Raw genomic sequence first — 110,081 nt, 5'->3', positions numbered from 1 at the left:
TCTACCGCCGTTCGATCGAGCAGCCGGAGGCGTTCTGGGCCGAGCAGGCGCAGGCGATCCACTGGCGCATGCCGCCGCAGCGGATCCTCGACTATTCCGAGCCGCCGTTCCGCAAGTGGTTCGCCGGCGGCGAAACCAACCTGTGCCACAACGCGGTCGACCGTCATCTGGAGGCACGCGGTGACCAACTGGCGCTGGTGGCGATCTCCACCGAGACCGGAGTCAACCGCGAGATCAGCTACCGCGAGCTGCACCGCGAGGTGAACGCCTTCGCCGCGGTGCTGAAGTCGCTCGGCGTCGGCCGCGGCGACCGGGTGGTGGTCTACATGCCGAACATGGCCGAGGCGGTGTTCGCGATGCTGGCCTGCGCCCGCATCGGCGCGGTGCATTCGGTGGTGTTCGGCGGCTTCGCCGCGCACAACCTGGCGCTGCGCATCGACGACGCGCGGCCGAAGCTGCTGATCTGCGCCGACGCCGGCATGCGCGGCGGCAAGGTGATCCCGTACAAGCCGCTGGTCGACGCCGCCTGCGCCGAGGCGCGCTTCCCGCCGCCGCACGTGCTGGTGGTCGACCGCGGCCTGGACCCCGGCCACGCGCGCGTCGACGGCCGCGATCTCGACTACGCCGCGCTGCGCGCGCGCCACGAGGGCGCGCAGGTCGAGGTCGAGTGGCTGGAATCGAACGAGCCCAGCTACCTGCTCTACACCTCCGGCACCACCGGCAAGCCCAAGGGCGTGCAGCGCGACGTCGGCGGCTACGCGGTCGCGCTGGCGCTGTCGATGTGGTCGATCTACGACGTGCGCGCCGGGCAGGTGATGTTCTCGACCTCGGACGTGGGCTGGGCGGTGGGCCACAGCTACAACGTGTACGGCCCGCTGATCGCCGGCGCGACCTCGGTGCTGTACGAGGGACTGCCGGTCCATCCCGATCCCGGCGTGTGGTGGCGCATCTGCGAGCGCTACGGCGTGCGCACGATGTTCTCCTCGCCCACCGCGGTCCGGGTGCTGAAGAAGCAGGACCCGGCGTGGCTGAAGAAGTACGACCTGTCGGCGCTGCGCTGGCTGTTCCTCGCCGGCGAGCCGCTGGACGAGCCGACTGCGCACTGGATCACCGAAGGCCTCGGCAAGACCATCGTCGACAACTACTGGCAGACCGAGACCGGCTGGCCGGTGCTGTCGCTGATGCCGGGGCTCGACCTGAAGCCGGTGAAGTTCGGCTCGCCCGGCCTGCCCACCCCCGGCTACAAGCTGCGCGTGATCGACGACGCCAGCGGCGCGGACGTCGCGCCCGGCGAGAAGGGCGTGCTGGTGATCGAGCCGCCGCTGCCGCCCGGTTGCCTGAGCACGGTGTGGAACGACGACGCCCGCTTCCTGTCGAGCTACTTCCGCCACTTCAAGGAGCTGCTGTACAGCACGCTGGACTGGGCGATCCGCGACGAGGACGGCTACACCTTCATCCTCGGCCGCACCGACGACGTGATCAACGTGGCCGGGCACCGGCTCGGCACGCGCGAGATCGAGGAAGCCTGCGCCAGCCACCCGAGCGTGGCCGAGGCGGCGGTGATCGGCGTGCGCGACGAGCTGAAGGGGCAGGTGCCGGTGGTGTTCGCCACGCTCAAGCCCGAGGGCCGCGGGCGCACGCCGGCGCAGGCCGCCGCCGACGTGCGCGATTGCGTGGCCGAGCGGCTTGGCGCGGTCGCGCGGCCGGCGCGGGTGTACCTGGTCAACGCGCTGCCGAAGACGCGCTCGGGCAAGCTGCTGCGGCGGTCGCTGCAGGCATTGGCCGAGCAGCGCGACCCCGGCGACCTGTCGACGCTGGACGATCCGAACGCGCTGGAGGAGGTGCGGCGCGCGCTGGAGCGCGGCGCCGACGCCGGCTGAGGCGCCGCCGCGCGCCTCCGGCGCGGCGTCGGCATGGCGGGGCGTCGCCGCCGCGCGCCGCGCGCGCTCCGAGGATGTGAGCGCGGCGATCCGTGCCGCGACGGACGGCAGCGGCCGGGCCCGGCGCGCGCCCGCATCCGTGCGGCCGCCGCATCCCCGCGCAATGCAGGCACCCCGGTCCGCGCGGCTGGCCCGGGCGCGTCGGCTAAAATGCCCGCTCACCCAGGAGACGCCATGACTTCCTCCAGCTCCGCCGGCGCGCGCTTCCGCGCCGCCCTCGCGGCCGAGAAGCCGCTGCAAGTCGTCGGAACCATCAACGCCAACCATGCGCTGCTCGCCAAGCGCGCCGGCTACCGCGCGATCTATCTCTCCGGTGGCGGCGTCGCCGCCGGTTCGCTCGGATTGCCGGACCTCGGCATCACCGGCCTGGAGGACGTGTTGATCGACGTGCGCCGCATCACCGACGTCTGCGACCTGCCGCTGCTGGTCGACATCGACACCGGCTTCGGCCCGAGCGCGTTCAACATCGAGCGCACGGTGAAGTCGCTGATCAAGGCCGGCGCCGCCGCCTGCCACATCGAGGACCAGGTCGGCGCCAAGCGCTGCGGCCATCGCCCCGGCAAGGAGATCGTGCCGCAGGGCGAGATGGTCGACCGGGTCAAGGCCGCCGCCGACGCCAGGACCGATCCGGACTTCTTCCTGATCGCCCGCACCGACGCGATCGCCGTGGACGGCGTGGACGCCGCGATCGAACGCGCGATCGCCTGCGTGGAGGCCGGCGCCGACGGCATCTTCGCCGAGGCCGCCTACGACCTCGACACCTACCGGCGTTTCGTCGAGGCGGTGAAGGCGCCGGTGCTGGCCAACATCACCGAGTTCGGCAAGACGCCGCTGTTCACCCGCGACGAGCTGGCCTCGGCGGGCGTGGCGATCCAGCTGTTCCCGCTGTCGGCGTTCCGCGCGATGAACAAGGCCGCCGAGAACGTCTATGCCGCGATCCGCCGCGACGGCCACCAGCAGAACGTGGTCGACACGATGCAGACCCGCGAGGAGCTGTACGAGCGCATCGGCTACCACGCGTTCGAGCAGAAGCTGGACGCGCTGTTCAAGAAGGGCGGCTGAGGCCGTCCCTCCGGCCGCGGCCGCCGCCGCGAAGGCGGAGCGAAGCCCGGAGCATGACCCGGGGGCAGCGGCAGCGCCGCCGCCCGCCGATCCGAAGCCGCAGTATCCGAGTGTCGAGGAGTTTCCGAAGATGAGCGAACAAGTCCTGCCCAAGGCCAAGAAGTCCGTCGCGCTGAGCGGCACCGCCGCCGGCAACACCGCGCTGTGCACGGTCGGCCGCAGCGGCAACGATCTGCACTACCGCGGCTACGACATCAAGGACCTGGCCACCCGGTCGACCTTCGAGGAGGTCGCGCACCTGCTGGTGCACGGCGTGCTGCCGAACCGCTCGCAGCTCGCCGCGTACAAGGCCAAGCTGAAGCGCCTGCGCGGGCTGCCGGCGATCGTGCAGGAGGCGCTGGAGCTGGTGCCGGCCAACGCGCATCCGATGGACGTGCTGCGCACCGGATGCTCGGTGCTGGGCACCGTGCTGCCCGAGCGCGAGGGCCATCCCGCCGCCGAGGCGCGCGACATCGCCGACAAGCTGATCGCCAGCCTCGGCTCGATGCTGCTGTACTGGTGGCACTTCACCCGCAACGGCCGCCGCATCGACGTAGAGACCGACGACGACTCGGTCGCCGCGCACTTCCTGCACCTGCTGCACGGCGGGCCGCCGTCGCAGCTTCATGCCGACTCGCTCGACAAGTCGCTGATCCTCTACGCCGAGCACGAGTTCAACGCCTCGACCTTCACCGCGCGGGTGATCGCCGGCACCGGCAGCGACCTGCATTCATGCATCACCGGCGCGATCGGCGCGCTGCGCGGGCCCAAGCACGGCGGCGCCAACGAGGTGGCGATGGACATCATCGCCCGCTACCGCAGCGCCGACGAGGCCGAGGCCGACATCCGCGCGCGCGTGGAGCGCAAGGAGATCGTGATCGGCTTCGGCCACCCGGTCTACACGGTCGGCGACCCGCGCAACCCGATCATCAAGGAGGTCAGCCGCAAGCTGTGCGAGGACGGCGGCAACCGCACCCTGTTCGAGGTGTCCGAGCGCATCGAGACGCTGATGTGGGACATGAAGAAGATGTTCCCGAACCTCGACTGGTACAGCGCCAGCGCCTACCACATGATGGGCATCCCGACGCCGATGTTCACCCCGCTGTTCGTGATCGCCCGCACCACCGGCTGGAGCGCGCACGTGATCGAGCAGCGCGAGGACGGCAAGATCATCCGCCCGAGCGCGAACTACATCGGTCCCGAGGACCGCGAGTACGTGCCGATCGAAAAGCGCGGCTGAGCGATCGCGGCGCCGGGCACGCGCCGGCTCCGGCGGTCGCCGCCCGGCGCGTCGCCCTGGCTCGCCGGGGCCGAGGCGAGGGCCCGCCGGCGGCCCGCGTCCCCTCGCCCCGGCCCCGCTCCCGCAAGCGGGGAGCGCGGCTGCCGCCGGAGCGGGCGCCCGCGGCCGCAAGCGGCGGCGCGGGCATGCCGCCCGTCGCCGGCGCTCCGCTTCGGGGCCCGGCGCGGTCCCCACCGCGTCGCGGCCGTGGCATAGTCGGCGCAGCAGCGCGTTCCGATGGTCCGGGGGGAAGCCATGCGCGACGACGAAGTGCCGAACAAGACCGCGGCCGGCCGCGACGAGATCCAGCGTCGCGCGCGCAAGCTGCCGCCGGTGCTGCGTTCGATCCTGCTGATGGTGGACGGCCAGCACAGCGCCGGCCAGCTGCGGCACACCCTCGCCGGCCTGCACGGGCCGGCCGATGCCCTGGAACAACTGCAGGCGATGGGCCTGATCGAACTCGCGCCGGCCGCGGCGCCGGCGCCGGCGCAACCCGTTCCCTTGGCGGATGCCGGTGCCTACGCCGTGCTGTACGCGCGCATGTCCGCCGCGGTGCGCGAGCACCTGGGCCTGCGCGGCTACTTCCTCCAGCTCAAGATCGAGCGCTGCACCGACGCCGCGGAGCTGCGCGCGCTGGTGCCGGAACTGCTGGCCGCGCTGGCGAAGGCGAACGGGCCGGCGCTGGCCGAGACCGTGGAGCAGGGCTTGCGGACCGCGGCGCCGGCGTGAAGCGGCGGCTCGCGGATCGTGCGAGCCGGAACGGCTGCCGCTACGGCGGGCGAGAGAGCCCGTGCCGGCCGTCGCAGGCCCGGCGAAGGACACCGTCCGGCGCGTCGCCGCCGGCGGCGCCCTTGAGCCCTTGGGTCCTGCCGGCGCAGCCGCGCATCGCGGCCAAACGAAGGCCCGCGGCGGCGGGCCGGCGCTACCCCAGCCCTTCGGCGGCCAGCGCCGCCTGCACGCCGGGGTCGGTTTCCATGCGCCGCTTGAACGCCGCCAGGTGGTCCAGGCCGCCCAGGTCCAGGTGCAGGCCTTCGGCCCAGCGCAGGGTGATGTAGAGGTAGGGATCGGCGTAACTGCGGAAGCCGGCCAGCCAAGGGCGGTCGGCGAGGCGGCGGTCGGCGATCTCCAGCAGCGCCCGCACGCGCTTGCGCGCGGCCTGCTTGACCGCCTCGTACTGGCCCGGGTCCTCGATGTAGGCGGCCGGGTTGAACATCGGCTTGAACGCCGGGTGCAGGTCGGAATTGACGAAGGCCAGCCAGCGGTTGGCCTCGGCGCGCTGGCGCGCGCTGCCGTCGCCGGCCAGGCCCGCCCCGGGGCACGCGTCGGCGATGTAGCCCAGGATTGCCGCGTTCTGGGTCAGCACGAAGTCGCCGTCCACCAGCGTCGGCACCGCGCCGGTCGGATTGATCGCCAGGTACTCCGCCGAGCGCATCGCCTCGCGGGTCATCACCTCGAACTCGAACGGCTGGCCGGTCCAGCGCAGGGCGATGTGGTCGGCGGTCGAGCAGGCGCCCGGCTTGGTGTAGAGCTTCATGCGCAATCCGATGCGTGGACGGGCCGGCGACTATCGCCGGCTGCGGCGCGGGACTCAAGCGCGCGGCCGGAACGCCGCGTCGCGCCGGCGGCTCAGCTGCGCCGTGGCTTGAGCGACTGCACCTTATAGAAGGTGTGGTCGCCGATGGTGGCCACCTGGTAGGCGGTGCGCCAGGAGGGGCTGGCGATCGCATGCGCGGCGAAGTGGCTGGCGCCGGGGACGATCTCCTGGCGCTTGCCCGGGGGCAGGGCCCAGTTGCGCTCGGCCGCCAGGGCGATGGTCACGGCCTCGGCCCAGGCCTCGGTGTTGCTCAGCCGGGTCGAGGGCGGCACCAGGGTCGGCGCGAACTGCTTGCGGGCGGTGACCACGTCGCAGACGCTGTCGCCCCACAGGCCGCTGTCGCGGCGGCGGAGGGCGACCTCGGCGACCGCCTGCTGGCCGCGCACGGACTGGTTGCGGGCCTCGAGGTACACGGTGGTGCTCAGGCACAGCGAATCGGCGGTTTGCGGCGGCAGGACCGACGCCAGCCACAGGATCCAAGCCAGTTTCATTGTTGGGACTCCTTGCTCCGTTGCGCCGGTCGGGGCGTCGTCCCGGACCGGGAACGAAGCGGGAGGACCGGCATGGCGTACTGGGGAGGGCAGCGGCTCTGCGGCGCGCTTTTGCCCCGGCGCCAAGACCGCGCGGACGGCGCGGGCGGCGAGGGTCGCCACCAAGGGGGTGGCCAGAAAGTGCGCGCACGGTAGCGGCGCGGAGATAAATCCGGCGTGAATGCGGGGGGCTTGACGCAGGCGGTCCGGATCGGGCTGGCAGCCCGCTCTTGCGATCGCAACCCTTTGTTCGGCAAGGGGATCTCCCGGCCGCCCGGCCGGCCGCAGCGCGACGGAGGCCCGCCCGGGCGGGCGACGGGGGGCGCAGCCCAGCGTCGCCGTCGGCGCCCAGGAACCCGGCCGCACCCGCCATGCCGCCGCGGCTACAGGGTCGCGGCGAGGCGGCTGCCTTGGGCGATCGCGCGCTTGGCGTCCAGTTCGGCGGCCACATCCGCGCCGCCGATCACGTGCACGGCCGGGCCGCGGCCGGCCAGGGCGTCGGCCAGCGGGCGGTACGGTTCCTGGCCGGCGCAGACCACCACGTGGTCCACCGGCAGCCGCTGCTCGGCGCCGTCGACGCGGATGCGCAGGCCGTCGTCGTCCACGCCCAGGTACTCGACCCCGCCCAGCATCCGCACGCCCTTGGCCTTGAGCGTGGCACGATGGATCCAGCCGGTGGTCTTGCCCAGCCGCGCGCCTGGCTTGCCGGGGCTGCGCTGCAGCAGCCAGATCTCGCGCGCCGGCGGCTCCGGGCGCGGCGGCAGCAGTCCGCCGCGGTTGCCGGCGTAGTCCAGGTCCACGCCCCACTCGGCGCGCCAGCGCGCCGGGTCCAGGCTCGGCGACGGGCCTTCGTGGACCAGGAATTCGGCGACGTCGAAGCCGATGCCGCCGGCACCGATAATCGCGACCCGACGCCCCGGCACCACGCGCCCGCGCAACACGTCGAGGTAGCCGACCACCTTCGGATGGTCGGCGCCGGGGAAGGCGACCCGTCGCGGCGCGATGCCGGTGGCCAGCACCACCGCATCGAAGCCGGCCAGCGCGTCCGCGTCGGCGCGCGTGCCCAGGCGCAGCTCGACGCCGGTCCGTTCGATCCGGCGGCGGAAGTAGCGCAGGGTCTCGTGGAACTCCTCCTTGCCGGGGATGCGCTTGGCCAGGTTGAACTGGCCGCCGATCTCGTCCGCCGCCTCGAACAGCACCACCCGGTGGCCGCGTTCGGCCGCGACGGTGGCGCAGGCCAGCCCCGCCGGGCCGGCGCCGACCACGGCGATGCGCCTGGGCGCGGCGGCCGGCGCGTAGACCAGTTCGGTCTCGGCGCAGGCGCGCGGGTTGACCAGGCAGCTGGCGGTCTTGTTCTCGAACACGTGGTCCAGGCAGGCCTGGTTGCAGGCGATGCAGGTGTTGATCTCGTCGGCGCGGCGCGCCCGTGCCTTGGCCACCCAGTGCGGATCGGCCAGCAGCGGGCGCGCCATCGACACCAGGTCGGCGGCGCCCGCGGCCAGCACCCGTTCGGCGACCTCGGGCATGTTGATGCGGTTGGTCGCCACCAGCGGCAGTGCCACGTGCGGCTTCAGCCGCGCGGTGATGCCGGCGAAGGCCGCGCGCGGCACCGGGGTGGCGATGGTCGGGATGCGCGCCTCGTGCCAGCCGATGCCGGTGTTGATGATCGTCGCGCCCGCGGCCTCGACCGCGCGCGCCTGTTGCACCACCTCGTCCCAGGCCAGGCCGTCCTCGACCAGGTCCAGCAGCGACAGCCGGTAAATGAGGATGAAGTCCGGCCCGCAGGCCTCGCGGATGCGGCGCACGATCTCCACCGCGAAGCGCATCCGCCGCGCCGGGTCGCCGCCCCAGGCGTCCTCGCGCCGGTTGGTGCGCGGGGCGGTGAACTGGTTGAGCAGGTAGCCCTCCGAACCCATCACCTCGACGCCGTCGTAGCCGGCCTCGCGCGCCAGCCGGGCGGTACGGACGAAGGCGCGGATCTGCCGCTCGACGCCGGCGGCGGACAGCGCCCGCGGGGTGAACGGGTTGATCGGCGCCTGGATCCGGCTCGGCGCCACCTGCAGCGGGTGGTAGCCGTAGCGGCCGGCGTGGAGGATCTGCAGGCAGATGCGCGCGCCGTGGGCATGCACCGCGCGCGTCACCTGGCGGTGGCGGCCGACCTGCCAGCGCCAGCGCAGGGTGCCGCCGAGCGGCTTGAGCCAGCCGGCCAGGTTCGGCGAGAAGCCGCCGGTGACCATCAGCCCGACGCCGCCGGCGGCGCGCTCGGCGAAGTAGGCGGCCAGCTTGGGGAAATCCGCCGCCTTGTCCTCCAGGCCGGTGTGCATCGAGCCCATCAGTACCCGGTTGGGCAGGGTGCAGAAGCCCAGGTCGAGCGGCGCGAACAGGTGCGGGTAGAGCGGAGGCGGGGCGGAAGCGGAATCGGCAGCCGTCATCGGAATACGCTGGCGTACGGAAGCGGGCACGATGCCGGGAAAGCGCGCGCGCATCAAGCGCGGAGGACGCCGCTGGCGGCCGCACGTCGAACCGGATCGCCTTGGCTGCGGGCGCGGCCGGTTCCGGCTTCGGTGCGGGGCGCGGCGGCCACGGTCCTGGCTGATCGCCGTGCACGCGGCCCCGGCCACGCGCTTGCTGACGTCGCTGCGCACGCCGTCGGCGCCTTGGCGACGGGACCGCGCGACCCGCGGGGCCGGCCGGGCGCGGACATCCGGCGGGGGAACACCGGGACTGGGCTTGCTCCGATCCGGTGGCGGCAAGGCCGGCGTCCGTTCCGCGCGACCGCTTCCGCCGTCCTGCGGCCCCGCGCGCGACCGCGAACCGGCCGGGCGGGACCGAAACGCCGCCCTGCCCGCAAACGGCCTGGGCAGACCGGCCCGCGCCCCACCGTTCCGGCGGCCGGGTCCGGCCGGCCTCGGAAGCCGCCAGCGCCGATTTCCCGCCTCGCGGAGCGGCGCCTCTCCGCCGCCTGCGTACGCGCGGCGGCGAAAGATCAAGAGTTGCCACCCGCCGGTCCCTCGCCCAACATGGCCGGCCCGAAGTTGCCGCCGCTGCATGGACGACGCGTCCCTTTCCCTGCAGGACTACCTGCGCGAGGGCATCCTCGCCGCCGACCTGCCCGACCTGCACCCGCTGCTGTCCGCGCGCGAGCTGCTGCGCGCCTTCTCGACCCTGTTCCACGGCGGCGAGGAAAGCGTGCTGGTGCGGCTGCTGGTGCTGCGCGCGATCGGCGAGCGCGGCCAGGCGCCGGACTGGAGCCCGCAGGAGTTGCGCGAGCACTTCGCCTACCTGGACGCGGTCAAGTTCGACACCGTGCTCGGCCGCCTGCGCGAGAACGGCCTGCTGCTGTGGGACGGCGCCAGCCAGCGCTACCGCATCAGCCCGGTCGGCCGCCAGGCGCTGGCGGCGATCGGCCTGCTGCTGCAGTTCAATCGCGAGGGCGACGAGCTGGCCTACGTCACCGCGCAGCTCGCCGCGGGCCAGGCCGCCGGCCGCGTCGGCGCCTCCGACCTGCAGCACCTGCTGTCGCGCCTGAACGAACTGCGCGAGGATTTCGACCAGGCCGTGCTCAGCGGTTCCGAGCATCGGATCCAGCGCGCCGCGACGACGCTGCAGTCGGTCTGGCGCTGGGTCGAGAAGGGCACCGCGATCGTGCAGGCGATCGCCGGCGACGCCGAGCTCGACGCCGCCACCCACCGCGTCGCCCAGCAGATCGGCCGCGCGCAGAGCGCGCTGCTGCGCCAGGCCTCGGTGTTCCAGCGCGCGCTGAACCAGCTCGACCGCCACCGCGTGCACCTGGGCGCCAGCGGCCTGTCCTCGTCCGACGTCAACCGCTACCTGCGCGATCTGGGCGCCGACGCGCTGGCCGCGCTCGCCGACGACGCCCTGGCGCGCACGCTGCAGCCGGCGTTCGCGCTGGCGCCGATCGCGCTGGACGTGGCCGAGTACGAACTGCTCGAGCGCGAGCGGGAGGCGCAGGAGGACCAGTCGCTGCCGCCGCCGCAGGCGGCGGGCGCGGCCGCGGCGGCGCCGATCGCCGAGCAGGACTATCGTCACGCCGAGCAGTGGCTGGCGCAGCTGGCCGCGCTCGAGACCGCCGCGCCGCTGGCCGACTGGGTGCCGCAGGACGGCTTTGCGGTCAGCGCCTACCGGCTGTCGCTGCTGGGCCTGATCGGCGATCCCGGCGCGGAGAACCGCAGCGGCGTCAGCGCCGCGATCGCGCACCTGCCGTTGCGGTGGCGCGTGGCGCCCGAGTTCGAGCCGGTGCAGCGCTGCGGCGTGGCCTACATGAGCCGCGGGTGGCTGGCGCCGAGTGACGGCGCCGCGTCCGAGGCCGACGCCGGTGTGGAGGCCGGGGACGCGCCCCACGCGGCGGCGGCCGCCGGCAGCGCGGCGGTCCCGGTGCCACCGCTCCCGCGAACGCGGGAACCCGGCGGACCGAAAACGTCTCCGTCGCGAGGAAAGCCGGCGAAGGCACCGGAGGCCCGCCTTCGCGGGGGCGACGGGCAAGAAAGGCGGAAGCGCCAGAAACGGACGCGGCCCGCGCCAGCGTCCGCAACCGAGGAACCCGCGGAAAACGCATGACCGATCCCATCGCCACCCTGATCGCGCGCCTGCTGGCCGAGCGCTGGCTGCCGCGCGAGGACGCCGCGGTGCGGCAAGTCCTGGTCGACGCCGAGTTGCGCGACGACCTCGACCGCCGGCTCGCCGCCGCCGGCCTGCGCCTGCTCGAGCATCCCTACGCCGCGCACGTCGCCGTGGGCGTGGCCCGCGCGCAGGAGCACGACGTGTTCGGCAGCGCGCGCGCCTGGGCCGCCAGCAACCTGCAGCTGGACCGCGACGCGCTGGCGCTGCTGGTGGTGCTGTGGGCGCTGCTGGTGCTGCCCAAGCGCCAGCGCCAGATCGCCCGCCAGGAGGCGGAACGCGCGCAGGACCAGGAGCAGATGTTCGCCGAGCTCAAGCCGGTGCCGGTCGGCGCCGAAGTGGTGGAGCCGGTCAACGAGCGCACCCTGCTGGCCGACTACGGCGACAAGCTCGGCGGCAAGTTCCGCATCAACCTCAACCTCGGCCTGCTGCAGCGCCACGGCTTCATCGTCCGCCGCAAGGAGCGCATCCACGAAGGGCCGCTGCTCGACCTGGCGTTCGACTACGAGCGCATCGCCAGCCGGGTGATGGACGGCGCGCTGTCGTTCGTGGTCGCGCAGGCGCGCGCGGCCAAGGCCGAGGCGGACGCGGACGCAGACCTCGCGGCGCTCGACGGCGGGCGCGACGAGGCCGGCGACGCCACGGACCCACACCCCAGCGAGGAGATGCCGGCCGATGTTTGAGTTCCGCAGCCTCGAGGTCGTGCACTGGGACTACTGGCAGCGCTTCCAGCTGCCGCTGGACGCCTCGGTCATCACCGTGGTCGGCCCGAACGGCTCCGGCAAGACCACCCTGCTCGACGCCCTGCGCACGCTGCTGGCGATCGAGGACCGCGACACCGCGCGCGACTACAAGACCTACCTGCGCCACAATGGCAAGGGCTACGCCTGGCTGCGCGCGGTGGTGAGCAACCGTCCCGACCGCCGCGGCGGGCGGCCGTTCTTCCCGATCAAGGACGAGGCGGTGACGCTCGCCTGCCGCATCCGCAAGCGCGGCGGCGACTGGTCGCGCGACTACCAGATCGTCGCCGGCGACGTGCCGGTGGAGGCGCTGGAGCAGGGCGGCGAATGGCTCGGCGTGCGCGACTACCGCGTGCGCCTGGCCGGCGCCGGCCTGACCCGCGCGATCTGCCGCGTGCTCACGCTGGAGCAGGGCGCCACCGACAAGCTCTGCCAGCTCTCGCCGCGCGAACTGCTGCAACTGGTGTTCGACGTGTTCGAGGACAAGGCGGTGCTGGACGACTACCAGCGCGCGCGCAGCGAGCAGTTCGACGTCGAGAAGGAAATCGGCCAGCTGCGCCTGGACCTGGACGCGCTGCACGTGCGCCTGGAGAGCGCGAAGATGGACGTGCGCTCGTACGAGGAAGGCATGGCCTTGCGCAACCAGCGCCAGCGCCTGCAGGCGGAGATCCTGCCCAAGGTGGAGCTGGCGGAGCAGCGCGCGGCGATCGAGGGCGCGCGCCCGCGCCTGACCGGCCTGCGCCGCGCCCAGCGCGAACGCGAGCGCCAGCTAACCGCGCTGCAGGCCGCCGACGTCGGCGCGGCGGCGCTGCGCGAGGCGCTGCGCCAGGAGCTGGACGCGGCGCGGGCGCGGGCGCGCGAGAGCGAGGAGGCCTTCACCCAGGCGCGCGACCTGGCCCGCGACGCCGAGCGCCTGGTCGAGCGCCGCGACGGCCTCGCGCGGTTGCAGGCCGAGCGCGGCGCCGCCGACCTGGACGCGCTTAGTCGCGCGGTCGAGCAGGGCCGCCGCCGCCAAGCCGAGCTGAAGCTGGAGGCCGAGCACGACCGCCGCCGCGGCGAGGAGATCGCCGCGCAACTGGCCGCGCTCAGCGGCGGCGGGCGCATCGTCGAGCCGTTCGAGCGCGACTTCCGCGCCGCGCTGGAGCGCGAGGGCATCGTCCACCGCGTGCTGACCGAACTGGTCGAGATCGCCGACCCGCAGTGGGCCGTCGCGGTCGAGGCGGTGCTGGCGCCGTACCGGCACCTGATCGTGCTGGAGAACCCGAAGCACGCGCGCACCGCCTGGCAACTGGGCGAGTCGATGCAGTACCGCCACTTCGTCGTCGCCGAGCGCGCGCCGGTGGAGCGGGCGACGCGCGGCTCGCTGCTGGAAGTCGTGCGCTTCTCCGCCGACCCGCCGGCCTGGTTGCCGCGCCAGCTCGACCGCATCCAGCGCGTCGCCGACATCGAGGCCGGCAGCCGCCTGCCCAAGGGCCAGGACTGGATCACCGCCAAGGGTTACCTGCGCGAGCATCGCGGCGGCCGCCACATCGGCGGCGCGCAGCAGCATTTCGGCGCCGGTGCGCGGCAGGCCCGCCTGGCCGAGCTGCGCGCCGAGCAGAGCCGGCTGGCCGAACGCGCCCGCGCGCGCGAGGCCGAACTGCAGCGGCTGCGGCAGCAGGTCGACGCCGACCAGTCGCGGCTGCTCGGCCTCGACGCCGCGCAGGAGCTGGTCACCCGCGCGGCCGAGTTCGCCGACGCCGCCGTGCGCCTGCCGGAGCTGGCCGAGGCCGCCGCCCAGGCCGCCGCCGCGCTGGCGCAGGCGCGCGCCGAGGTCGAGCGGATCGGCGAGCGCGACAAGGCCGAGGGCATCGCCGCCGCCGAACGCCAGGCCGAGATCCGCGCGCTGGAGCGCGAACTGGGCGAGCAGCGCCAGCAGATCGCCGCCGAGCGCGCCGCGCTGGCGCAGCGCATCCTCGACTACCGCAGGAAGCGCGCGCAGATGCCGCCGGCCTGGCGCGACGCCGCCACCCTGCACGCGATCCGCCGCGACTATCCCAGCGTGGTGGTGGTCAAGCACGAGCTGCAGGGCATCGACGACAAGCTCGCCCGCGGCGGCTTCGTCGAGGACGAGGCCTGCGTGCCGCTGCGCGACAAGATCGCCGCCGACCACGCCGAGCTGGAGGCCACGCTGCGCCGGCGCGAGGCGCACCTGGAACGGGCCAAGCGCATCACCGAGGAGGCGCGCGGCGCCTACCTCAACGTGCTGCGCGCGACCGTGCGCCGCTACAGGAAGAATCTGGCCGCGCTCGGCGAGCTGGCCGGCATCGGCGTCGACGCCGAACTGCCGGAGCTGGCCAACGACGACGTCGCCCTGGCCCAGGCCGGGCTGACCGTGCGCTTTGACTTCGACCGCAAGGGCTGGATCGGCCTGGACGACGGCGAGGCCTCCGGCGGCCAGCAGGTGATGAAGTCGCTGCTGCTGCTGGTGGCGCTGCTGCGCGACGAGGACCAGCCCGGCGGCTTCGTGTTCATCGACGAGCCGTTCGCGCACCTGGACGTGTTCAACATCGAGAAGGTCGGCCGCTTCCTGCGCGCCACCGACGCGCAGTACATCCTGACCACGCCGATCACCCACAACCTCAACGTGTTCGAGCCCTCCGACCTGGTGCTGGCGACCAGCAAGCGCCGCGGCGGCAGCGCCTGGGCCGAGCCGGTCGCGGTGCTCAAGCGCGACCGGCGCGGGGAGGCGGAGGCGGCGTGATCGCGGCGATGCGGCCGGCGCGGGCGTCCGGCGCACGCGGGTCGGTCGCCCGGCCACGCCGGCCGGCGCCGCTTGCGGGAGCGGGAACGAAGGCGTTGCGCCGCTAGGCGTCCGCCCAGCCCGCGAGCGTCAGCTTGCCGATGGTCGCGCCCGACTCCAGCCGCCGGTGCGCTTCGCGCAGGTTGGCGGCGTTGATCGGCGCCAGCGTCTCGCGCCGGGTGCCGCGCAGTTCGCCGGCGTCGACGAGTTCGGCGACCCGGTCGAGGATGCGGCCCTGCTCGGCCATGTCGGCGGTGCGGAAGCGCGCCCGCGCGAACATGAACTCCCAGTGGATGCCGATGCACTTGGCCTTATACGGATCGCCGATGCGCAGCGCGCCCTTCGGTTCGACGATCAGGCCGACGTGCCCCTGCGGCGCCAGCACTTCGCCCAGCGCGTCCCAGTAGGCGTCGGTGTCGTAGAGGTTGAGCGCGGCGTCGACCAGTGCGATGCCGATCCCGGCCAGTTGCGGCGGCAGCGGCCGGCGGTGGTCGATCACGTGCTGCGCGCCCAGCGCGCGGCACCACTCGGCCGTGTCCGCGCGCGAGGCGGTGGCGATCACGGTGAAGCCGGCGCGGCGCGCGAGCTGGATCGCGATCGAACCGACGCCGCCGGCGCCGGCGATCACCAGCAGGCTCTTGCCGGCGCCGCCGGCGTCGCTGTCGAACGGCATGCGCTGGAACAGCAGTTCCCACGCGGTCAGCGCGGTCAGCGGCAGCGCCGCGGCCTGCGCCGCGTCCAGCGACTTCGGTGCACGGCCGACGATGCGCTCGTCGACCAGCTGCAGCTGCGCGTTGCTGCCGGGGCGGGTGATGTCGCCGGCGTAGTAGACCTTGTCGCCGGGCTTGAAGCGGGTGACCGCCTCGCCGACGGCTTCGACCGTGCCGGCGGCGTCGTAGCCGAGCACTTTCGGCTGCGCTTCGACCTGCGGCTTCGGCGCGCGCACCTTGGTGTCGACCGGGTTCACCGACACCGCTTCCACCCGCACCAGCAGGTCGTGGCCGGTGGGTGCGGCGGGTTCGGGCAGTTCGAGGTCGACCAGCGATTCGGGGTCGTCGATCGGCAGATAGCGGGTGAGGGCGACGGCTTTCATGGGGTCTCCTGACATGGCGGTCCTTCTCCCGCGCGGAAGAAGAGGCGCGAAGGGCGGATGAGGGCAGCCAAGGCGGTTCGCCCCCACCCCGGCCCTCTCCCGCTGCGCGGGAGAGGGCGCGGCAGATCACACCGGGAACGGATTGCGCTCGGCGAAGCCGCGCTGGTGCCAGTACGGATACGCCGGGGTCGGCGCGCTGGCGGCGTCGAGCCTGGCCACCTGCTCCGGCGTGAGGTTCCAGCCGACCGCGCCGAGGTTCTGCCGCAGCTGCTCCTCGTTGCGCGCGCCGATCACCACGGTGGACACGGTGGGGCGCTGCAGCAGCCAGTTCAGCGCGATCTGCGGCACGGTCTTGCCGGTCTCGGCGGCGATCTCGTCGAGCGCGTCGACCACGCGGTACAGGTATTCCTCGTCCACCGGCGGGCCGTACTCGGCGCTGCCGGGCAGGCGGCTGACCTCGGGGCGCGGCTGGCCGCGGCGGATCTTGCCGGTCAGCCGGCCCCAGCCGAGCGGGCTCCACACCACCGCGCCGACGCCCTGGTCGAGGCCGAGCGGCATCAGCTCCCATTCGTAGTCGCGGCCGATCAGCGAGTAGTAGGCCTGGTGCGCCACGTAGCGGGTCCAGCCGTAGCGGTCGGCGACCGCCAGCGACTTCATCAGGTGCCAGCCGGAGAAGTTGGACACGCCGAGGTAGCGGATCTTGCCGGCGCGGACCAGGTCGTCGAGGGTGGACAGCGTCTCCTCCAGCGGCGTCTTCGCGTCGAAGCCGTGCAGCTGGAACAGGTCGATGTAGTCGGTGCCCAGGCGCTGCAGCTGCGCGTCGACGGTGCGCAGCAGGTGGAAGCGCGAGGAGCCGACCGCGTTCGGGTCGTTGTCGTCGAAGCGGAAGGTGGCCTTGGTCGAGATCAGCACCTGGTCGCGGCGGCCCTTGATCGCCGCGCCGAGGATGCGCTCGGCCTCGCCGCCGGAGTAGACGTCGGCGCTGTCGAACAGGGTGAGGCCGGCGTCGAGGCAGACGTCGACCAGGCGGGTGGCCCCGGCGACGTCGGTGTTGCCCCAGGACCCGAACAGCGGGCCCTTGCCGCCGAAGGTGCCGGTGCCGAAGCTCAGCGCCGGCACGCGCAGTCCGGAGCGGCCGAGAAAGCGGTATTCCATCGTTGACTCCTTGGTGGTTCTTTCTTTCCCCGGCTTGCGGGAGAGGGCAGGTGGGAAAGCGGTGGCGGCGGGCGCCTCAATCCTCGCCGAGCAACACCCGCGGGTCGATCGCCTGCGCCATCGCCCGGTAGCCGGCGTCGCCCGGATGCAGGTGGTCGCCGGAATCGTACGCGGGCAGGAAGCGCGCCGGGTGCGCCGGGTCGCGCACGATCGCGTCGAAGTCGAGCACCGCGTCGAATTCGCCGCCGTCGCGGATCCAGGCGTTGACCTGCCGGCGCACGCGTTCCTTGCCGGCGTCGAAATAGCCGCGCATCGGCGTGGCGTCGAGCGCGCCCTCGAAGGGCGTCAGCGTCGCACCGACGATGCGCACGCCGCGTGCACGCGCGCGGGCGATCAGTTGCCGGTAGCCGGCGATCAGGTCCTCGGCGGCGACGGGCGGCGCGTCCGGCTCCAGCGGGGTGCCGCGCCAGGCGATGTCGTTGATGCCCATCAGCACCACCACCGCGGCCACGCCCGGTTGCGCCAGCACGTCGCGCTCGAAGCGCGCCAGCGCGTTCTCGCCCATCTTGTCGCGCAGCACGCGCGCGCCGGAAATGCCGGCGTTGAGCACGGCGACGTTGCGCGCGGCCAGGCGTCCGGCGAGCGCGTCCGGCCAGCGCGCGTCGGCGTCGAGGGTGGCCATGTTGCCGTCGGTGATCGAGTCGCCGAACGCGACCACCGCGCGCGCCCCGGGCGCGGCCTCGACCTGGATCGCGCCCAGGAACACGCGCGCGGTCAGGGTCGAGTCGGCGCGCAGCCGCGGCGCCGCGGTCTGGTCGCCGGCGCCGACGTAGGCGGTCTGGCGCGCGTCCCAGTGGAAGGTCGAAGGCGGCGTCGGCTCGGGCAGGTACAGGCTGACCGCGACCCGGGCCAGCGCCGGCACCTCCAGTTCGACCGGATCGCTGAGCAGCGGCGCGCCCGGCGGCACGGTCGCGGCGGCGCGGCCGCCGAAGGTCAGCGCGCGGTCGCTGCCGGGGACGATCGCGCCGCCTTCGCCGGCGAGGGCGATGCGCGCGGCGCCGATCTTCAGCGGCTTGTCGCCGTACTGGTTCGACAGCAGCACGCGCACGCGCCGGCCGCCGAGGCTGACCCGCGCCACCTGGCGCACGGTCTGGTTCCAGAAGTGGTAGGGCAGCTGGGTCGGCAGGGCGAAGTCGCCGTCCCAGCGCGGCTGCGGGCTGGCGGTCCAGGTGGGGATCCAGGCCGGCTGCGGCGCGCGCGCCGCCGCAGGCAGCGGCAGCGCGAGCGCGGCGACCAGCAGCCAGGCCGGCAGCCGGGACCAGGCGGGGAATCGGATGCGCGCGTTCATGGCGTGGTTCGTCGCTCGGGTGGGCGGGCCAGGGGTTCCGGCCCGCGGGAGTCGCAGGACGCAGGCGGCCGGCCGCGTCGCCGAAGCCGTCGTCCGCGGCCGCCTCGGGCGGACGGGTCAGCCGCGCTCGGCGGCGCAGCCGGCGGGCAGCGCGACGGCGCGGGCGCTGCGGCGTTCCAGCCGCACGCTCCAGCCCGCCACCGCCAGGCCCGACAGCGTCACCAGCGCGGCGACCCAGGGCAGGGATTCCAGCCCGGGGCCGCGCTCGATCGCGACGCCGCCCAGCCAGGCGCCCGCGGCGTTGCCGAGGTTGAAGGCGGCGATGTTGAAGCTCGAGGCCAGGTTCTGGCCGGCGCCCGCGGCGTGGCGCAGCACCCGCAGCTGCAGCGGCGACACGGTGGCGAACGCGGCCACGCCGAGCAGGCCCACGAACAGCACCATCGCGATCCGGCTGTGCAGGACGAAGCTCATCGCGCCGAGCACCGCGGCCAGCGCCAGCAGCGTGCCGAGCAGCGCCGGCGTCGGCCGGCGGTCGGCGAGGCGGCCGCCGAGCAGGTTGCCGATCACCATGCCGCCGCCGAACATCAACAGGATCGGCGACACCGCGCTCTCGCCGAAGCCGGCCAGGCGGGTCAGCAACGGCTGCACGTAGGTGATCACCACGAACACGCCGGCGAAGCCGAGCATGGTCATCAGCAGGCCGAGCAGCACCTGCGGCCGGGCGATCGTCGCCAGCTCGTCGCGCAGCGCGACGCGCGCGTCCTCGCCGCGGCTGCGCGGCACCAGCAGCGCGATCACCAGCAGCGAGACCACGCCGACCAGGCTCATCGCCCAGAACGTCGAGCGCCAGCCGAAGTGCAGGCCGAGCCAGGCCCCGGCCGGCATGCCGAGCAGGGTGGCCAAGGTCAGGCCGGAGAACATCACCGAGATCGCGGAGGCCTTGCGGTCTTCCGGCACCAGGCCGGTGGCGACCACCGCGCCGACGCCGAAGAAGGTGCCATGGGTCAGCGAGGTGACCACGCGCGCCGCCATCAGCGTGGCGTAGTCCGGCGCCAGCGCGCAGGCGGCGTTGCCGACGGTGTAGATCGCCATCAGCGCCAGCAGCACCGCCTTGCGCGGCATGCGCCGGCTCAGCAGGGTCAGCACCGGCGCACCCGCGGTGACGCCCAGGGCATAGCCGGTCACCAGCAGGCCGGCGGCGGCGATCGACACCTGCAGGTCGGCGGCGACCTGCAGCAGCAGGCCCATGATCACGAACTCGGCGCAGCCGATGCCGAACGAACCGGCCGTCAGCGCGTAGAGGGCGACCGGCATGCGGCCGCGGGCGGGGAGGGGGGAAGCGGACACGGGACGGATTCCGGAGTCGGGAAGCGCGCAGGCTAGGCCGCGCCGAGTATCGAGAAAACCGGAAAAGTGACGAATCACTTTCAAGGTTCGATTGACAATCGGCCAGGGCCGCGCGAATTTCCGCTTTCTTCCCCAGGCCGGACCCGGACCATGGATCGCATCGGCGACATCGCCCTGTTCCTGCGCGTGCTCGACCTCGGCTCGATCAGCGCCGCCGCGCGCAGCCTCGATCTGTCGGTCGCGGTCGCCAGCCAGCGGCTGAAGCGGCTGGAGCGCGAGCTCGGCGTGCGCCTGCTGCACCGGACCACGCGCCGGCTGCACGCGACCCCCGAAGGCGCGGCGCTGGCCGAGCAGGGCCGGCCGCTGGTCGAGGACCTGGAGGCGCTGGCCAGCGGCTTGCGCCAGGCCGGCACCGAGGTCGCCGGCACCTTGCGGGTCACCGCTTCGGCCTCGTTCGGGCGGCAGTACATCTCGCCGCTGCTGCCGGAGTTCCTCGCCCGCCACCCGCGGGTCACGCTCAGCCTCGACCTCAACGACCAGCTGCTCGACCTGGTCAGCGCCGGCGTCGACCTGGCGGTGCGGATCGGCGCGCTGGACGACTCCAGCCTGGTCGCGCGCAAGCTCGCCGTAAACCGGCGGGTGATCTGCGCCGCGCCGGACTACCTGCGCCGCCGCGGCGTGCCGCGTACGCCGCAGGAGCTCGCCGAGCACGACTGCATCCTGCTGGTTGGCCGCCAGGGACGCCAGGACGTGTGGCGCCTGGGCGACGGCCGCGGCGGCGAGATCGCTGTGCGCGTGCGCGGCCGCTTCGAGAGCAATTACGGCGAGGCCCTGCGCGACGCGGCGGTGGCCGGCCTGGGCATCGCCCTGCACTCGACCTGGCACGCCTGCGACGACCTGCGCAGCGGCCGCCTGATGCAACTGCTGCCCGAGTACCCGATCGCCGACACCGGGATCTACGCGGTGATGCCGCAGCGCCGGCTGGTGCCGCCGCGCGTGCGCGCGTTCGTCGACTTCCTCGCCGAGCGGTTCGCATCGCCGCCGTGGGAGCAACACGCGGCCGAGGCACCGCCGCCCGCACCGCGCCGGCGCCGCGACGGCGATCCGGGCGCGCAGGCGCGTTGATGCGTCGCGAACGAGGCCCGGGCATGCGGGATTCGCGTTTCCGGCAACCGGCCCGCGGAGGAAGATGCCGCCATTCCCGGGAATCCGGGACGTCGGATCATCGAAGGCGGGCGGGATTCCGCTTTCGGCGGCGGCACGCCGGGCCGGGCATTCGGGCTTTCCCGGCCGGGCGCGCGGGAGGCGGCGCTCCCGCGCCCGAGCGACGCACGCGCGGCCTGCACGCCCGTGTGCGGACGCTACGCCCGGACGTCCCCGCCTTGCGGCCGTGCCGACCTTGCGTATCCGGCGCAGGATGCCCCCGCGATGACCGCTTCCGCCCGCCCTGCCGAACTGCGCCGCGCGACCCTCGAGGGCGTCGCCGTGGTGATCAAGCGCTGGCCCGACGCGCCGGCCGACTACTACGCCGCGGAAGCCGCCGGCCTGGCCGCGCTCGGCGCCGCCGGCGCCCTGCGCGTGCCGCGCGTGCTGAAGCTCGAACGCGAGCGCCTGGTGCTGGAAGACCTCGGCGAATCCGCGCCGGACGCGGGTTTCTGGCGCCGCGCCGGCACCGGGCTCGCGCGCCTGCATGCGGTGCGCGGCGAACGCTTCGGCTTCGCCCACGACGGCTACTGCGGCCCGAGCCCGCAGCCGAACACGCCGATGGACGACGGCTGGCGCTTCTTCGCCGAATGCCGGCTGCTGCCGCAGATGCGCCGCGCGCGCGATTGCGGCCGGCTCGGCGCCGCCGAGGGCCGCGCGATCGAGCGCCTGTGCGCGCGCCTGCCCGAACGCATCCCGCCGCAGCCGCCGGTGCTGCTGCACGGCGACCTGTGGCGGGGCAACCTGCACTGCTGCGGCGACGGCGCCCCGGCGCTGATCGACGCCGGCGCCGCGCACTTCGGCTGGGCCGAGGCGGAACTGGCGATGCTGACCCTGTTCGGCGCGCCGCCACCGGCGTTCTGGCGCGCCTACGCCGAACTCGCGGCGCCGGCGCCGGACTGGCGCGAGCGCGCCCCGCTGTACAACCTCTACCACCTGCTCAACCACCTGAACCTGTTCGGCGGCGGCTACCTCGGCGCCGTGCGCGCCGCGCTGGCCGGGAGCTGAGGGCGGGGAAGCGGAGGGGGCGGAAGTCGAGGGACGCGAGAGGGCGTCGCCTTTCGCTCGTTGCTCGTTCCTGGCTTCTCGTCGCCGCTCCAGGCTCAGTCGAAGGCGAACGCGTCCAGCGCCAGCGTCCCGAACTCGTGCGAACGGTGCAGCGTGCGCACGGCCGGGGCGTCGCCGGCCGCGCCGAGGGCCACGAACAGCGGCATCAGGTGCTCGGCCGTGGGATGCGCGCGGCGCGCGTGCGGCGCCCGGCGCCGCCAGTCGAGCAGCGCCGGCCAGTCGCCCGCCGCCAGCGCGGCGCGCATCCAGTCGGCGAATTCGCCGGCCCAGTCCGCCAGCGGACCGTCGCGGCGCGCCCAGTCGAGGTCGCCGAGGTTGTGCACGAAGCCGCCGGACCCGACCACCAGCACGCCCTCGTCGCGCAGCGGCGCCAGCGCCCGGCCGAGCGCCCGGTGCGCCGCCGCGTCGCCGTGCGGCATCACCGCCAGCGGCACCACCGGGACCGTCGCCTCCGGATACATCCGCCGCAGCGGCACCCACACGCCGTGGTCGAGGCCGCGATCCTCGTGCAGCCGCGCCGGCAGCCCGGCTTCGGCCAGCAGCGCGGCGATGCGCTCGGCCAGGTCGGGCGCGCCCGGCGCCGGGTACTCGATCCGGTACAGCGGCCCGGGAAAGCCGCCGAAGTCGTGCACGGTGCGCGGGCGCACCGCGGCGCCCAGCGCCGGCGCCTCCGCGGCGTAGTGCGCGGAGGCCACGACCACCGCCTTGGGCCACGGCAGGCCGGCGCCGAGCGCGTCGAGAAACCGCCCCGCCGGCGTGTCCTCGACCGCGAGCATCGGCGAACCGTGGGACAGGAACAGGGTCGGCAGGCGGGTGTAGGCGTCCATTCCGCCAAGGTGGTGCCGCGCGGGTCGCTTGCCAAGCGCAGGCGCGCCGCCGCGGCGCCCGGGCGCTCGCGGCCGGGCCGCGCCCGCCGGCTCTGGCAAAATAGCGGACTCTTTTCGTCCGCAGGTACGCGCCCCATGAGCCACTTCGACCTCCGCTCCGCCGTCCGCCCCAAGCCCGACCAGCCGATGGTGGACATCGCCGATTACGTCGCCGACTACCCGATCGAGTCGAAGGAGGCCTACGACACCGCGCGCTACATGCTGCTGGACTCGCTGGCCTGCGCGGCGATGGCGATGGACCACAAGGAGTGCGTCAAGCACCTCGGCCCGCTGGTGCCCGGCGCGGAGATGAAGGGCGGCGCGCGCGTGCCGTTCACGAGCTACGAGCTCGACCCGGTGCAGGCCGCCTACAACATCGGCGTGCAGATCCGCTGGCTGGACTTCAACGACACCTGGCTGGCCGCCGAGTGGGGCCATCCGTCCGACAACCTCGGCGCGATCCTGGCGGTGGCCGACTACCTGGGCCGCAAGGCCGAGGCCGAGGGCGGCCGGGCCATGACCGTGCGCGACGTGCTCGGCCATGCGATCAAGGCGCACGAGATCCAGGGCTGCTACGCGCTGAAGAACTCGTTCAACCGGGTCGGCCTCGACCACGTGATCCTGGTCCGCCTGGCCTCCACCGCGGTGGCCACGCACATGCTCGGCGGCGGCAAGGACGAGATCGTCACCGCCGTCTCGCACAGCTGGATCGACAACGGCGTGCTGCGCACCTACCGGCACGCGCCCAACACCGGCCCGCGCAAGAGCTGGGCCGCGGGCGACGCCTGCCGCCGCGCGGTCACCCACGCGCTGAACGCGATCAAGGGCGTGGTCGGCTACCCGAGCGCGCTGAGCGTGCCGACCTGGGGCTTCTACGACGTCGCCTTCAAGGGCAAGCCGTTCGAGTTCGAGCGCCCGTTCGGCAGCTACGTGATGGAGAACGTGCTGTTCAAGATCAGTTTCCCGGCCGAGTTCCACGCCCAGACCGCGGTCGAGTGCGCGATGAAGCTGCACGCCCAGGTCAAGGACCGCCTCGACGACGTCGAGAGGATCGTGATCGAGACCCAGGAAGCCGGCGTGCGCATCATCGACAAGACCGGCCCGCTGGCGAACTACGCCGACCGCGACCACTGCATCCAGTACATGGTCGCGGTGCCGCTGATCTTCGGCCGCCTCACCGCCGACGACTACACCGACGCCGTCGCCGCCGACCCGCGCATCGACGCCCTGCGCGAACGCATGACGGTGGTCGAGAACCCGCAGTTCACCAAGGACTATTTCGATCCGGAAAAGCGCTACATCGGCAACTCGGTGCAGGTCTTCTTCAAGGACGGCAGCGCCACCGAGAAGGTGTCGATCGATTATCCGATCGGCCACCGCAAGCGGCGCGCCGAGGGCATCCCGGTGCTGATGGCCAAATTCGAGAGCGCGATCCGGGCCAAGCTCCCGGCCGGGCGCGCCGACGAGCTGCTCGCCCTGGCGGCGCAGCCGGAACGCCTGGAGGCGCTGCCGGTGACCCGTTTCCTCGAACTGTTCCGCGCCTGAGGAATCCGGCCCCGATAATTGTTAGACAGGCGTTAACGCACCTTTCACATTCGCAAAATTAACCTGCGCGTGATGGCGTGTCTCGGCCGTCCCGCAGTTCAGGAAGTCGCAGGCGCGGTTTCCGATTTTTTCGACTCAAGGAGCACGATGGACATGAATAAGAAACTCCTCTGCGCCGCCCTGTTGGGTGGTCTGGCCGTGGCCCAGGCGGCCAGCGCGCAGGAATTCGACGATCGCTGGTACCTGACCGGTTCGGCCGGCTTCAACATCCAGGACAACGACCGCGGCACGCGCAACGCGCCGTTCGGCGCGATCGGCCTGGGCAAGTTCCTGAACGAGAACTGGTCGCTGGACGGCGAGCTGAACTACCAGAACCCGAACAACGACGCGAACCAGGACCTGAACTGGAGCCAGTACGGGATCTCGCTGGACCTGCGCCGTCACTTCACCGCGGAAGGCCGCAACTGGGCGCCGTACATTCTGATGGGCCTAGGCTACCAGCGTTCGGAGGAGGAGTTCGACGCGTTCCCGAGCCCGAACTCGCCGGGCGAGCGTGAGGACGGCAACCTGGCGGCGAAGGTGGGCGTGGGCATCCAGAGCGCGCTGGCGGGCAAGCGTGCGGCGATCCGCACGGAGCTGGCGTACCGCGCGGACTTCGACGACACGAGCGTGTCGGCGCCGAGCGAAGACTGGTTCGGCGACGTGCTGGCGTCGGTGGGCGTGGTGATTCCGCTGGGGGCTCCGGCGGTGGCGGCGCCGCCGCCGGCGCCGGCGGCGCCGAGCTGCGCGGACCTGGACGACGACGGCGACGGCGTGAACAACTGCGACGACAAGTGCCCGGGTTCGCAGGCGGGCCAGACGATCGGTCCGGACGGCTGCCCGGTGCCGGTGTCGATCGACCTGAAGGGCGTGAACTTCGACTTCGACAAGTCGACGCTGCGTGCGGACGCGGTGGCGATCCTGTCGGAGGCGGTGCAGATCCTGCAGCGCTATCCGGAGCTGCGCGTGGAAGTGGCCGGTCACACCGACCTGTGCGGTACCGACGCGTACAACCAGAAGCTGTCGGAGCGTCGCGCGAAGGCGGTGTACGACTACCTGACCAGCAACGGCATCGATGCGAGCCGCCTGGTGGGTCCGATCGGTTACGGCGAGAGCCGTCCGCTGGAGCCGACGGCGCAGACGCTGCCGGGCTGCAAGTCGGAGCGCAACCGCCGCACCGAGCTGAACGTGCAGAACTGAGCCGTTCGCGCCCGAAGGTAGTGGAGGCGGAGCCCGGCCCTGTGCCGGGCTTCGCTTTTTTTGCGCGCGGAAAGGCGTGCCGTGGCCGCCCCACGCCGCGTCCGCGAGCGCATTCGCCCACGCGCGGCGCGCGTCATCGGCCTGCGCGTGTTGTCCGGCGTGCGGCCCGCGCCTACACTGGCGCGATTCGCGGAGGCCGCTCCGCGTCGTGAACGCTTTTCGGAGGACAGGCTGATGCGCGCGCTGCTCGGGGTTTCGTTGCTGGTGATCGCGGGGGCGGCGCAGGCGCAGGCCGCGCAGTGCGGCGCGCTGGCGGCGCCGAAGGCGCTGCCGGTGCGGCCGACCGTGATCGCGCCGATCGCGCCGGAGCTGGTCGCGCCCTCGCACCAGCTGGGTGCGCCGACCGGCGTGCTGTCGCAGGCCTTCGACGAGGCGCTTGCGGTCGACCAGGTGCTGTTCCGCCTGCGCCTGGAGGGTTGCCAGGTCGCCAAGGCGTTGCCGCCGGCGTCCCCGGCCGCGCCGCTGCAGAACGACGCGGCCTCGTACAAGCCCAAGACTCAGTTCGACAACACGCCCTGGCGCTTCGACATGCACCAGAACGGCAAGCGCATGACCGCCGAGGAGTTCGACGCCTGGATGAAGGCGCGCGGCGTGCGCGTGGCCAAGGGGGCGGCGCCGGCGGCGGCGCCGGCACCGGAGCCGGCCAAGGACGAGGCGAAGAAGAAGTGAGCGATGGGGCGCCGCGGGCGCCCCGTTCGTTTGCACCGCATTCGAGGGGACCGATGCCGCCGCGCCGTCGCAAACCCGCGGTCGCGCCGGCGCCGCGGACCGGGCTGGCCCGGGTGCTGTCGAAGCAGGGCGTGTGCTCGCGCAGCGAGGCGGCGCGCTGGATCGCGGCCGGCCGGGTCGAGGTCGACGGCCGCGTCGCGCGCGAACCGGAAACGCCGATCGTCGCCGGCCAGCGCATCCGCGTCGACGGCCGCGAGCTGGCGCCGCCGCAGCGCCTCTATCTGATGCTCAACAAGCCGCGCGGGCTGGTCACCACCGCGCGCGACGAGCGCGGCCGCGACACCGTGTATCGCTGCTTCGATGGCGCGGGGTTGCCGTGGCTGGCGCCGGTCGGGCGCCTGGACAAGGCCAGCGAGGGCCTGCTGCTGTTCTGCAACGATCCGGCCTGGGCGGCGCGCATCGCCGATCCCGGGAGCGGCCCGGACAAGACCTATCACGTGCAGGTCGATGCGCTGCCGGACGCGGCCCTGCTCGCCGCGCTGGTCGCCGGAGTGGACGACGGCGGCGAGCGGCTGCGCGCCAAGTCGGCGCGGGTGCTGCGCAGCGGCAGCCGCAACGCATGGCTCGAGATCGTGCTCGACGAAGGCCGCAACCGGCAGATCCGCCGCCTGCTCGCGGCGTTCGGCGTCGGCGTGCTGCGGCTGGTGCGGGTGGCGATCGGCCCGCTCGCGCTCGGCGACCTGGCCAAGGGCGCATGGCGGCCGCTCACCCGCGAGGAGCGCATCGCCCTGGGCGCGCCCGATTGAGCAAACGCCGCGGTTCGTCCGCGGGATGGCGCCCGCACGCCCAAGCGGCGCTTCCGCGGCACCGGCGCGGCGCCCCGCGACGCGCGACCGGCGCCGGCCCGCGGGCATGCGGCCGCTGCGGCCGCGCGATGCGGCGGTTCCCGGCGCGGCGATGGGGCGAAGCGCCAGGAGTGTGCGGGCGCGCACTTTTCCGCCCGATGCGCCGCGCCAGACTGTGCCGACTTTTTTCGCACGCCTTGGGGGAGCTCGACATGCGACAGACGACGATGTGGCTGGCGGTGGGGATCGCGCTGATCGGTTTGCAGGGCGGGGCGCTCGCGGCCGGCAAGCGCCACAAGCCGGCCGCGAAGGCCGAGCCGGTGGCCGCCGCGGCCGAAGAGCCGGCCGACCCGGCGACCTACAAGCCCAAGACCCAATACGACAACACGCCGTACCGCTTCAACATGAACCAGAACGGCAAGCGCATGACCGCCGAGGAGTTCGACGCCTGGATGAAGGCGCGCGGCATCCGCGTGGCCAAGGGCAAGCCCGCGGGCGCGGCGCCGGCGCAGGTGGCGCAGAGCGAAGCCGCCGGGAAATGATCTGGGCGTCCGCCGCCGCCTCGGCGGCGGGCATGCCCGGTCCCGGCATCTGCCGGGACTTTTTTATGCGCGTTATGCGCGCGTTCCGGGCGGCCTACGCATCCAGGCGCAGCAGGCGCCAGAAGATGTACGCCGCCCCGATCGCGACCAGCAGTCCGAGCAGGCACAGCACCGCCGTGCCCCAGGCGTCCGCGGCGATCGCCAGGATCAGCTGGAAGCCGGCGAAGGCGCCGGCGGCGCCGACGCCGGCCAGCAACAGGAGGGCGGCGAGATTCTTCATCGGCGGCGCGGTCAGGCCTTCAGCACGCCCAGTTCGCGGCCGATCCGGGTGAAGGCGTCGATCGCGCGGTCGAGGTGCTCGCGGGTGTGCGCGGCCGACATCTGCGTGCGGATGCGCGCCTGGCCCTTGGGCACCACCGGGAAGAAGAAGCCGATCGCGTAGATGCCTTCCTCGAGCAGGCGCTGCGCGAACTTCTGCGCCAGCGGCGCGTCGTACAGCATCACCGGGCAGATCGGGTGCGTGCCCGGCTTGATGTCGAAGCCGGCCGCGGCCATCCGTTCGCGGAAATAGCGGGTGTTCTCCGCCAGCCGCTCGCGCAGCTCGCCGGCGGCGCCGAGCATCTCGAAGGCCTTGATGCCGGCGGCCACCACGTGCGGCGGCAGCGAGTTGGAGAACAGGTACGGACGCGAACGCTGGCGCAGCAGCTCGATCACTTCCTTCTTCGCGGTGGTGAAGCCGCCCAGCGCGCCGCCCATGGCCTTGCCCAGGGTGCCGGTGAAAATGTCGATCCTGTCCATCACGCCCTTGACCTCGGCCGAACCGCGTCCGCTCTTGCCGAGGAAGCCGGTGGCGTGGCACTCGTCGATGTGCACCAGCGCGCCGTACTTGCGCGCCAGCGCGGTGATCTCGTCGAGCGGGGCGATGAACCCGTCCATCGAGAACACGCCGTCGGTGGTGATCAGGATGGTGCGCGCGCCGTCGGCCTTGGCCTGCTGCAGCTGCTTCTCCAGGTCGGCCATGTCGCAGTTGGCGTAGCGGTAGCGCTTGGCCTTGCACAGGCGCACGCCGTCGATGATCGAGGCGTGGTTGAGCGCGTCGCTGACGATCGCGTCCTTCTCGTCCAGCAGCGGCTCGAACAGGCCGCCGTTGGCGTCGAAGCAGGCGGCGTAGAGGATGGTGTCCTCGGTGCCGAAGAACTCGGCGATGGTCCGCTCCAGCCGCTTGTGCAGGTCCTGGGTGCCGCAGATGAAGCGCACCGAGGCCATGCCGAAGCCGTGCGTGTCCAGCGCCTGCTTGGCGGCGGCGATCACGTCCGGGTGGTCGGCCAGGCCGAGGTAGTTGTTGGCGCAGAAGTTCAGCACCTTGCGGCCGTCCTCGAGCTCGATCTCGGCCGACTGCGGGCTGGTGATGATGCGCTCGGACTTGAACAGGCCGGCGTCGCGGATTTCCTCGAGGACGTCGGCGTAGCGTTGGGTGAGGGACATGGCGTCTTGCTCGTCATCCCGCCAGGGCGGGGTCCAGTGTCGGGGCGGATGGGAGTCGCCGGGTTCCCGCCTTCGCGGAAGCGCGACCTAGTTCCAGGAAAGGACGACCTTCCCGGCCTTGCCCGATTCCATCAGCTCGAAGCCCTGCTGGAATTCGTCGATCGGCAGCTGGTGGGTCAGCACCTTGCCGAGCGGGAAGCCGCTCAGCACCAGCTGCGTCATCTTGTACCAGGTCTCGTACATCTTGCGGCCGTAGATGCCGTGGATGGTCAGGCCCTTGAAGATGATCTTGTCCCAGTCTGCGCCGGCGCCCTTGGGCATGATGCCGAGCATCGCGATCTTGCCCCCGTGGTACATGCACTCGAGCATGTCGTTGAACGCGCGCGGGTTGCCGCTCATCTCCAGGCCGACGTCGAAGCCTTCCATGTGCAGGTCGGCCATCACGTCCTTGAGCGAGGCGTTGGCGACGTTGACCACGCGGGTGGCGCCCATGTCGGCGGCGAGCTTGAGGCGGTAGTCGTTGACGTCGGTGACCACCACGTTGCGCGCGCCGATGTGCTTGCAGATGCCGGCGGCGATGATGCCGATCGGGCCGGCGCCGGTGATCAGCACGTCCTCGCCGACCACGTCGAACTCCAGCGCGCAGTGCGCGGCGTTGCCGTAGGGATCGAAGAACGCGGCCAGCTCCGACGGGATCTGGTCCGGGATCGGCCACAGGTTGGACGCCGGCATCACGATGTATTCGGCGAACGCGCCGTTGCGGTTCACGCCGATGCCGACCGTGTTCGGGCACAGGTGCTGGCGGCCGGCGCGGCAGTTGCGGCAGTGGCCGCAGACGATGTGGCCCTCGGCCGAGACGCGCTGGCCCAGCTTGTAGCCGGTGACGCCGGCGCCGATCTCGACGATGCGGCCGACGAACTCGTGGCCGATCACCAGGCCCGGCTTGATCGTCCGCTGGCTCCACTCGTCCCACAGGTAGATGTGCAGGTCGGTGCCGCAGATCGCGGTCTTCTCCAGCTTGATCAGCACCTCGTTGGGGCCGGGCGAGGGGATCGGCACCTGTTCCAGCCAGATGCCCTTGCCGGCTTCGCGCTTGACCAGCGCCTTCATCGTTTGGGTCATGGAGTGCGTCCGCGGACGGCGGGAAAGAGGGCGGAATTATACGCCGGCCCTTCGCCGTCCCCGGCCCCGCGGTTTGCCCGATGCGGGCGGCATCGCCTATCGTCGCCGCCTTTCCGCACCCGGATCGACCATGCGCCGCCGTCCGTTCGCCCTGTCCCTGTCGCTCGCGCTCTCGTCGCTGCTCGGCGCCGCCCACGCCGACGAGGGCATGTGGATGCCCTCGCAACTGCCGGAGATCGCCGGCGCGCTGGAGGCGGCGGGCTACCGCGGCGACCCGCGCGGCCTGGCCGAGCTGGCCGAGCCGCCGATGAACGCGGTGGTGAAGGTGGGCGGCGCCAGCGGCGCGTTCGTGTCGAAGGAAGGCCTGGTGCTGACCAACCACCACGTCGCCTTCGGCGTGATCCAGTACAACTCGCGCCCGGACCGCGACCTGATCCGCGACGGCTACGTCGCCGCCGACCGCGCCGCCGAGCTGCCGGCCAACCCCGACTACCGCATCCTGGTCACCACCGGCTTCGAGCGCATCACCGACCGCATCCTCGCCGGCGCCCGCGGCAAGCGGGGCCGGGCCTACTACGACGCGGTGGACGCCGCGTCCAAGGCCGCCGTGGCCGAGTGCGAGCGCGAGCCGGGCTACCGCTGCAGCGTCGCCAACATGTACTACGGCACCGACTTCTACCTGGTGCGGCAGCTGGAACTGCGCGACGTGCGCCTGGTGTACGCGCCGCCGAACGCGATCGGCAACTACGGCGGCGAGGTCGACAACTTCGTCTGGCCGCGCCATGCCGGCGACTTCACCCTGCTGCGCGCCTACGTCGGCAAGGACGGCCGTCCGGCGGACTACTCGCCCGACAACGTGCCCTACGTGCCGCCGGCGCACCTGCAGGTGTCCACCCGCCACGTCAAGGACGGCGACTTCGCGATGCTCGCGGGCTACCCGGGGGTGACGTTCCGCCACCGCATGGCCTCGGAGTTCGCCCAGCAGGTCGAGTGGCAGTTGCCGGCGAGAGTGGCGCTCTACCAGCGCATGATCGAGGTGATCGAGGCCGCCGCCGGCGACGAGGCCGCGCGCGTGGCCTACGCCTCGCAGCTGCGCAGCCTGAAGAACAGCCTCAAGCGCGCCCAGGGCGAGCTCGACGGCCTGCGCCGCAGCGACGCGGTGCGGGTGCGGCGCGAGGACGAGGCGGCGATGTTCGCCTGGCTCGGGCGGCAGGCCGGCGCCGCCGCCGCGCGCGCCGACATCGCCGCGGCGCAGGCGGTGCTGGACCGCGCCGCCGCCACCCGCGAACGCGACCAGCTGCTCGCCGCGATCCAGTCGCAGACGCAACTGCTGCGGGCGGCGCTGACGGTGCAGCGCCTGGCGCACGAGCGCGGCAAGCCCGACACGCAGCGCGAGAGCGGCTACCAGCAGCGCGACGAGGCGCTGATCGCCGGCCAGCTGAAGCAGGTGCAGCGCCGCTACGCGCCGGCGGTGGAGAAGGCGCTGCTGGCCGAGCTGCTGGCCCGCCACCAGGCGCTGCCGGCGGCGCAGCGCGTGCCCGAGTTCGACGCCGTGTTCGGCGCCACGCCGGCGGAGCTGAAGCGGCGCCTCGACGCGCTGTATGCCGGCACCCGCCTCGGCGACGAGGACGCGCGCCTGGCGGCGATGCGGGCCGACGCGGCGGCGCTGCGGGAATCCGGCGACGCGCTGCTGCGCGCCGCGGCGGCCCTGCTGCCGGCGCTGCTGCGGCTGGACGACCAGGCCAAGGCGCGCGAGGGCGAGCTGCTGCGCCTGCGCCCGGCCTATATGCGCGCGTTGATCGCCTATCGCAGGTCGCAGGGCCGCGCGGTCTACCCGGACGCGAATTCGACCCTGCGCGTCAGCTACGGCCGGATCAGCCCGATGTCGCCGCGCGACGGCATCGACTACCGCCCGCTGACCACCGTGGCCGGCATCGTCGAGAAGCACACCGGACAGGACCCGTTCGACGCCCCGCGGCCGCTGCTCGACGCCATCGCCCGGGGCGACTTCGGCAGCACCGCCGAGCCGAGCCTGAAAACGCAGACCGTCGACTTCCTCACCAACCTCGACACCACCGGCGGCAACTCCGGCTCGCCGGTGCTGGACGCCGACGGTCGCCTGATCGGGCTGAACTTCGACAGCAACTGGGAGGCGGTCAGCGCCAGCTGGATGTTCGATCCGCGCTACAAGCGCGCGATCCACGTCGACCTGCGCTACCTGCGCTGGCTGCTGGCCAAGGTCTATCCGGCGCCGCATCTGCTGCAGGAGATGAACCTGCCGGCGGAGTGAACCCTGCGGCGAAGCCCTCGCCGGGGCGGCGTGCCGCGCGCACGCCGCGGCTCGGGTGCGCGCCGGCGCGTCGCCTTCCGCAGGGACCCCGCGTCCGGGCGCGGGATTCGACGAATCACTCGTCGGCGGTATTTCCGCCGCCGTCCGCCGCCGCGGCGGCGGGCGGCCGCCTTCGCTCGCCGGCGCTTCCGGCACGTACACCATGCGGCCGTCGGCCAGGCGGTAGGTGACGCCGGCGCGCACGCCGCCGCCCTCGCCGATCTCGCCGGTGGATTCGTAGCGGGTCAGCTCCTGGCCGTCCTTGACCAGGATGCGCATGTCGGCCTCGCCCGGGTTCTCGACCACGACCACCTTCCGCTGCGAGAACGGGTTCAGCGGATTGCGCACGATCACGATCATCAGGATGCCGATCATCACCAGGAACAGGTCGATCAGGTTGACCACCGACCGGATCGGGTCGTCGGCGTCGTCTTGGTCGAGGAAGCGCATCAGGCGGCCTCCCGGACGGGCGCGCGCGCGGCGCCGCGTTCGCGCGCCCGCTCGATCTCGCGCAACTCCCGCAGCAGCCAGCGGCGGCGCACGGTCAGCACCAGGAAGGTGAGGCCCGCCGCGACCCGCGCCAGGATCACCGCGGAGAACGCGACGACCAGGTTCTCGCCGACGGCCCGCGCGTCGCTGCGGGTCAACGCCAGCAGCGCCGGGCCCATCGGGATCATGGTCGCCACCAGGCCCAGCATCGGCGTGGTACGCGGGACGATGCGCAGCCATTCCAGCCGTTTCATGATCCACAGTTCCACGTCGTCGCTGGCGCCGCCGCCGCGCGCGTGCCAGGCGGCGAGCGCGGAGCGGTGGCGGCCGCGGCGGCGCTGCCAGGCCTCGACCACGAACGCGCCGCGGGCGACGAAGGCATAGGCCAGGGAGAGAGCAGGATCAGCGCGCCCGGGCCGGTGGACAAAGATCGAGAGATGCGGAGCACCTCCTTGTTCATTATGTTATAACATAACAATACTCAGCGAAGGAGATGCGCGATGAAGCCGCTCGACCTGCACGTGTTCGACGCCTCGGCGATCGGCCTGTCCGGGCTGTGCCTGCTGCATTGCCTGGCCTTGCCGGTGCTGGCGGCGTTCCTGCCGGTGTTCGCCGCCTGGGCCGAGGCGGAGTGGGTGCACCTGCTGTGGGTCGTGCTGGCGGTCCCGCTCGCCGGCGTGGCGCTGTGGCGGTCGCATCGGTCGCGGCGGTTGCCGCGCGCGCTGTGGATGCTGGCGATCGCCGGGCTCGGCGCGCTGGCCGCGGGCGCTTGCGGCTGGCCGCGCGAAGCCTGGGAAACGCCGGCGACGGTGGCCGGCAGCGCGATGCTCGCCGGCGCCCATGTCTGGAACTGGGCGCGCCGGCATCGCCATGCGGGCGCCTGACGGGCGTGCGCCATTGGCCGTGGGCGGAGCCGCCGGGCTAGACTCGCCGATCGTTTTCCGCGAGGAGAAAGGGATGCGCTACACGATTCTGGCCGCTGCGGTGGCCGTCGCCGGGCTCGCCGCCGGCCATGCCCGTGCGGGCGAGGGCATGTGGGTGCCGCAGCAATTGCCGGAGATCGCCAAGCCGCTGAAGAAGGCCGGGCTCAGGCTCGATCCGAAGCAGTTGGCCGATCTCACCGGGGACCCGATGGGCGCGGTGGTCTCGCTCGGCGGCTGCACCGCCAGCTTCGTCTCGCCGCAGGGCCTGGTCGCGACCAACCACCACTGTGCGTACGGCGCGATCCAGCTCAACTCCACGCCGGAAAGGAACCTGATGAAGGAGGGCTTCAACGCCGCCTCGCAGGCCGAGGAGGTGTCCGCCGGGCCGAACGCGCGCATCTACGTGCTCGATTCGATCCAGGACGTGACCGCGCAGGTGCAGGCCGCGATCGCCGCCGCGCCGGACGCGCTCGGCCGCACCCAGGCGCTGGAGTCGCTGGAGAAGCGCCTGGTCGCCGACTGCGAGCGCGACCCCGGCTTCCGCTGCCGGCTGTACAGCTTCTTCGGCGGCAACACCTACCGGCTGTTCCGCAACCTCGAGATCCAGGACGTGCGCCTGGTCTATGCGCCGCCGGGCAGCGTCGGCAACTACGGCGGCGAGATCGACAACTGGATGTGGCCGCGCCACACCGGCGACTTCTCGTTCTACCGCGCCTACGTCGGCAAGGACGGCAAGCCGGCGCCGTACGCCGCCGACAACGTGCCCTACCGGCCGAAGCACTGGCTGAAGCTGGCGGACAAGCCGCTCGGCGCGGGCGACTTCGTGATGGTCGCCGGCTACCCCGGCCGGACCGCGCGTTATGCCTTGGCGGAGGAATTCGACGAGACCGCCAACTGGACCTATCCGACCGTGGGCGGCCACTACAAGAAGCTGGTCGCGCTGGTCGAGGCCGAGGGCAAGAAGAACCCCGACATCGCGGTCAAGTACGCCAGCACCGTGCGCGGCTGGCAGAACGCGATGAAGAACTACGACGGGCAGCTCGAAGGCTTCAAGCGCATCGACGCGGCGGCGAAGAAGCAGGCCGAGGAAACCGCGGTGCTGGAATGGCTGCGCAAGCAGGGGCCGAAGGGCGAGGCCGCGCTCGCCGCCCACGCCGGGCTGGTGGCGCTGGACGAGGCCGCGCGCGCGCACCGCGACCGCGACCTGGTGTTCGGCCAGCTGCGCAGCACCGGCGTGCTCGGCGCGGCGACGCAGCTGTACCGGCTGTCGATCGAGCGCGCCAAGCCCGACGCCGAGCGCGAGCAGGGCTACCAGCAGCGCGACATGTCGACCTTCGAAGGCGGCATGCGCCAGATGGAGCGCCGCTACGTGCCGGCGATGGACCGCGAACTGCAGGCCTACTGGCTGCGCGAGTACGTCAAGCTGCCGCCGCCGCAGCGCATCGCCGCGCTCGACCGATGGCTCGGCGGCGGCGACGAGAAGGCGATCCAGCGCGCGCTCGACAAGCTGGCCAAGACCCGGCTCGGCAGCACCGAGCAGCGCCTGAAGCTGATGAACGCCGGCCGCGCCGAGTTCGAGAAGAGCAAGGACCCGGCGATCCAGTTCGCGGTGGCGGTGATGCCGACCGTGCTGCAGCTGGAGCGCGAGGGCAAGGCGCGCGCCGGCGACGCGTTGCTGGCGCGGCCGGTGTACCTGCAGGCGCTGGCCGACTACAAGAAGAGCCGCGGCGAGTCCGTCTACCCGGACGCCAATTCCTCGCTGCGCATCACCTTCGGCAAGGTCACCGGCTACACCAAGACCGACGGCAGCAAGCAGGCGCCGTTCACCCGATTGGAGGAGGTCGCGGCCAAGGCCACCGGGCAGGAGCCGTTCGATGCGCCGCAGGCGCTGCTCGACGCGATCGCGGCCAAGGACTACGCCGGCCTGGCCGACAAGCGCCTGGGCACGGTGCCGGTGAACTTCCTGTCCGATCTCGACATCACCGGCGGCAATTCGGGCTCGCCGGTGCTGGACGCGCAGGGCAGGCTGGTCGGCCTGGCGTTCGACGGCAACTGGGAGTCGGTCAGCAGCAACTGGGTGTTCGATCCGGCGATGACGCGGATGATCGCCGTGGACCAGCGCTACATGCGCTGGATCATGCAGAAGGTCTACCCGGCGCCGCGGCTGCTGCAGGAGCTGGGCGTCGCCCCGCGCCAATAGCGCGTCAGGGCGGGTGGCGCCGCTCGCGCCCGAAAAAAACGGACGCCGGTTGGCGCCGGCGTCCGTTCCGCCTTACCGATCCGGCGGACAGATCCGGTGGCCGGCGCTGTAGTTCGCGGTGCGCACGCCCCATTCGCTGTAGTGGCCCTGGCAGTCGATCGAGGCGCCGCCGACCTCGTTGCCGGCTTCGTCGAAGTAGAAGTAGAACTCGCCGATCTCGTCCGGCCCGGGCGGGATCGCGATGGCGGCGGTGGCGGCGAACGCGAGGGCGAGGCCGAGCAGAAGCTTGCGGTGCATGACGTCTCTCCTTGTCGGTGGCTGCGGGGCGGGGCGGCTCAGAATTCCGGTTCGCAGAGGAAGTAGCCGTCCTGGTAGTTGCGGGTGAAGGTGCCCCAGGCCTCGCGGCTGCCGTCGCAGCCGATCGCCTGGTAGCCGACCACGTTGCCGGCGTCGTCGAAGTAGTAATAGAACTGGCCCGGCCCGGTCGGGCCGATCGCGGCGATCGCCGCGCCCATCGCCATCGCGGCCGACAGGCCCAGCGTCCAACGGATGCGCTTGCGCATGTGCGTCTCCCTTTGCGTGGCATCGCGCCGGCGTCGTTGCCGGCCGGCCGACGCTAGCGAATCGAATCGTTCGCCTGAAGTGAAATCGCGCGTGCCGATGCCGGTTCTGTGATCGGGGTGGAGTTGGTTCTGCAACGGCGTGCGCGCCGCGCGCGAATGCACGAGGCGCGGCTGCGCTCTGCGCGCTACGCCCGCGCGCGGCCGACCGGATCGGGGGCGGCGCGCGCTCGCGGGGCGGTTGCGGCCGCAACGGTTGTGCCGCGCGCGCGCTTTGCCTAGGCTGCGGCGTCCGCCCGTCGTCCCCGATCCGCATGCGCATCCTGCTAGCCCGCCACGGCGAGACGCCGTGGAACGCCGAAGGCCGCTACCAAGGCCAGGAAGACATCCCGTTGTCGCCGGTGGGCATCGCCCAGGCGCGCGCGCTGGGCGAGCGCCTGCGCGAGGTGCCGATCACCCGCGCGGTGGCCTCGCCGCTGGCGCGCGCCCGCCACACCGCGGAGCTGGCCCTGGGCGAGCGCGGCCTGCCGCTGACGCTCGACCCGGGATTGATGGAAATCGCCCACGGCACCTGGGAAGGCCTGCTCGCCAGCGAGATCCGCGAACGCGACGGCGAGCGCCTGCGCGCCTGGCGCGAGACCCCGCACGAGGTGCTGATGCCGCAGGGCGAGTCGTTGCAGCAGGTGCTCGACCGCGCCTGGCCGGCGCTGGCGCGCGCCACCGAAGGCCTCGGCGAAGACGACACCCTGCTGCTGGTCGCCCACGACGCGGTCAACCGCGTGCTGCTGTGCCGGGTGATGGGCATTCCGCTGGGCCGGCTGTGGAGCTTCCGCCAGGCGCCGACCACGCTGAACCTGCTCGAGGGCCCCGACGTCGACCACCTGGAAGTGGTGCGGCTGAACGACTGCAGCCACCACACCCCGTTCTTCGGCGAAGCGGTGCACCGCGCGCTGTGAGCGCCCGACCCGGGCGCTTGGCTCAAAAAAACTGAAAGGGGAATCCACGGATGGATCGCGACTCGGCGCGGCGCGGCCGCGCACGGCGGCACGACCTGCGCGTGCTGGCGCCGGTATTCGCCTTCCTCGGCCTGGCGATCTTTGGCCTGTTCACCGACTTCGTGCCGGCCGAGCCGCTGACCGGGCGCAGCGGGCCGATCATGATCTTCTCGGTCGGCGCCGCGCTGACGTTGGCGGTGCTCGGCTTCGGCGCCAGTCGCGGCACCCTGCGCATCGACGGCCCCAAGGCCTGGCTCGGCGTCGCGGCGCTGCCGCTGATGCTGGCGTTGCTCAGCTGGCTGGCGGTGAAGGGCGCGGGCCCGCTGGTCAGCCAGGCGTTCGGCGAGCCGTATCGCTGGGAAACACGGATGCGCAGCGAATACGTCCACAGCCGGCGCTCCTGCGACCACCGCCTGACCGGCCCTGCCGTCGCCGGCTCGTTTCCGCACTTCCTGTGCCTGGACCCGGCGGTCTACCGGCGCTATCCGGACCAGCCGCTGCGGGTGGTGCTGCACGGCCGGCGCAGCTGGATCGGCCACCACGTCGCCCGCATCGAAGTGCTGGGGCCGGACTGAGCGCGGCCGCCGCCGGGGCTGTTGGATAATGCGCGGATGACCCGCACGCTCGCCGACTGGCTCGCCTACATCGAACGCCTCCACCCCCAGTCGATCGACATGGGGCTGGAGCGCATCCGCGCGGTGGCGCTGCGGCTCGGACTGGGGCGGCCGGCGACGCGGGTGATCACCGTCGGCGGCACCAACGGCAAGGGCTCGACGGTCGCCTTCGTCGAGGCGATCGCGCGCGCCGCCGGCTGGAAGGTCGGCGCCTACACCTCGCCGCACCTGCTGGCCTACAACGAGCGCGTGCGCATCGACGGCGCCGAGGTCGACGACGCGGCGCTGGTGGCCGCGTTCGAGGCGGTCGAGGCCGCGCGCACCGGCGCCGGGGCCGCCGACGCGGTGCCGCTGACCTATTTCGAATACGGCACGCTGGCGGCGCTGTGGCTGTTCGAGCGCGCCGGGCTCGATCTGGCGGTGCTGGAGGTCGGTCTCGGCGGGCGCCTGGACGCGACCAACCTGGTCGACGCCGACGTCGCCGTGATCACCACCGTCGACCTCGACCACCAGGACTGGCTGGGCGAGGACCGCGAGGCGATCGGCGCGGAGAAGGCCGGCATCGCCCGGCCGTGGAAGCCGCTGGTGCTGGGCGACGACGATCCGCCCTCGAGCGTGCTGCGGCATGCCTACGCGATCGGCGCCTCGGCCTGGCGCATCGGCAACGACTTCTTCTGCGAGCCGGTCGCCGACGCGGCCGGCGCGCAGCGCTGGCGCTGGCGCGAGGTCGGCTACCAGATCGAGCTGCCGATGCCGCGGCTGCTCGCGCCGGCGCAGCTGCGCAACGCCGCGGTCGCGATCGCCGCGCTGCGCGCGCTCGATGCGGCCCTGCCCGAGCCGGCCTACGCCGAGGGCGTGTTGCGCGCGCACGTGCGCGGCCGGTTGCAGCGGTTCGAGCGCGACGGCGTCGAGGTGGTGGTCGACGTCGGCCACAACCCGCAGGCCGCGCGCGAGCTCGCCGCCTGGCTGCGCGCGGCGCCCGCGCGCGGCGAAGTGCACGCGGTGTACGCGGCGCTGGCCGACAAGGATGCGGCCGGCGTGGTCGAGGCGCTGGCCGGCGAGGTCGCGCATTGGCATCTGGCCGGCCTCGAAGACGCGGGACCGCGCGGCCAGGCGGTGGACGTGTTCGCGCAGCGGCTGACGCTGACCGCCGCCGCGACCGGCGCCCGCCACGCCGACGTGGCGCAGGCGCTGCAGGCGGCCTGCGCGCGTGCGCGGCCGGGCGACCGCGTGCTGGCGTTCGGCTCGTTCCACACCGCCGCCGCGGCCCTGCGCTGGCTGGGCGAGGCGCGCGCGCCGGCGCCCGCCTGAACCGGCTCGGGCGGCCTGGCCGTTCGCGGGGCGCAAATCGACCAGGACGCGTCCAGCGATGGGCCGCGCGCGCCGGGTGCCGCGACCCGGGAAGGCGCTCGCGCCGCCGCGATCGTCGACCGGAGCCGCATTGCACGCGCCCCACGCCGCGTGCGCCGCGCGGCGGTCACGTTCCGGTGCGCCGACTGAACCGGTTCGGTCGCGTCCCGGGGCCGCGGGGAGGGCGGGGTATAATTGCGCGCGGCGATTCGCCGGCGGCGTGCGAGACCCGATGGAACCTGCCCTGAAACAGCGATTGATCGGCGCTTCGGTGCTGATCGCGCTCGCGGTGATTTTCCTGCCGATGCTGATCAAGGGGCCGGCGCCCGAAAGCGGCGCCTCCGACGTCCCGCTGGAACTGCCGCCGGCGCCGGACGACGGCCGCTTCAAGACCCAGGAACTGCCGCTGGTGACGCCGGGCGAGGCGCCGCAGGGCGGCGCGGTCGGCTTGCAGACGCCCGCGGGCGAGGCCGACGGCAAGCTGCCGACGGTCGACGCCGGCGCGGCGGCGGCCCCGGCCCCCGCTGCGGCCGACGCGATGCTGCCCGCGACCGCGGCCGGCGGCGACTACGCGGTGAGCTTCGGCAGCTACGCCACCGCCGCCGACGCGGCGCGGGTGGTCGAGGCGCTGCGCGCGGCGCAGCTGCCCGGTTACCAGGAGACCGCGGCTTCGCCCGCCGGACGCACCGTGTACCGCGTGCGCATCGGCCCCTATGCGACCCGCGCCGATGCCGAGACCGCGCGCCTGCATTCGGCGCGGGTGCGCGACGACGTCGGCGCCAAGGTCGTGGCGCTGGACGCCGACGCCGCGGCGCCGCCGCAGGCCGCGCCCGCCTCCGCTTCCACGGCGCAGCCGCTGGCGGCGGCCGAGCCGGCCAGGCCCGAGCCGCTGCGCGAGAGCAAGCCCGCCGCGAGCGCCAAGGCCACCGAGCCGGGCAAGCCGGGCGCGACTCCCGCCCCCGCGAAGCCGGCCAGCGTCGCTTCGGCGCCGGCCAGGCCGGCCGCGTCCTCGGTCGGCTTCGCGGTGCAGCTCGGCGCGTTCGCGAATGCCGCCGACGCCACCAAACTGCGCGATCGCGCCCGCGCCGCCGGTTTCAGCGCCTTCGTCGAACAGGTCAATACCGACAAGGGCGCGCTCAGCCGGGTCCGGATCGGCCCGGTGGTGAGCCGCGCCGAGGCGGACCAGCTCAAGGCCCAGGTCGCGGCGCGGCTGGGCATGAGCGGCATCGTCCGGCCGCATCCCTGAGGCGCGACGATGACCGGCCTGGACTGGGTGCTGCTGGCGATCGTCGCCCTGTCGGCGCTGCTCGGTCTGATGCGCGGCTTCGTCGGGGTGGTGCTGTCGCTGCTGTCCTGGCTGCTCGCCGGCGCGGCGGCGTACTGGTTCGGCGGCGAGGCGGCGACGTTGCTGTCCGGCGACGCCGCGCCCGGGTTCGGCCACGTGGCCGCGGGTTATCTGCTCAGCTTCGCCGCGGTGATGGCCGCGGTGATGCTGCTGAGCTGGTTCATCCGCCGGCTGCTGGCCACGGTCGGCCTGTCCGGCGTCGACCGCGGCCTCGGGCTGCTGCTCGGGCTGGTGCGCGGCGCGCTGCTGGCCTGCGTGCTGGTGCTGCTGCTGGGCTTCACCTCGCTGCCGGCCGGGCCGCAGTGGCAGCGCGCGCAGGTGGTGCCGGTGTTCGAGCCCGGCGCGCGCTGGCTGGGCGGCCTGCTGCCGGAGGGGTTGGCGCGGCAGGTGGACTTCGACGCCGGCGGCCCCATCTCCCGGGAGGCCTGGCGCGAGCAGGAACGCAGGCTCGATGCCGCCGCGCGGCTCGGCGGCGCCGGGGACGCGCAAGCGCTGCTGCGTTCTCTGGGCGAACCGCAGGCGCAGGACACCGGCGCGGCCGGCCCGGCCGGACGCGCGGCGGAAGCCTCGCGCGAACTTCACGTCGACGGACCGATTGCACCCGATTCCGCGGCCGTCGACGGCCCCGCCCCGCGGCCGCGCGAGCCCTGATTCCACTCCAGCAGGACTGACCCCATGTGCGGCATTCTCGGTATCGTCGGCCACAACGACGTCGCGGCGCAGCTCTACGACGGCCTGACCGTGCTGCAGCACCGCGGCCAGGACGCGGCCGGCATCGCCACCGCCAACGGCAGCAAGCTGCGCGTGCACAAGGGCAACGGCCTGGTCGCCGAGGTCTTCGACGCGCAGGCGATGAGCCTGCTCGAAGGCCGCGTCGGCATCGGCCATTGCCGCTATCCCACCGCCGGCAGCGAGGGCTCCGACGAGGCGCAGCCGTTCTACGTCAACTCGCCGTTCGGCATCGCGCTCGCCCACAACGGCAACCTGATCAACACCGACGCGTTGCGCCGCGAAGTGTTCGAGCAGGACCGCCGCAACGTCAACACCGAGTCCGATTCGGAAGTGCTGCTGAACGTGTTCGCGCACGAACTGGACACCCAGCGCGCGCTCGACCCGGAGGCCGCGTTCAAGGCGGTCGAGGGCGTGCACCGGCGCTGCGTCGGCGGCTTCGCGGTGGTCGCGGTGGTGCTGGGCCTGGGCCTGGTCGCGTTCCGCGACCCCAACGGCATCCGCCCGCTGGTGCTGGGCAAGCGCAGCAGCAACGGCCAGGACGAGTATGCGGTCGCGTCCGAATCGGTCGCGCTCGACCTGCTCGGCTTCGAGCGCCTGCGCGACGTCCGCCCCGGCGAGGGCATCGTGGTCACCGCGCGCGGCGAGCTGTTCACGCGCCAGTGCGCGCAGCCGCGCACGCACACGCCGTGCATCTTCGAGTACGTCTACTTCGCCCGCCCGGACTCGATGATGGACGAGGTCTCGGTGCACAAGGCGCGCATGCGCATGGGCCAGAAGCTCGGCGAGAAGATCCTGCGCCTGCGCCCGGACCACGACATCGACACGGTGATCCCGATCCCGGACACCTCGCGCGACGCCGCGCTGGAGATCGCCAACACCATCGGCGTGAAGTACCGCGAGGGCTTCATCAAGAACCGCTACGTCGGCCGCACCTTCATCATGCCGGGGCAGGGGCAGCGGGTGAAATCGGTGCGGCGCAAGCTCAACCCGATCCCGCTGGAGTTCCGCAACCGCGTGGTGCTGCTGGTCGACGACTCGATCGTGCGCGGCACCACCGCCAAGCAGATCGTGCAGATGGCGCGCGACGCCGGCGCGCGCAAGGTCTACCTGGCCTCGGCGGCGCCGCCGGTGCGCTACCCGAACATCTACGGCATCGACATGCCTTCGGCCGAGGAGCTGGTCGCGCACGGCCGCACCGAGGAGGAGGTGCAGGCGTTCCTCGGCTGCGACTGGCTGATCTACCAGGACCTGAAGGACCTGGAGGAGGCCGTGTCCGGGCCCAAGCACCGCATCGACCACTTCGATTCGTCCTGCTTCACCGGCGAGTACGTCACCGGCATCGAGCCGGGCTACTTCGAGCGCATCCGCCAGCTGCGCTCGGACGAGGCGAAGAGGAAGCGCCGCGTATCGTGACCGGCTCGCTGTTCGCCGCGGCACGCGCCTGCCTCGACGCCGCCACGCCCGAGGCCAAGCTGGACGCGACCTTCGCCGCGGCGGAGGCTTTCGCGCGCGGCGAGCTCGACCTGCCCGGGGACGCGCCGCCGCCGGAGCCGATCCGCATGCCCGGCCGACCCGCGCGGCCGAAGCTGGTGCATCCGCGCGAACTGCCCAAGCGCGGCTTCGGCACGCCCGAAGGCCGCGCCGCGTTCGTGCACGCGATCGCCCACATCGAGTTCAACGCGATCGACCTGGCCTGGGACGCGGCGTACCGGTTCCGCGGCCTGCCGCATGCGTACTACGCCGACTGGGTGCGGGTCGCGCACGACGAGGCGCGCCATTTCGCGATGCTGCGCGCGCGCCTGCGCGAGCTCGGCCACGACTACGGCGATTTCGACGCCCACAACGGCCTGTGGGAGATGGCCGAGAAGACCGCGCACGACGGCCTGGCGCGGATGGCGCTGGTGCCGCGGGTGCTGGAGGCGCGCGGGCTGGACGTGACGCCCGGCATGATCGCCAAGCTGCGCGCGCTCGGCGACGACGCGACCGCCGACATTCTCGAGGTGATCCTGCGCGAGGAGGTCGCGCACGTCGCCGCCGGCAGCCGCTGGTTCCGCTGGCACTGCGCGCAGCGCGGCCTCGATGCCCGCGCCACCTTCCGCCGCCTGCTGGCCGAGCACGCGCGCGGCGTGCTGTACGGGCCGTTCAACACCGAGGCGCGGCTGCAGGCTGGCTTCGACGCCGACGAGCTGGCGGCGCTGGAGGCGCAGGCGGCGTCGTAGCGAGGCGCACGGCAGTCGCGTTCAGCTGCGCTCGTCGTCCGCCGGCTCGCTCCCTTCGCCCTCGCCATTGTCTTCGGACGGCGGTTCGGGCGTACCCGCATGCTCCGCGGGTGCATTCTTTCCTTCGTCGGTGCAGGTCGCGTCCGGATCGTGGTCGAGGAACAGTTGGACGCGCTCCGCCTGCGCGCTGGCGACGTAGGCGGTGTAGCCATCGCGGTCGCTGTAGCCGAGGTAGCGCTGCGGCGGATCGGTGCAGATCACGAGCGTGTACGCCTGCGCGAAGACCGGCTCGTCGCCGGGCAGAAGCAGCCGGAACTGCTCGCCCTGATCGCCTTCGCCCAGTCGCGGCCGCAGGAAGAAGCCTTCGCGCGGCGGCGGCTGATCGAACGCGAACACCGCGGTGCGTCCGCGGCCGTCGGTGATGCCCTGATAGACATCCTTTTCTTCGGCAACGAACGGCAGGTCGACCGATCCGTGCGAGAAGGCATAGGGATGGTGCGGCAGCGGTTCTCCGGTATGCGGATCGCGCAGCACGAAGCGCACGCGATGCGCACCCTGACCGACCAGCGGGCCGGCGTCTTCGTCCGCGTCGATGAGGCTTCCGAAGCTGGGCGGTTCGCTGCCCGAAGGTGCGCTCGCGCAGCCGGCAAGGACGCCTGCGAGAGCCAGCACGCGCACGACGAGGCTGAGGTTCATGCGTCGAGCGCCTCCAGTTGGAAGGCGCCGTCGGCCACGCGCAGCACCGAGCCTTGTTCATACCAGTCGCCCAGCACGATGCGCCGGCACGCGCGGCCGCCGGCGTCGACGTCGTGCACCGCCGGGCGGTGGGTATGGCCGTGGATCAGCATGTCCACGCCGTACAGCGCCAGCGTGGCCTCGACCGTGGCCGGGGTCACGTCGGTGATCGTCTCCAGCATCGCCTTGCGCTTCAGCTCGCCGTGGCGGGCCTGGCTGGCGGCGCGCGCCTGCTGGGCGAAGGCCAGACGGGCGGCGAGCGGCTGCGCCAGGAACCGCGCCTGCCATTGCGGGTCGCGCGTCTGCGCGCGGAACTGCTGGTAGGCCGCGTCGTCGGTGCACAGCAGGTCGCCGTGCATCAGCAGCACCGGGCGGCCGTACAGCAGGACCACGGCCGGGTCGGGCAGCAGCCGCATGCACGCGCGCTGCGCATAGGCCGGGCCGACCAGGAAGTCGCGGTTGCCGCGGATGAAGAACACCGGCACCCCGGCCGAACGCAACCCGCGCAGTTCCTCGGCGACCACCGAGCCTGCGGGCGAGGGGTCGTCGTCGCCGACCCAGGCCTCGAACAGGTCGCCGAGGATGTACAGCGCGTCGGCTCCGCGCGCCTGCCCGCGCAGGAAGCGCACGAACAGGTCGGTGATCTGCGGCCGCTCGGCGTCGAGGTGCAGGTCGGAGATGAAGAGGGTGGCCATGGCGGGATTGTAGGCCTGCCGGGCTCGGGAAAGGGCCGCGGCCGCCACGGCGTTTGTACGCCGTCGCGGCGCGCCGCCGCGGCCGGGCTGGCGCGGCGCGCGGTGGACGCGTCCCGGCGGCCTCTCCGGCGGCATCGCTGCCGCCCAGGCATGCGCAGGCCCGTGCGGCTCCGCCGGCGCGTGGCGGATCGGTGGCACGCCGAAGAGCAAGGGCGGACGCATGGGCCGGCTTTCGCCCCTCCTTCTCGCCCGGCGAGGGCGGCCGGATCCGCGCTGCGGCCCGCGCTGCCCGGAGCCGGTAAAATCCCGCCTTTCCGCGTCCGTAGCTGCCATCCCATGACCTGCCGCACCCGTTTCGCCCCCAGTCCCACCGGCTATCTCCACATCGGCGGCGCGCGCACCGCGCTGTACTGCTGGCTGGAGGCGCGCCGCCGCGGCGGGCAGTTCATCCTGCGCATCGAGGACACCGACCGCGAACGCAGCACCCAGGCCGCGATCGACGCGATCCTGCAGGCCATGGACTGGCTGGGCCTGGACTACGACGAAGGCCCGGTCTACCAGACCCAACGCCTGGACCGCTACCGCGAAGTCGCGGAGAAGATGATCGCCGACGGCACCGCGTACTACGCCTACGAGACCAAGGAGGAGCTCGAGGCCATGCGCGAGGCCGCGATGGCCAGGGGCGAGAAGCCCCGCTACAACGGCGCCTATCGCGATCGCGATGCGCCGTACCGCGACGATCCGAACCGGGTGATCCGCTTCAAGAACCCGCTCGACGGCGCGGTCGCGTGGGAGGACAAGGTCAAGGGCCGCATCGAGATCGCCAACAGCGAGCTCGACGACCTGGTGATCTTCCGTTCCGACGGCTATCCGACCTACAACTTCGCCGTCGTCGTCGACGACATCGACATGGGCATCACCGACGTGGTGCGCGGCGACGACCACGTCAACAACACCCCGCGCCAGATCAACATCTACCGCGCGCTGGGCGCGCCGGTGCCGGCGTTCGCGCACCTGCCGATGATCCTCGACGAGCACGGCGCCAAGCTGTCCAAGCGCACCGGCGCGGCCGACGTGATGCAGTACCGCGACGCCGGCTACCTGCCGCATGCGCTGCTGAACTACCTGGTGCGGCTGGGCTGGTCGCACGGCGACCAGGAGATCTTCTCGATCCGCGAGATGATCGAGCTGTTCGACCTGAAGGACGTCAACGCCAAGGCCTCGCGCCTGGACCCGGCCAAGCTCGGCTGGCTCAACCAGCAGTACCTCAAGAGCGACGACCCGGCCGAGGTCGGCAAGCACCTGGACTGGCACCTGCGCCAGTGCGGGTACGACCTGGCGGCGGGGCCGGAAGCGGCCGACGTCGTGGTCGCCCTGCGCGAGCGCGTGCAGACGCTGAAGGACATGGCCGAGCGCGCCGCGGTCTGGTTCGGTCCGCTGACCGCGTACGACGACGCGGCGGTGGCCAAGCACCTGACCGCGGCCGCGCGCGCCCCGCTGCAGGACGCGCGCGCGCGCCTGGCGGCGTTGCCGGAGTGGAGCGCCGAGGCGATCGCCGCGGCCCTGCACGCCACCGCCGAGGCGCTGGGCATCGGCATGGGCAAGGTCGCGCAGCCGATGCGGGTGGCGATCACGGGCACCCAGGTCAGCCCGGACATCGCCCATACGGTCTATCTCGCCGGGCGCGAGGAGGCGCTGCGGCGCATCGATGCCGCGCTGGAGAAGGTCCCGGCGGCGTGAGCGTTCCCGGGGCGCGGCTGAGACGCGCCTGCGCCGGCGGCGCGGACGCGCTACCCTTGCCCCGACGCAGTTCCGGCGCCATCTATCGCCCATGAGCCGCTCTCCCGCCTGCACCGATCCCCAGCACCACGTCCACGACGGCGACGCCTTCGTGCACGAGGTCGAGCGCGCCTGCGCCCAGCGCGGGCTGCGGCTGACGCCGATCCGCGCCCACGCGCTGCGCCTGATCGCCGACGCCGGGCGGCCGGTCAAGGCCTACGAACTGCTGGACCTGATGAAGGAAACCCACGACGCCGCGGCTCCGCCCACGGTGTACCGGGCGCTGGACTTCCTGCTCGAGCACGGCTTCATCCACAAGCTGGCGTCGATCAACGCCTTCGTCGGCTGCCACCATCCGGGCGCCGAGCAGCACGCGGTGCCGTTCCTGATCTGCGACCGCTGCCAGTCCGCCACCGAACTGGAGGACGAGCGCATCGTCGAGCTGCTCGACGCCCAGGCGCGCGCGCTGGGCTTCACCCCGCAGGCGCAGACCCTGGAGGTGCACGGCGTCTGCGGCGCGTGCGCGGCGGAGGCGAAGGCCGGCTGAGGCGGCGTGTTGGTGCGCGCTGCGGCGCGACCGGCACCGACGAGCGGCCGTCGGCGGCGGGGCCGGTTCGCCGCCGCCGCCAGCGCGACGGCGCCCTCCGGCGGCTTCCCGCCGATTCGCGACGCCGGCTCGCCGCGAGGCGCGGAATCCTCCGCGCTATGCCCGCGGCCCTGTGAAACCCCGGCGCGTCACGCCGCCGCGGGCTGCGCCAGCGGCCTGGCCTCGCGGATCGGCAGGTTGGCCGCCGCCGCGAGCAGCGCCAGCGCCATGTCGGCGTACCACATCCACGCATAGCCGCCGAAGCGCTCCAGCACCAGGCCGCCGACCCAGGCGCCGAAGAAGCCGCCGAGCTGGTGCGAGAGCAGGGTCAGGCCGAACAGCGTGCCCAGGTAGCGCGGCCCGAACAGCTTGCCGACCAGGCCGGCGGTCGGCGGCACCGTCGCCAGCCAGGTCAGGCCGAGGCCGGCGGCGAACGCGTAGAACGTCAGCGGGGTCGGCGGCGAGACCAGGTACAGCGCGACCAGTAGCGCGCGGCTGGCGTACATCGCCGCGAGCAGGTACTTCATGCGCACGCGCTGGCCCAGCCAGCCCGCCCCCAGGCTGCCGGCGACGTTGAACAGCCCGATCAGCGCCAGCGACAGCGCCGACACGCTCGCCGGCAGGCCGCACAGCGCGATCTCGGTGGGCAGGTGCGTGACCAGGAAGGCGATGTGCACGCCGCAGGTGAAGAAGCCGGCATGCAGCATCCAGTAGCTGCGGTCGCGCACGGCGATGCGCAGCTGTTCGCCCAGGGCCGGGCCCGCCGGGGCCTGCGCCGGGGCCTCCGCGGCGGCCGGCGCGCGCCGCCGCAGCGGCCAGGCCAGGGGCAAGGTGGCCAACGCGGCCGCGGCCAACGCCCACATCGCCACGGCCCAGCCCGCCAGCGCGATCGCCGCCTGCACCAGCGGCGCGAACAGGAACTGGCCGAACGAACCGCCGGCGTTGATCACGCCCGCGGCCATCGAGCGCCGTTCGCCCGGGATCCGTTGCGCGGTGGCCCCGATCAGGATCGAGAAACTGCCGGCGCCCGCGCCGGCGGCGCTGAGCAGCCCCAGCGTCAGCAGCAGGCCCCATGCGGTCGGCAGCGCCGGCGCCAGGGCCATGCCCGCCGCCAGCAGCACGCCGCCGGCGACCAGCACGCGGCCGGGACCGCGCTGGTCGGCGATCGCCCCGAACACCGGCTGCACCGCCCCCCAGACGAACTGGCCGACGGCGAGGGCGAAGCTGATCTCGGCCACGCCGAGCCCGGTGTCGCGGCCGAGTGGCGCGACGAACAGCCCCAGCGACTGGCGCACGCCCATCGTCACCATCAGGGTCGCGGTCGCGGCCAGCACCAGCGGCCAGTAGCGGGCGGCGGCCGGGCTCATGCGTCCGCTCCCTGCAGCCGTTCGATCGCGCGGTCGAGCTGCCGGTGCAGGGCCGCCACGCCACTCTCGCCGAGGCTGCGGCCGATCGCGTCCTGCGCGCGCCGCCACAGCGGCAGGGCGCGCTCGATCGCGCGCGCGCCGGCGGCGGTCACCCGCACCCGGCGCTGGCGCGCGTCGTCGCCGTCGACCAGGGCGACCCAACCGGACGCGATCAGCGGCTTGAGGTCGCGGCTGAGCGTGGTGCGGTCCATGCCGAGTTCGCGCGCGAGCTCGCCGATCGTGCGCGGCTCCGGCGCGCGCTTGGCGCGGCGCAGGATCGAGTACTGGTTGATGTTGAGGCCCGCCGGGGCGAGTTCGCGGTCGTAGCGCTGGCTGAGCAGCCGCGCCAACTTGCGCAGGCGGAAGCAGGTGCAGGGGCTGGAGGTCGGGGTCGGGTCCATGAGCGTGTATATACACCTTTGCCGGATGGGTGCATATGCACGATCCTGCAGACGTGCGGCCCGATCCGGGCCGTGCGCCGCCGCGCCCGCGAAACGCCCGGGCGGAAGCGGCGGGCGCAGCTGTGCGCCGCGCGCACAGGTGACGTGCCGGTTCCGGCATGGGACGGCGGGCGCGGCGCTTCTAAGCTGCGCCTCCCCCCACCGAGGAGTCGCGGCAATGAAAGCGTTCACAGGCCTGATCACGTTGTTGGCGATGGCGGCCCCCGCGGCCGCTGCCGGTCCGCACCCGACCATCCGCGCCATGGCGGGCGCGCACGCCGCCGACCGCCTCGACCCGGCGCGCACCGCGCTGCTGGTGATCGATTTCCAGAACGAATACTTCACCGGGAAGATGCCGATTCCCGACGGACTGGCGGCGATGGCCAACGCCAGGCGGCTGATCGCGTTCGCCGACCGGGCGCGGATTCCCGTGTACCACGTGCAGCACGTCGCGCCGGCCGGGGCGCCGTTGTTCGCGGTCGACGGCGACACCGCGGCGTTCCATCCGGACATGCAGCCGCGCCCGGGCGACACGGTGGTGCGGAAGGCAACCGTCAGCGTGTTCGCCGGCACGGACCTCGCCGCGCGGCTGAAGCGGGCCGGCACCGAGACGGTGATCGTGGCCGGGCTGATGACCCACGCCTGCGTCGCCGGGGCGGCGCGCGACGCGGTGCCCAACGGTTTCGCGGTGATCGTCGCTTCCGACGCGTCGGCGACGCGCGACATCACCCGCGCGAACGGCGAAACCGTCGACCACGGCTCCCTGCACCGCGCCGCGCTGGCCGAAATCGAGGACACGTTCGGCGACGTGCTGACGACCGCGCAGATCGAAGCCTTGCCGCTGCGCAGGTAAGACTTGCCGCCTGCGCGGAAACGTAGACCATACGCGCATGGACCGATTCCGCGCGATGCAGGTGTTCCGCTCGGTCGCCGAGGCGCGCGGCTTCTCCGCGGCGGCCGGGCGCCTGGGCACGACCCACTCCTCCGTTTCCCGCACGGTCCGGCAACTGGAAACCGAGCTGGGCACGAGGCTGGTCAACCGCAACACGCGCCGCCTCACCCTGACCGGCGCGGGGGAGCGCTTCTATCACGCCTGCGTCGAGATCCTCGACCGGTTCGACGGCGCGATGCGCTCGGTGGCCGAGGAGCACAGGCAGCCGAGCGGGCTGCTTCGGGTCAGCGTCCCGCTGGTGGTCGGCACGCTCGAACTGGAGGGGTGGCTGCCCGGCTTCCTGGCGCGCTATCCGGACGTGCGCCTGGAGCTGTCCTGCGACGACCGCTTCGTCGAGATGGGCGGCAGCCGCTTCGACGTGGCGTTGCGGATCAGCGAGGGCATCCCCGACCTGCCGCTGGTGGCGCGGCGCCTGGCCGCATCGGAACGGGTGCTGGTGGCGTCGCCGTCGTACGTGAGTCGCCAGGGACTGCCGCGGAGCGTGGCGGAGCTGGCGCAGCACCGGATGCTGCGCTATCGCGACGACGCCGGGTACGAACCGCCGGACGGGGCCGGCCGCGGCCGCACGCAGGCGGAGCCGGGGCTGCAGGTGGACACGATCGCGGCCCTGCACGCGGCGGCGCTGGCCGGCATCGGCATCGCCGCGTTCACGGCCAAGACCGTGGCCGGCGACATCGCCGGCGGGCGCCTGCTGAGGGTGTTGCCCGAGCACGCCTTCGGCGTGCGCCACTACTACGCGCTGTACCCGCACGCGCGGCATCCGCCGCTGAAGGTGCGGGCCTTCGTCGAGCACATGGCGGAGTACTACCGAGCCGCGCCGTGACGCGGCCGGACCTGGCCGGCCGCGCCCGGGGCGTACGCCGGTTCAGAAGAACATGCGCACGCCGAAGGCCACGCCGCGGCCGGGCAGCGGGGCGACGTCGCGCAGGAACGAGGTATGCGGCCGCGCCTCCTCGTCGAGCAGGTTGCTGCCGTCCAGGAACACCTCCCAGGCGTTGCCGGCGGCGGTGTCCTGGTGCCAGGCCAGGTGCGCGTCGACCAGGGTGTAGCCCGGCGTCTCGCTCTCGAACTGCGCCACCCGGTCCTGCCGCGCGTAGCGCACCGCGCCGAGCGAGGCGCGCCACGAGCCCAGTTCCCAGCGCACCTCGCCGCCGGCGCGCCAGGGCGCGATCCGCGGCAGGTTGCCGTCGCGCGCCAGCTCGACCGTGTAGTCGTGGCTGTGGTCGCCATGCGGCACCGACACGTCGAGCGTGCGCGTGCCGCTGCCGTCGAGCTCGCCGCGCACCACGTCGCCGAACAGGCGCAGGTTCCAGGCGCCGCTGGCGTTGTCGGCGAAGGCCCACTCGAACTCGGCCTCGGCGCCGGTGAAGCGCGCCTTGTCCTGGGTCCACACCCGCACCGGACCGTCGTGCTCCTCGATGCCGGTATCGGCCAGGTAGATGAAGTCGTCGAAGCGGGTCTGGTACAGCGCCAGGCCCAGCCTGAACGGGCCGCCGTGCCAGTGCAGGCCGATCTCGGCGCGGTTGGCGGTCTCCACGTCCAGGTCCGGGTCGCCGATCTCGACGCTGGCGGTGGCCACGTGCAGGCCGCTGGAATACAGCTCCTCCGCCGTCGGCGAACGCTGCGCGCGATCGAGGCCGAACGACAGGTGCAACGCGTCGCTGACGTCCCACTTCAGCGCCGCCGACAGGCTGGCGGTGTCGAAATCGCGATCGGGGCCGACGGCGACCGCGTCGTCGACGTCGATCTTGTTGCGGTCCACGCGCGCGCCGAGTTCGACGCCGACCGGGCCGAAGCCGCGGCGGCCGATCCAGAACAGGCCGGCGTCGCGCGACTGCGACGGCGGCACGAAGGCCTCGTCGCCGACGGCCTCGAAATCGCGCTCCGCCCACTGCAGCCCGAGCGCGCCCTCCCAGCCCAGCAGCGGCTGGTGAACGAGCTCGAAGCGCGCCTCGTTGCTGGCGTTGTCGAACACCGTGCCGACCGCGCCGTCGCCCTCGTATTCGGTGTGGGTGTAGTCGGTATGGGCGAACTTGGCGCGCAGCGACTTGAACGGACCGACGTCGTCCAGGCCGCCGCGCAGCTCGTAGCGGCGCTGGTCGAGGCCGATGTGCACGCCGCCTTCCTCCTCGTGGCCGGCGTCCTGCTCCTCGCCGGGCTCGCCTTCGTGGTCGTGGTCATGATCGTGCCCGTCGCCGTGCGCGTGCTCGTGGCCGGGCACGCCGTAGCGGGTGTCGAACAGGCTGGCGCTCAGGCCGAGGAAGCCGCGTTCGCCGACCCAGCTGACGCCGAGCGCGCCGGCATCCGTGCGCACGAAGCTGTTGGGCAGCGTGCCCTTGCTCGCCGGATCCGGGGTCTCGCCTTCCTCGGCCAGGTGCGCGGCACTTTCGGCGTAGCCGGGGATGTCGTAGTCGCCGGTCTCGCGGTGCAGGCCGTCGACGTGGAAGACGAGGTTGCCCGACGCGGCGGTGGCGTCGAGGCGGAACATGCCGGTGCGCTCGTCGTTGACGGTGTTGCCGCGCAGTTCGGCGCGGCCCTGCAGCGGCTGGTCGGTGACCGCCTCGGGGATGCGGCCGTCGATCACGTTGACCGCGCCGCCGATCGCGCCGCTGCCGTAGAGCAGGGTGGACGGGCCCTTCAGCACTTCGATCTGGTCGGCCAGGAACGGTTCGATGCTGACCGCATGGTCGACGCTGACCGTGGACACGTCGCCCGAGCCGAGGCCGTCGCTGAGGACCTGCACGCGTGCGCCGTCCATGCCGCGCACGATCGGGCGGCCGACGCCGGGACCGAAGTAGGACGACTGCACGCCGGGCAGGCGGTTCACGGTCTCGCCGAGCGAGTTGGCCTTGGCTTCGTCCAGCCGCTCCCCGGCGAGCACCTCGACCGGGCGGGCCAGGTCCTCGGCGGTGTCGGCGAAGGGCGTCGCCTTGACCTCGACCGCGGCCAGGTCCTTGGGCTGGTGATCGTGACCGGGCTGGGCTTGCTGCGCATGGGCGGCGGGCAGCGCCATGGCCAGGGCGAGGGCGAGCGGAAGGCGGCGGGGACGGGGGCGGGAGGTGGCGGTCATGGGCGAGTGATGGGAAGATGAGGGCCTGAACTGCGAAATGTTATATTATAACTGTACCGGATCCGCTCCCTCCCAGAAGTCATGCCCACTCCGCTTCGCCCGCGCAGCCTGCTCGACCGCATCGGCGCCCTCGGCTCGCTGCTGTGCGCGGCGCATTGCGCGCTGCTGCCGGTGCTGATCGCGCTGTTGCCCTCGCTGGGCGTGTCCGCCTGGCTGGGCAGCGGGTTCGAGTTCGGCTTCGTGCTGTTCGCGACCGCGCTCGGGCTGTCCAGCACGCTGTGGGGCTACCGCCGCCACCGCGCGTTGCGCGCGCTTTCGCTGCTCGTGCCGGGCCTGGCGGTGCTGTGGCTGGGCGTGCTGTACCGGCCGCTGCACGAGAGCCTGGTTCCGCACGCGGTGGCGATGACCTTCGGCGGCACCTTGGTCGGCCTGGCCCACCTCGCCAACCTGCGCCTCAACCACGGGCACATCCACGACGCCAGCTGCGCGCATTGATCGCGGCCCGCTCCGGGCTTGCGGCGCGCGAAACCTCCGCGCGCCCCCGGCCGCGTCCGGGCGGCCGTGCCTGCAGGCGCCTGGGGCGGGCGTGGCGCGCCGTGGTAGACTTCGCGGCCTTGCGCGCGCTGCGGCCGCGCGATCTCGTAAACCCCGCACCAGCCTGCGGTAATCAGACAGATTCAGGAGCACGAACATGGGTAAGGGCGACCGCAAGACCGCCAAGGGCAAGCGCTACAACTCCAGCTACGGCAACGCCCGGCCGAAGAAGGCCGTGACCAAGGCCAGCGGCACCGCCGCCGCGCCGGCCGCGAAGAAGGCCGCCAAGACCGTGGCCAAGGCCCCGGCGGCGAAGAAGGTCGCGGTGAAGAAGGCCGCGAAGGAATAAGCGCCGCCGCCGTGCCGCGAAAGCCCCGCTACGGCGGGGCTTTTTCGTTGGCCCACCGCTCGTCCGCATCGTCGCCGCTGCCCGTGCCCGCCGGCCTCGAGCAGGCGGGGCATGCGCGGCCTTCGGCGGCACGAACGCCGCCGGGGAGCCCACGGCGCCGTGTCCACGACCGCGCGAGGCCATGCCGCCCGGGGCTGCCGCCACCGCGACGGGCAGGCGCGCCGGGGCCGGGAACGCATCCCGGCGGCCGGGCTCAACGCCGCGCCGCGGCCTCCACCTCGCGCCAGACCCGCAGCAGGTTGCCGCCGAGGATCTTGCGGATGTCGGCGTCGCCGTAGCCGCGCGCCTGCAGGCCGGCGACCAGGTTCGGGTAGTCGGCCACCGACTGCAGGCCGGTCGGCAGCGCGGTGACGCCGTCGAAGTCCGAGCCGATGCCGACGTGGTCGACGCCGGCGAGTTCCACCGCGCGGTCGATGTGGTCGAGCACGACCTCGAGCCCGACCCGCGGCACCGGATGGCGCTTCTCCCACTCGGCCTCGAACGCGTCCTCGCTCTCGACCGGCCGGCCTTCCGCGGCGGCCCGAGCGTTGCGCGCGCGCAGCGCGTCGAGTTCGCGGAAGAAGGCCAGGGTGTCGTCGGCCGCCTGGCGGCTGACGAAGGCGGTGCCGAACGCGATCTGCACCACGCCGCCCTTGGCCGCGATCTCCCGCACCAGATCGTCGCTCAGGTTGCGTTCGAAGCCCGGGGTGAAGTGGCGCAGCGCCGAGTGGCTGGCGATGACCGGCGCGCGGCTGACCCGCAGCACGTCGCGCACCGCGTCGTCGGACAGGTGCGAGACGTCGACCATCATGCCGAGCCGGTTCATCTCGGCGACCACCTTCTCGCCGAACGGGCTCAGCCCGCCGAGCGGGCGCCTGGCCTCGTACGAGGCGTCGCTGAGGCGATTGCTGCGGCTGTGGGCGAGGGTGATGTAGCGCACCCCGCGCGCGTGGAACTTGGCGACGTTCGCCAGGTCGTCGCCGAGCGGGCCGCCGTTCTCCATGCCCAGCGCCAGCAGCACGCGGCCGCCGGCGCGCAGCTTCTCCACGTCGGCGGGCGAACGCAGCAGCGCGAACTTGTCCGGATGCCGCTGCACCAGCGCTTCGACCGCGTCGATCTGCATCTGCGCCTTCTGCCAGGCCTGGCCGCTCTCGTCGTCGCCGGCGGAGGTGTAGATCGACATGAACGCCACGTCCAGCCCGCCCTGGCGCGCGCGCGGGTAGTCGAAGTGGCGTTGCGGCACGGCTCCGCCCAGGTCGGCCCAGTGCTCGATCAGGTTGTACGGCGCGTCGATGTGGGTGTCGACGACCACCGCGTCCTGCGCGAGGCGTTGCGCGGCGGCGGGCGGGGCGGCGTGGGTCTGGACGGCGATCAGGAGGGCGAAGGGCAGCGCGAGCAGGCGCATCGAGGCATTCCCCGGATTCGATGGAGCGCCAAAGATCGCACGCCGGCGTGGTCGGGGCGAGCCTGTCTCCCCTCACCACGACGGATGCCGGAATCCGCCATCGGTCCTTGCGCGGCTTGCGGGCGTTCCGTGCTCGGCCGATGCGTCGTCGGGCCGGACCCGCCAGGGCATCGCGTCCTCCCCGGCCGGGGCCTCCTGCCTGACCCGGACGCCGCCCCTCCATCGCCGGTTCGACGCCGTGATGCCCGGGCAGATCGGGCGGCCTGGCCGCGGGCCGTCGAAAAGCGGAAACCGCGAACGCAGGGGAGTGTCATGCGGGCGGGTACGAAATGGGGCATCGGCAAAGAGAGGTTCCGGCTTCCCGGACGGGCCTTGCGCCGTCAGGCCCGTTTTCGTCCGCCGGCATACACCGCCCGGGCCAGCCGCCCGCCCAGCCAGTAGCCCAGTTCGGCCGGATGGCCGATATCCCACAGCACGAAGTCCGCGCGCGCGCCGACGCGCAAGGCGCCGCGATCGGCCAGGCCGAGCGCGCGCGCCGCGTGCACGGTCGCGCCGCGCAGCGCTTCCTCGGGCGTGAGGCGGAAGTGCGTGCAGGCCAGTTGCATCGCCTGGCGCAGCGACAGCAGCGGCGAAGTGCCCGGATTGCAATCGGTGGCCACCGCCATCGCCACGCCGTGCGCGCGGAACGCGTCCAGCGGCGGCAGCTTGGTTTCGCGCAGCACGTGGAACGCGCCGGGCAGCAGCACCGCGACCGTGCCGCGCGCGGCCATCGCGCGCACGCCGGCGTCGCAGGTGTGCTCGACGTGGTCGGCCGACAGCCCGCCGAACTCGGCCGCGAGCGCCGCGCCGCCGAGGTCGCTGAGCTGGTCGGCGTGCAGTTTCACCGGCAGGCCGAGCGCGCGCGCGGCTCCGAACAGCCGGCGCGTCTGCGCCGGGCTGAAGCCGATGCCCTCGCAGAACGCGTCGACTGCATCGACCAGGCCCTCGGCGTGCAGGCGCGGCAGCCATTCGATCGCGGCGTCGACGTAGGCGTCGGCGCGGCCGGCGTACTCCGGCGGCAGCGCGTGCGCGGCCAGGCAGGTGGTGCGCACCCCGATGCCGAGCTCGACCCCGATGCGCCGCGCGACCCGCAGCATCTTGCGCTCGTTCTCGTAGTCCAGGCCGTAGCCGGACTTGATCTCCAGCGTGGTGGCGCCGTCGGCCAGCAACGCCTGCGCGCGCGGCAGCGACTGGCGCAGCAGCGCGTCCTCGTCGGCGGCGCGCACCGCGCGCACGGTGGACAGGATGCCGCCGCCGGCGCGGGCGATTTCCTCGTAGCTCGCGCCTTGCAGGCGCAGCTCGAACTCGCGCGCGCGCTCGCCGGCGAAGACCAGGTGGGTATGGCAATCGACCAGGCCGGGGGTGACCCAGCCGCCGTCGGTTTCGATCACTTCGCGCGCCAGCCGCGGCGGCGCGTCCGGCAGCGCCGCGCGCGGGCCGACGTAGGTCAGCACGCCGTCGCGCCAGCCCAGCGCGCCGTCGGCGACCTCGCCGTAGCCCTGCGCCCCGGCCAGCGTCGCCAGCGAGGCGCCGAGCAGCAGGCCGTCCCAGATCGGTGCGGAAGCGGTGGTCATGCGCGGATTGTAGCCAGTCGTGTCGTCGCGACCCGGAAGCGGCCGGTGCGGCCATCCTTCCTGTGCGCGGCGACGGCCCGTTCCGTTGGGACGGCCGCATGGCGGATCCCGCGTTGCATCCGCGGTGGCGGGGCTGGCAGGCGGCAGGCCGCCGCTCCGGCTTCGCCGGCCAAGGCGGTCGACGCGCGGGCGCCCTCGCATCGGCTCGCCGCGCGCGCGAGAATGCGCGCATGAAGACGCTGGATGCCGCGATGCTGTGGACCCCGGAAGGCTGGCGCGTCGACGCCGGATTGGCGGTCGACGAGCACGGCCGCATCGCCGCCCTGGAGCCGGCCGAGCCGACCGGCAGCGCGCGGTGGATGCTGCCGGGCGTCGCCAACCTGCATTCGCATGCGTTCCAGCGCGCGATGGCCGGGCTCGCCGAGCGCCAGACCCACGCCGAGGATTCGTTCTGGACCTGGCGCGAAGCGATGTACCGGGCGGCCGCGCGCTTCGATCCGGAGACGCTGCAGGCCGTCGCGGCGCAGCTGTACGCGGAGATGCTCGAGGCCGGCTACACCACGGTGTGCGAGTTCCACTACCTGCACCACGCACCGGACGGACGGCCCTACGCCGAGCCCGCCGCGATGTCGCTGGCGCTGGTCGCCGCCGCGCGCGAGGCCGGCATCCGCCTCACCCTGCTGCCGGTGCTGTACATGACCGGCGGCTTCGACGGACGGCCGTTGAGCGAACGCCAGCGCCGCTTCGGTCACGACGTCGACGCCTATCTGCGCTTGGTCGAGACGCTGTGCGGGCAGGTCGGCCCCGGGCTGCACGTGGGTTGCGCCCTGCACAGCCTGCGCGCGGTGCCGCCCGGGGCGATGCAGGCCGTGCTCGAGGCCTTGCCCGCGGCGACGCCGGTGCACATCCACATCGCCGAGCAGGTGGCCGAGGTGCAGGACTGCCTGGCCGTGCGCGGCGCGCGGCCGGTGGAGTGGCTGCTCGCCAACGCCGCGGTCGACGCGCGCTGGACGCTGGTCCATGCGACTCATCTGACCGAGGCGGAAACGCTGGCCCTCGCCCGCAGCGGCGTGACCGTGGCGATCTGCCCGACCACGGAGGCGAATCTCGGCGACGGGCTGTTCCCGCTGCGCGCCTACCTCGACGCCGGCGGGCGCTGGGGCATCGGCTCGGATTCGCACATCTCGGTCTCGCCGGTGGAGGAACTGCGCTGGCTGGAGTACGGCCAGCGCCTGCTGACGCGGCGGCGCAACGTCGCGGTGTCGGCGGCGGTGCCGAGCGTCGGCGAGACCTTGCTGCGCGGCGTCGCCGAGAGCGCGGCCCGGGCGAGCGGACACCGCATCGGCCGCTTCGCGCGGGGCGAATACGCCGACGCCGTGGTGCTGGACGCCGACGCCCCGCAGCTGTTCGGCCTGGGCGCGCAGGACGCGCTCGACCGCTGGATCTTCAGCGGCAACCGCAACCTGGTACGCGAGGTCTACGTCGGCGGGCGCCAGGTGGTGAAGGAAGGCCGCCACGTTGCCGCCGACGCGATCGCGGCGCGCTACCGGCAGGCGTTGGCGCGGCTCTGGGCGTAGGGCGGATCCGGATCCGCCGTGGCATCGCCCGGGCCGGATTCGAGCGGTCCTTCGCGGCGGAAGGAACGCGGACGAACCGCCCCGGGACGCGGCGCGGCGGCTCAAGCCGCGTTCGGTTCGCTGTCGAAGTGCAGGCCGCACTCGCGCTTGAGGCCGAAGAAGCGCGTGTCCTCCTCGTTCATGCCGGGCTCCAGCGGCCGCGTGGTGTGCACGTCGCCGATCGACACGTACCCCTGGTGCCACAGCGGGTGGTAGGGCAGGTCGTGGCGCTGCAGGTAGTCCCAGACGTCGCGGTCGCTCCAGTCGGCGATCGGGTGCAGCTTCCAGCGGCCGTCGCGCAGTTCGAGGAAGTCGATGCCGGCGCGGGTACGCGCCTGGCTGCGGCGCAGCCCGGCGATCCAGGTGCGCACGCCCAGTTCGCGCAGCGCGCGCTGCATCGGCTCGACCTTGCGCATCCTGTTGTAGCGCTCGATGCCCTCCACGCCGTTCTCCCACAGCCGGCCGAAGCGCGCTTCCATCCAGGCGATGCCGATCTGCGGGCGGTAGACCTTGAGGTTGAGCCGCAGCCGCTCGGTCAGTTCGTCGACGAAGCGGTAGGTTTCCGGGAACAGGTAGCCGGTGTCGACCAGGATCACCGGGATGTCCGCGCGCTGGCGCGTGACCAGGTGCAGCGACACGGCCGCCTGGGCGCCGAAGCTGGAGGAGAGCGCATGCTCGCCGGCGGCGTGCTCCAGCGCCCAGGCGACGCGTTCCTCGGCGCTGCGTTCGGCCAGCCAGGCGTTGAGCTCGGCCAGGGCGCGCGGCGATTCGGCGGCGGTGACGGGGTCGGGGAGGGCGCTCATGCGATGGCTCCAGCGGATGTTTCGTTGCGCAGTTGCAGGGGGATGGACGGTTTCGCCGCGACGATGCCGCTGCGCAGCAGGAAGTCGCCGAAGCCTTCATCGGCCCCGCGTTCGGCGGCGTAGCGGGCGAGCAGCGGATCGAGCGCGGCGAGGATCTCGGGCTCGGCCGCGTTTTCGCGATAGAGCGCGTTCAGGCGCTGGCCGCGGCGGTCGGCGCCGAGCATCAGGTTGTAGCGGCCCGGCGCCTTGCCGACGAGCGCGATCTCGCCCAGGTACGGGCGCGAGCAGCCGTTCGGGCAACCGCTGAGGCGCAGGTGGATGGGCGCGTCGAGCAGGCCGTGCTTCTCGAGCAGCGCCTCGAGCTTGCCGGCGAATTCGGGCAGGTAGCGCTCGGCCTCGGCCATCGCCAGGCCGCAGGTCGGCAGCGCCACGCAGGCCAACGCGTCGCGGCGCAGCGGGCTGGCGCGACGGTAGCCGTCCAGCCCGTATTCCGAGACGAGCGCATCGATGCGCTCGCGCAACGCGGTGGGCACGCCGGCGAGGGTGAGGTTCTGGTTCGCGGTCAGGCGGAACTCGGCGCCGGGCGCCCCGGCGTCGAGGACGCGCGCGATCTCGCGCAGGCCGCTCAGGTGCGCCGCGCCGTCGCGGTCCCGGATGCGCCCGGCCTGGATCAGCAAGGTCAGGTGCCAGCGCCCGTCCTCGCCCCCGACCCAGCCGAAACGGTCGCCGTTGTGGACGAACGCGAATGGCCGCGCCGGCGCGAGCGCGAACCCGGCGCGGCGTTCGACCTCGGCCTGGAACCAGTCCAGGCCACGGTCGTCGATGGTGTACTTCAGCCGCGCGCGCTTGCGCAGCGCGCGGTTGCCGAAGTCGCGCTGGGCGGTGACCACGGCGTCCGCCACGGCGGTCAGCTGCTGCGGGGTGACGAAGCCGATCACGTCGCCCAGGCGCGGGTAGGTCTCCGGGTCGCCGTGGGTCGCGCCCATGCCGCCGCCGACGGTCACGTCGTAACCGCGCAGTTCGCCGTCCTCGACGATGGCGACGAAGCCCAGGTCCTGGGCGAACACGTCGACGTCGTTGTACGGCGGGACCGCGAAGCCGATCTTGAACTTGCGCGGCAGGTAGGCGGCGCCGTAGATCGGCTCGTCCTCGCTGCCGCTGCCGGCGACGCGCTCCTCGTCCAGCCAGATCTCGTGGTAGGCGCGGGTGTTCGGCAGCAGGTGCTCGGACAGCGCCGCCGCCTGCGCCCACACCTGCGCGTGCAGCGCGGACTGCTGCGGGTTCGCCGCCACGGCGACGTTGCGGTTGACGTCGCCGCAGGCCGCGAGCGTGTCGATCAGCGCGGCGTTGATCGCCTGCATGGTCGCCTTCAGCTCGCGCTTGATCACGCCGTGGAACTGGAACGCCTGGCGCGTGGTGATGCGCAGGCCGCGTTCGGCGTAGGTGGTCGCGATGGCGTCCAGCTGCAGCCACTGCTTCGGCGTGACCACGCCGCCCGGGGTGCGGGTGCGGATCATGAACTGGTAGGCCGGCTCGAGCTTCTGCAGGCGGCGCTCCTCGCGCAGGTCGCGGTCGTCCTGCTGGTAGCTGCCGTGGTACTTGATCAGGGTCTGGTCGTCCTCGGCCAGCGCGCCGGTGACCGGGTCGGCGAGCGAGGCCAGCAGCGTGCCGCGCAGGCGCGCGCTGTCGCGCTTGATGTCCTCGACCGAATGCGCGCTCATGCCGGGGCTCCCGCTCATCAGTACACGTCCCGGGCGTAGCGGCCCTGCTGCTGCAGGGCGTTGAGGTAGCCCTCGGCGTCCTCGGCGGACTTGCCGCCGTGCGCGGCGACGATCTCGCGCAGCGCCGCGTGCACGTCCTTGGCCATGCGCGCGGCGTCGCCGCACACGTACAGGTGGGCGCCGTCCTCCAGCCAGTCGAACAGCTCGCGGCCGCGGTCGCGCAGCCGGTCCTGCACGTAGACCTTGTGCGCCTGGTCGCGCGAGAACGCGAGGTCGAGCCGGTGCAGGCGGCCGTCCTTCAGCGCCTGCTGCCACTCAACCTGGTAGAGGAAATCGGTGCGGAAATGCGGGTTGCCGAACAGCAGCCAGTTGCGGCCGCGCGCGCCGACGGCGGCGCGCTCCTGGACGAAGCCGCGGAACGGCGCGACGCCGGTGCCGGGGCCGATCATGATCACGTCGCGGCCGCCGTCGGCGGGCAGGCGGAAACGTTCGTTCGGCTCGACGTACACGCGCAGCCGCGCGCCTTCCGCGCTGGCGGCGAGCAGGTGCGAGGCCGCGCCCCAGCGCCGGCCGTGCGCGTTCACGTACTCGAGATGGGCGACGGTCAGGTGCGCTTCGTCGCCGACGTGCTTGCGGCTGGAGGCGATCGAATACAGCCGCGGCGTCAGCGGGCGCAGCGCGGCCACCAGTTCCTCCGCGCTCCACGCGGCCGGATGGCGCAACAGCAGGTCGAGCACCTGGGCCTCGCCCAGCAGCCGCGCCAGGTCCGCCTGGCGATCCGGGGCGAGCAGCCGGTTCAGTTCGTCGCTGCGCGCGTGCGCCGCGTGCCGGGCGACGAACGGCCGCGCCAGCCGGGTCAGCTCGCGCTTCTCGCCGAGCCACTGCCGCAGCGGCAGGGCCTCGCCGCCGTGCTCGACCATGGCCCCGCCGTCGAGTCGCAGCGCCTCCAGCACGGCCTGCACCAATGCCGGCGGATTCGCCGGCCACACGCCGAGCGCGTCGCCGGGTTCGTAGTGCAGGCCGGAGCCCTCCAGCGACAGTTCGATGTGGCGGATGTCCTTGGCGCTGCCGCGGCCGGTGATGCGCTGGTTGAGCAGCAGCTCGGCCGCGAAGGGCGCCTCGCGGCCGTGCGCCGGCGCCGCCGGCAGCGGCCGCAGCGGCGTGACGGTAGCCAGCGGCGCCGCCGGCTTCAGCGCTTCCTTGGCCTTGGCCAGCGCCTGCTCGAGCCAGGGCGCGGCGACGCTGTCGATGTCGAGGTCGGCGTCGGCGCGCGCCAGCAGGCGGGTCGCGCCCAGCTCGGCCAGGCGTTCGTCGAGCTTGCGCCCGGCCGCGCAGAACTGCGGGTAGCTGGAATCGCCGAGCCCGAGCACCGCGTAGCGCAGCTGCTTCAGCTCGGGTGCGCGCTTGCCGGAGAGGAATTCGACGAAGCCGCGGGCGTCGTCCGGCGGGTCGCCGTCGCCCTGGGTGCTGATCACCAGGCACAGCGCGCGCTCGTCCTTCAGTTCGCGCAGCGGGTAGGCATCGGCGCGCAGCAGCCGCACCGCGAGGCCGGCCGCTTCGCCCTGCGCGGCCAGGCGCTCGGCCACGCGCTTGGCGTTGCCGGTCTGGCTGCCGTAGACGACGGTGAGGCGCGCGCCGGGCATGGGCTCGGCCGCGCCGGTGGGCGCGACGGCGGCCGGTACCGCGCCGCGGCTGGCCAGGCCGGCGGCGTAGCCGGACAGCCACCACAGCGCGTGCGCGTCCAGGCCGTCGGTGACGCGGGCGAGCGCGGCCAGCCGGTCCTCGCTGAGCGGCGTGGCGAGAGCGGCGGGAACGGACATGGGCGGCGGACCGGGCGACGGGAATGCTCGCAGGCTAGGCCCCCGCGGCGCCCGCCGGAAAGGAATCTCGGTTATGCGCACATACCGGGGGCTTATTTCCGGGCGACGGTGCCGCCGCCCATACAATGCGGCGGACCGCGCCGCCCCGGCGCCCGGAGCTGCCGCCGCCGATGTCCGCCCCCGCCGCCCCGCTCCGCCACGAACCGCGTCCCGGGCGGAGCCATCTCGACCGCCTCGAGGCCGAGAGCCTGCACGTCCTGCGCGAGGTCGCGGCCGAGTTCCGCAATCCGGTGCTGCTGTACTCGGTGGGCAAGGACAGTTCGGTGCTGCTGCACCTGCTGCTCAAGGCGTTCTACCCGGCCAAGCCGCCGATCCCGCTGCTGCACGTCGACACCGGCTGGAAGTTCCGCGAGATGATCGCCTTCCGCGACCGCCGCGCCGCCGAGACCGGCGTGACCCTGCACGTGCACACCAACCCGGAAGGCTTGGCGCAGGGCATCAACCCGATCGACCACGGCGCCGCGGTGCATACCGACGTGATGAAGACCCAGGCGCTGAAGCAGGCGCTGGACCGGTTCGGCTTCGACGCCGCGATCGGCGGCGCCCGCCGCGACGAGGAGAAGTCGCGTGCCAAGGAACGGATCTTCTCCTTCCGCAACGAGCGGCATCGCTGGGACCCGAAGAACCAGCGCCCCGAGCTGTGGAACCTGTACAACGCCCGCATCCGCAAGGGCGAGAGCGTGCGCGTGTTCCCGCTGTCGAACTGGACCGAGCTCGACGTGTGGCTCTACATCTACCGCGAGCGCATCCCGGTGCCCCCGCTGTACTTCGCCGCGCCGCGGCCGGTGGTGGAGCGCGACGGCGCGCTGATCATGGTCGACGACGACCGCCTGCCGCTGCGTCCCGGCGAGATCCCGGCGCTCAAGTCGGTGCGTTTCCGCACGCTCGGCTGCTATCCGCTGACCGGGGCGGTCGAGTCGCAGGCGGACACGCTGGAGAAGATCATCGCCGAGATGCTGGTGGCCACCACCTCCGAACGCCAGGGCCGGGTGATCGACCACGACCCGTCGGCGTCGATGGAGAAGAAGAAGCAGGAGGGCTACTTCTGATGGGCCGCCCGCCGGACATCGACGTCGCCGCCTACCTGCGCCGGCACGAAAGCCGCGACCTGCTGCGCTTCATCGCCTGCGGCAGCGTGGACGACGGCAAGAGCACGCTGATCGGCCGCCTGCTGTACGAGACCCGCGCGCTGTTCGAAGACCAACTCGCCGCGCTGGAGGCCGACAGCCGCCGCCACGGCACCCAGGACGGGGAGATCGACTACGCGCTGCTGCTGGACGGCCTTTCGGCCGAGCGCGAGCAGGGCATCACCATCGACGTCGCCTACCGCTACTTCGGCACCGAGCGGCGCCGCTTCGTCGTCGCCGACTGCCCGGGCCACGAGCAGTACACCCGCAACATGGCCACGGGGGCGTCCAACGCCGACTTGGCCGTGGTGCTGGTCGACGCGCGCAAGGGCCTGCTGCCGCAGACCCGCCGGCACAGCTACATCGTCTCGCTGCTCGGCATCCGCCACGTGCTGCTGGCGGTGAACAAGATGGACCTGGTCGGCTACGACCGCGCGGCGTTCGAGGCGATCGCCGAGGGCTACCGCGCGCTCGCCGCGCAGCTGGGCGTTCCCCAGGTGCAGGCGGTGCCGCTGTCGGCGCTGCGCGGCGACAACCTGCTGCGGCGCTCGCCGGCGATGCCGTGGTACCGGGGGCCGAGCGTGCTCGAGCATCTGGAGACGGTCGGGATCGCGCGCGCGGACCGCGACCTCGGCTTCCGCATGCCGGTGCAATGGGTGAACCGGCCGAACCAGGACTTCCGCGGTTTCGCCGGCACCGTCGCCGCCGGCGAGGTGCGCCCGGGCGACGAAATCGTGGCGCTGCCGTCCGGGCGGCGTTCGCGCGTCGCGCGCGTCGTCACCGCCGACGGCGACCTCGCCGTGGCCGGCGAGGGCCAAGCGATCACCCTCACCCTGGCCGACGAGCTCGACATCAGCCGCGGCGACGTGATCGCCGACGCCAGGCGCCCGCCGCAGGTCGCCGACCAGTTCGCCGCGCACCTGCTGTGGATGGGCGAGCAGGCCCTGCTGCCCGGCCGGCCCTACTGGCTGAAGATCGGCACGCGCACGGTCGGCGCCAGCGTCACCGAGATCAAGCACAAGATCGACGTGAACACGCAGGAGCCGCTGCCGGCCAAGCGCCTGGCGTTGAACGAGGTCGGCTACTGCAACCTCTACCTCGACCAGCCGGTGCCGTTCGAGGCCTATGCCGACGACCGCACGCTCGGCGGCTTCATCCTGATCGACCGCCAGAGCAACGCCACCGTCGCCGCGGGCACGCTCGACTTCGCCCTGCGCCGCGCCGGCAACATCCATTGGCAGCACCTGGACGTGGACAAGGCGGCGCGCGCGCGGATCAAGGGCCAGCAGCCGCGCTGCCTGTGGTTCACCGGCCTGTCGGGCTCGGGCAAGTCGACCATCGCCAACCTGGTGGAGAAGCGCCTGCACGCGATGGGTTACCACACCTTCATCCTCGACGGCGACAACGTCCGCCACGGCCTCAACAAGGACCTGGGCTTCACCGCCGAGGACCGGGTCGAGAACATCCGCCGCGTCGCCGAGGTCGCCAGGCTGATGACCGACGCCGGGCTGATCGTGCTGGTCAGCTTCATCTCGCCGTTCCGCGCCGAACGGCGCATGGCGCGCGAGCTGTTCGCGGACGGCGAGTTCCTCGAGGTGTTCGTCGACACGCCGCTGGAAGTCGCCGAACGGCGCGACGTCAAGGGCCTGTACGCCAAGGCGCGCGCCGGCCAGCTGCGCAACTTCACCGGCATCGATTCGCCCTACGAGGCGCCGGAAGCGCCCGAGCTGCGCCTGGACACGGTCGCCGAATCGGCCGAGGCGCTGGCGCAGAAGGTGATCGACCACCTGCTGGACTGAAGGCGCTTGCGGCGCCGCGCCGGGGCCGCCTTCGCGCGGATCCGGTGGTCCGGGCGCAGCGACGGGGCGCGCCCGTCCTGCTCTCCACGGCACCGGGCGACGTGGTCCTGCCGTGCGCGGCGGTGCGGCTTTCCGCGAGCGGCAGATCCCGCGGCGCAGGCCCGCAGGGCGGCCTTGCCTGCCTCCGGCGAACGAGCCCCGCGCCGCGCTCGCGGCGGCGTCCGGACTGACGGCCGATGCCGTGCGGCGGACCGGGGCGCCCTGCACACCGATCCGCAAACGAAGAACCCCGGCCGAAGCCGGGGTCCGCGAAGCCTTGCCGTCAAACCGCCGGCTTGGCGGTCTTCTTGCGGATCAGTTCGTACACGAACAGCAGCGCGATCGCGCACAGGATCGAGATCACGAAGCCGATGAAGCCGCCGCCGGCGTAGACCAGGCTGCCGAGCCAGGCGCCGGCGATGCCGAGCAGGATGGTCAGGATCCAGCCCATCGGGTCCGCGCCGGGCTTGAAGAAGCGTGCCAGTACGCCGATGACCGCGCCGATGATGATCGTGTAGACGATGCTGCCCATAGCTCCTCCGTAAGACGGGATGGTGGGTGACGCGAGCGCATCCTACCCCGTCCTGCCGGCGGCGAGGCAAGGCCGGCCGCCGGCGCGGGCACGCGGCGCGCGGCGCCGGCGTCCGGCACCCGGCGCGGCCTGCCGCTGCTCGCTCGTCGCGCGAAGGCCGGGCCGCGGCGCTTCGGCCCCGCCCGGAGCCGACGCGCGCCGCCGCGAAGGCGCGACGCTCCGGGCGGCGAGTCGAACGAGCCGGGTGCGGCCTCGCCGCTGGAACCCGGGGCCAGCGGCGCGCTCCGCCCGCTGCGCGGCGAACGCGCGCCCGCTCAGCAGCAGCCGTGCGCGCCGTGGCGCTCGCCGCTGTCCGGCGCCACCGCCGCGCCGCGGGTCTCGCCGCGCCGGCTGGCATGGTGGTGCTCGGCGACCACCCGCGCGACGCAGGCGGTGACCCGCTTGCCCATCGGGATGTGCAGGAACTCGTTCGGCCCATGGGCGTTCGAATGCGGGCCGAGCACGCCGGTGATCATGAACTGCGCGCCGGGGAACTTCTCGCCGAGCATGCCCATGAACGGAATCGAGCCGCCTTCGCCCATGTACATCGCCGGGCGGCCGAAGGACTCGCGGCTGGCGGCGTCGATCGCCCGGGTCAGCCAGGGCGACTGCGCCGGCGCGTTCCAGCCGGTCGAGGCCTTCTCCAGGTCCAGCGTCACGTGCGCGCCGTTCGGCGGGTCGCGCAACAGGGCTTCCTTCAGCAGCTCGCCGGCGCGCTTGCCGTCGAGCGTCGGCGGCAAGCGCAGCGACAGCTTCACCGAGGTGTGGGGCCGCAGTACGTTGCCGGCGGAGGCCAGCGGCGGCAGGCCGTCGGCGCCGGTCACCGACAGCGCCGGGCGCCAGGTGCGGTTGAGCACCAGCTCGGCCAGGTCCTCCGCGGCCGCATCGTTGAACATCGGCCGCATGCCCGGCAGCAGCGGGAACTTGTCGTAGACCGCCGTGCCCAGCACCTGCGCCGCCTGGCGCGCCTGCTCCAGGCGTTCGGCCGGCACGTCCACGTGCAGGCCGTCGAGCAGGATGCGGCCGGTGTTCTCGTCCTCGATCCGCGACAGCAACTGCCGCAGCAGGCGGAAGCTGGACGGCACGATGCCCGAGGCGTCGCCCGAATGCACGCCCTCGCTCAGCACCTTCACCGTGAGATTGCCGCCGGCCAGGCCGCGCAGCGACGTGGTGCACCACAGCTGCTCGTAGTTGCCGCAGCCCGAATCCAGGCACACCACCAGCGAAGGCTTGCCGATCCGCCCGGCCAGGTGGTCGACGTAGGCGGGCAGGTCGTAGCTGCCGGACTCCTCGCAGGCCTCGATCAGGACCACGCAGCGCGCGTGCGGCAGCTTCTGCTCCTGCAGCGCCAGGATCGCGGCGAGCGAGCCGAAGATCGCGTAGCCGTCGTCGGCGCCGCCGCGGCCGAACAGCTTGTCGCCCTTGAGCACCGGCGTCCACGGGCCGAGGCCCTCGTCCCAGCCGGTCATCTCCGGCTGCTTGTCGAGGTGGCCGTACAGCAGCACGCAATCCTCGTCGCTGCCGCCGTTCGCCGCCGGGATCTCGATGAAGATCAGCGGCGTGCGGCCCTCCAGGCGCACCACCTCGACCTGCATGCCCGGGATCGGCTGCTGGCGCGCCCACGCCTCCATCAGCCGCACCGCATCGTCCATGTAGCCGTGCGCCACCCAGTCGGCGTCGAACATCGGCGACTTGTTCGGGATGCGGATGTATTCGACGAGCTGCGGGACGATGTCGTCGTCCCACTTCTCGCCGACGTAGCGATCGATCTTCTGGGCATCCATGGGCAGGGCCTCGGAACGGAACGGGGGAAGGCGCCAGTTTACGCCTGCGCCCGCGGATAGGACTTTTCCTACCTTGCGCTGCGGCGCGGGCCGGGGCCTCGGCGGCGTTCGCGGCGATGGGCCGCGCCGGCGCGATGGGCAGACTTTTCTCCGCCGGCGCCGCCGCCGCGAAGCCGCGGAACGCCGGCCGGAACGGAATCCCACTCACGGAGTTCAAGCCATGAAGACTGCTCTCGCTCTCGCCGCCAAGTCCGTGTTGCTGTCGCTGCTGCTGGCCGGGTCCGCCGCCGCGGCGGAAAAGGTCAACATCAACACCGCGGACGCGGCCACCATCGATCGCGTGCTGCTCAACGTCGGGCCGTCCAAGGCCGAGGCCATCGTCGCCTACCGCAAGGCCAACGGCCCGTTCAAGAGCCCCGAACAGCTGGCCCTGGTCAAGGGCATCGGGCTGAGGACGGTGGAGAAGAACCGCGACCGGATCGTGGTCGGCGGCGCCGCGCCGGCGGCCAAGCCTGCGGCGCGCCCCACCGCAGCCACCGCCACCGCCAAGCGCTGAGGCGTGATGCCGGCGCCCACGGATGCGGCGCCGACGAAGGTCGGGCAGGACGCCCGATGGGACACGGGGGGTCCCGGACAGGGAGGTCGAGCCGCCCGCATCGCGGAAGGACCCGCGGTGCGGCGGCGCTTTTGCGAACGCCCGCGTGCCGGGCGGACGGCGCGGTGAAGAACGCGAAGCCGAACCCGGCTGGAATCCGCGGCACGACGCATCGCGGCGGCCGGCCGAGGTCCGCTCCGTGCGTTCGCGTCCGCCGTGTACGGGCGAGGGCCCCCACCGTCGCTTCCTGAGCTTTTCGCCGGACGACCAGGCAGCCGAGCCGGTTCGCGCCGGTGGTGTCCGGCGCCGGGCGCGCGCCGACGCGGGCGCGCGCGAGCGGACGATGGCGCTCCGCTGCCGGGCGCGCGTTGCGGCACCGCTAGACTGGTCGCCTGCGACACAGGAGCGATGCGATGCCGTCCGATGCCCGCCCGCGCGCGTGGGTGATCCCCGCCAACGAATATCGCCGCGAGCGCTGGCGCAACCGGCTCGGCTGGACGCGGGAGATCCACGCCGGCACGCTGGCGTCCGCCGCCGCCCCGGTGCCGGCCGCGCAGGGCGCGTCCGCCGCTGCCGCGGACCCCGCTCCGGATGCCGCGCCGCCGCCGTGGGACTGGCGCCTGTCGATCGCCGAGATCGAGCGCGATGCGGCGTTCTCGTGCTTTCCCGGGGTCGACCGCGAACTGGTGCTGCTCTCCGGCAACGGCCTGCGCCTGCGCTTCGCCGACGGCGAAGTGCGCGAACTGCATCCGCCGCACCAGCGCGCGCGCTTCGCCGGCGAGCGCGCCGTGACCGGCGAACTGCTCGACGGCCCCACCCACGACTTCAACCTGATGTGGCGGCGCGACCGCGTGCGCGCCACGCTCTGGCACCGGCCCCTGGTCGGGCCGATGGTGATCTTCGTCGAGCCGGGCACCCGCTGGGCCGCGCACCTGCTCGCCGGACAGGCGCGTTTCGACGACGCCTCCGGCTTGCCGGCGTTGGCCGCCGGCGACACCGCGATCCTGTGTGCCGGCGAGGAACGCCTGCGGCACCTGCTCGACGGCGGCGGCGAACTGCTGCTGGTCCGGATCGAGCCGCGGGCATGATCCGATGCGGCGAGGCGGCGGGCGGGATACAGGCGCACCGCCGCGCGCCGCGGTGACCGGCGAACCCGGGCCGCTCCCCCGCATCACCCGCCCGCGAGCCGGGTGACCGCCCGGGTGCCCTCGACGCGCCCGGGGCCGCGCCGCAGCTTGCGCCCGTTGCGAGGCGGTCAGTACACGTCGCGGCGGTAGCGTCCGTCGGCCGCCATCGCCTCCAGCGTGTCGCGGCCCGCGACTTCGGCGAGCACCGCGTCCACCGCCGGCGCCATGCCCTGCAGGCTGCCGCAGACGTACACCGCCGCGCCCTGCGCCAGCCATTCGTGCAGGCGTTCGCGGCGCGCGCCGAGACAGTGCTGCACGTAGGCGGTGCCGGCGCCCGGCCCGGGCACGCGGGAGAACGCCAGGTCCAGGTGCTGCAAGCGGCCGTCGCGCTGCCAGGCTTCGATCTCGTCGCGGTAGTGGAAGTCGCTCGCGGCGCAGCGTTCGCCGAACAGCAGCCAATTGCGATGGTGGCCGGCGGCGATGCGCGCCTTCAGCAACGCGCGCAGCCCGGCGATGCCGGTGCCGTTGCCGATCAGAATCAGCGGGCGGTCGTCCTGCGGCGGATGGAAGCCGGGATTGCGGCGCACGCGCAGGTCCAGCCAGTCGCCGAGCCCGGCGTGCGCGGTCAGCCAGCCGCTGCCGACACCCAGCCGGCCGTCGCCGTCGCGATGCTGCCGCACCAGCAGATGCAGCGCGCCGTCGGCCGGCAACGAGGCGATCGAGTATTCGCGATGCGGCAGCGGTTGCAGCGCCTCGGCCACGGCCTGCGCGGCGCGGCCGTGCACGGACTCCGGCGCCGGCAGGCGCGAGCGCGCCAGCAGCGCCGCCAGCGGCAGGCGCTCCTGGCCATGGCGCACCTCGGCGTCGCCGTCGAGGCCGGCGGCGGCCAGCCAGCGCGCGATCTCGCCGCGGCCGTGGCGCGGCCCCACCTCGGCGATGTCGCCGGCCTGCCAGGCCAGGTCGGCGGGGTCTTCCGGCTCCAGCGCCAGATGGAACACCGGCGCACCGACGCTGCCGGGGTTGAGCCAGGTCCGCGCACGCAGGCGCCAGGCGCCGTAGGCGGGCGGACTCCAGTCCGGCAGGTCGGCCCGGCCGGCGAGCTGGCCGAGGTGGTGCTGCCAGTGGCGCAGCGCGCCGGCATCGCCCGCGTCCACGTCGACGCGGTCGAACAGCGGCCGCGCGCCTCCGTGCTGCAGCCAGCGATCGAGGCGGCGGCCGAAGCCGCAGAACTGGGCGTAGTTGCGGTCGCCGAGGGCGAGCACGCCGTATTCGAGCCGGTCCAGCGCCAGCTCGCGGCCGAGCAGCGCGCGGGTGAAGCCCAGCGCATGGTCGGGCGGATCGCCCTCGCCGGTGGTGCTGACGACGAACAGCGCGCGCCGGTGCGCGCGCAGCGTCTCCGCATCAACGCCGTGCAGCGGCGCCAGCCGCACCGCAAGCCCGGCCTGGCGCAGGGCCGCGGCGCTGCGCTCGGCGAGTTGCCGGGCGAAACCGGTCTGGCTGGCCCAGGCCAGCAGCACCGCATCGGCGCCGGCGGGCGCGTCGGCCACGGCCGCGGCGCTTTCCTCGGCGCGTCGCCGCAGGGTCGCCGCGCACAGGCCGAAATAACCGAGCAGCGCCGCGGCGGCGGCCAGCCAGCGCAGGTCGCGCGGCGCGGCCTGCCACCAATCGCCGTGCCCATGCGCGAACGCGAACGCGAGCGAGGCCAGCGCCAGCAGCGCCAGGGCGTTGCCGAGGCGGGCACGGTCGAACGCGGGGCGCGGCAGCGCGCTCATGCCAGCAACGTCGCGAAGGCCGGCGTGATCCGCTCGGCGTGGCCGTGCGCCGCATCGGCGACGAAACGCGCCGCCAGCCCGTGTGCGCAGGCCAGCGCATGGCCGGCGTCGGTGCCGAGCACGGTCAGCGCGGTGGCCCAGGCGTCGGCCTGCATCGCCTCGGCGGCGGCGACCGTGACCGCGACCGGCGCGTCGTGCACCGGCGCGCCGCTGCGCGGATCGACGGTGTGGCTGTAGCGGCGGCCGTCGCGCTCGTAGCGGTGCCAGCGCTCGCCGGAGGTGGCCACCGCCAGGCCGTCGAGCGCGAGCACGCGCGGCTCGGCGGCGGCGTCCTCGTCGCCCTGCCAGGCCTCGACCAGCACGCGCCAGGGCTCGCCGCCCGGCTTGCGGCCGTAGCCGTACAGCTCGCCGCCGACTTCGACCAGCGCGCCGGCGATGCCGCGGCCGCGCAACAGCGCGGCCACGGCGTCGACCGCATAACCCTTGGCGATCGCGCACAGGTCCAGCGCCACGCCGCCGGGTTGCAGTGCCCGCCGCGCGGCGGGGTCGAGCGCGACCTCGCGCCAGCCCCGCCGTGCGCGCAGGCCCGCGAGCGCGGCTGCGTCCGGCACCGACGCGACCGGTCCCGCCGGACCGAAGCCCCAGGCCTCGACCAGCGCGCCGAGGCTCGGGTCGAACGCGCCGCCGCTGGCCTCGGCGACCGCGAGGGCGGCCTGCAGCACGCGGACGAAGTCGTCCGACAGCGCGTGCCAGCTGCCGGCGGCGGCGCGGTTGTAGCGGCTCAGTTCCGAATCCGGCTCCCAGTTGCTCATCTGCGCGACCAGGCCGTCCAGCCGCGCCTGGATCGCCGCATGCAGCGCATGCAGGTCGGCGCGCGCCGGCGCGGCCAGCTTGACCGACCAGGTCGTGCCCATGGTCGCGCCGCCCAGCGTGGCCAGGGCAAGGTCGTCGGGGCGTGGCAGCGGCGATGCGTGGGACACGATGGCTTCGTGGGTCGGGGCGAAACGCGTTGCAGGCGCGGCGGCGAGCTTCTCTCGTCGAACGCCGGGAAGGACCGGAGCGGGGCGACGCGACCGCATGGGCCGTCATCGCGTGGCGCCTTCCCGGCTGCGGTGCGCGCGGCGGCGGCGCCGCCCGCGCCCGGCCCGTCCGGCGCTCGCCGGACAGGCGCACGACGGCCTCACTGCGGCAGCACTTCCAGCGTCGCCACGTAGCCGAGCCGGCGCTTGCCGGCCTGCGGCAGCGTCGCCTTGGCGTCCTCCACCGTCGCTTCCAGCCAGTACATGCCGGGCTCCGGCCAGGTCACCGCGAAGCCGCCGTCGGCGTCGGTGACGAGCTTGATCTCGTCCTGGGCGTCGCGGTAGCGCGTGCCGCCGCGCACCACCTCGATTTCGACGCCGGCCGCCGGCTTGCCGTCCACCTGCAGGCGGAAGCGCGCTTGTTCGCCGGCGAACAGGTCGTTCGGATGCGTCACCGGCACCAGCTCCAGCCCCTTGCCGCTGGGCGCGAGCGCGGTCTGGTTCGGCGAGCCGTTGGTGACGAAGGTTTCCACGCGGCTGATCGACTGCGTCACCTGCAGCCCCTGCGCGTTCTTCGGCACCTCCGCGGCGAGGCGCTCGGCGCTGCCGCGCCAGCGCTTGGGCTGGCCGTTCTCCTGCCATTGCGCCAGCGCCGAATCGTTGACCACGCCGATGCGGTAGGTGCCCGGCTGGGCGAGTCGCAGGTCGAACACGCTGCGGTACTTGCCGGTGGCGAGGTTCTGCGGCGCCACGCGCGAGCCGTCCGGCGCGGTGACGACGAGGTTGTCCAGGCGCAGCGGCACGTGGTTGAAGTAGAACAGATCGTTGGACACCGCCGCGTCGACGGTGATCCACGGGTCGTTGCCGGCGAGCACGGTCTGCGACGGCTGCAGCCAGGCCTTGTGCGCCTGCGCGGCGAAGGGCAGGGCCAGCGCCAGAGCCAGCGCGGCGGCGGTGATGGAACGCTTCATGACGGTGCTCCCGTTGGTGCGACAAGGATCTGCGACGCTCCCTGCGGGCCCGGCGGGCCGAAGGGAGGAAAACCTCTGTTACGGCTTGCTCGCCAGCGTGACCAGGCCGAGCTCGCTGTCGCCCTGCGCGCGCCCGGCGCTGGCGCCGCGCCACTTGAAGGGAATCTTCAGCAGCTCGCGCCCGCCCACCTCGCGCACCGCTTCCACCACCAGGGTGTAGTCGCCCGCGGGCAGCTTGGCCAGCTCCGGATTGCGTTCGTCGAACTTCAGCGTGTGCTTGCCGACCGGCCGGGTCGGGCCGGTCACGCCGTCCACCGGCACCTGCAGCGTCCGGCCGCTGCGCCGCCACCACTGGCGCAGGTCCGGCAGCCACTTGGTGCCGGCGCCCTCGTCGGTGGCCTTCTGCTGGTACCACACCGCCAGGTTGGCCAGCGCCTTCTGGTCCGCGCCCTCGACCCAGATCGCCACGTACGGGCGGTGGTATTCGGCGACGTCGAGCCGCGGGATCTGCACGTCGAGCTGGATCTCGGCCGAGTACGCCGGCAGCGCCAGTAGTCCGCTCAGCGCGATGGTCAGTTGCACACGCATGGCATCTCCGGGAAGTGCATGGATCAATGGATGAAGATCAGCGCCAGCAGCAGCGGCAGCAACAGGCCGAGACCGACGACCGGCCAGGTCGCGCGCCGCTGGCGCGCGTGCATCTGCAGCAGGCACAGCCCGGTGACGCAGAACACCAGGCAGGCCAGCGCGAAGACGTCGATGAACCAGCGCCAGGCCGCGCCGGTGTTGCGGCCCTTGTGCAGGTCGTTGAGGTAGGCGATCCAGCCGCGGTCGGTGCGCTCGTATTCGACCTCGCCGGTGGCGCGGTCGATGCTGAGCCAGGCGTCGCCGCCGGGGCGCGGCAGCGCCAGGTAGACCTCCTCGGCCGACCATTCCGCCGGTTGCGCGCCGATCGCCACCGGCAACACGCCGTTGAGCCAGTCGGCGACCGCGCGCGGCAGCGGCGCGCTGCCTTCCTCGCGCGCGCCCAGCGCCTTCAGCAGCGAGGGCGGCATCGGCACGGTGCGGTTGAGCGTGGTCGGCTCGGCCTCGATCTTCGCCGCATGGTTCAGGGTGATCCCGGTCGCGGCGAACAGCAGCATCGCCACCAGGCACACCGCCGAGCTGATCCAGTGCCACTGGTGCAGCGTGCGCAGCCAGAAGCCGCGGCGCTGCTGGCGGGCGAGCAGGTCGGCGGTGGCGCTCGGTCGCTCCATCGGTCAGGTTTCCACCCAGCGCCGCAGCAGGTTGTGGTACACGCCGGTCAGCCGTACCAGCGCCGGATGCTCGGGCAGGTCCCGGGTCAGGTGCCGGATCGCCAGGTCGAGGTCGAGCAGCAGGCGCCGCTGCGCGTCCTCGCGCACCAGGCTCTGGATCCAGAAGAACGAGGCCACCCGGGCGCCGCGCGTCACCGGCGTGACCCGGTGCACGCTGGTGCCCGGGTACAGCACCATGTCGCCGGCCGGCAGCTTGATCCGGTGTTCGCCGAAGGTGTCCTCGATCACCAGCTCGCCGCCATCGTACTCGTCCGGCTCGCTGAGGAACAGCGTGGCCGACAGGTCGGTGCGCACCGGCTGCGGCGGCAGCACGTCGCGGTCGTAGCGCACCGCGTTGTCGATGTGGAAGCCGAACGACTGCCCGCCGTCGTAGCGGTTGAACAGCGGCGGGAAGATCCGCCGCGGCAGCGCGGCGGCGAAGAACTCGCCATGGCGGCCGAGCGCATCGAGGATCAGGTCGCCGATCTCGCGGGCCACCGGATCGTCCGCCGGCAACTGCGCGTTGTCCTTGGCCTGGGCCGACTGGTAGCCGGCGGTGCCGCGGCCGTCCGCCCACTGCGCCGCGTCGAGGCGGAGGCGGCAGTGGGCCACCTGGTCCTGGGTCAGCACGTTGTGGACATGCAGCAGCATCGGCACTTCCGCTGGAGGCCCGCCAGGGCCGGTGGGCGCCGCGGCGGGAGACCGCCGCGGCGCGGCTTCAGAACTTGAACTCGGCGGTCATCGTCGCCGAACGCCCGGGCGCCATCACCGCGAAGTGGGAGGCGTAGGCGCGATCGTAATAAATCTCGTCGGTCAGGTTCTGCAGGTTCAGGCGCAGGCTGAACCTGTCGCTGAACGCGTAGCTGGCCATCGCGTCGAAGCGCCAGTAGTCCGGCACGTAGCGCAGGTTGGCGACGTCGCCGTAGACCTTGTCGACGTAGAAGGCGCCGCCGCCGACGCTCAGCTTCGGCGTGACCGCGTAGCTGCTCCACAGGCTGAAGCTGTTCTTCGGCGTGTTCGGGAAGCGCTTGCCGTCGTTGGCGGCGAGCGGGCCGTCGTCGACCACCTCGCTGTCCATGTAGGTGTAGCCCGCGAACACCTGCCACGCCGGCGTGAACCGCCCGCTGACGCCGAGCTCGACGCCGTCGACGCGATTGTCGCCGGCCAGCTCGTACACGCCCGGCGTCACCTGCACGCGCACGTTCTTCTTCTCGGTGCGGAACACCGCGGCGGTCAGCGACAGGCGCTCGTCGAGCAGGTCCCACTTGGTGCCCAGCTCGCGGTTGCGGGTTTCCTCCGGCTCGAGGCTGGCGGCGGTGACCGGGTTGGTCTCGGTGCCCTCGCCGAGCATCGCGCCGGCCGGGGTCGAGGACGTCGCCACCGACACGTACACGCTGCCGAAGCGCACCGGCTTCCAGACCAGGCCGAGCTGGTAGCTGAGGAAGTCGCTGTCGTTCTCGACGCTCACGCCCGCCGCGGTCGACTTCACCGAATAGTCGTCGTAGCGCAGCCCGGCGTTCAGCAGCCAGCGCTCGCCGAAATTGACCGTGTCGAACAGATACGCCGCGCGGGTGTCGCCCTCGGTCACCGTCGGGTTGAGCGCGCGCCGGATCGGGACCGGCGTGAACGTGCCGGTCGCCGCGTTGTAGCTGCCGGACACCCACGGGTCGCGCGGGTCCGGGTCGGCCAGGGTGGTGCAGTTGTAGTGCGAAGGCGCGCCGGGGCCGAGCTGGCGGCAGGCGACCGCGGCCGGGATCGTGCCGATGACGTAGCTGTCGCGATAGGAGCGCTCGTCGCCCAGTTCGATGCCGGCGCTGAAGTCGTGGCGGATCCCGCCGGTCTCGAAGCTGCCGAACAGGTCGCTCTGGTTGCTGAAGGTCTTGGTGTTGCCGGCGCGGCTGTTCGAGCGGCGCCAGACCAGGCCGTTGACCACGTTGCCCTGGCTGTCGTCGGGCTGGCTGAGGATGTAGTCCTGCCGCGTGCGGCCGTAGCGGGTGACGTTGCGGAACGACAGGCCGTTGCCGAACGCGTGCTCGATCGTCGCGGTGCCGATGTCGGCCTGGGTCTTGCGGAAGTCGCGGGCGAGCAGGCCGTAGAAATTGTCGCGGTCGCCGCCGTACACCGGGTGGAACTCGGCCACGTCGGCGGGGCGGTTGGCGTTGCTGTACTGGTACGGGATGCCCGCGTCCGGCGTTTCGCTGGTCTTGAGGTGGTAGTAGCTCAGCGTGGCCTTGGTCGTGCCGTTCATGCCGAAGCTGATCGACGGCGCGAAGCCGAAGCGGTTGCCGCCGACCTCGTCGCGGCCGGGCACGTCGGCGTCGTGGCTCATCACGTTGACGCGCAACGCGGTGTCGTCCGACAGCGCGACGTTGGCGTCGACCGTGCCGCGCAGGTAGTGGTCGGTGCCGATGCCGGCGGTGCCGGCGAAGAAGGTGCTGGCCTGCGGCAGCTTGCTGGCGAGGTTGATCGCGCCACCGGCCGCGCCGCGGCCGCCGATCGCCGAGGTCGGCCCCTTGATCACCTCGACCCGCTCGACCGCGAAGGACTCGCGCGACTGCGCGCCCGGGTCGCGCACGCCGTCGACGTAGATGCTGTTCTGCGAATCGAAGCCGCGGATGAAGGGGCGGTCGCCCTGCGGGTTGCCGCCTTCGCCGGCGCCGAAGGTGATGCCGGGCACCGTGCGCAGCGCTTCCACCAGCGTGGTCGAACCGGTCTCGCGCAGCACCTGCGCCGGGATCACGGTGATCGAGCGCGGCGTGTCGAGCAGCGGCGCGGTGATCTTGGGCGAGCTCGCCCGGTCCACCTTGTGGCCGTGGACTTCGATCTTGTCCAGATCGGTGGCCTGCATCGGCTCGCCGGCCGGTTCGGCCCAGGCGGTCGTGCCGAGGGCGAGGCTGAGGGCGCCGGCGAGCGGCGCGACGACGAACGTCCTGTTGGACATGCAATCTCCGCAACGAAAGAGGGGCGGCCCGAGCGGCCGGACGCGGCATGTTAAATGAGATCAATTCGCATTTTCAACGAAGATGCGGGCGCAGATGCCTGCAGGAAGGCGTCGGCGCCGTTTTCCGGCGCGCAGCAGGACGCCGCAGCCGGAGGGCGACGCGTCCCGCGGCCACGCGCGGCCGCACGCCCGCCGCGGCTCCTTGCCGCATCGGTGCTTCGGGGGCAGGCGGCGCGGCCGGCGCCACGCCGCGACCGGCGCAGCTCAGCCGGCGGCGCGCAATTCCGCGTCCAGCCGCGCCAGCCGTTCCGGCGTGCCGACGTCGGTCCAGCGGCCGCGGTGGTGCTCGCCGGCGATGCGGCCGCGCGCCATCGCCGCGCGCAGCAGCGGCGCCAGCTTGAAGCGCGGCGGCTCGGCCTCGGCGCCCGGCGCAGCGCCGATGGCTTCGCGCCAGCCGGCGAACAGCGACGCGCGGTACAGGCCGATGCCGGCGAAGGTCAGGCGCGCGCCGCCCTCGGCCCGAACGCGGGCGTCCGCATCGAGCGCGAAATCGCCGAGCGGGTGCTGCGGCGGGTTGTCGACCAGGACCAGGTGCGCGTCGCCGTCGATCCGCGAGGGCAGGCGGGCGAAGTCGTAGTCCGTCCAGATGTCGCCGTTGACCGCGAGGAACGGCGCGTCGTCGCCTTCGCGCAGCAGAGGCAGCGCATGCAGCATGCCGCCGCCGGTCTCCAGCGGCGTCGGCCCCTCGTACGCGTAATGCAGGCGCAGGCCCCAGCGCGCGCCGTCGCCGAGCGCGCGCGGGAACCGTTCGGCCAGCCAGCTGGTGTTGATCACCACCTCGCGCACGCCGAGCGCGGCCAGCTTCTCCAGGTGCCAGACGATCAGCGGCTTGCCGCCGGCTTCGAGCAGCGGCTTGGGCGTGCGTTCGGTGAGCGGGCGCATGCGTTCGCCCAGGCCGGCGGCGAAGATCAGCGCCCTCATGCGGCCCGCCGCTCCAGCGCCGGGCGGATGCGCGCATCGAGCAGCTCGCGCAGCGGCGCCAGGTCCGGATGGCGCGGCAGCACCTCGCCGAGATAGGCGACGAAGCGCGGCAGGTCGGCGATGTACCTCGACTTGCCGTCGCGGTAGTGCAGGCGGCAGAAGATGCCGAGGATCTTGAGGTGCCGTTGCACGCCGAGCCAGTCGGCGTCGCGCAGGAAGCGCGGCCACGGCGGCACCGGCAGGCCGGCGGCGCGCGCGCGCGCGTGGTAGCGCGCCAGCCAGCCGTCGACGCGCTCCAGCGGCCAGCTCAGGAATGCGTCCTTGAACAGGCTGACCGGGTCGTAGGCGATCGGGCCGAGCACGCAGTCCTGGAAGTCCAGCACGGCCGGGCCGCCGGGCACCGGCATCAGGTTGCGCGGCATGAAGTCGCGGTGGGTCAGCACGCGCGGTTGCGCCAGGGCGTTGTCCATCAACCGGCGCTGGACCAGCTCGATCCGCTCCAGGTCGGCGCAATCGAGCTGCAGGCCGAGATGGCGGCGCAGGAACCACTCCTCGAACAGGCCGGCATCGCGCTGCAGCAGGGCTTCGCCGAACTCGCCCAGGCCCGGCGGCGGCGCGATCGCCTGCAGGCGGACCAGTTGTTCGATCGCGGCGTCGAAATGGGCGTCGGCGTTGCCGGCCTGGAGCACCTGCGCCAGCGTCGGCCCGCCCAGGTCCTCCAGCAACAGGAAGCCGGCCTCGGCGTCCTCGACCAGCACCTGCGGCACGCGCACGCCGCCGCGTTGCAGCAGCGCGCGCATGCGCAGCCACGGGCGGACGTCCTCCAGGCCCGGCGGCGAGTCCATCACGATCACGCTGGCCGCCGGCACGCCGCCGGCGGGGCGTCCGCGCCAGTAGCTGCGGAAGCCGGCGTCGACCGAGGCGCGCTGCAGCTGCAGGCCGGCGTCGCCGGTCGCGGCGCGCGCCCAGGCCAGGCGCGCGGCGTCGCGGTCGGGAGAGCTGGGATCGGGATTCATGCGTGCTCCGTGCGGCGATGCGGCCGCAGGGGCACAGCGTAGCGGGCGAGTGGCCCTCGCCCAACCCCTCTGGCGATGGCCGCCGCGCTAAGCCGCCACCGCCTCGCCTTCCAGCGACGCCAGCCAGGCGTCGTCGGAGCCTTCGTCGATGCCCTCGAACAGGACCGTCGACAGGTAGCGCTCGCCGGTGTCGGGCAGCATCGCCAGGAGCACCGAGCCCTCCGGCGCCCGTTCGGCGACCTTCAGCGCGGCGGCGACGGTGGCTCCGGCGGAAATGCCGACGAAGAGGCCTTCCTCCGCCGCCAGCCGGCGCGCGGTGTCGCGGGCGAGCAGGTCGTCCACCGGCAGCACCTCGTCGGCGATGGTGCGGCTGAGCACGGCCGGCAGGAAGTCCGGCGTCCAGCCCTGGATCTTGTGCGGCTGCCATTCGCCGCCGGACAGCAGCGCGGCGCCGGCCGGTTCGCTGGCGATCACCTTCAGCTCCGGGCGGGCGAGCTTGAGCACCTCGCCGGCGCCGGTAATGGTGCCACCGGTGCCCCAGCCGCTGACGAAGTAGTCCAGGCGCTTGCCGGCGAAGTCGCGCAGGATCTCCGGGCCCGTGGTGCTGCGGTGGTAGGCCGGGTTGGCCTCGTTCTCGAACTGGCGGGCGAGGAACCAGCCGTGCTTTTCGGCCAGCTCCCTGGCCTTGCGCACCATGCCGGTGCCGCGCTCGGCCGCGGGGGTGAGGATCACCTTGGCGCCGTAGGCGCGCATCAGCTTGCGGCGTTCGACCGAGAAGGTCTCGGTCATCACCGCCACGAACGGATAGCCGCGCGCGGCGGCGACCATCGCCAGGGCGATGCCGGTGTTGCCGGAGGTGGCCTCGACGATGGTCTGGCCGGGCTTGAGCAGTCCCTTGCGCTCGGCGTCGAGCACGATCGCCAGCGCCAGGCGGTCCTTGACCGAGCCGCCCGGGTTGAACGACTCGACCTTGGCGTAGAGCGTCACGTGGCGGGGCGCGATGCGGTGCAGCTTGACCACCGGCGTGCCGCCGATGGTGTCGAGGATGCTGTCGTAGAGGGCCATGGGCGTGCTCCGTGGTGGTGCGTGCGAGGGGACTCGTCAAGTCCTTGAATGCGGGGCTCCGGCGGCTCCGCCGGGGCTGCGGAAGTCGCCGGATCCCCGCCTGCGCGGGAACGACGGCGGAAAGGGCTCATGCGGCCTTCGCCAAGCGGTCCGGTTCGCCGCGCGCCGGTTCGCCGAGCGGCGCCGCGCCGAACCAGTGCAGCGTCCCCGCCAGCGCCGCGACTTCGCCGACGATCAGCAGCGCCGGCGCGCGCACCGCGTGCGCCCGCGCGCGCTCGGCCAGCTGCGCCAGCGTCCCGGCCACGACCCGTTGCTGCGGCCGCGAGCCGTTCTCGACCAGCGCGAACGGCGTCGCCGGATCGCGGCCGTGCTCGATCAAGCGGCGCTGCAGGCCATCGAGCGCGGCCACGCCCATGTACACCGCGAGGGTCTGCCGCTCCTGCGCCAGCGCGCGCCAGTCCAGCGTGTCCAGCGAATCCTTGCAGTGCGCGGTGACCAGGCGCAGCGATTGCGCGTGCTCGCGGTGCGTCAGCGGCACGCCGGCGTAGGCGGCGCAGGCCAGCGCCGCGGTGACGCCGGGGACGACTTCGTAGGCGATGCCGTGCGCGCGCAGGAATTCGAGCTCCTCGCCGCCGCGGCCGAACACGAACGGGTCGCCGCCCTTGAGCCGCACCACGCGCCGGCCGGCGCGGGCGTGCTCGAGCATCAGCGCGTGGATGCGCGCCTGGGTGGCGTGGTGGTCGCCGCCGACGCGCTTGCCGACTTCGACGCGCAGCGCGTCGGCGCGGGCCAGCGCCAGGATTCCCGGGCCCACCAGGCGGTCGTACAGGACCACGTCGGCGCGCTCGAGCGCGCGCAGGCCGCGCAGGGTCAGGAGGCCCGGGTCGCCCGGGCCGGCGCCGACCAGGGTCACGCCGCCCGCCGCGCCGCCGGCCTCCGCGGCTCCGCGTCGCGGCAGCAGCCGCGCCAGCAGGCCCCGCCAACCGCGGCGCGATGCGGCGGCCGCGCACGCGCCGGCGGAACGGGCTCGGCCGGAAACGGGATGCAGCGGGCTGGCCATGGCGTGGATCGGGGCGGGCGGGGGCGGTAGCGTGACCCTATCCCGCGCCGCGGTGCGGCGGAAATGACGCCGGCGCCTGCCGACATGCCGGATCGGCATGAGCTGGACAGGGTCGCGCCGGCGGCGTAGCTTTTCATCATCCTTTCATGCGTATCGAGCGATGAATACGAAGCCGACGTGTCGTCCGCAGGCGTTCCCGGCCGCCCTCCGAACCCCCGCGCCGCCGCTCCGGACCCCGCCGACATGACCCTCACCCAGCTCCGCTACCTGGTCGCGATCGCCGACTCCGGCCTCAACATCACCTTGGCCGCCGAACGCGTGCACGCGACCCAGCCGGGCCTGTCCAAGCAGCTCAAGCAGCTGGAGGACGAGCTCGGCTTCCAGCTCTTCACCCGCAAGGGCCGCAGCCTGGAGGCGATCGCCCCGGCCGGCGAGCGCGTGCTGATGCACGCGCGCCGCATCCTCGAAGAAGCCGCCAACATCCGCGCCTACGCCGCCAACGAGCGTGGGCAGCACAGCGGCAGCCTGGTGCTGGCGACCACCCACACCCAGGCGCGCTTCGTGCTGCCGGAGGTGATCGCCGCGGTGAAGCGCGAGTTTCCGCAGGTCAGCGTGCACCTGCAGGCGGCGGCGGACGGGGAGGTGCTGGAGCAGCTCGCGCGCGGCGCCGCCGACCTCGCGGTGATCAGCACCGCCGGCGGCGAGCCCGAGGGCGGCCTGGCGGTGCCGCTGTACCGCTGGCGGCGCGTGGTGCTGGTGCCCCGGGCGCACCCGCTGGCGGCGCTCGACCGCGCGCCGACCCTGGCCGAGCTGGCCGCGCATCCGCTGGTCAGCTACGAATCGAGCCACAGGCCCGAATCCTCGCTGCGCCGCACCTTCGTCGAGGCCGGGCTGGAACCGCAGCTGGCGATGACCGCGCGCGACGCCGACCTGATCAAGACCTACGTGCGCGCCGGGCTCGGCGTCGGCGTGCTCGCCGAGATGGCGGTGGGCAGCCGCGACGTCGACCTGAAGGCGCTGCCTGCGCCCGATGCGCTGCCGGAGTGCGTGGCCTGGGCGGTGATCCCGCGCGCGCGGGTGCTGCGCGAATACGCGCTGGCGCTGCTGCACGGCGTCGCGCCGCAGCTGGACCGGCGCGACATCCGCCGCGTGCTCGAAGGCAACCTCGAACCGAACTGGCCGGCCGCGCCGAGCTGGCGCGAGCTGAGTCAGCCGATCACGACGTAGCGGCGTCGCAGGGCCACAAAGGCGAGGGCCACCAGCGGCGTCAGCGCGCGAACAGATCCGCGTCCGCCGGCAGCGCGCCTTCCAGCTGCAACAGGTAGCGCTTGGCCGGCAGGCCGCCGCCGAAGCCGGTCAGGTCGCCGTCGCTGCCGATCACGCGATGGCAGGGCAGCACGATCGGCAGCGGGTTGCGCCCGTTCGCGGCGCCGACCGCGCGCACCGCCGAAGGCCGGCCGATGCGCGCGGCCATCTGCGCGTAGCTCAGCGTCCGTCCGAATTCGATCGTCGCCAGCGTGCGCCAGACCTGCAGTTGGAATTCGGTGCCGCGCGGCGCCAGCGGCAGGTCGAAGCGGCGCCGTGCACCGTCGAAGTACTCGTCGAGCTGCCGGCGCGTCTCGCGCAGCAGCGCGCTGTCGCCCTCGCGCCAGTCCGCGCCGATCGGCATGGGATGGCGCGGCTGGTGGAACTCGATCAGGCGCAGGCCGTCCGCGTCGCCGGCGAGCAGCAGCGGGCCGACCGGGCTCGGCATGCGGGTGTAGACGACGGAAGAGGCGTTCGGGGGCATGCGGGTTCTTTTCGGGCTACGGATGTCGCGGGCGCGGGCGGGTACCGCATGGCGGCATGGGGGGGACGGCGGCCGCCGTCCCTCCGGTCGCGCGCTCCCTGGTGCCATCCCGAGTGCAACGAAGGACCCGCTTGGGCTCGCGCAAGTCGACGGGAGCGCAGCCGGGGCATGGGCTTGCGCGACACGCCGTGAATACATCCCTGTAGGCTCTTCGGCGGCATCCATGCCGCCGAAGGTCGCGCAAGCCCATGCCCCGGCTGCGCCAGCGACGTGGTGTGCGAGTGAAAAGCCAAAGCGGGTCCTTCGCTGCGCTTGCGACGACAGGCGGAGCGGGCGGCGGCTTGAGCCTCGTCATCGGGAACGGCTCAGGCCGCGGCCGCGGACGGCGCCGATTTCGCTCGGTCCGCGCTCGCCCGCGTCGGTCCGCGCACGGCGCTCTGGGGTTCGGCCGCCATCGAATCGCGCCACAGCTGGATCACCGCGTACGCGCGCCACGGCCGCCAGGCTTCGGCGCGCGCGCCCAGCGCCTTGGCGCTCAGGCGCGAGCCGTCGTTCGGCACCGCGCGCTGCAGCACCAGGTCCTCGGCCGGGAACGCATCGGGATGGCCGAGCGCGCGCATCGCGATGTACTGCGCGGTCCACGGCCCGATGCCGGGCAGCGCGACCCAGCGCGCGGCGAAGTCCTCCAGGGTGCGTTCGGCGCGGAAGTCCACGCGGCCGTCGAGCAGCGCGCGCGCCATCGCGCGGATCGTCCCGGCACGCGCGCGGGTCACGCCGAGCGCGGCCAGGTCGGCGTCCGCCAGCGCTTCCGGCGTCGGAAACAGATGCGTCAGCCCGGACCCGGCCGCGTCCGCCGGCAGCGGTCGCGGCAGCGCCTGGCCGTGGCGCTGCGCCAGGCGCGCGGCCAGGGTGCGCGCCGCGGCCACGCTGACCTGCTGGCCGAGGATCGCGCGCACCGCGATCTCGAACCCGTCCCAGCCGCTGGGCAGGCGCAGGCCTGGGCGCTGGCGCAGCAGCGGCGCCAGGCGCGGGTCGGCCGACAGCGCCTCGGCGATCGCCTGCGGGTCGGCGTCGAGATCGAACATGCGCCGCAGCTTCTGCACGATCTCCAGCAGGCGCGCCGGCGCCGGGCCGTGCAGTTCCAGCTTCAGCGCGTGCTCGCCGCCCGGCCAGGCGCTGACGCGCAGCCAGCCGGGGCGCTCGGCCGGGCCGATCACGCGCGCATAGCTGCGCTCGTCCACGGCCTCGACGCCCGGCAGGGCGCGGCCGCGCAGGAAGGCGAGCATCGCCGCGAAGTCGTACGGGGGCCGATAGCCCAGGCGCAGCACCAGCGCTTCGGACGCGCGCGCGCCGCCGGCGTGTTGCCGGCGCAGGTCGCGCGGCGCCATGCGGTAGGCGTCGCGGAACGCGGCGTTGAAGCGGCGCAGGCTGCCGAAGCCGGCGGCGAGCGCGACCTCGGTGATCGGCAGTGCGGTCTCGGTCAGCAGCTGCTTGGCGAACAACAGCCGGCGCGTGCCGTGCACGCCGACCGGCGGCACGCCGAGGCGTTCGACGAACAGCCGCCGCAACTGGCGCTCGCCGAGGCCGACGCGTTCGGCCAGCACGGCGAGCGGCTGCTCGGCGAGCAGGCCCTCGTCGATCAGCTTGAGCGCGCGCGCGACCGCCGCGTCGCCGCGGCGCCAGCTGCCGTCGTCCGGCGCCAGTTCCGGCCGGCAGCGCAGGCAGGGGCGGAAGCCCGCGGCCTCGGCCGCCGCCGCGTGGCGGTAGTACACGACCTTCTTCGCCGGCGGCGCCGGGCACACCGGCCGGCAGTAGATGCGCGTGCTCGGCACCGCGACGAACAGCAGGCCGTCGAAGCGCGGGTCGCGGCTGAGGCGGGCCTGTTCGCAGATCCGCCAGGCGGGCAGCGCGTCGGAGTGCGGGGGCAGGGCGGCGTTCATGCGGGCAGGCTAGCACCGCCCCGGCGGCGGAACCGGCCGGATTCGGACATGGACATGGGCCCGGCCGCCGATGGCTCGGGGCGCTCGGCGCGCGGCCGCCGCAGTCCCTGTCCCCGCGTCCCGGTCGCGCGCCGGCGGCCGGCCGGGCAATGCCGATGCGGCGACGGTCGGCCGCTGCCTGCGTCGCTTCTCCGCGAAGAAGCGGCGCGCCCGGGAACGGAGAAAGGTCAGTCGAAACCGCGCAGCGCCGGGCGCAGCGGCGCGAGCTCGCCGTCGTTGTCCGCGGGAGGAATGCCGAGCAGGTGCGCCAGCAGCGGATACACGTCGACGTTGTCGAACGCGGGCAGCTCGGTGCCGGCGCGGAACGACGGGCCGCGCGCGATGAACAGCGCGCGCATCGACGGCAGCGCCGGGTCGTAGCCGTGCGAGCCGCGTACCGCGTCCGGCGGGCGCTTCGCGACCGCCTCGCGCGGCAGCGCGTCCCAGCCCTCGCGCATCTGGCACACGATCGGCGGCACGCGCGGATGCCGGCCGTAATGCCAGCGCGCCGGCAGCTCGCCCTTGCGCCAGCATTCGTAACGCCCGTGCGCGCCGAGCAGCTTGCGCTCGGCGGCGGCCTCGCGGCCGGGCCGCGGCGCGATGCCCACCACCTGGCCGATCGAGACCACGCGGGCGTCCTCCGGCGCCACCATGTCCTCGACCGCGACCACGCGCCCCGGCCCCACTTCGGCCATGCCGTGGTCCGAGACCACGACCAGGTCCACGCGGTCGAGCAGCCCGCGCCGCGCCAGCCCCGCGTACAGCCGGCCGATCGCCGCGTCCAGTTCGACCAGCGTCTCCCGCACCTGCGCCGAGTCCGGCCCGTGGTCGTGGCCGGCGTGGTCGAGCTGCTCGAAGTACAGCGTGACCAGGCGCGGCCGCGTCGCCGGCGGCTCGCCCAGCCAGGCCAGCACCTGGTCGACGCGCGCGGCCGGCGCGATGCCGCCGTCGAACGGCCGCCAGCGGCCCGGGCGGCGACCCTGGATCTCGGCTTCGCTGCCGGGCCAGAAGTGGGTCGCGGTGCGCAGCCCGGCCTTTTCCGCGCCGACCCAGATCGGCTCGCCGCCCCACCAGCGGCCGTCGCCGACCGCGGCGGGGTCGGACAGGCGGAAGCGGCCGAGCGCGGCGTCCTCCATGCTGTTGTGGACGATGCCGTGCCGGTCCGGGCGCAGGCCGGTGACGAGGCTGTAGTGGTTGGGGAAGGTCAGCGACGGATACGACGGATTCATCCACTGCGCGCGCACGCCTTCGCGGGCGATGCGCGCCAGGTTCGGGGTCAGGCCGAGGTCGAGATAATCCGCGCGGAAGCCGTCGAGCGACACCAGCAGCACGCTGCGCGCGGCGTTGGTCGTTTCGGAGGCGGGCGCCGTGCCGGCCGCCGGTCGCGGCGGCGAGGTGCTGCAGGCGCAAACGGACAGGGCGAGGCAGGCGGCCGCGGCCGCGATACGGAACGAAGGCATCCGCCGAGAATAACAAGGCGAAGATTGCGGCATGACTTCCGTCGCTGGCGCGAACGCGGGCATTTGCCGACATTGGCGCCACGCCTTTCCGGAGCCCGTCGCGATGCCACGTGCCGCCGTCCCCGTGCTGGCCTTCGGGCTTGCCGCCGCGTTCCCGTCCGCCGCCGTGCCGCACGAACCGGCGTCGCCGCATTCCGCCGCCGAATGCCAGGTATGGGCGCGCGAGCTGAGCTTCGCCCGCTCGGTGGCCGAGCACGACGCCGCCGCGTTCGCCGCGCACCTGGAGAGGCACGCGGCGTTCGGCGCCGGCCGCGCCGAGCCGTTGCGCGGCCGCGAGGCGATCGCCGCGCGCTGGGCCGGCATCGTCGCCGGCGAGCGCGTGCGCCTGGCCTGGTATCCCACCCGGGTCACCATCAGCGCCGCCGCGCCCGACATCGCCTGGTCCAGCGGCCCCTCGCTGTTCGAGGACCTCGATCCCGGGGCCAGGCACCGCTACCGCCTCGGCGCCTTCCACTCGGTCTGGCACCGCGGCGCGGACGGCGTCTGGCGGGTGATGTTCGACGACGGCGTCGACCCGAAGCCGGTCGGCGAGGCCGAAGCCGTCGCGTTCCGGGCCGGCCGCCGCGAGGCCTGCCCGCAAGGCTGACACGGGCCTAAACGCCGGGCGCGGCGAGCGCCGCCGGCGCTGCGGCGCAGGCGTATGGTGACGTTGCGGGGGCGCCTTCGCGCCCCCAGATCGCCCTAACCCAGGGAGACCGACACCATGCGCCGCCTTCTTCTCGCCATCGCCCTGACCGCTGCGTCCGGCCTGGCCGCATTCGCCGTCTCCGCGCAAAGCGCGCCCGCCGCCGATCCGCAGGCGAAGCCCGCCGAGGCCTCCGCCGACGGCCAGACGCCGCGCCCGATCTCCGACCGCCACTGCCTGCGCCATACCGGCTCGCTGATCCGCGCCGACCGCGCCGGCAAGCGCGGCTGCAACCCGGTCGCGGGCCGCGCCTACGACCGCGACGACATCGACCGCACCGGTGCGATCGACCTGGCCGATGCGCTGCGCCGGCTCGACCCGGCGGTGCACTGACGACCGGCCGTCTCCGCCGCATCGCGGGCACGGCGCCCACGCCATGAACCGTTCCGCCTCGTTCGTCCTGTTGAGCCTGGCCTTGGCGGCCGCGCCGGCCGCCGCGCAGGGCACGCGCCCGCCGACCCTGGGCAATCCGTCGCCGGTGCCGACGCTGTCGCCGCCGCCGAGCAGCGGCGTCGTCACCCGCGACCCGACCGGGCGCAGTCCAAACCAGCTCGGCCGCCAGCTCGAATCGGCCAGCCGCCGCGTGCAGGCCGACGGCATCGGCAACCAGATCCGCCAGCGCGAGGCGCAGATCCAGGCCGACAGCCTGCGCATCGAGCAGCAGCGCGCCGTGCGCGATCCGGCCGAATCCGAACTGCTGCGGGTGCAGGACCAGCAGCGGCGCCAGGACTACCAGCGCTGGCGCGACCAGAAGCAACGCGAGCGCCAGCGCCTCGAGTCCGAGCCGCCGCCGGCGGCCGACGAACGCTAGCGCCTCAGCATCCTTCCGCTGCGCCGGCCGCGTAGCGCAGCCCGCGCGCCAGGTGCCGGCGGAACACCGGATCCGCGTATACCGCCTCGTCGTGGCCCAGCCCGGTGTACCAGGCGTGGCCGCCGCCGTAGGCGTGGCACCAGGCGATCGGATGGTCCGGCCCCATGCCGCCCCGGGTGTGGTCGCGCGTGTCGAGCGTGGCGATCACCCGCACCTGTCCGCGCGGGTTGCGGCGGAAGTCGTAGAGCTCGTCGGTGACCCGCCACGCCTCGCCGTCGGTGAGCACGCCGGGCGTCTCGAAACGCACGCGCGCGGTCTGCAGCCCCGGCGGGTGGCGGCGGAAATAGGCGCCGACCAGCCCGCCGTACCACGGCCAGCCGTACTCGGTGTCCGCGGCCGAATGGATGCCGACGAAGCCGCCGCCGCCGCGCACGAAGCCCTCCATCGCCGCCTGCTGGGCGTCGTCGAGCACGTCGCCGGTGGTGCTGGCGAACACCACCACGCGGTAGCGCGCCAGGTTCGCCGGCGCGAACGCCCCGGGGTCCTCGCTGTGGTCGACCCGCAGGCCGAGCTCGTCGCCGAGCCGGCGCAGCGTGTCCACCGCGGCGGGAATCGAATCGTGGCGCCAGCCCTCGGTGCGGGTGAACACCAGCACGCGGTCCGCGGCGGCGGCCTCGGGCACGCCGGCGCACAGCGCCAGCGACAGCAGCAGGGCGGGGATACGGCGGCGCATCGACGTCTCCGGTCGCGACGGTGGGTCGCAGCGTAGCGCCCCCGGCGGCGGCAAGCGAAGCGGCGCGCAGGAGAAGACAAGCCGCAGCGCAGCGGGCCCGCGCGCGGCCCTGCGATAATGCGGCCAACGCCTCACGAGAACCCGCCGACATGACCGATCCGCGTCGCGATCCCTCACGCGTCGTCCGCGCCCCGCGCGGCGCCGAGAAGACCTGCAAGTCCTGGCTCACCGAAGCCGCGTACCGGATGATCCAGAACAACCTCGATCCGGAGGTCGCGGAGAACCCGGCCGAGCTGGTGGTCTACGGCGGCATCGGCCGCGCCGCGCGCGACTGGGCCTGCTTCGACGCCATCCTGAAGTCGCTGCGCGAGCTCGACGACGACGAGACCCTGCTGATCCAGTCCGGCAAGCCGGTCGGCATCTTCCCCACGCACCCGGACGCCCCGCGCGTGCTGCTCGCCAACTCCAACCTGGTGCCGCACTGGGCCACCTGGGAGCATTTCAACGAGCTCGACCGCAAGGGCCTGATGATGTACGGGCAGATGACCGCGGGCAGCTGGATCTACATCGGCAGCCAGGGCATCGTGCAAGGCACCTACGAGACCTTCGTCGAGATGGGCCGCCAGCACTACGGCGGCGACCTCACCGGCAAGTGGATCCTCACCGCGGGCCTCGGCGGCATGGGCGGCGCGCAGCCGCTGGCCGCGTCGCTCGCCGGCGCGTGCAGCCTGACCATCGAATGCCAGCAGAGCCGCATCGATTTCCGCCTGCGCACGCGCTACGTCGACGAGCAGGCCGCCGACCTCGACGACGCGCTCGCGCGCGTCGCCAAATACACCAAGGCGGGGCAGGCCAGGTCGATCGCGCTGCTGGGCAACGCGGCCGAGATCCTGCCCGAGCTGGTGCGCCGCGGCGTGCGCCCGGATGCGGTCACCGACCAGACCAGCGCGCACGATCCCGTGCACGGCTATCTGCCGGCCGGCTGGACGGTGGAGCAGTGGCTCGCCGAGCAGAAGGCGAACCCCGAGCGCGTGCGCGATGCCGCCAAGAAGTCGATGCGCGTGCACGTCGAGGCCATGCTCGCGTTCAAGGCGATGGGCGTGCCGGTGTTCGACTACGGCAACAACATCCGCCAGATGGCGTACGACGAAGGCTGCACCGACGCGTTCGACTTCCCCGGCTTCGTGCCCGCGTACGTGCGCCCGCTGTTCTGCCGCGGCGTCGGCCCGTTCCGCTGGGTCGCGCTGTCCGGCGATCCGGAGGACATCTACAAGACCGACGCCAAGGTGAAGGCGCTGATCCCCGACGATCCCCACCTGCACCGCTGGCTCGACATGGCGCGCGAGCGCATCGCGTTCCAGGGCCTGCCCGCGCGCATCTGCTGGGTCGGCCTCGGCCAGCGCCACAAGCTCGCGCTCGCCTTCAACGAGATGGTGCGCAACGGCGAACTGAAGGCGCCCATCGTGATCGGCCGCGACCACCTCGATTCCGGCAGCGTCGCCTCGCCCAACCGCGAGACCGAAGCGATGAAAGACGGCAGCGATGCCGTCAGCGACTGGCCGCTGCTCAACGCCATGCTCAACGTCGCCGGCGGCGCCACCTGGGTGTCGCTGCACCACGGCGGCGGCGTCGGCATGGGCTATTCGCAACACGCCGGCGTCGTGATCGTCTGCGACGGCAGCGAAGCCGCCGACCGCCGCCTCGCCCGCGTGCTGTGGAACGACCCCGGCACCGGGGTGATGCGGCATGCGGATGCCGGCTACGAGATCGCCAAGCAGTGCGCGAGGGAGCAGGGGTTGAAGCTGCCGATGGCGTGAATCCGGGCGCGGCAAACGATCAACCTCGACGGCCAGCCAGCGGCCTGGGTGCGCTTCGCTCACAAGTCCGCAATCGGGGCTTTCGGCCGCTGGAGGGCGGCACTGGCCAGGCGTTTTCAACGATGGTCAGCCCGAGAGCACCCCGGCCTTCCGAATGCGGACGGGTTCAATCTGATCTTGGCTAGCGATTCGCGGAAAAAACGCGTCCCTGGGCTCGTGGAAGTCGAGTTCAGGCCGATACAGGGATCTTTGGTCATCGGCATTCACAAGCCCGACGAGGCCTTTGGATCATGGGCGACCAATGTATGCCGCGACGTCTTGATCAAGGCGATTGAGTCAGAGCAATTTTCGTTTGCCTATGCTGACGTGCGCGACGGACTCAAGTCCAATTCCGACCTTTCAACCTATCGAGCCGACTGGGCTGCGTTCCCGCATAGGAAGTGCAGCGGACGGATGGGGTTCGTGCCGAAGCCGCTCACGCCTGAGCAGCTGCCGGATGCTGCCGAGTTGCTGCCGATCCAAATAAAGGAACGGTCGTCGTCGCCGTCGATGAGGCATTCGACCTGAACAACAAGGCGCACATCAAACAGGCCAACATCGTCGAGATGAGACTGGCCGACCTGGACTTGCTCCCGGTGGTCGGTCCGGGCCTGTAGCGGCGTTCGCCGGAGGGATTGCAAGAAGCTGGCGTGCGAGCGGGGGACGGCCGGTTTGAACGGCAGATGCCTCGCATCTACGGTTCAAACCGGTCGACGCCCGCACGAGTCACCCCCGCCGCGCGGCTTCGATGGCGGCGATGTCGATCTTGACCATCCGCATCATCGCCTCGAACGCGCGGCTGGCGGCGGCGCGGTCGGGGTCGGCGATGGCGGCGGCGCGGTCGGGGTCGGCGATGGCGGCGGTGAGGGCGCGGGGGGTGATCTGCCAGGACAGGCCCCACTTGTCCTTGCACCAGCCGCAGGCGACTTCCTGGCCGCCGTTGCCGACGATGGCGTTCCACAGGCGGTCGGTCTCGGCCTGGTCGTCGGTGGCCACCTGGAACGAGAACGCGTTGGTGTGGGGAACGCCCGGCCCGCCGTTGAGGCCGAGGCAGGGAATGCCCATCACCGTGAACTCGACGGTGAGCACGTCGCCTTCCTTGCCCGCGGGGTAGTCGCCGGGCGCGCGGTGCACGGCGCCGACGGCGCTGTCCGGGAAGGTCTGCGCGTAGAAGGTGGCGGCTTCGAGGGCGGTGCCGTCGAACCAGAGGCAGATCGTGTTCTTGGCGGTCATGGTCGTCTCCATCGTGGGCGCGGCGCCCGCGTTCTCTCATGCGACGTAAGGGCGGAAAGGAAATCGACGTCGCGGCCGCCGAGCGGCGCGCGGGTGCGCGGTCCCGGGCAGGCCCGCGCATGCCTTTCCGCGCCGCGGCCACCGTACCGCGGCCGTCCCCCGGCCCGCCACGGCCGCGGCGCGGGGCAGGGCACGGCAGCGGCCATTCGCCGGCGGGGACTCCCCGGCGGCCTATACTCGGTCGCGCGCCGGCTTTCGTTTCGCGGCGCCCGGGCCCTCCAGGGACAGCCTCATGACCGACCGCGCCTCGCCCAACCTGCCGTCCCGAGACTTCGATGGGACCGCGCGCTTCTACGGGGCGCTCGGCTTCGTGCCGGCCTATCGCGACGAGGGCTGGATGATCCTGGAGCGCGGCGCGCTGGTGCTCGAGTTCTTCCCGCACCCGGAACTGGACCCGGCGGCCAGCTGGTTCAGCTGCTGCCTGCGCCTGGACGACGTCGACGCCTTCCACGCCGCCTGCCGTGCCGCCGGCGTGCCCGAGCAGGCCCACGGCTTCCCGCGCCTGCATGCGCCGCGGCCGCAGCCCTGGGGCGGGCGCATGGGGGCGCTGCTCGACCCGGACGGCACCCTGCTGCGCTTCATCCAGAACTGAGGCCGTCGCGCTACGCGGCGGGCGGCCCGAACCAGGTGGCCAGCGCGTCGGCCAGCCCGCGGTCCGTGCCGTCGCCGACCCAGGCCACGTGGCCGTCCGGGCGCACCAGCACGGCGGCGGGCGCGGCGACCGGGCCGATCGCCGGCAGCTCCCATGGCCCCGCGGCCGTGGCCCCGACCCGGCGCACGCGATCCGCCCACGGCGCGATGTCGAGCCCGCCGGATGCGCCGAAGTCGAGCAGCACCGGCCGCGCGGCATGCAACAGCGTGTAGACGCGCCGCGGGCCGTCCGCGGTGGCGAGGTCGAGATCGGGCATGCGGCGGCCGAGCAGCGGATGGCCTTCGCCGAGGTCGTAGCGGATGTCCAGCCCGGACATCATCGCGCCGTAGTGCTTGCGCGGCTCCTCCAGCGCCAGCAGTTCCGACACGACGCCGCGCAGGGCTTCGCTGCGTTCGTCCGCGCGCAGCAGCGCGGCCTGCGCCAGGGCGTTGCGCAGCACCCGCGCCGCCACCGGGTGGCGCTCGGCGTGGTAGGTGTCCAGCAGGCGTTCGGGCGAGATGCGCTTGACCACCTGGGCCAGCTTCCAGCCCAGGTTCACCGCGTCCTGCACGCCGGTGTTGAGGCCTTGCCCGCCCACCGGCGAATGCACGTGCGCGGCATCGCCGGCCAGCAGCACGCGGCCCTTGCGGTACGTCGCGGCCTGCCGCGCCATGTCGGTGAAGCGGGAGATCGACGCCGCACTGCGCAGGCCGTAGTCGGTGCCGCACGAGGCGAGGAGCGCGGCGCGCAGGTCCTCGAGCGTGGGTTCGCCGCGGCCGACGCGCGGTTCGGGCACGGTCGCCCGGATCGCGCCGCCGTCCTTGTAGCGGATCTCGCCGCCGCGGATCTCGTATTCGAGCTTGCCGAAGGCGTAGGTGCCGAGCGGGCCGCGGTGCACGCCCAGCGGCGGCGGTTCGCTCGTCTCCACTTGCGCGATCAGGTGGCTGGTGGCCGCATCCCAGCCGGGGAACTCGATGCCGGCGCGCTTGCGGACCGTGCTGCGCCCGCCGTCGCAGCCGACCAGGTAGTCGGCGCGCAGCGTGGCGCCGCCGGACAGCGCGACGTCCACGCCCGCCGCGTCCTGCGCGAAGCCCACCACCTCGCGGCCGCGATGGACCGGCACCGCCAGCTCGTCGACCCAGGCGGCGAGCAGGCGCTCGATGTGCTGCTGCCACAAGGCCAGGCCGTAGGGGTGGCGGGTGGGGAAGTCGCCGATGTCGAGCCGGATCGAGGCGAAACCGGCGACCTGCGCGACCTGTCCCTCGGCGAGGAAGCGCTCGACGATGCCGCGCTGGTCGAGCACCTCGAGCGTGCGCGCGTGCAGGCCGCCGGCGCGCGCGCCGTCGAGCGCCCGGTCCGCGCGCCGCTCGACCACGGCGACGTCGATGCCCGCCAACGCCAGCTCGCCCGCGAGCATCAATCCCGTCGGGCCCGCGCCCACGATCGCCACCGAATGCGAGTTCCGCCTTGCGCCGTTCATGCGTCTTTCGCCTGTGCAGGAAACAGGCCGGCGACTCTGCGCCACGGCACGGGCCTTGCCGCAAGCCCCGGGGCGCGCTCTAATGTGACAGTGGGGAGCGGCGCGACGCCGCGGATGCGAGCGTCGTTGCGAACGACGCGTCGCCCGGCCCGGGCGAAGCCGCAGGCCGGGGCGCCCCGAAGCCCTTCGGTCCGACACGCACGCGCCGCCCGGCGGTTCCATCGCCGGCTGCGCGCCACGCTCGCGTCACTGGTCCGGAATGTTCGGCTCGACCAGCTTGCCGAGCAGGATCAGCGACTCCTGCCAGCCCAGATAGCACGCCTCGACCGGGATCGCCTCGGGCAGGTTCTCCTGGACGATGTGCAGCTCGGTGCCGCAGAACACCTCGCGCAGGCTGACCGTGGTGGTGATCTCGCCGGGCAGGTTCGGGTCGTCGAAGCGGTCGGTGTAGACGATGCGCGCGTTCGGCACGAGCTCCAGGTAGGTGCCGCCGAAACCGTGGCCGTTCTGCGTGGAGAAGTTGGCGAAGCTCATCCGGCGGCGGCCGCCGACCCGCGCGTCCATCTCATGCACGGTGCAGGTGAAGCCGTCGGGCGGCAGCCATTTGGCGAGCGCGGCCGGGTCGAGGAAGGCGCGGTAGACCTTCTCGGCCGGCGCGCCCAGCACGCGGTGGAGGCGGACGGTAGGGGCGGTTGCGGTGGTGGCGCTCATGGCGGTTCCCGTGGGTCGAGGCGAAGTCCTCGTCTCTGCGACGAAGCGGCCGGGCGGGAATCGACACGGCCCCGGCGAGGCATCGCCGGGCGCTCCCCGGCGCGCCGCGCGGCCGCTGATCAGAGGTAGCCCGTCACCCGCGGCGCATGGCCCCAATCGTCGCGCGCGCCGTCCTCGTAGCGGATCGGCGCCGCCGCCAGTTCGTCCTCGCTCACCTCGTCCAGGCAGGCGACGTTGACGCAGTAAAAGTCGCCGCCCATCGCCGGCTCGCTGGCGCCGACGAAGGGGTAGACGCCGCAGGTCCTGCAGAAGGCGTGGTCGATGGCGCCTTCGCCGAAGCGGTAGTGGCTGAGGTGGTCGGCGCCCTGCAGCAGGCGGAACGCCTCCGCCGGCACGTGGCTCTTCCAGTGCGGGTCTTGCGGCAGAACGAGCAGTTGCAGCGCAGGGTCGAGGCGTACCACTCGCCCGGGCGGAGCCGCGGCGAGCGCTGGCCGTCGGGCGCGAGGCCGATGTCGCAGGCGAACCGCACCGCAGTGGCAGCTTCCGTGTCGGGTCTGAATCATCGCAGGGCTCCCGCGGGGACGGCCGCGCAGGGTAGCGCGGACGCGCGCCGCATCGGTCACGGCATTCCGGCGTTCCGTCCCGCGCGTGCCGCGGAACCGCAGGCGCCGGATCGCCGCGGGGCTCGACGCGGCGGCACGCGATCTCCGGCGCGCGGGTAAACTGCGCGGGTCGTGCGATCGGCCGGCGCGTGCCGCGGAAGCCCGTTGCCGGCCGGGATCGAGCGGCGACGCCGGCCGGCCGCCCCGCGGCGCGGCACCGGGCCGCGGACGGGTGGCATGCGGGCCGGCCGCGAAAGCGCGACGAGGCGATGGCGGGTGGAAGGGCGGCGCGGCCGCGGGATTCCGCGCCGGCGATGTCGATTCCGGCCCGCTCCGTTCGTCCTTGGAGACAGGCGGCGCGTTCCGCGCCGCACCGACGTTCACGCGACAAAGGATCCTGCACGCATGAGTACCGAACCCCGAACCGCCGTCCAGGCCGAAGCCGGCACCCCGCCGGCGCCTTCCGGCTCGCTCTGGACGGAGCTGCGCAACGCGATCCGCGGCACCGGCGCCGACTACACCAGGATCCCGCTGCGGCGCGCGGTGTTCCTGCTCGCGGTGCCGATGGTGCTGGAGCTGGTGCTGGAGTCGACGTTCGCGATCGTGGACATCTACTTCGTCGGCAAGCTCGGCGCGTCCGCGGTGGCGACGGTCGGCCTGACCGAGACCTTCCTGTACCTGCTGTACTCGGTGGCGATGGGCTTCGCGATGGCGGTGACCGCGGTGGTGGCGCGGCGCATCGGCGAGCACCAGCGCGAGGAGGCCGCGATCAGCGCGGTGCAGGCGATCTTCCTGGCGCTGCTGGCGTCGGTGCCGTTCGCGGTGGCCGGCATCGTCTGGGCGCAGGACCTGCTGCGGCTGATGGGCGGCGACGCCTGGGTGGTCGAGCACGGCTACCGCTACATGCAGTGGATGCTCGGCAGCAACGCGGTGATCATGCTGCTGTTCGTGATCAACGCGATCTTCCGCGGCGCCGGCGATGCGGCGATCGCGATGCGCGTGCTGTTCGTGGCCAACGGCCTGAACATCGTGCTCGACCCGATCCTGATCTTCGGCTTCGGCCCGATCCCGGCGATGGGCGTGGAGGGCGCGGCGATCGCCACCGTGATCGGCCGCAGCGTCGGCGTGCTGATGCAGCTGTGGGTGCTGTTCCGCGGCAGCCAGCACCTGCGCGTGAGCCGGGCGCAGATCGCCTGGCACGGGGCGATCCTGCTCAACATCCTGCGCACCTCGCTCGGCGGCATCGGCCAGACCCTGGTCGCCACCACGTCGTGGATCTTCCTGATGCGCATCCTCGCGGCGATCGGCAGCGAGGCGGTGGCGGGCGCAACGATCACGATCCGGATCATGATGTTCACGCTGATGCCGGCCTGGGGCATGTCCAACGCCGCGGCCACCCTGGTCGGGCAGAACCTCGGCGCCGGCGAGCCGGGCCGCGCCGAGGCGTCGGTGTGGCGGATCGGCTGGTACAACATGGTCTTCACCGTGGCGGTGTCGCTGGCGTTCTTCTTCTTCAGCCGGCCGCTGATCGGGCTGTTCTCGCAGGACCCGCAGGTGGTCGCGGTCGGCGCCGAATGGCTGCGCATCCTGTCGTATTCGTACTTCGTCTACGGCTGGTGGATGGTGGCGGTGCAGGCGTTCAACGGCGCCGGCGACACGGTCACGCCGACCAAGATCAACCTGGTGTTCTTCTGGCTGATCCAGATCCCGCTGTCGTACGCGCTGGCGACGCTGCTGGGCTGGCAGCACTCGGGCGTGTTCTGGGGCGTGTTCGTCTCCGAGACCTCGGTGGGCCTGTTCACCCTGTGGCTGTTCACCCGCGGCAAGTGGAAGACGGCGAAGGTGTGAGGCGCGGCGGCGGGCGAGGCCGCCCTTCGGTTTGACGCCGCACGGCGGGCTTCGCCCGCCGTTCGCTTTTCCGCGGGCGCATCGCTGCGTTGCGGCGGCGCGACGTCCGCGGCGGATACATGTGCTATCGTAAGTCACATGAAGAAGGACAGCCGCCTTTCGTCCATGCTGCACGTGCTGCTGCACATCGCCCAGAGCGAGCGGCCGCTGACGTCCGCGGAGCTGGCCGCCTATCTGCAGACCGACCCGGCCGTGGTGCGGCGCACGCTGTCCGGCCTGCGCGAGCTCGGCTACGTCAGCTCGGCCAAGGGCCACGGCGGCGGCTGGACGCTCACCTGCGACCTGGCCCGGGTCACCCTGCGCGACGTCTACGAGGCGGTCGGCGCGCCGGAGGTGTTCGCGCTGGGGCATCGCAGCGAGGCGCCGCGCTGCCTGGTCGAGCAGGCCGTGAATGCCACGCTCGACGACGCTTTCCGCGAGGCCGAGGCCCTGCTCGTCCGGCGCCTGGGCGAAGTCACCCTCGCCGATCTCGCCGCCGATTTCGGCCGGCGCCTCGCCGCCCGCGGCCACCGGAGGATCCGCCATGCCCACTGATGCGAACCCCGCCTTCGACGTCGCCGTGATCGGCGGCAGCTACGCCGGCCTGTCCGCCGCCTTGCAGCTCGCCCGCGCGCGCCGGCGCGTGGCGGTGGTCGACGCCGGATCGCCGCGCAACCGGTTCGCCGCGGCCTCGCACGGCTTCCTGACGCAGGACGGCCGGCCGCCGGGCGAGATCGCCGCCGAGGCGAAGCGGCAGCTGCTGGCCTATCCGACGGTGCATTGGCGGCACGGCACCGCGACCCGGGCCGCCGGCGCCGCGGACGATTTCGTCGCCACGCTGGACGGCGGCGAGCGCATCCGCGCGCGGCGCCTGGTGCTCGCCTTCGGCATCGTCGACGAATTGCCGCCGATCGAAGGCCTGCGCGAGCGCTGGGGGCGCAGCGTGTTCCACTGCCCGTATTGCCATGGCTACGAGCTGTGCCGCGGGCGCATCGGCGTGATCGCGACCGGCGCGATGTCGCTGCACCAGGCGTTGATGCTGCCCGAGTGGGGCGAGGTCACGCTGTTCCTCGACGGCGCCTTCGAGCCCGACGCCGGGCAGCGCGCGGCGTTGTCCACGCGGGGCGTGGGCGTGGAATCCGCGCGCGTGGCGCGGGTCGCCGGTACGGCCACCGTCGAACTCGCCGACGGCCGCCGCCTGGCGTTCGACGGCCTGTTCGTCGCGCCGCGGATGCGCCCGGCCAGTGCCATCGCCGGGCAGCTCGGCTGCGCCCTCGAGGAGGGGCCGCTCGGCCCCTGCATTCGCGTCGATGCGGTCAAGGCGACCAGCGTGCCGGGCGTGTTCGCCTGCGGCGACGCGGCGCGCATGGCCGGCAGCGTCGCGCTGGCGGTGGGCGACGGCGCGCTGGCGGGGGTCGCCGCGCACCGTTCGCTGCTCTTCCCCTGACGCCTGGCCGGACGCGCCGCCGCCGCCCGGCGCGGCATCGCCGCCGCCGACGCCGCGCCGGGCAGGACGTGCGCCGTTATTTCTTCAGTTCCAGGAGCGGGGCGAAGCCGCCGTAGATCAGGCGCTTGCCGTCGTACGGCATCGGATTGTGCTCCGGGGCCATGCGCGGATCCTGCATCGCCTTGGCCATGCCGGCGTCGCGGGTGGCCTTGTCCGGCCACTCGATCCACGAGAACACCACGGTCTCGTCGTCCTTGGCCTGCACGGCGCGGCGGAAGTCGGTGAGCTTGCCTTCGGGCACGTCGTCGCCCCAGCACTCGAGGATGCGGGTGGCGCCGTACTCGACGAAGATCGCGTCGCCCTTGCGGGCATGTTCCAGGTACTGCGCCTTGTTGGCGGTCGGCACGGCGGCCACGAAGCCATCGATGTAGGACATGCGGGTTCTCCTGTCGTCGCGGAAGCGGGCGCCGGGTGCGCCCTCCCGGAAGCGACGAACGGGGCGGGGCCGGATCGACACGCCCGTCGGCGGCGGGGTGGCGGTGTTCGCGGCCGGCGCCCGTCCGGCGGCGGGGCCTGCTGTCATCGAACCGTCACCGAACCGTCGCAAAGTGGGCGCGCGCCGCACCGGCGCTCCCCGTTCCGTGCCGATTCCGATGAGAAAGTCCGCCGCGCCGGCGCTGCTGCTGCCGTTCCTCTGCTTCGCCGCCTGGGCGGGGCAGGCCTATGTCGAGATCGAGCGGCGCCTGACGCCCGAGCAGCTGCGCGAGGTCGGCCTGACGCCGGCCCAGCTGCAGGCGCTCAACCGCATGCTGCGCGAGGCCCAGGAGCGGCAGCCGCCGGCGCAGGCGGCGAGCGCGCCCGCGGCCCACGGCGACCATGCGCCGGCGCCGGCGCAGCGCAGCTACATCGGCCTGGAGGACCAGCCGATCAAGAGCCGGGTGCGCGGCGAGGTCGCCGGTTGGGAACCCGGCACCGAGTTCGCGCTCGAGAACGGCCAGCGCTGGAAGGTGCTCAAGGGCAGCCTGAAGCTGCGCAAGCCGCTGCAGGCGCCGCAGATCGAGATCGTGCCCGGATTCGCCGGCCGCTGGTTCCTGCAGGTCGACGGCGACCTGCCGAAGGCGCGGGTGTACCGGATCGACTGACGCCTGCGGGTCACAGCGCGAACGGACAGGTCTCCGGTTCCGACGGCGCCGGGTGCTGCGGGCCCAGCGGCGCCACCGCGCGGGTCTCGTCGAACCAGACGTAGGCGTCGAACTGCTGCGCCAGCGAGGCGGTGGCGTAGTGGCTCTGCAGCTCGGTGTCGGGGCGGTAGATCACGCCGACGAAGCGCTGCAGGCGCAACGGCAGCAGGCGCCGGCGCAGCGCCTCGTGCCGGCCGGGGCGCAAGTCGAGCAGGAAGCGCGGCACGCCGGCGTCGTGGCACAGCCGTTCGATGCTGTCGCGGTGCGAAGGGCGCACGCGCTTGATCTGCATGTCGCCGTCCCAGTCGCTGGCGGCGGCGACGGTGCCGATGTGGGTGCCGAAGCCGACCAGCACCGCCTCATCGCCGAAGCGCTCGCGGCACAGCTGGCCGATGTTGAGCTCCTCGCGCGCGGCGCCCATCTCGGTGTGGCGGGCGTCGCCGACGTGCGAGTTGTGCGCCCAGACCAGCGCGCGCGACTGCGGGCCGTGCGCGGCCAGCAACCGTTCGAGCGTCTCGAACATGTGGGTGTCGCGCAGGTTCCAGCTCTCCGCGCCGCCGTAGTACATCGCCCGGTAGTAGCGCTCGGCGGAGGCGATCAGGCGCGCGTTCTGCGCCGCGTCGAGGAAGCCCTCGCCGTCGCGCGCGGCGTAGTCGAGGCGGCGTTCGAGCAGCTCGCGGCATTGCCGCACCACCGCGTCCTCGCAGCGGGCGAAGCCGGGGCTGAGCGCGGCGCGGCCGTAGGTCGCCGGCGCGTTCTGCCACGGCGTCAGGCAGCCGTAGCGCTCGCGCGCGACCGCGGCGGCTTCCGGATCGACCCGGTCGAGATAGCCGAGCACGGAGGCGATCGAGCCGTGCAGGTTGTACAGGTCCAGGCCGTAGAAGCCGGCCTGCTCGTGCGGCGCGCGCCCGGCGTTGCGCGCGCGCAGCCATTCGACCAGGGCGGCGGTCTCGGCGTTGCGCCACATCCAGGCCGGAAAGCGCCGGAACGGGCGTTCCGCGCCGGCGCGCGGCGGCAGGTGGCGCACGTAGCGGTTGACCGCCGCCGCGTCCGGCCAGTCCGCCTCGACCGCGACGATGCTGAAGCCGTGCTGCTCGACCAGGCGCCGGGTGATCGCGGCGCGCGCGCGGTAGAACTCGGAGGTGCCGTGGCTGGACTCGCCGAGCAGGACCACGCGCGCGCGGGCGAAGCGCTCGAACGCCAGCGCGAACTCCGGGTCTTCCGGGTCGGGCAGCGGCTCGGCGGCCTGCGCGACCAGCGCCGGCAGGTCGAGCCCGTGCGCGCGCCCCGGTACATGGTGGCGGGCGGCGCGACGGCCGTCCTCGGCGTAGCCCTGCTCGCCGATCAGCGGCACGAAGGCGACGCCGCCGAGGTCCTCCTCCTCGTATTCGTGCTCGCCGGCGCGGACGATCTTGCGCAGCCGCTGGCCGAAGCCGTCGTCGCCGACCGGCACGATCAGCCGCCCGCCGATCGCGAGCTGCCGGCGCAGCGCCGGCGGCGGTTCCGGCGCGCCGGCGGCGACCAGGATCGCGTCGAACGGCGCCACCTCCGGCCAGCCGCAGCTGCCGTCGCCCACGCGCAGCTCGACGTTGCCGCAGCCGAGCGTGTCCAGGCGCCGCTGCGCCTCCTCCGCCAGGGCGGCGTGGCGCTCGATCGTATACACCCGCGCCGCGATCCGGCTCATCACCGCGGCGGCGTAGCCGGAGCCGGCGCCGACCTCCAGCACCCGGCCCCCCGGCCCCAGCTCGGCCGCCTCCAGCATCAACGCGACGATGTAGGGCTGCGAGATCGTCTGCCCCTGGCCGATCGGCAGCGGGCTGTCCTCGTATGCGAACTCGCGCAGGCTCGGTTCGACGAACATCTCGCGCGGCACGGTGCGCATCGCCTCGAGCACGGCGCGGTCGCGCACGCCGCGGCGGGCGATATGCGCGTCGACCATGCGTTCGCGCGCGCGGGCGAAGTCGGTCATGGCGGCGTGAGGACGAGGGGGGCCGGCGGGGCGAAGAGACGGAGAGGTAGCACGGCCGGCGTCGCCGCACCGTCGTCGCGGCCCGCCGGGCGGCGGCCCGCGGGGCGAGGCGTCACCACGCCGGCATGACGGGGCTGGTCTCACCCTGCGCGACGGCTCTCCCGACAATGCCGCCCATGCACTACACCGCCGATCAGCTGCAACAGGAACTGGCCCGCTTCGCCGCCACGCTGGCCCAGGCCGGGCGGCGCGCCGGCCGCGGCCTCGACCACGACTTCGAGCGCCGCCTCGACGCGCACCGCCGCGTGCTCAGCGACATGCTCGGCGCGGACGGCGCGCCGCTGGTGATGGACGCGGTGGTCGCGGCCAAGAGCGCGCTGCGCGCGCGCGAGCCGTTCCACGACCTGCGCGCGATGGAACGCGCCCGGGACACCCTGGAGCGGTTCGCGCGCCGGCGCCTGCTGCGCGGGGCGGCGCCCGTGGCCGCGGCGCCGGAGCCGGCCGCGGCTCCGATCCGGCTGAAGCCGCAGGTGTACGCACCGCTGCCTTCACGGAACGGCGACGGCACGCCGGCAGTCGGCGCCTGAGCCGCGCCCGCCGGCCCGCGGCATGACCTCCGTCGCAGGCGCCGGCCCCGGGCGCGGCTTAGCATGCCGCCTCGATCCCCGGGAACGGAGTGCGGCGATGGCGCGGTTCGGATGGGTGGCGGCGGTGGCGTTCGCATTGGCCGGCTGTTCCCGGCCCGCGGCCGAACCGGCGGGGCCGGCGGCGCAGGCGCGGCAGGACCCGGCCGCGCAGCTGATGGCGCTGGCCGACGAGTACGTCGCGCTGCAGCTGGAATACGACCCGACCCCGGCCTACTTCGAGAACCTGCCGCTGCAACGGCACGACTACCTGCCGCGCAACGCCGCCGCCGACCTGGCGCGGCTGCGCGCCCGCGAGGACGCGCTGTGGCAGCGCTTCGGCCGGATCGACCCCGCGGGCCTGCGCGCGCCGCGCGCGCAGGTGGTGCACGCGCAGTTGCGCGAACTGCTCGAGGCCGGCCGCGGCCTGCGCGTGTGCAAGCAGGAAGGCTGGAACGTCAACCACATGTTCGGCTGGCAGACCGGCTTCACCGAGCTGGCCGCGCGCCAGCCGGTGGCCGACGCCGCGCAGCGCGAACAGGCGCTGGCGCGCTGGCGCACGCTGCCGGCGTTCGTCGACCACGAGATCGCCAACCTGCGCGCCGGCCTGGCGGCGGGCTACTCCGCGCCCCGGTCGGTGGTGGCGCGGGTGATCAGGCAACTCGACGGCATGCTCGCCGCGCCGGCGCGCGAGTCGCCATTCTTCGCGCCGGCGCGCAACGCGGGCGACGCGGCGTTCGCGCAGGCGTTCGAGCAGCTGCTGGCCGGGCAGGTGCAACCGGCGCTGCGGCGCTACCGCGACTTCCTGGCCGGGGAATACCGGCCGAAGGCGCGCGACAGCCTGGCGCTGTCGGCGCTGCCGGACGGCGCGGCCTGCTACCGGGCGATGCTGCGCTCCTACACCACGCTCGACCGCGCCCCGGAGGAGGTCTACGCGCTGGGCGAGCGCACCGTCGCCGCCAACGTCGCCAAGGTGCAGGAGCTCGGCCAGGCGCTGTTCGGCACGCGCGACCTGAAGACCATCGTCGAGCGGGTCGACCGCGCGCCGGACAATCGCTTCGCCTCGGCCGACGAACAGCTGCAGTTCTCGCGCGGCCTGCTCGAGCGCGCGCGCGAGCGCAGCGCCCGGTACTTCGCGCAGTTGCCGCAGCAGCCGGCGGCGGTGGAACCGCTCAAGCCCGAGCAGCGCGGCACCGGCGTCAGCTCGCACTACGAACCGCAGCCGGACGAGCGCAAGCCCGGCATCTACCGGATCAACCTCGACCACCCCGAGGCCGATCGCCGCGGCGCCGCCGAGATCACCCTGGTCCACGAGACCTGGCCGGGCCACCACCTGCAGCTGGCGCTGGCGCGCGGCCTCGGCGAGCGCCACCCGCTGTCGAAGCTGGCGTTCAACTCCGCCTATGCCGAGGGCTGGGCGCGCTACGCCGAGGCGCTGAGCGAGGAGGCCGGCATCTACACCACCCCGTACGCGCCGATCACGCGGCGGCTGTGGCCGGCGCGCGGCATGGTGATCGACCCCGGCATCCACGTATACGGCTGGACCCGGCAGCAGGTGATCGACTACGTGGTCGAGAGCGGCCGCTTCTCGGCCGAGACCGCCGCCGACTTCGTCGATCGGGTCGCGGCGATGCCCGGCCAGCTCACCGCCTACGACTCGGGCGGGCTGGAGATCTTCGCCCTGCGCCGCGAGGCCGAGGCCGCGCTCGGCGCGGACTTCGACCTGCGCCAGTTCCACCGCTGCGTGCTCGGCGATGGCATCGTGCCGCTGCGCTTCCTGCGCGAGCGGGTCGAGCGCTGGGTCGCCGAGCGGCGGGAAGCGCGCACCGCGACGACCTCGCGTTGAACGCGGCCCCGCGCTTGGCTGGCAGTCAGCCGCGGCCGGCGCGCTGCCGTACCATCGGAGCCGGCGCACGTGCGCCGCATCCGCGACCGCCGCCCGAACGATGCGACGCCTACTCCGGCATTCCCGGCCCCTGCTGACGATTCCGCTGCTGCTCGCGCTCGCCGCCTGCCAGCAGCCGGCCGAGGAGGCGCCGCGCATCGTCGATGCGACCGCCGACACCGGGCTGCAGGAAGGCGGCGCGATCAGCACCGCGCCGGTGAAGCCGGAGCCGCCGCGCGCGCCGAAGGCCGCGCCGGAACCGGACGCGCCGCCGGCGCCGGCCCTCGACTGGTCGCCGCGGGCGCTGGCGCCCGGCCGCGCCTCGCTCAGCTGCGCGCTCGACTACGCCACCGAAGGCGACGGCGCGGCGCTCGCCGATCTCGGCCGCGACGCGCTGCGCCAGGCGCTGGCGCCGTGCGCGCCGCGCGGGGTGATGCGGCTGCGCTACCGGGGCAAGATCGACGGCGACTTCGCCGCCGCGGTGCAGCGGGCCACCGCCGTCGCCGACGAGCTCGGCATCGGCAAGCGCGTGCTCGACATCGATTCGGCCGGCGGGCAGGTCGAGGACGCGATCAACGCCGGCGACTTCATCGCCGAGTCGCGTTGGACGATCTGGGTGCGCGAGGGATCGATCTGCCACAGCGCCTGCGTGTTCGTGCTCGCCGCCGGCGACGTGCGCATGGTGGCCGGACAGGTGGGCATCCATCGCATCATCCGCATGAGCTCGACCGCGGCCACCCGCGCCCAGCTCAACGCCGAGCTGCGCGTGGTCTACGACCGGGTGCGCGCGTACCTGGAGCGCAACGGCGCGGCGGTGGCCGTGGCCGACCTGATGATGGCGGTGCCGAACCGCAGCCTGCGCCTGCTCAGCGGCGAGGAACTGGCGCGCTACGGCCTGGACGGGGTGAATCCGGCGCAGGACGACCTCGACCGGTTGCGCCTGATGCGCCAGTGCGGCGAGGACTTCGTGCGCCGCCGCGACGCGTTCGTGCGCGCGTTCGACGACCGCTGCAAGGAAGGCCACAACGAGCTCGACGCGCTCAACGCCTGCGGGCTGGACCTGCGCAAGCGCTACGGCTTCCCGGACCCGCACTGCCCGGCGGAAAGCCCGCTGTCGGAATTCGACCTGGCCGGAGCGCATCCGCCGCCGCCCGGCGGCCCCGAGCAGGACGGCGGCCGCGCGGCGGGCGCCAGCGGCGAAGCCGCGGACTGAGCGGCGGCCCGGAGGCGCGGGCCCCGTCGCGGCGCCTTTACTCCGCGCCCTGCACCCGGATGGTGGTATCGCCGACCCGCACCCGCTGGCCCGCGCGGATCTTGCAGGTCTTGCGCAGCTCGACCGCACCGTCGACCTCGACCGCGCCGCTGGCGACCAGCGCCTTGCCCTGGCCGCCGCTGTCGCACAGGCCGACCAGCTTGAGCAGCTGGTTCAGCTCGACGTGGTCGCGATCGAGGGGGAAGTCGACGGTCGGCATGCGCGGGACGGAGCGGGCGAGGGCGCTCAGGGTCGCAGCGCGGCGGCGATCGCGCAATACGCGGCCTCCGGCCCGGCCGCGCACAGCGCGCGCTTGCGCGCCGGGGTCAGGCGCTTGATCGCCGCTTCGGCGCGGCTGGCGCTGGAACGGTCGGGAAAGCCGAAGCTGGCCAGCAGCCGCTGCGGCGGATGGGCGCGGGTGTAGCGCGCCCCGGTGCCGGCGGCGTGCTGCGCGCAGCGCCGCGCGACGTCGGTGGCGATGCCGGTGTAGATGCGGCCGCCGCGGCATTCGAGCAGATAGACGTACCAGGGATGCATGCGGTCACTGCAGGTAGTCGTAGCGGCGGTAGATCCAGGACAGCTCGTACAGGATCGCGCCGGCCACGAAGCCGCGGTGGAACAGCTCCGAGCGCGTGCGCATCGCCGCCAGCGACAGCAGGATCATCGTGCCGTTGCGGAACGGGTACTCGGGGCCGAGATGGGCGAAGTAGGCGCGCCCCTTGATCGCCGTGTCGACGAAGTCGATCAGGTAGCTGGCCGCCATGATCGCGAAGAACCAGCCGCGGCGGGACTGGAAATAGTCGCGCCAGCCCTGGTAGTCGGCCAGGTCGTCGGGGAACAGCAACGTGCACAGCAGGAACAGCACCACCACGTACAGCAGCAGGAAGGCGTAGGACAGGAAGCTCCACGGATGCACATGGATCAAGCGGAACTCCCACCACCAGAAGTGCGTCAGCAGCACGAACATCGAGACCGCCCAGCCCAGGTGCACGCCGTAGATGCGCTCGCGGCCGGGATGCTGGACGAAGCGCGCCAGGCCCTTGAGCAGGGTGGTCAGCGCCAGGCCCAGGACGATGCCGAGCACGATGCGGATGTGCACGAACTGGGGGTCGGTGCTCATGGGCGGAGCGCGCGCCGGGAGGTCCGGCGCAGCATAGGGCAACGGCGGCGCCGGCCGCGAGACGCGGCGCGGTCGCCGTCGCGCCGGACGAATGCCGGCGCGGCGGCCGGCGCGGCGCCAAGCCGGCCGCTCAACGCGGGTTGAAGGCGTAGCGGCCGGGGCCGAGCAGCGCGATCGCGATCGCCGTGCACAGGAACATCACCTGCAGCTCGATCGCCCAGCCGCCGGTCTCGTTGAGCCGGCCGATGTCGCCGCCGTGCACCAGGCCAAGCGCGAACAGCATATTGATCGCGATCAGGATCGCACCGATGCGCGCGTAAAGGCCGGCGATCACCAGCAGCGGCGCCAGCACCTCGCCGGCCAGCACGCCGTAGGCGACGAAGCCGGGGAAGCCCTGCGCCTCGACGATGCGCACGATCTGGTCCAGCCCGCCTTCGAGCTTGGTCAGGCCGTGCAGGAAGATCGTCACCCCCAGCGCCAGGCGCAGGAGCAGCTTGCCGAGATCGTGCTGGGTCTGGCTGTTCATGACGGCGTCCCCTCGACGGTGGCGCAGCGATCCTCGCTCCGCGGCGGGGCCGGCGCAAGCGGCCCTTTTCCCGCCCGACCCCGTTCCGCAGGCGGGCCATGGGCGTCGGGCGAACGCAGGCGGTGCGCGGAGCAGCGTCGCCCGTCGGCGCGCCGTCGCCGCTCTTCCGCTGCGCGACATTCCTCTTCATGCCGCCGCGCAGCATTGCCGGCAGCGCGGCGCCGAACCCGGCCGCACCGCAGTCGTGGGAAGTCGGACGCGCGGAAGCCCTCCCGCGCTTGCGGGAGAGGGTTGGGTGAAGGGCGGCAATCGCGCCCTCAGCGCATCGACAGGCGCAGCCGGCGTCCCTGCCAGTTCAGGATCACCCCGTCTTGCACGATCGCTTCGACGACCGCCGCGCCGATGCGATCGCCCTCGCCGACGCGGACGCCGTCGACGATCGCGAAACGGCGCGCCGGATCCGGCGCCCACAGGTGCATGCTCATCTTCAGCGGCGGCAACTGCTGCCGCTCGCCGGGGCCGAGCTCGGCCAGGCGCAGCGGCGCGGCGGTCGGGTCGGCCGGCGTCGGCGGCGCGGCGCGCGCCGGTTCGGCGCCCGGCGCGGGTTCCGCCGCGGCCGCGGCCGGCATCGGCGCTGCGGGCACGGCCGCGGCGACCGGCGTCGCCGCGGCGCCTGCGTCCGTCGTGCCGGTGCGGCCGTCCGCCGGCGCGGCCGCATCGGCCGGGGAGGCGTCGGCGGCCGGCGCGGCCCGCGCCGCCGCCGTGGCGACGGGCGGCGCGACCGGCGGGGTCGCGGCGCCGAGGTCCGGGGTCTCGGGCGCGGAGGCGGCCTCCGCCACCGGGCCGGCAGACGCCGCACCGGCCACCGTCGATGCCACCGGCGGTGCGGCGGCTTGCGCCGGATCGCGCGGCGCCGGCGGCGACGCGACCGGCGCCGCGGCGGCGGACTCCGCGCGTGCGGCTTCCGACGCGGTCTGCGATCGCCACAGGTAGGCGGCGGCCAGCGCCAGCGACGCCAGCCCTGCGGCCAGGATGACGGGCGGCGCCCAGCCGTGGCGCGTCGCGGCGCGTGGCGGCAGCGGCAGCTCGGCGGAGAGGTCCGGCGCCCGGCCGCGGCGGCGTTCGGCTTCGGACTTGCGCAGCGCGTCGAGGATCAGCGACATCGGCTCACTCCGCTCCGCGCAGGCGCGGCCCCGGCGCGTCCGCGGCCAGGGCCATCAGGGTCTCCGGCCCGATCAGGCCGTCGCTGCTCAATCCGCGGCCGCGCTGGAAGCGGCGTACCGCCTGCGCCAGCGCGGCGTCGCCGGCGCCGGCCTGCGGGTCGCGCGATCGCAGCCGCGCCCGTGCCCAGTCCAGCGCCGGGCCGGTC

100 protein-coding genes and 3 pseudogenes (2 of these 103 cut by a window edge) are annotated in these 110,081 nt (G+C 73.3%); 49 read left to right on the top strand and 54 right to left on the bottom strand.

All coding sequences use genetic code 11. The annotated features are described in order from the left end of the window. The 4 genes from prpE to EDC50_RS16435 all read left to right on the top strand — a co-directional run. On the top strand, positions 1 to 1,880 hold the 3' portion of the coding sequence (gene prpE / locus EDC50_RS12960; protein ID WP_123770891.1) for a propionate--CoA ligase. The gene continues 16 nt to the left of window position 1, outside the view; the window shows 1,880 of its 1,896 coding nt (coding positions 17–1,896); its start codon lies off the left edge, out of view; the stop codon is at positions 1,878 to 1,880. Positions 1,881 to 2,114: 234 nt separating this feature from the next. Further along, a complete protein-coding gene (gene prpB, locus EDC50_RS12955; protein ID WP_123770890.1) occupies positions 2,115 to 3,002 on the top strand; it encodes a methylisocitrate lyase in 888 nt (295 codons plus the stop codon). A gap of 130 nt (positions 3,003 to 3,132) precedes the next feature. Then, entirely contained in the window at positions 3,133 to 4,281 is a 1,149-nt protein-coding gene (prpC, locus tag EDC50_RS12950; protein WP_123770889.1) for a bifunctional 2-methylcitrate synthase/citrate synthase, read from the top strand. A 294-nt stretch (positions 4,282 to 4,575) separates the two neighbouring features. Then, on the top strand, positions 4,576 to 5,049 hold the full coding sequence (locus tag EDC50_RS16435; protein WP_158635664.1) for a hypothetical protein: 474 nt from the start codon (positions 4,576 to 4,578) through the stop codon (positions 5,047 to 5,049). Between the two features lie 193 nt (positions 5,050 to 5,242). Here EDC50_RS16435 and EDC50_RS12940 read toward each other — a convergent pair whose 3' ends face one another. From EDC50_RS12940 to EDC50_RS12930, 3 genes are all read right to left on the bottom strand, one after another. Further along, positions 5,243 to 5,854, bottom strand: a complete 612-nt coding sequence (locus tag EDC50_RS12940) for a glutathione S-transferase N-terminal domain-containing protein (RefSeq protein ID WP_123770888.1) — start codon at positions 5,852 to 5,854, stop codon at positions 5,243 to 5,245. Between the two features lie 92 nt (positions 5,855 to 5,946). Beyond that, a complete protein-coding gene (locus EDC50_RS12935; RefSeq protein ID WP_123770887.1) occupies positions 5,947 to 6,405 on the bottom strand; it encodes a cell wall hydrolase in 459 nt (152 codons plus the stop codon). A gap of 422 nt (positions 6,406 to 6,827) precedes the next feature. Next, positions 6,828 to 8,876, bottom strand: coding sequence for an NADPH-dependent 2,4-dienoyl-CoA reductase (locus EDC50_RS12930; protein WP_123770886.1), 2,049 nt, complete (start codon positions 8,874 to 8,876; stop codon positions 6,828 to 6,830). A 616-nt stretch (positions 8,877 to 9,492) separates the two neighbouring features. Between EDC50_RS12930 and EDC50_RS12925 the strand changes: the two genes are divergently transcribed. The 3 genes from EDC50_RS12925 to EDC50_RS12915 are packed head-to-tail and all read left to right on the top strand — an operon-like array spanning position 9,493 to position 14,565. Beyond that, positions 9,493 to 11,022: a hypothetical protein gene (locus tag EDC50_RS12925; RefSeq protein WP_123770885.1), complete on the top strand. Its 1,530-nt coding sequence runs from the start codon at positions 9,493 to 9,495 to the stop codon at positions 11,020 to 11,022. Then, positions 11,019 to 11,765 carry a hypothetical protein gene (locus tag EDC50_RS12920; protein WP_123770884.1) on the top strand — a complete coding sequence of 249 codons (747 nt, stop codon included), beginning with the start codon at positions 11,019 to 11,021 and terminating at the stop codon, positions 11,763 to 11,765. Before EDC50_RS12925 ends, EDC50_RS12920 begins: the two co-directional genes overlap by 4 nt. Next, complete coding sequence (locus tag EDC50_RS12915; protein ID WP_123770883.1) at positions 11,758 to 14,565, top strand: AAA family ATPase; 2,808 nt, start codon at positions 11,758 to 11,760, stop codon at positions 14,563 to 14,565. Before EDC50_RS12920 ends, EDC50_RS12915 begins: the two co-directional genes overlap by 8 nt. Before the next feature lie 103 nt (positions 14,566 to 14,668). Here EDC50_RS12915 and EDC50_RS12910 read toward each other — a convergent pair whose 3' ends face one another. From EDC50_RS12910 to EDC50_RS12895, 4 genes are all read right to left on the bottom strand, one after another. Continuing rightward, entirely contained in the window at positions 14,669 to 15,697 is a 1,029-nt protein-coding gene (locus EDC50_RS12910; protein ID WP_123770882.1) for a zinc-binding alcohol dehydrogenase family protein, read from the bottom strand. A 126-nt stretch (positions 15,698 to 15,823) separates the two neighbouring features. Further along, the gene (locus EDC50_RS12905; protein ID WP_123770881.1) at positions 15,824 to 16,852 is read right to left on the bottom strand and encodes an aldo/keto reductase; all 1,029 of its coding nucleotides are present in this window, start codon (positions 16,850 to 16,852) and stop codon (positions 15,824 to 15,826) included. Between the two features lie 76 nt (positions 16,853 to 16,928). Beyond that, positions 16,929 to 18,200, bottom strand: coding sequence for an SGNH/GDSL hydrolase family protein (locus tag EDC50_RS12900; protein WP_123770880.1), 1,272 nt, complete (start codon positions 18,198 to 18,200; stop codon positions 16,929 to 16,931). Positions 18,201 to 18,317: 117 nt separating this feature from the next. Continuing rightward, positions 18,318 to 19,514: an MFS transporter gene (locus EDC50_RS12895; RefSeq protein WP_123770948.1), complete on the bottom strand. Its 1,197-nt coding sequence runs from the start codon at positions 19,512 to 19,514 to the stop codon at positions 18,318 to 18,320. Between the two features lie 183 nt (positions 19,515 to 19,697). Between EDC50_RS12895 and EDC50_RS12890 the strand changes: the two genes are divergently transcribed. Together EDC50_RS12890 and EDC50_RS12885 are read left to right on the top strand one after the other, a co-directional pair. After that, positions 19,698 to 20,672 carry a LysR family transcriptional regulator gene (locus EDC50_RS12890; protein ID WP_123770879.1) on the top strand — a complete coding sequence of 325 codons (975 nt, stop codon included), beginning with the start codon at positions 19,698 to 19,700 and terminating at the stop codon, positions 20,670 to 20,672. A 303-nt stretch (positions 20,673 to 20,975) separates the two neighbouring features. Then, complete coding sequence (locus tag EDC50_RS12885) at positions 20,976 to 21,758, top strand: fructosamine kinase family protein (RefSeq protein ID WP_123770878.1); 783 nt, start codon at positions 20,976 to 20,978, stop codon at positions 21,756 to 21,758. A 95-nt stretch (positions 21,759 to 21,853) separates the two neighbouring features. Here the strand turns inward: EDC50_RS12885 and EDC50_RS12880 are convergent, their stop codons facing one another. Then, a complete protein-coding gene (locus tag EDC50_RS12880; protein ID WP_123770877.1) occupies positions 21,854 to 22,645 on the bottom strand; it encodes a DODA-type extradiol aromatic ring-opening family dioxygenase in 792 nt (263 codons plus the stop codon). A 135-nt stretch (positions 22,646 to 22,780) separates the two neighbouring features. Between EDC50_RS12880 and EDC50_RS12875 the strand changes: the two genes are divergently transcribed. The 5 genes and pseudogenes from EDC50_RS12875 to EDC50_RS12855 all read left to right on the top strand — a co-directional run. Further along, on the top strand, positions 22,781 to 24,229 hold the full coding sequence (locus EDC50_RS12875) for a bifunctional 2-methylcitrate dehydratase/aconitate hydratase (protein WP_123770876.1): 1,449 nt from the start codon (positions 22,781 to 22,783) through the stop codon (positions 24,227 to 24,229). Between the two features lie 153 nt (positions 24,230 to 24,382). Then, positions 24,383 to 25,468, top strand: a complete 1,086-nt coding sequence (locus EDC50_RS12870; RefSeq protein WP_123770875.1) for an OmpA family protein — start codon at positions 24,383 to 24,385, stop codon at positions 25,466 to 25,468. A 234-nt stretch (positions 25,469 to 25,702) separates the two neighbouring features. Continuing rightward, the gene (locus EDC50_RS12865) at positions 25,703 to 26,197 is read left to right on the top strand and encodes a hypothetical protein (protein ID WP_123770874.1); all 495 of its coding nucleotides are present in this window, start codon (positions 25,703 to 25,705) and stop codon (positions 26,195 to 26,197) included. A 53-nt stretch (positions 26,198 to 26,250) separates the two neighbouring features. After that, positions 26,251 to 27,003 carry a pseudouridine synthase gene (locus tag EDC50_RS12860; RefSeq protein ID WP_123770873.1) on the top strand — a complete coding sequence of 251 codons (753 nt, stop codon included), beginning with the start codon at positions 26,251 to 26,253 and terminating at the stop codon, positions 27,001 to 27,003. A 344-nt stretch (positions 27,004 to 27,347) separates the two neighbouring features. Continuing rightward, positions 27,348 to 27,584 (top strand): annotated as a pseudogene (locus tag EDC50_RS12855) (hypothetical protein); the annotation flags it as partial. 94 nt (positions 27,585 to 27,678) lie between these two features. Here the strand turns inward: EDC50_RS12855 and EDC50_RS12850 are convergent. The 3 genes from EDC50_RS12850 to tdh form a co-directional block, all read right to left on the bottom strand. Beyond that, positions 27,679 to 27,864 carry a hypothetical protein gene (locus EDC50_RS12850; protein ID WP_123770872.1) on the bottom strand — a complete coding sequence of 62 codons (186 nt, stop codon included), beginning with the start codon at positions 27,862 to 27,864 and terminating at the stop codon, positions 27,679 to 27,681. 11 nt (positions 27,865 to 27,875) lie between these two features. After that, positions 27,876 to 29,069, bottom strand: coding sequence for a glycine C-acetyltransferase (gene kbl, locus EDC50_RS12845; protein WP_123770871.1), 1,194 nt, complete (start codon positions 29,067 to 29,069; stop codon positions 27,876 to 27,878). 87 nt (positions 29,070 to 29,156) lie between these two features. After that, a complete protein-coding gene (gene tdh, locus EDC50_RS12840; protein WP_199742059.1) occupies positions 29,157 to 30,191 on the bottom strand; it encodes an L-threonine 3-dehydrogenase in 1,035 nt (344 codons plus the stop codon). A 130-nt stretch (positions 30,192 to 30,321) separates the two neighbouring features. Between tdh and EDC50_RS12835 the strand changes: the two genes are divergently transcribed. Then, a complete protein-coding gene (locus tag EDC50_RS12835; protein ID WP_123770870.1) occupies positions 30,322 to 32,481 on the top strand; it encodes a S46 family peptidase in 2,160 nt (719 codons plus the stop codon). Between the two features lie 198 nt (positions 32,482 to 32,679). On the opposite strand, the pseudogene EDC50_RS16800 reads toward EDC50_RS12835, so the two are convergent. Next, positions 32,680 to 32,970, bottom strand: a pseudogene (locus EDC50_RS16800) (DUF2149 domain-containing protein); the annotation flags it as partial. Beyond that, a complete protein-coding gene (locus EDC50_RS12825) occupies positions 32,970 to 33,365 on the bottom strand; it encodes a MotA/TolQ/ExbB proton channel family protein (RefSeq protein ID WP_199742060.1) in 396 nt (131 codons plus the stop codon). The pseudogene EDC50_RS16800 and the gene EDC50_RS12825, both read right to left, overlap by 1 nt. 144 nt (positions 33,366 to 33,509) lie before the next feature. Between EDC50_RS12825 and EDC50_RS12820 the strand changes: the two genes are divergently transcribed. Further along, positions 33,510 to 33,893, top strand: a complete 384-nt coding sequence (locus tag EDC50_RS12820; protein ID WP_123770869.1) for a MerC domain-containing protein — start codon at positions 33,510 to 33,512, stop codon at positions 33,891 to 33,893. Positions 33,894 to 34,041: 148 nt separating this feature from the next. Then, positions 34,042 to 36,132 (top strand): S46 family peptidase, encoded by a 2,091-nt coding sequence (locus EDC50_RS12815; protein ID WP_199742063.1) that lies wholly within the window; start codon positions 34,042 to 34,044, stop codon positions 36,130 to 36,132. A gap of 72 nt (positions 36,133 to 36,204) precedes the next feature. Here EDC50_RS12815 and EDC50_RS12810 read toward each other — a convergent pair whose 3' ends face one another. Together EDC50_RS12810 and EDC50_RS12805 are read right to left on the bottom strand one after the other, a co-directional pair. Continuing rightward, the gene (locus tag EDC50_RS12810) at positions 36,205 to 36,429 is read right to left on the bottom strand and encodes a DUF6289 family protein (protein ID WP_123770867.1); all 225 of its coding nucleotides are present in this window, start codon (positions 36,427 to 36,429) and stop codon (positions 36,205 to 36,207) included. A 38-nt stretch (positions 36,430 to 36,467) separates the two neighbouring features. Next, entirely contained in the window at positions 36,468 to 36,695 is a 228-nt protein-coding gene (locus tag EDC50_RS12805) for a DUF6289 family protein (protein ID WP_123770866.1), read from the bottom strand. 311 nt (positions 36,696 to 37,006) lie between these two features. Between EDC50_RS12805 and EDC50_RS12800 the strand changes: the two genes are divergently transcribed. From EDC50_RS12800 to EDC50_RS12770, 7 genes are all read left to right on the top strand, one after another. Then, entirely contained in the window at positions 37,007 to 37,648 is a 642-nt protein-coding gene (locus EDC50_RS12800) for a histidine phosphatase family protein (protein WP_123770865.1), read from the top strand. Between the two features lie 50 nt (positions 37,649 to 37,698). Continuing rightward, positions 37,699 to 38,262: a hypothetical protein gene (locus EDC50_RS12795; RefSeq protein WP_123770864.1), complete on the top strand. Its 564-nt coding sequence runs from the start codon at positions 37,699 to 37,701 to the stop codon at positions 38,260 to 38,262. Between the two features lie 36 nt (positions 38,263 to 38,298). Further along, entirely contained in the window at positions 38,299 to 39,612 is a 1,314-nt protein-coding gene (gene folC / locus EDC50_RS12790) for a bifunctional tetrahydrofolate synthase/dihydrofolate synthase (RefSeq protein ID WP_123770863.1), read from the top strand. A gap of 271 nt (positions 39,613 to 39,883) precedes the next feature. Continuing rightward, a complete protein-coding gene (locus tag EDC50_RS12785) occupies positions 39,884 to 40,897 on the top strand; it encodes an SPOR domain-containing protein (protein WP_123770862.1) in 1,014 nt (337 codons plus the stop codon). Between the two features lie 9 nt (positions 40,898 to 40,906). Beyond that, complete coding sequence (locus tag EDC50_RS12780; protein ID WP_123770861.1) at positions 40,907 to 41,647, top strand: CvpA family protein; 741 nt, start codon at positions 40,907 to 40,909, stop codon at positions 41,645 to 41,647. Between the two features lie 24 nt (positions 41,648 to 41,671). After that, complete coding sequence (purF, locus tag EDC50_RS12775) at positions 41,672 to 43,141, top strand: amidophosphoribosyltransferase (protein ID WP_123770860.1); 1,470 nt, start codon at positions 41,672 to 41,674, stop codon at positions 43,139 to 43,141. After that, positions 43,135 to 43,947: a ferritin-like domain-containing protein gene (locus tag EDC50_RS12770; RefSeq protein WP_425477931.1), complete on the top strand. Its 813-nt coding sequence runs from the start codon at positions 43,135 to 43,137 to the stop codon at positions 43,945 to 43,947. The genes purF and EDC50_RS12770 overlap by 7 nt, the downstream gene beginning before the upstream one ends. Before the next feature lie 21 nt (positions 43,948 to 43,968). On the opposite strand, the gene EDC50_RS12765 is transcribed toward EDC50_RS12770, so the two are convergent. Both EDC50_RS12765 and lpxH read right to left on the bottom strand, forming a co-directional pair. Further along, positions 43,969 to 44,643 carry a hypothetical protein gene (locus EDC50_RS12765; protein WP_123770858.1) on the bottom strand — a complete coding sequence of 225 codons (675 nt, stop codon included), beginning with the start codon at positions 44,641 to 44,643 and terminating at the stop codon, positions 43,969 to 43,971. Further along, positions 44,640 to 45,377 (bottom strand): UDP-2,3-diacylglucosamine diphosphatase, encoded by a 738-nt coding sequence (gene lpxH / locus EDC50_RS12760; RefSeq protein WP_123770857.1) that lies wholly within the window; start codon positions 45,375 to 45,377, stop codon positions 44,640 to 44,642. Before lpxH ends, EDC50_RS12765 begins: the two co-directional genes overlap by 4 nt. A 336-nt stretch (positions 45,378 to 45,713) precedes the next feature. Between lpxH and gltX the strand changes: the two genes are divergently transcribed. Together gltX and EDC50_RS12745 are read left to right on the top strand one after the other, a co-directional pair. Beyond that, positions 45,714 to 47,117 (top strand): glutamate--tRNA ligase, encoded by a 1,404-nt coding sequence (gene gltX, locus EDC50_RS12750; protein WP_123770855.1) that lies wholly within the window; start codon positions 45,714 to 45,716, stop codon positions 47,115 to 47,117. 91 nt (positions 47,118 to 47,208) lie between these two features. Beyond that, the gene (locus EDC50_RS12745) at positions 47,209 to 47,703 is read left to right on the top strand and encodes a transcriptional repressor (protein ID WP_123770854.1); all 495 of its coding nucleotides are present in this window, start codon (positions 47,209 to 47,211) and stop codon (positions 47,701 to 47,703) included. A 188-nt stretch (positions 47,704 to 47,891) separates the two neighbouring features. Here EDC50_RS12745 and EDC50_RS12740 read toward each other — a convergent pair whose 3' ends face one another. Together EDC50_RS12740 and EDC50_RS12735 are read right to left on the bottom strand one after the other, a co-directional pair. Beyond that, entirely contained in the window at positions 47,892 to 49,109 is a 1,218-nt protein-coding gene (locus tag EDC50_RS12740) for an MFS transporter (RefSeq protein ID WP_123770853.1), read from the bottom strand. Continuing rightward, positions 49,106 to 49,549, bottom strand: coding sequence for a MarR family winged helix-turn-helix transcriptional regulator (locus tag EDC50_RS12735; RefSeq protein ID WP_123770852.1), 444 nt, complete (start codon positions 49,547 to 49,549; stop codon positions 49,106 to 49,108). Before EDC50_RS12735 ends, EDC50_RS12740 begins: the two co-directional genes overlap by 4 nt. A 217-nt stretch (positions 49,550 to 49,766) precedes the next feature. On the opposite strand from EDC50_RS12735, the gene EDC50_RS12730 reads away from it, so the two are divergent. Continuing rightward, positions 49,767 to 50,441: a cysteine hydrolase family protein gene (locus EDC50_RS12730; RefSeq protein WP_123770851.1), complete on the top strand. Its 675-nt coding sequence runs from the start codon at positions 49,767 to 49,769 to the stop codon at positions 50,439 to 50,441. A gap of 37 nt (positions 50,442 to 50,478) precedes the next feature. After that, positions 50,479 to 51,363: a LysR family transcriptional regulator gene (locus EDC50_RS12725; RefSeq protein ID WP_123770850.1), complete on the top strand. Its 885-nt coding sequence runs from the start codon at positions 50,479 to 50,481 to the stop codon at positions 51,361 to 51,363. Between the two features lie 42 nt (positions 51,364 to 51,405). Here the strand turns inward: EDC50_RS12725 and EDC50_RS12720 are convergent, their stop codons facing one another. Next, positions 51,406 to 53,610 (bottom strand): TonB-dependent receptor, encoded by a 2,205-nt coding sequence (locus EDC50_RS12720; protein WP_123770849.1) that lies wholly within the window; start codon positions 53,608 to 53,610, stop codon positions 51,406 to 51,408. A gap of 81 nt (positions 53,611 to 53,691) precedes the next feature. Here EDC50_RS12720 and EDC50_RS12715 point away from each other — a divergent pair, with 81 nt between their 5' ends. Both EDC50_RS12715 and EDC50_RS12710 read left to right on the top strand, forming a co-directional pair. After that, positions 53,692 to 54,105 (top strand): MerC domain-containing protein, encoded by a 414-nt coding sequence (locus tag EDC50_RS12715; RefSeq protein WP_123770848.1) that lies wholly within the window; start codon positions 53,692 to 53,694, stop codon positions 54,103 to 54,105. A 196-nt stretch (positions 54,106 to 54,301) separates the two neighbouring features. Next, the gene (locus tag EDC50_RS12710) at positions 54,302 to 54,493 is read left to right on the top strand and encodes a 30S ribosomal protein THX (RefSeq protein WP_123770847.1); all 192 of its coding nucleotides are present in this window, start codon (positions 54,302 to 54,304) and stop codon (positions 54,491 to 54,493) included. A 253-nt stretch (positions 54,494 to 54,746) separates the two neighbouring features. Here the strand turns inward: EDC50_RS12710 and EDC50_RS12705 are convergent, their stop codons facing one another. Then, positions 54,747 to 55,937: a dipeptidase gene (locus tag EDC50_RS12705; RefSeq protein WP_123770846.1), complete on the bottom strand. Its 1,191-nt coding sequence runs from the start codon at positions 55,935 to 55,937 to the stop codon at positions 54,747 to 54,749. A 380-nt stretch (positions 55,938 to 56,317) separates the two neighbouring features. Next, complete coding sequence (gene hutI / locus EDC50_RS12700) at positions 56,318 to 57,550, bottom strand: imidazolonepropionase (protein WP_123770845.1); 1,233 nt, start codon at positions 57,548 to 57,550, stop codon at positions 56,318 to 56,320. Positions 57,551 to 57,780: 230 nt separating this feature from the next. On the opposite strand from hutI, the gene EDC50_RS12695 reads away from it, so the two are divergent. Beyond that, positions 57,781 to 59,127, top strand: coding sequence for a formimidoylglutamate deiminase (locus tag EDC50_RS12695; protein ID WP_123770844.1), 1,347 nt, complete (start codon positions 57,781 to 57,783; stop codon positions 59,125 to 59,127). A gap of 101 nt (positions 59,128 to 59,228) precedes the next feature. On the opposite strand, the gene EDC50_RS12690 is transcribed toward EDC50_RS12695, so the two are convergent. From EDC50_RS12690 to EDC50_RS12680, 3 genes are read right to left on the bottom strand one after another with little or no spacing between them, the layout of a single operon-like run. Then, positions 59,229 to 59,969: a phosphoadenylyl-sulfate reductase gene (locus EDC50_RS12690; RefSeq protein ID WP_123770843.1), complete on the bottom strand. Its 741-nt coding sequence runs from the start codon at positions 59,967 to 59,969 to the stop codon at positions 59,229 to 59,231. Then, positions 59,966 to 61,690 (bottom strand): assimilatory sulfite reductase (NADPH) hemoprotein subunit, encoded by a 1,725-nt coding sequence (cysI, locus tag EDC50_RS12685; protein WP_123770842.1) that lies wholly within the window; start codon positions 61,688 to 61,690, stop codon positions 59,966 to 59,968. Before cysI ends, EDC50_RS12690 begins: the two co-directional genes overlap by 4 nt. A gap of 17 nt (positions 61,691 to 61,707) precedes the next feature. Then, on the bottom strand, positions 61,708 to 63,510 hold the full coding sequence (locus EDC50_RS12680) for an assimilatory sulfite reductase (NADPH) flavoprotein subunit (RefSeq protein ID WP_123770841.1): 1,803 nt from the start codon (positions 63,508 to 63,510) through the stop codon (positions 61,708 to 61,710). 170 nt (positions 63,511 to 63,680) lie between these two features. Between EDC50_RS12680 and cysD the strand changes: the two genes are divergently transcribed. Beyond that, on the top strand, positions 63,681 to 64,619 hold the full coding sequence (gene cysD / locus EDC50_RS12675) for a sulfate adenylyltransferase subunit CysD (RefSeq protein ID WP_123770840.1): 939 nt from the start codon (positions 63,681 to 63,683) through the stop codon (positions 64,617 to 64,619). Continuing rightward, complete coding sequence (gene cysN / locus EDC50_RS12670) at positions 64,619 to 66,496, top strand: sulfate adenylyltransferase subunit CysN (RefSeq protein ID WP_123770839.1); 1,878 nt, start codon at positions 64,619 to 64,621, stop codon at positions 66,494 to 66,496. Before cysD ends, cysN begins: the two co-directional genes overlap by 1 nt. Positions 66,497 to 66,818: 322 nt before the next feature. On the opposite strand, the gene EDC50_RS12665 is transcribed toward cysN, so the two are convergent. Further along, on the bottom strand, positions 66,819 to 67,067 hold the full coding sequence (locus EDC50_RS12665; RefSeq protein ID WP_123770838.1) for a GlsB/YeaQ/YmgE family stress response membrane protein: 249 nt from the start codon (positions 67,065 to 67,067) through the stop codon (positions 66,819 to 66,821). A 314-nt stretch (positions 67,068 to 67,381) separates the two neighbouring features. Beyond that, positions 67,382 to 68,890 (bottom strand): M20 family metallopeptidase, encoded by a 1,509-nt coding sequence (locus EDC50_RS12660; protein WP_123770837.1) that lies wholly within the window; start codon positions 68,888 to 68,890, stop codon positions 67,382 to 67,384. 220 nt (positions 68,891 to 69,110) lie between these two features. Here EDC50_RS12660 and EDC50_RS12655 point away from each other — a divergent pair, with 220 nt between their 5' ends. Continuing rightward, a complete protein-coding gene (locus tag EDC50_RS12655; protein WP_123770836.1) occupies positions 69,111 to 69,446 on the top strand; it encodes a ComEA family DNA-binding protein in 336 nt (111 codons plus the stop codon). Between the two features lie 452 nt (positions 69,447 to 69,898). Beyond that, complete coding sequence (locus EDC50_RS12650; protein ID WP_123770835.1) at positions 69,899 to 70,573, top strand: HutD/Ves family protein; 675 nt, start codon at positions 69,899 to 69,901, stop codon at positions 70,571 to 70,573. Positions 70,574 to 70,740: 167 nt separating this feature from the next. Here EDC50_RS12650 and EDC50_RS12645 read toward each other — a convergent pair whose 3' ends face one another. The 11 genes and pseudogenes from EDC50_RS12645 to cobA form a co-directional block, all read right to left on the bottom strand. Then, entirely contained in the window at positions 70,741 to 72,384 is a 1,644-nt protein-coding gene (locus EDC50_RS12645; protein WP_123770834.1) for a flavodoxin domain-containing protein, read from the bottom strand. After that, positions 72,381 to 73,298 carry an FAD:protein FMN transferase gene (locus EDC50_RS12640; protein WP_242002968.1) on the bottom strand — a complete coding sequence of 306 codons (918 nt, stop codon included), beginning with the start codon at positions 73,296 to 73,298 and terminating at the stop codon, positions 72,381 to 72,383. Before EDC50_RS12640 ends, EDC50_RS12645 begins: the two co-directional genes overlap by 4 nt. Positions 73,299 to 73,564: 266 nt before the next feature. Continuing rightward, positions 73,565 to 74,374, bottom strand: coding sequence for a DUF4198 domain-containing protein (locus EDC50_RS12635; RefSeq protein WP_123770832.1), 810 nt, complete (start codon positions 74,372 to 74,374; stop codon positions 73,565 to 73,567). A gap of 78 nt (positions 74,375 to 74,452) precedes the next feature. Further along, a complete protein-coding gene (locus tag EDC50_RS12630) occupies positions 74,453 to 74,962 on the bottom strand; it encodes a DUF2271 domain-containing protein (RefSeq protein ID WP_123770831.1) in 510 nt (169 codons plus the stop codon). Positions 74,963 to 74,985: 23 nt separating this feature from the next. Beyond that, on the bottom strand, positions 74,986 to 75,630 hold the full coding sequence (locus EDC50_RS12625; protein WP_123770830.1) for a PepSY-associated TM helix domain-containing protein: 645 nt from the start codon (positions 75,628 to 75,630) through the stop codon (positions 74,986 to 74,988). 3 nt (positions 75,631 to 75,633) lie between these two features. Beyond that, positions 75,634 to 76,320: a Fe2+-dependent dioxygenase gene (locus EDC50_RS12620; protein WP_123770829.1), complete on the bottom strand. Its 687-nt coding sequence runs from the start codon at positions 76,318 to 76,320 to the stop codon at positions 75,634 to 75,636. A 67-nt stretch (positions 76,321 to 76,387) separates the two neighbouring features. Next, positions 76,388 to 78,610, bottom strand: coding sequence for a TonB-dependent receptor (locus EDC50_RS12615; protein ID WP_123770828.1), 2,223 nt, complete (start codon positions 78,608 to 78,610; stop codon positions 76,388 to 76,390). Between the two features lie 264 nt (positions 78,611 to 78,874). Beyond that, entirely contained in the window at positions 78,875 to 79,591 is a 717-nt protein-coding gene (gene murU / locus EDC50_RS12610) for an N-acetylmuramate alpha-1-phosphate uridylyltransferase MurU (RefSeq protein WP_123770827.1), read from the bottom strand. Next, on the bottom strand, positions 79,588 to 80,607 hold the full coding sequence (locus EDC50_RS12605; RefSeq protein ID WP_123770826.1) for an aminoglycoside phosphotransferase family protein: 1,020 nt from the start codon (positions 80,605 to 80,607) through the stop codon (positions 79,588 to 79,590). The genes murU and EDC50_RS12605 overlap by 4 nt, the downstream gene beginning before the upstream one ends. 87 nt (positions 80,608 to 80,694) lie before the next feature. Continuing rightward, on the bottom strand, positions 80,695 to 81,672 hold the full coding sequence (gene cysK / locus EDC50_RS12600; protein ID WP_123770825.1) for a cysteine synthase A: 978 nt from the start codon (positions 81,670 to 81,672) through the stop codon (positions 80,695 to 80,697). Between the two features lie 127 nt (positions 81,673 to 81,799). Continuing rightward, positions 81,800 to 82,691, bottom strand: a pseudogene (gene cobA / locus EDC50_RS12595) (uroporphyrinogen-III C-methyltransferase); the annotation flags it as partial. 284 nt (positions 82,692 to 82,975) lie between these two features. Here cobA and EDC50_RS12590 point away from each other — a divergent pair. After that, on the top strand, positions 82,976 to 83,959 hold the full coding sequence (locus EDC50_RS12590) for a LysR family transcriptional regulator (protein WP_123770823.1): 984 nt from the start codon (positions 82,976 to 82,978) through the stop codon (positions 83,957 to 83,959). A 40-nt stretch (positions 83,960 to 83,999) separates the two neighbouring features. Here the strand turns inward: EDC50_RS12590 and EDC50_RS12585 are convergent, their stop codons facing one another. From EDC50_RS12585 to EDC50_RS12575, 3 genes are all read right to left on the bottom strand, one after another. Then, positions 84,000 to 84,521, bottom strand: a complete 522-nt coding sequence (locus EDC50_RS12585) for a methylated-DNA--[protein]-cysteine S-methyltransferase (protein ID WP_123770822.1) — start codon at positions 84,519 to 84,521, stop codon at positions 84,000 to 84,002. A 365-nt stretch (positions 84,522 to 84,886) separates the two neighbouring features. Next, entirely contained in the window at positions 84,887 to 86,461 is a 1,575-nt protein-coding gene (locus tag EDC50_RS12580) for a DNA-3-methyladenine glycosylase 2 family protein (RefSeq protein ID WP_123770821.1), read from the bottom strand. Between the two features lie 227 nt (positions 86,462 to 86,688). Further along, positions 86,689 to 87,960, bottom strand: coding sequence for an alkaline phosphatase family protein (locus EDC50_RS12575; protein WP_123770820.1), 1,272 nt, complete (start codon positions 87,958 to 87,960; stop codon positions 86,689 to 86,691). Positions 87,961 to 88,063: 103 nt separating this feature from the next. On the opposite strand from EDC50_RS12575, the gene EDC50_RS12570 reads away from it, so the two are divergent. The 3 genes from EDC50_RS12570 (at position 88,064) to EDC50_RS12560 (ending at position 89,516) form a co-directional block, all read left to right on the top strand. Next, positions 88,064 to 88,606, top strand: coding sequence for a YybH family protein (locus EDC50_RS12570; protein WP_242002965.1), 543 nt, complete (start codon positions 88,064 to 88,066; stop codon positions 88,604 to 88,606). A gap of 117 nt (positions 88,607 to 88,723) precedes the next feature. Next, entirely contained in the window at positions 88,724 to 89,038 is a 315-nt protein-coding gene (locus EDC50_RS12565; RefSeq protein WP_123770819.1) for a hypothetical protein, read from the top strand. Between the two features lie 43 nt (positions 89,039 to 89,081). After that, on the top strand, positions 89,082 to 89,516 hold the full coding sequence (locus EDC50_RS12560) for a hypothetical protein (protein WP_123770818.1): 435 nt from the start codon (positions 89,082 to 89,084) through the stop codon (positions 89,514 to 89,516). Positions 89,517 to 89,520: 4 nt separating this feature from the next. On the opposite strand, the gene EDC50_RS12555 is transcribed toward EDC50_RS12560, so the two are convergent. Beyond that, positions 89,521 to 90,249: a ThuA domain-containing protein gene (locus EDC50_RS12555; RefSeq protein ID WP_123770817.1), complete on the bottom strand. Its 729-nt coding sequence runs from the start codon at positions 90,247 to 90,249 to the stop codon at positions 89,521 to 89,523. A 149-nt stretch (positions 90,250 to 90,398) separates the two neighbouring features. On the opposite strand from EDC50_RS12555, the gene hutU reads away from it, so the two are divergent. Both hutU and EDC50_RS12545 read left to right on the top strand, forming a co-directional pair. Further along, positions 90,399 to 92,066: a urocanate hydratase gene (hutU, locus tag EDC50_RS12550; RefSeq protein WP_123770816.1), complete on the top strand. Its 1,668-nt coding sequence runs from the start codon at positions 90,399 to 90,401 to the stop codon at positions 92,064 to 92,066. 216 nt (positions 92,067 to 92,282) lie between these two features. Beyond that, the gene (locus tag EDC50_RS12545; RefSeq protein WP_158635665.1) at positions 92,283 to 92,633 is read left to right on the top strand and encodes a hypothetical protein; all 351 of its coding nucleotides are present in this window, start codon (positions 92,283 to 92,285) and stop codon (positions 92,631 to 92,633) included. 198 nt (positions 92,634 to 92,831) lie between these two features. Here EDC50_RS12545 and EDC50_RS12535 read toward each other — a convergent pair whose 3' ends face one another. Beyond that, positions 92,832 to 93,338: a VOC family protein gene (locus tag EDC50_RS12535; protein WP_123770814.1), complete on the bottom strand. Its 507-nt coding sequence runs from the start codon at positions 93,336 to 93,338 to the stop codon at positions 92,832 to 92,834. Positions 93,339 to 93,630: 292 nt separating this feature from the next. Here EDC50_RS12535 and EDC50_RS12530 point away from each other — a divergent pair, with 292 nt between their 5' ends. Beyond that, positions 93,631 to 93,990 (top strand): bleomycin resistance protein, encoded by a 360-nt coding sequence (locus EDC50_RS12530; RefSeq protein ID WP_123770813.1) that lies wholly within the window; start codon positions 93,631 to 93,633, stop codon positions 93,988 to 93,990. A gap of 10 nt (positions 93,991 to 94,000) precedes the next feature. On the opposite strand, the gene EDC50_RS12525 is transcribed toward EDC50_RS12530, so the two are convergent. The 3 genes from EDC50_RS12525 to EDC50_RS12515 form a co-directional block, all read right to left on the bottom strand. After that, entirely contained in the window at positions 94,001 to 95,509 is a 1,509-nt protein-coding gene (locus EDC50_RS12525; protein WP_123770812.1) for an FAD-dependent monooxygenase, read from the bottom strand. A 246-nt stretch (positions 95,510 to 95,755) separates the two neighbouring features. Beyond that, positions 95,756 to 96,220, bottom strand: coding sequence for an SRPBCC family protein (locus EDC50_RS12520; RefSeq protein WP_123770811.1), 465 nt, complete (start codon positions 96,218 to 96,220; stop codon positions 95,756 to 95,758). 119 nt (positions 96,221 to 96,339) lie between these two features. Further along, positions 96,340 to 96,681 (bottom strand): GFA family protein, encoded by a 342-nt coding sequence (locus tag EDC50_RS12515; RefSeq protein WP_242002967.1) that lies wholly within the window; start codon positions 96,679 to 96,681, stop codon positions 96,340 to 96,342. A 546-nt stretch (positions 96,682 to 97,227) separates the two neighbouring features. Here EDC50_RS12515 and EDC50_RS12510 point away from each other — a divergent pair. The 3 genes from EDC50_RS12510 to EDC50_RS12500 all read left to right on the top strand — a co-directional run bounded on the left by EDC50_RS12510 (position 97,228) and on the right by EDC50_RS12500 (position 100,156). Then, positions 97,228 to 98,670, top strand: a complete 1,443-nt coding sequence (locus tag EDC50_RS12510) for an MATE family efflux transporter (protein ID WP_123770810.1) — start codon at positions 97,228 to 97,230, stop codon at positions 98,668 to 98,670. Positions 98,671 to 98,808: 138 nt separating this feature from the next. Further along, positions 98,809 to 99,264 carry an Rrf2 family transcriptional regulator gene (locus EDC50_RS12505; RefSeq protein ID WP_123770809.1) on the top strand — a complete coding sequence of 152 codons (456 nt, stop codon included), beginning with the start codon at positions 98,809 to 98,811 and terminating at the stop codon, positions 99,262 to 99,264. Next, entirely contained in the window at positions 99,254 to 100,156 is a 903-nt protein-coding gene (locus EDC50_RS12500) for an NAD(P)/FAD-dependent oxidoreductase (protein ID WP_123770808.1), read from the top strand. The genes EDC50_RS12505 and EDC50_RS12500 overlap by 11 nt, the downstream gene beginning before the upstream one ends. A gap of 76 nt (positions 100,157 to 100,232) precedes the next feature. Here the strand turns inward: EDC50_RS12500 and EDC50_RS12495 are convergent, their stop codons facing one another. After that, positions 100,233 to 100,592 (bottom strand): DUF1428 domain-containing protein, encoded by a 360-nt coding sequence (locus EDC50_RS12495; RefSeq protein ID WP_123770807.1) that lies wholly within the window; start codon positions 100,590 to 100,592, stop codon positions 100,233 to 100,235. Between the two features lie 217 nt (positions 100,593 to 100,809). Between EDC50_RS12495 and EDC50_RS12490 the strand changes: the two genes are divergently transcribed. Continuing rightward, positions 100,810 to 101,298, top strand: a complete 489-nt coding sequence (locus EDC50_RS12490; protein WP_123770806.1) for a hypothetical protein — start codon at positions 100,810 to 100,812, stop codon at positions 101,296 to 101,298. Between the two features lie 10 nt (positions 101,299 to 101,308). Here the strand turns inward: EDC50_RS12490 and EDC50_RS12485 are convergent, their stop codons facing one another. Next, positions 101,309 to 103,306 carry a protein-L-isoaspartate(D-aspartate) O-methyltransferase gene (locus tag EDC50_RS12485; protein ID WP_123770805.1) on the bottom strand — a complete coding sequence of 666 codons (1,998 nt, stop codon included), beginning with the start codon at positions 103,304 to 103,306 and terminating at the stop codon, positions 101,309 to 101,311. 176 nt (positions 103,307 to 103,482) lie between these two features. On the opposite strand from EDC50_RS12485, the gene EDC50_RS12480 reads away from it, so the two are divergent. From EDC50_RS12480 to EDC50_RS12470, 3 genes are all read left to right on the top strand, one after another. Then, complete coding sequence (locus EDC50_RS12480; protein ID WP_123770804.1) at positions 103,483 to 103,893, top strand: hypothetical protein; 411 nt, start codon at positions 103,483 to 103,485, stop codon at positions 103,891 to 103,893. 97 nt (positions 103,894 to 103,990) lie between these two features. Next, entirely contained in the window at positions 103,991 to 105,775 is a 1,785-nt protein-coding gene (locus EDC50_RS12475; RefSeq protein WP_158635666.1) for a DUF885 domain-containing protein, read from the top strand. A 100-nt stretch (positions 105,776 to 105,875) separates the two neighbouring features. After that, entirely contained in the window at positions 105,876 to 107,027 is a 1,152-nt protein-coding gene (locus EDC50_RS12470) for a COG3904 family protein (protein WP_199742062.1), read from the top strand. 37 nt (positions 107,028 to 107,064) lie between these two features. On the opposite strand, the gene EDC50_RS12465 is transcribed toward EDC50_RS12470, so the two are convergent. The 6 genes from EDC50_RS12465 to EDC50_RS12440 all read right to left on the bottom strand — a co-directional run. Continuing rightward, positions 107,065 to 107,286 (bottom strand): RNA-binding S4 domain-containing protein, encoded by a 222-nt coding sequence (locus EDC50_RS12465; RefSeq protein WP_123770802.1) that lies wholly within the window; start codon positions 107,284 to 107,286, stop codon positions 107,065 to 107,067. Between the two features lie 26 nt (positions 107,287 to 107,312). Next, positions 107,313 to 107,603: a GIY-YIG nuclease family protein gene (locus EDC50_RS12460; RefSeq protein WP_123770801.1), complete on the bottom strand. Its 291-nt coding sequence runs from the start codon at positions 107,601 to 107,603 to the stop codon at positions 107,313 to 107,315. 4 nt (positions 107,604 to 107,607) lie between these two features. Next, positions 107,608 to 108,186 carry a hypothetical protein gene (locus EDC50_RS12455; RefSeq protein ID WP_123770800.1) on the bottom strand — a complete coding sequence of 193 codons (579 nt, stop codon included), beginning with the start codon at positions 108,184 to 108,186 and terminating at the stop codon, positions 107,608 to 107,610. 130 nt (positions 108,187 to 108,316) lie between these two features. Then, positions 108,317 to 108,712, bottom strand: a complete 396-nt coding sequence (locus EDC50_RS12450) for a DoxX family protein (RefSeq protein ID WP_123770799.1) — start codon at positions 108,710 to 108,712, stop codon at positions 108,317 to 108,319. Positions 108,713 to 109,029: 317 nt separating this feature from the next. Then, entirely contained in the window at positions 109,030 to 109,875 is an 846-nt protein-coding gene (locus EDC50_RS12445; RefSeq protein WP_123770798.1) for a general secretion pathway protein GspB, read from the bottom strand. Positions 109,876 to 109,879: 4 nt separating this feature from the next. Beyond that, positions 109,880 to 110,081, bottom strand: partial view of an AAA family ATPase gene (locus EDC50_RS12440; protein ID WP_123770797.1) — the 3' portion only. 1,388 nt of this gene lie beyond the right edge of the window; the window shows 202 of its 1,590 coding nt (coding positions 1,389–1,590); its start codon lies beyond the right edge, outside the window — the gene reads right to left on this strand; it ends in the stop codon at positions 109,880 to 109,882.

The sequence above is a fragment of the Vulcaniibacterium tengchongense genome (assembly GCF_003814555.1).
GTDB classification, from domain to species: Bacteria; Pseudomonadota; Gammaproteobacteria; order Xanthomonadales; family Xanthomonadaceae; genus Vulcaniibacterium; species Vulcaniibacterium tengchongense.
This window is presented reverse-complemented; position numbering and strand designations above follow the sequence as displayed.

Excerpts from the sequence above, each read along its gene's own strand:
- prpC (WP_123770889.1), top strand. The coding sequence starts at position 3,133 with ATGAGCGAACAAGTCCTGCCCAAGGCCAAGAAGTCCGTCGCGCTGAGC.
- EDC50_RS12735 (WP_123770852.1), bottom strand. The coding sequence starts at position 49,549 with ATGGACCCGACCCCGACCTCCAGCCCCTGCACCTGCTTCCGCCTGCGC.
- EDC50_RS12555 (WP_123770817.1), bottom strand. The coding sequence starts at position 90,249 with ATGCGCCGCCGTATCCCCGCCCTGCTGCTGTCGCTGGCGCTGTGCGCC.
- EDC50_RS12710 (WP_123770847.1), top strand. The coding sequence starts at position 54,302 with ATGGGTAAGGGCGACCGCAAGACCGCCAAGGGCAAGCGCTACAACTCC.
- EDC50_RS12490 (WP_123770806.1), top strand. The coding sequence starts at position 100,810 with ATGAGAAAGTCCGCCGCGCCGGCGCTGCTGCTGCCGTTCCTCTGCTTC.
- EDC50_RS12720 (WP_123770849.1), bottom strand. The coding sequence starts at position 53,610 with ATGACCGCCACCTCCCGCCCCCGTCCCCGCCGCCTTCCGCTCGCCCTC.
- EDC50_RS12870 (WP_123770875.1), top strand. The coding sequence starts at position 24,383 with ATGAATAAGAAACTCCTCTGCGCCGCCCTGTTGGGTGGTCTGGCCGTG.
- EDC50_RS12920 (WP_123770884.1), top strand. The coding sequence starts at position 11,019 with ATGACCGATCCCATCGCCACCCTGATCGCGCGCCTGCTGGCCGAGCGC.
- EDC50_RS12565 (WP_123770819.1), top strand. The coding sequence starts at position 88,724 with ATGCGCCGCCTTCTTCTCGCCATCGCCCTGACCGCTGCGTCCGGCCTG.
- EDC50_RS12640 (WP_242002968.1), bottom strand. The coding sequence starts at position 73,298 with ATGGGCACGACCTGGTCGGTCAAGCTGGCCGCGCCGGCGCGCGCCGAC.
- EDC50_RS12485 (WP_123770805.1), bottom strand. The coding sequence starts at position 103,306 with ATGACCGACTTCGCCCGCGCGCGCGAACGCATGGTCGACGCGCATATC.
- EDC50_RS12705 (WP_123770846.1), bottom strand. The coding sequence starts at position 55,937 with ATGCGCCTGCTCGCGCTGCCCTTCGCCCTCCTGATCGCCGTCCAGACC.
- tdh (WP_199742059.1), bottom strand. The coding sequence starts at position 30,191 with ATGACCCAAACGATGAAGGCGCTGGTCAAGCGCGAAGCCGGCAAGGGC.
- EDC50_RS12665 (WP_123770838.1), bottom strand. The coding sequence starts at position 67,067 with ATGGGCAGCATCGTCTACACGATCATCATCGGCGCGGTCATCGGCGTA.
- EDC50_RS12910 (WP_123770882.1), bottom strand. The coding sequence starts at position 15,697 with ATGAAAGCCGTCGCCCTCACCCGCTATCTGCCGATCGACGACCCCGAA.
- EDC50_RS12580 (WP_123770821.1), bottom strand. The coding sequence starts at position 86,461 with ATGAACGCCGCCCTGCCCCCGCACTCCGACGCGCTGCCCGCCTGGCGG.
- folC (WP_123770863.1), top strand. The coding sequence starts at position 38,299 with ATGACCCGCACGCTCGCCGACTGGCTCGCCTACATCGAACGCCTCCAC.
- hutI (WP_123770845.1), bottom strand. The coding sequence starts at position 57,550 with ATGACCACCGCTTCCGCACCGATCTGGGACGGCCTGCTGCTCGGCGCC.
- murU (WP_123770827.1), bottom strand. The coding sequence starts at position 79,591 with ATGAGGGCGCTGATCTTCGCCGCCGGCCTGGGCGAACGCATGCGCCCG.
- EDC50_RS12890 (WP_123770879.1), top strand. The coding sequence starts at position 19,698 with ATGGATCGCATCGGCGACATCGCCCTGTTCCTGCGCGTGCTCGACCTC.
- EDC50_RS12475 (WP_158635666.1), top strand. The coding sequence starts at position 103,991 with ATGGCGCGGTTCGGATGGGTGGCGGCGGTGGCGTTCGCATTGGCCGGC.
- EDC50_RS12530 (WP_123770813.1), top strand. The coding sequence starts at position 93,631 with ATGACCGACCGCGCCTCGCCCAACCTGCCGTCCCGAGACTTCGATGGG.
- EDC50_RS12905 (WP_123770881.1), bottom strand. The coding sequence starts at position 16,852 with ATGGAATACCGCTTTCTCGGCCGCTCCGGACTGCGCGTGCCGGCGCTG.
- EDC50_RS12690 (WP_123770843.1), bottom strand. The coding sequence starts at position 59,969 with ATGAGCGCCCTCCCCGACCCCGTCACCGCCGCCGAATCGCCGCGCGCC.
- EDC50_RS12525 (WP_123770812.1), bottom strand. The coding sequence starts at position 95,509 with ATGAACGGCGCAAGGCGGAACTCGCATTCGGTGGCGATCGTGGGCGCG.
- EDC50_RS12800 (WP_123770865.1), top strand. The coding sequence starts at position 37,007 with ATGCGCATCCTGCTAGCCCGCCACGGCGAGACGCCGTGGAACGCCGAA.
- EDC50_RS12460 (WP_123770801.1), bottom strand. The coding sequence starts at position 107,603 with ATGCATCCCTGGTACGTCTATCTGCTCGAATGCCGCGGCGGCCGCATC.
- EDC50_RS12780 (WP_123770861.1), top strand. The coding sequence starts at position 40,907 with ATGACCGGCCTGGACTGGGTGCTGCTGGCGATCGTCGCCCTGTCGGCG.
- EDC50_RS12815 (WP_199742063.1), top strand. The coding sequence starts at position 34,042 with ATGTGGGTGCCGCAGCAATTGCCGGAGATCGCCAAGCCGCTGAAGAAG.
- lpxH (WP_123770857.1), bottom strand. The coding sequence starts at position 45,377 with ATGGCCACCCTCTTCATCTCCGACCTGCACCTCGACGCCGAGCGGCCG.
- EDC50_RS12585 (WP_123770822.1), bottom strand. The coding sequence starts at position 84,521 with ATGCCCCCGAACGCCTCTTCCGTCGTCTACACCCGCATGCCGAGCCCG.
- EDC50_RS12575 (WP_123770820.1), bottom strand. The coding sequence starts at position 87,960 with ATGCCTTCGTTCCGTATCGCGGCCGCGGCCGCCTGCCTCGCCCTGTCC.
- EDC50_RS12730 (WP_123770851.1), top strand. The coding sequence starts at position 49,767 with ATGAAAGCGTTCACAGGCCTGATCACGTTGTTGGCGATGGCGGCCCCC.
- EDC50_RS12615 (WP_123770828.1), bottom strand. The coding sequence starts at position 78,610 with ATGTCCAACAGGACGTTCGTCGTCGCGCCGCTCGCCGGCGCCCTCAGC.
- cysD (WP_123770840.1), top strand. The coding sequence starts at position 63,681 with ATGTCCGCCCCCGCCGCCCCGCTCCGCCACGAACCGCGTCCCGGGCGG.
- EDC50_RS12625 (WP_123770830.1), bottom strand. The coding sequence starts at position 75,630 with ATGGAGCGACCGAGCGCCACCGCCGACCTGCTCGCCCGCCAGCAGCGC.
- EDC50_RS12715 (WP_123770848.1), top strand. The coding sequence starts at position 53,692 with ATGCCCACTCCGCTTCGCCCGCGCAGCCTGCTCGACCGCATCGGCGCC.
- gltX (WP_123770855.1), top strand. The coding sequence starts at position 45,714 with ATGACCTGCCGCACCCGTTTCGCCCCCAGTCCCACCGGCTATCTCCAC.
- EDC50_RS12925 (WP_123770885.1), top strand. The coding sequence starts at position 9,493 with ATGGACGACGCGTCCCTTTCCCTGCAGGACTACCTGCGCGAGGGCATC.
- EDC50_RS12495 (WP_123770807.1), bottom strand. The coding sequence starts at position 100,592 with ATGTCCTACATCGATGGCTTCGTGGCCGCCGTGCCGACCGCCAACAAG.
- purF (WP_123770860.1), top strand. The coding sequence starts at position 41,672 with ATGTGCGGCATTCTCGGTATCGTCGGCCACAACGACGTCGCGGCGCAG.
- EDC50_RS12915 (WP_123770883.1), top strand. The coding sequence starts at position 11,758 with ATGTTTGAGTTCCGCAGCCTCGAGGTCGTGCACTGGGACTACTGGCAG.
- EDC50_RS12810 (WP_123770867.1), bottom strand. The coding sequence starts at position 36,429 with ATGCACCGCAAGCTTCTGCTCGGCCTCGCCCTCGCGTTCGCCGCCACC.
- EDC50_RS12725 (WP_123770850.1), top strand. The coding sequence starts at position 50,479 with ATGGACCGATTCCGCGCGATGCAGGTGTTCCGCTCGGTCGCCGAGGCG.
- EDC50_RS12650 (WP_123770835.1), top strand. The coding sequence starts at position 69,899 with ATGCCGTCCGATGCCCGCCCGCGCGCGTGGGTGATCCCCGCCAACGAA.
- EDC50_RS12655 (WP_123770836.1), top strand. The coding sequence starts at position 69,111 with ATGAAGACTGCTCTCGCTCTCGCCGCCAAGTCCGTGTTGCTGTCGCTG.
- cysK (WP_123770825.1), bottom strand. The coding sequence starts at position 81,672 with ATGGCCCTCTACGACAGCATCCTCGACACCATCGGCGGCACGCCGGTG.
- kbl (WP_123770871.1), bottom strand. The coding sequence starts at position 29,069 with ATGTCCCTCACCCAACGCTACGCCGACGTCCTCGAGGAAATCCGCGAC.
- EDC50_RS12680 (WP_123770841.1), bottom strand. The coding sequence starts at position 63,510 with ATGTCCGTTCCCGCCGCTCTCGCCACGCCGCTCAGCGAGGACCGGCTG.
- EDC50_RS12480 (WP_123770804.1), top strand. The coding sequence starts at position 103,483 with ATGCACTACACCGCCGATCAGCTGCAACAGGAACTGGCCCGCTTCGCC.
- EDC50_RS12900 (WP_123770880.1), bottom strand. The coding sequence starts at position 18,200 with ATGAACGCGCGCATCCGATTCCCCGCCTGGTCCCGGCTGCCGGCCTGG.
- EDC50_RS12805 (WP_123770866.1), bottom strand. The coding sequence starts at position 36,695 with ATGCGCAAGCGCATCCGTTGGACGCTGGGCCTGTCGGCCGCGATGGCG.
- EDC50_RS12660 (WP_123770837.1), bottom strand. The coding sequence starts at position 68,890 with ATGGATGCCCAGAAGATCGATCGCTACGTCGGCGAGAAGTGGGACGAC.
- EDC50_RS16435 (WP_158635664.1), top strand. The coding sequence starts at position 4,576 with ATGCGCGACGACGAAGTGCCGAACAAGACCGCGGCCGGCCGCGACGAG.
- EDC50_RS12605 (WP_123770826.1), bottom strand. The coding sequence starts at position 80,607 with ATGAATCCCGATCCCAGCTCTCCCGACCGCGACGCCGCGCGCCTGGCC.
- EDC50_RS12570 (WP_242002965.1), top strand. The coding sequence starts at position 88,064 with ATGCCACGTGCCGCCGTCCCCGTGCTGGCCTTCGGGCTTGCCGCCGCG.
- EDC50_RS12645 (WP_123770834.1), bottom strand. The coding sequence starts at position 72,384 with ATGAGCGCGCTGCCGCGCCCCGCGTTCGACCGTGCCCGCCTCGGCAAC.
- cysN (WP_123770839.1), top strand. The coding sequence starts at position 64,619 with ATGGGCCGCCCGCCGGACATCGACGTCGCCGCCTACCTGCGCCGGCAC.
- EDC50_RS12470 (WP_199742062.1), top strand. The coding sequence starts at position 105,876 with ATGCGACGCCTACTCCGGCATTCCCGGCCCCTGCTGACGATTCCGCTG.
- EDC50_RS12860 (WP_123770873.1), top strand. The coding sequence starts at position 26,251 with ATGCCGCCGCGCCGTCGCAAACCCGCGGTCGCGCCGGCGCCGCGGACC.
- EDC50_RS12520 (WP_123770811.1), bottom strand. The coding sequence starts at position 96,220 with ATGAGCGCCACCACCGCAACCGCCCCTACCGTCCGCCTCCACCGCGTG.
- EDC50_RS12740 (WP_123770853.1), bottom strand. The coding sequence starts at position 49,109 with ATGAGCCCGGCCGCCGCCCGCTACTGGCCGCTGGTGCTGGCCGCGACC.
- EDC50_RS12835 (WP_123770870.1), top strand. The coding sequence starts at position 30,322 with ATGCGCCGCCGTCCGTTCGCCCTGTCCCTGTCGCTCGCGCTCTCGTCG.
- prpB (WP_123770890.1), top strand. The coding sequence starts at position 2,115 with ATGACTTCCTCCAGCTCCGCCGGCGCGCGCTTCCGCGCCGCCCTCGCG.
- EDC50_RS12505 (WP_123770809.1), top strand. The coding sequence starts at position 98,809 with ATGAAGAAGGACAGCCGCCTTTCGTCCATGCTGCACGTGCTGCTGCAC.
- EDC50_RS12560 (WP_123770818.1), top strand. The coding sequence starts at position 89,082 with ATGAACCGTTCCGCCTCGTTCGTCCTGTTGAGCCTGGCCTTGGCGGCC.
- EDC50_RS12880 (WP_123770877.1), bottom strand. The coding sequence starts at position 22,645 with ATGGACGCCTACACCCGCCTGCCGACCCTGTTCCTGTCCCACGGTTCG.
- EDC50_RS12465 (WP_123770802.1), bottom strand. The coding sequence starts at position 107,286 with ATGCCGACCGTCGACTTCCCCCTCGATCGCGACCACGTCGAGCTGAAC.
- hutU (WP_123770816.1), top strand. The coding sequence starts at position 90,399 with ATGACCGATCCGCGTCGCGATCCCTCACGCGTCGTCCGCGCCCCGCGC.
- EDC50_RS12620 (WP_123770829.1), bottom strand. The coding sequence starts at position 76,320 with ATGCTGCTGCATGTCCACAACGTGCTGACCCAGGACCAGGTGGCCCAC.
- EDC50_RS12875 (WP_123770876.1), top strand. The coding sequence starts at position 22,781 with ATGAGCCACTTCGACCTCCGCTCCGCCGTCCGCCCCAAGCCCGACCAG.
- EDC50_RS12940 (WP_123770888.1), bottom strand. The coding sequence starts at position 5,854 with ATGAAGCTCTACACCAAGCCGGGCGCCTGCTCGACCGCCGACCACATC.
- EDC50_RS12785 (WP_123770862.1), top strand. The coding sequence starts at position 39,884 with ATGGAACCTGCCCTGAAACAGCGATTGATCGGCGCTTCGGTGCTGATC.
- EDC50_RS12500 (WP_123770808.1), top strand. The coding sequence starts at position 99,254 with ATGCCCACTGATGCGAACCCCGCCTTCGACGTCGCCGTGATCGGCGGC.
- EDC50_RS12510 (WP_123770810.1), top strand. The coding sequence starts at position 97,228 with ATGAGTACCGAACCCCGAACCGCCGTCCAGGCCGAAGCCGGCACCCCG.
- EDC50_RS12455 (WP_123770800.1), bottom strand. The coding sequence starts at position 108,186 with ATGAGCACCGACCCCCAGTTCGTGCACATCCGCATCGTGCTCGGCATC.
- EDC50_RS12630 (WP_123770831.1), bottom strand. The coding sequence starts at position 74,962 with ATGCGTGTGCAACTGACCATCGCGCTGAGCGGACTACTGGCGCTGCCG.
- EDC50_RS12795 (WP_123770864.1), top strand. The coding sequence starts at position 37,699 with ATGGATCGCGACTCGGCGCGGCGCGGCCGCGCACGGCGGCACGACCTG.
- EDC50_RS12895 (WP_123770948.1), bottom strand. The coding sequence starts at position 19,514 with ATGCCGGTCGCCCTCTACGCGCTGACGGCCGGTTCGTTCGGCATCGGC.
- EDC50_RS12450 (WP_123770799.1), bottom strand. The coding sequence starts at position 108,712 with ATGAACAGCCAGACCCAGCACGATCTCGGCAAGCTGCTCCTGCGCCTG.
- EDC50_RS12635 (WP_123770832.1), bottom strand. The coding sequence starts at position 74,374 with ATGAAGCGTTCCATCACCGCCGCCGCGCTGGCTCTGGCGCTGGCCCTG.
- EDC50_RS12820 (WP_123770869.1), top strand. The coding sequence starts at position 33,510 with ATGAAGCCGCTCGACCTGCACGTGTTCGACGCCTCGGCGATCGGCCTG.
- EDC50_RS12765 (WP_123770858.1), bottom strand. The coding sequence starts at position 44,643 with ATGAACCTCAGCCTCGTCGTGCGCGTGCTGGCTCTCGCAGGCGTCCTT.
- EDC50_RS12865 (WP_123770874.1), top strand. The coding sequence starts at position 25,703 with ATGCGCGCGCTGCTCGGGGTTTCGTTGCTGGTGATCGCGGGGGCGGCG.
- EDC50_RS12695 (WP_123770844.1), top strand. The coding sequence starts at position 57,781 with ATGAAGACGCTGGATGCCGCGATGCTGTGGACCCCGGAAGGCTGGCGC.
- EDC50_RS12535 (WP_123770814.1), bottom strand. The coding sequence starts at position 93,338 with ATGACCGCCAAGAACACGATCTGCCTCTGGTTCGACGGCACCGCCCTC.
- cysI (WP_123770842.1), bottom strand. The coding sequence starts at position 61,690 with ATGAGCGCGCATTCGGTCGAGGACATCAAGCGCGACAGCGCGCGCCTG.
- EDC50_RS12850 (WP_123770872.1), bottom strand. The coding sequence starts at position 27,864 with ATGAAGAATCTCGCCGCCCTCCTGTTGCTGGCCGGCGTCGGCGCCGCC.
- EDC50_RS12445 (WP_123770798.1), bottom strand. The coding sequence starts at position 109,875 with ATGTCGCTGATCCTCGACGCGCTGCGCAAGTCCGAAGCCGAACGCCGC.
- EDC50_RS12745 (WP_123770854.1), top strand. The coding sequence starts at position 47,209 with ATGAGCCGCTCTCCCGCCTGCACCGATCCCCAGCACCACGTCCACGAC.
- EDC50_RS12885 (WP_123770878.1), top strand. The coding sequence starts at position 20,976 with ATGACCGCTTCCGCCCGCCCTGCCGAACTGCGCCGCGCGACCCTCGAG.
- EDC50_RS12935 (WP_123770887.1), bottom strand. The coding sequence starts at position 6,405 with ATGAAACTGGCTTGGATCCTGTGGCTGGCGTCGGTCCTGCCGCCGCAA.
- EDC50_RS12930 (WP_123770886.1), bottom strand. The coding sequence starts at position 8,876 with ATGACGGCTGCCGATTCCGCTTCCGCCCCGCCTCCGCTCTACCCGCAC.
- EDC50_RS12590 (WP_123770823.1), top strand. The coding sequence starts at position 82,976 with ATGACCCTCACCCAGCTCCGCTACCTGGTCGCGATCGCCGACTCCGGC.